At 67.8% G+C, this 114848-nt stretch carries 105 protein-coding genes and 1 riboswitch (2 of these 106 running past the window's edge); of the genes, 59 read left to right on the forward strand and 46 right to left on the reverse strand.

The genetic code is table 11. The features are described 5' to 3' along the window. The 9 genes in view from N8888_RS00460 to N8888_RS00500 are tightly spaced (at most 28 nt apart) and all read right to left on the reverse strand, a layout consistent with a single transcriptional unit that may run on beyond the window. A protein-coding gene (locus tag N8888_RS00460) for a hypothetical protein (RefSeq protein WP_263176721.1) crosses the window boundary here: on the reverse strand, positions 1-47 show its beginning. 1783 nt of this gene lie to the left of the window's left edge; the window shows 47 of its 1830 coding nt (coding positions 1-47); the start codon lies at positions 45-47; the stop codon falls past the left edge of the window. Next, complete coding sequence (locus N8888_RS00465; RefSeq protein WP_263176722.1) at positions 44-2224, reverse strand: DUF4175 domain-containing protein; 2181 nt, start codon at positions 2222-2224, stop codon at positions 44-46. The genes N8888_RS00460 and N8888_RS00465 overlap by 4 nt, the downstream gene beginning before the upstream one ends. Then, positions 2221-3348, reverse strand: coding sequence for an N-terminal double-transmembrane domain-containing protein (locus N8888_RS00470; protein WP_263176723.1), 1128 nt, complete (start codon positions 3346-3348; stop codon positions 2221-2223). Before N8888_RS00470 ends, N8888_RS00465 begins: the two co-directional genes overlap by 4 nt. Further along, the gene (locus tag N8888_RS00475) at positions 3345-4238 is read right to left on the reverse strand and encodes a DUF58 domain-containing protein (protein ID WP_262218859.1); all 894 of its coding nucleotides are present in this window, start codon (positions 4236-4238) and stop codon (positions 3345-3347) included. Before N8888_RS00475 ends, N8888_RS00470 begins: the two co-directional genes overlap by 4 nt. A 7-nt stretch (positions 4239-4245) precedes the next feature. Then, positions 4246-5229: an AAA family ATPase gene (locus N8888_RS00480; protein WP_263176726.1), complete on the reverse strand. Its 984-nt coding sequence runs from the start codon at positions 5227-5229 to the stop codon at positions 4246-4248. 13 nt (positions 5230-5242) lie between these two features. Beyond that, positions 5243-5950, reverse strand: coding sequence for a DUF4159 domain-containing protein (locus N8888_RS00485; protein ID WP_065174125.1), 708 nt, complete (start codon positions 5948-5950; stop codon positions 5243-5245). Next, positions 5950-7284, reverse strand: a complete 1335-nt coding sequence (locus tag N8888_RS00490) for a TldD/PmbA family protein (protein ID WP_053515946.1) — start codon at positions 7282-7284, stop codon at positions 5950-5952. Before N8888_RS00490 ends, N8888_RS00485 begins: the two co-directional genes overlap by 1 nt. A gap of 21 nt (positions 7285-7305) precedes the next feature. Continuing rightward, positions 7306-8940, reverse strand: a complete 1635-nt coding sequence (locus N8888_RS00495) for a TldD/PmbA family protein (protein ID WP_074902370.1) — start codon at positions 8938-8940, stop codon at positions 7306-7308. Positions 8941-8968: 28 nt separating this feature from the next. Then, on the reverse strand, positions 8969-10600 hold the full coding sequence (locus N8888_RS00500; protein WP_263176729.1) for a TldD/PmbA family protein: 1632 nt from the start codon (positions 10598-10600) through the stop codon (positions 8969-8971). A gap of 652 nt (positions 10601-11252) precedes the next feature. Here N8888_RS00500 and N8888_RS00505 point away from each other — a divergent pair. Continuing rightward, positions 11253-11867 (forward strand): DUF938 domain-containing protein, encoded by a 615-nt coding sequence (locus tag N8888_RS00505; RefSeq protein ID WP_263176730.1) that lies wholly within the window; start codon positions 11253-11255, stop codon positions 11865-11867. Here N8888_RS00505 and N8888_RS00510 read toward each other — a convergent pair whose 3' ends face one another. The 3 genes from N8888_RS00510 to N8888_RS00520 form a co-directional block, all read right to left on the reverse strand. Beyond that, positions 11868-13151: a type II toxin-antitoxin system HipA family toxin gene (locus N8888_RS00510; protein ID WP_263176731.1), complete on the reverse strand. Its 1284-nt coding sequence runs from the start codon at positions 13149-13151 to the stop codon at positions 11868-11870. Beyond that, positions 13148-13609, reverse strand: coding sequence for a helix-turn-helix transcriptional regulator (locus N8888_RS00515; protein WP_263176733.1), 462 nt, complete (start codon positions 13607-13609; stop codon positions 13148-13150). The genes N8888_RS00510 and N8888_RS00515 overlap by 4 nt, the downstream gene beginning before the upstream one ends. Positions 13610-13779: 170 nt before the next feature. Further along, positions 13780-17466 carry an indolepyruvate ferredoxin oxidoreductase family protein gene (locus N8888_RS00520; protein ID WP_053519983.1) on the reverse strand — a complete coding sequence of 1229 codons (3687 nt, stop codon included), beginning with the start codon at positions 17464-17466 and terminating at the stop codon, positions 13780-13782. Between the two features lie 172 nt (positions 17467-17638). On the opposite strand from N8888_RS00520, the gene N8888_RS00525 reads away from it, so the two are divergent. Further along, the gene (locus tag N8888_RS00525; protein ID WP_065182080.1) at positions 17639-18277 is read left to right on the forward strand and encodes a tetratricopeptide repeat protein; all 639 of its coding nucleotides are present in this window, start codon (positions 17639-17641) and stop codon (positions 18275-18277) included. Positions 18278-18349: 72 nt separating this feature from the next. Here N8888_RS00525 and N8888_RS00530 read toward each other — a convergent pair whose 3' ends face one another. Next, positions 18350-19834, reverse strand: coding sequence for an AAA family ATPase (locus N8888_RS00530; RefSeq protein ID WP_263176737.1), 1485 nt, complete (start codon positions 19832-19834; stop codon positions 18350-18352). Positions 19835-19957: 123 nt separating this feature from the next. On the opposite strand from N8888_RS00530, the gene N8888_RS00535 reads away from it, so the two are divergent. The 9 genes from N8888_RS00535 to N8888_RS00575 all read left to right on the forward strand — a co-directional run bounded on the left by N8888_RS00535 (position 19958) and on the right by N8888_RS00575 (position 28953). Further along, the gene (locus N8888_RS00535; protein WP_053519980.1) at positions 19958-20587 is read left to right on the forward strand and encodes a ParA family protein; all 630 of its coding nucleotides are present in this window, start codon (positions 19958-19960) and stop codon (positions 20585-20587) included. A 51-nt stretch (positions 20588-20638) separates the two neighbouring features. Next, a complete protein-coding gene (locus tag N8888_RS00540; protein WP_053519979.1) occupies positions 20639-21115 on the forward strand; it encodes a SixA phosphatase family protein in 477 nt (158 codons plus the stop codon). Between the two features lie 4 nt (positions 21116-21119). Next, entirely contained in the window at positions 21120-21737 is a 618-nt protein-coding gene (locus N8888_RS00545; protein WP_164152954.1) for a YceI family protein, read from the forward strand. Beyond that, complete coding sequence (locus tag N8888_RS00550) at positions 21734-23806, forward strand: phospholipase D family protein (protein ID WP_065182078.1); 2073 nt, start codon at positions 21734-21736, stop codon at positions 23804-23806. The genes N8888_RS00545 and N8888_RS00550 overlap by 4 nt, the downstream gene beginning before the upstream one ends. A 10-nt stretch (positions 23807-23816) precedes the next feature. After that, a complete protein-coding gene (locus N8888_RS00555; RefSeq protein WP_065182077.1) occupies positions 23817-24251 on the forward strand; it encodes a hotdog fold thioesterase in 435 nt (144 codons plus the stop codon). Between the two features lie 120 nt (positions 24252-24371). Then, positions 24372-25163 (forward strand): lysophospholipid acyltransferase family protein, encoded by a 792-nt coding sequence (locus tag N8888_RS00560; RefSeq protein ID WP_053519975.1) that lies wholly within the window; start codon positions 24372-24374, stop codon positions 25161-25163. Positions 25164-25170: 7 nt separating this feature from the next. After that, positions 25171-26205: a YheT family hydrolase gene (locus N8888_RS00565; protein WP_080375346.1), complete on the forward strand. Its 1035-nt coding sequence runs from the start codon at positions 25171-25173 to the stop codon at positions 26203-26205. 56 nt (positions 26206-26261) lie between these two features. Continuing rightward, positions 26262-28331: a tetratricopeptide repeat protein gene (locus N8888_RS00570; protein ID WP_263176745.1), complete on the forward strand. Its 2070-nt coding sequence runs from the start codon at positions 26262-26264 to the stop codon at positions 28329-28331. Positions 28332-28341: 10 nt separating this feature from the next. Next, complete coding sequence (locus tag N8888_RS00575) at positions 28342-28953, forward strand: YbhB/YbcL family Raf kinase inhibitor-like protein (protein ID WP_065182075.1); 612 nt, start codon at positions 28342-28344, stop codon at positions 28951-28953. Positions 28954-29036: 83 nt separating this feature from the next. Here the strand turns inward: N8888_RS00575 and N8888_RS00580 are convergent, their stop codons facing one another. Further along, positions 29037-29864, reverse strand: a complete 828-nt coding sequence (locus tag N8888_RS00580) for an META and DUF4377 domain-containing protein (RefSeq protein WP_065182074.1) — start codon at positions 29862-29864, stop codon at positions 29037-29039. A gap of 74 nt (positions 29865-29938) precedes the next feature. After that, positions 29939-30733 (reverse strand): undecaprenyl-diphosphate phosphatase, encoded by a 795-nt coding sequence (locus N8888_RS00585; protein ID WP_053520271.1) that lies wholly within the window; start codon positions 30731-30733, stop codon positions 29939-29941. A gap of 219 nt (positions 30734-30952) precedes the next feature. Here N8888_RS00585 and glnA point away from each other — a divergent pair, with 219 nt between their 5' ends. From glnA to N8888_RS00645, 12 genes are all read left to right on the forward strand, one after another. After that, entirely contained in the window at positions 30953-32362 is a 1410-nt protein-coding gene (gene glnA, locus N8888_RS00590) for a type I glutamate--ammonia ligase (protein WP_053520266.1), read from the forward strand. A gap of 319 nt (positions 32363-32681) precedes the next feature. Continuing rightward, a complete protein-coding gene (locus N8888_RS00595) occupies positions 32682-33020 on the forward strand; it encodes a P-II family nitrogen regulator (RefSeq protein ID WP_004134334.1) in 339 nt (112 codons plus the stop codon). Between the two features lie 22 nt (positions 33021-33042). Then, complete coding sequence (gene amt / locus N8888_RS00600; RefSeq protein WP_053520267.1) at positions 33043-34470, forward strand: ammonium transporter; 1428 nt, start codon at positions 33043-33045, stop codon at positions 34468-34470. Positions 34471-34607: 137 nt separating this feature from the next. Further along, positions 34608-35354: an N-acetylmuramoyl-L-alanine amidase gene (locus N8888_RS00605; protein ID WP_065182073.1), complete on the forward strand. Its 747-nt coding sequence runs from the start codon at positions 34608-34610 to the stop codon at positions 35352-35354. A gap of 143 nt (positions 35355-35497) precedes the next feature. Further along, a complete protein-coding gene (gene mltA, locus N8888_RS00610; RefSeq protein WP_197572591.1) occupies positions 35498-36658 on the forward strand; it encodes a murein transglycosylase A in 1161 nt (386 codons plus the stop codon). Between the two features lie 162 nt (positions 36659-36820). After that, on the forward strand, positions 36821-37774 hold the full coding sequence (locus N8888_RS00615) for an alpha/beta fold hydrolase (RefSeq protein WP_065182072.1): 954 nt from the start codon (positions 36821-36823) through the stop codon (positions 37772-37774). Positions 37775-37918: 144 nt separating this feature from the next. Then, positions 37919-38200, forward strand: coding sequence for a hypothetical protein (locus tag N8888_RS00620; RefSeq protein ID WP_053520269.1), 282 nt, complete (start codon positions 37919-37921; stop codon positions 38198-38200). A gap of 82 nt (positions 38201-38282) precedes the next feature. Then, positions 38283-40328, forward strand: coding sequence for a TonB-dependent receptor (locus N8888_RS00625; protein ID WP_197572590.1), 2046 nt, complete (start codon positions 38283-38285; stop codon positions 40326-40328). A 65-nt stretch (positions 40329-40393) separates the two neighbouring features. After that, positions 40394-41455 (forward strand): two-component system sensor histidine kinase NtrB, encoded by a 1062-nt coding sequence (locus tag N8888_RS00630; RefSeq protein ID WP_263176797.1) that lies wholly within the window; start codon positions 40394-40396, stop codon positions 41453-41455. Then, on the forward strand, positions 41448-42896 hold the full coding sequence (gene ntrC, locus N8888_RS00635) for a nitrogen regulation protein NR(I) (RefSeq protein WP_065174140.1): 1449 nt from the start codon (positions 41448-41450) through the stop codon (positions 42894-42896). The genes N8888_RS00630 and ntrC overlap by 8 nt, the downstream gene beginning before the upstream one ends. Positions 42897-42989: 93 nt before the next feature. Beyond that, entirely contained in the window at positions 42990-43556 is a 567-nt protein-coding gene (locus N8888_RS00640; RefSeq protein WP_053518061.1) for a superoxide dismutase family protein, read from the forward strand. Between the two features lie 32 nt (positions 43557-43588). Further along, positions 43589-44209: a superoxide dismutase family protein gene (locus N8888_RS00645; RefSeq protein WP_197571207.1), complete on the forward strand. Its 621-nt coding sequence runs from the start codon at positions 43589-43591 to the stop codon at positions 44207-44209. An 83-nt stretch (positions 44210-44292) separates the two neighbouring features. Here N8888_RS00645 and N8888_RS00650 read toward each other — a convergent pair whose 3' ends face one another. Continuing rightward, positions 44293-45180, reverse strand: a complete 888-nt coding sequence (locus N8888_RS00650; protein ID WP_065182068.1) for a hypothetical protein — start codon at positions 45178-45180, stop codon at positions 44293-44295. A gap of 93 nt (positions 45181-45273) precedes the next feature. Here N8888_RS00650 and N8888_RS00655 point away from each other — a divergent pair, with 93 nt between their 5' ends. Further along, positions 45274-46569, forward strand: a complete 1296-nt coding sequence (locus tag N8888_RS00655; protein WP_111186508.1) for an acetyl-CoA C-acetyltransferase — start codon at positions 45274-45276, stop codon at positions 46567-46569. Positions 46570-46666: 97 nt separating this feature from the next. Here the strand turns inward: N8888_RS00655 and N8888_RS00660 are convergent, their stop codons facing one another. The 3 genes from N8888_RS00660 to N8888_RS00670 form a co-directional block, all read right to left on the reverse strand. Next, entirely contained in the window at positions 46667-47977 is a 1311-nt protein-coding gene (locus tag N8888_RS00660; RefSeq protein WP_053518053.1) for a heme biosynthesis HemY N-terminal domain-containing protein, read from the reverse strand. After that, positions 47974-48963 carry a uroporphyrinogen-III C-methyltransferase gene (locus tag N8888_RS00665; protein WP_263176802.1) on the reverse strand — a complete coding sequence of 330 codons (990 nt, stop codon included), beginning with the start codon at positions 48961-48963 and terminating at the stop codon, positions 47974-47976. Before N8888_RS00665 ends, N8888_RS00660 begins: the two co-directional genes overlap by 4 nt. Before the next feature lie 104 nt (positions 48964-49067). Next, positions 49068-49874: a uroporphyrinogen-III synthase gene (locus N8888_RS00670; protein WP_263176803.1), complete on the reverse strand. Its 807-nt coding sequence runs from the start codon at positions 49872-49874 to the stop codon at positions 49068-49070. A 35-nt stretch (positions 49875-49909) separates the two neighbouring features. Here N8888_RS00670 and N8888_RS00675 point away from each other — a divergent pair, with 35 nt between their 5' ends. From N8888_RS00675 to N8888_RS00695, 5 genes are all read left to right on the forward strand, one after another. Next, positions 49910-50377: a YiiD C-terminal domain-containing protein gene (locus tag N8888_RS00675; protein ID WP_111186510.1), complete on the forward strand. Its 468-nt coding sequence runs from the start codon at positions 49910-49912 to the stop codon at positions 50375-50377. Positions 50378-50409: 32 nt separating this feature from the next. Then, positions 50410-50835 (forward strand): hypothetical protein, encoded by a 426-nt coding sequence (locus N8888_RS00680; RefSeq protein WP_053518045.1) that lies wholly within the window; start codon positions 50410-50412, stop codon positions 50833-50835. Between the two features lie 56 nt (positions 50836-50891). Next, positions 50892-51329: a rhodanese-like domain-containing protein gene (locus N8888_RS00685; RefSeq protein ID WP_053518043.1), complete on the forward strand. Its 438-nt coding sequence runs from the start codon at positions 50892-50894 to the stop codon at positions 51327-51329. Positions 51330-51429: 100 nt separating this feature from the next. Next, entirely contained in the window at positions 51430-51948 is a 519-nt protein-coding gene (gene secB, locus N8888_RS00690; RefSeq protein ID WP_004153553.1) for a protein-export chaperone SecB, read from the forward strand. 19 nt (positions 51949-51967) lie between these two features. Further along, positions 51968-52993, forward strand: a complete 1026-nt coding sequence (locus tag N8888_RS00695) for an NAD(P)H-dependent glycerol-3-phosphate dehydrogenase (RefSeq protein WP_053518041.1) — start codon at positions 51968-51970, stop codon at positions 52991-52993. 151 nt (positions 52994-53144) lie between these two features. On the opposite strand, the gene N8888_RS00700 is transcribed toward N8888_RS00695, so the two are convergent. From N8888_RS00700 to N8888_RS00720, 5 genes are all read right to left on the reverse strand, one after another. Beyond that, complete coding sequence (locus tag N8888_RS00700) at positions 53145-53624, reverse strand: nuclear transport factor 2 family protein (protein WP_263176810.1); 480 nt, start codon at positions 53622-53624, stop codon at positions 53145-53147. Between the two features lie 96 nt (positions 53625-53720). Next, positions 53721-54092: a hypothetical protein gene (locus tag N8888_RS00705; RefSeq protein ID WP_065174145.1), complete on the reverse strand. Its 372-nt coding sequence runs from the start codon at positions 54090-54092 to the stop codon at positions 53721-53723. A 462-nt stretch (positions 54093-54554) separates the two neighbouring features. Further along, complete coding sequence (gene arsB / locus N8888_RS00710; protein WP_263176812.1) at positions 54555-55601, reverse strand: ACR3 family arsenite efflux transporter; 1047 nt, start codon at positions 55599-55601, stop codon at positions 54555-54557. Between the two features lie 14 nt (positions 55602-55615). Beyond that, on the reverse strand, positions 55616-56119 hold the full coding sequence (locus tag N8888_RS00715) for an arsenate reductase ArsC (RefSeq protein ID WP_164152961.1): 504 nt from the start codon (positions 56117-56119) through the stop codon (positions 55616-55618). A gap of 38 nt (positions 56120-56157) precedes the next feature. After that, on the reverse strand, positions 56158-56487 hold the full coding sequence (locus N8888_RS00720; protein WP_263176815.1) for an ArsR/SmtB family transcription factor: 330 nt from the start codon (positions 56485-56487) through the stop codon (positions 56158-56160). Positions 56488-56504: 17 nt separating this feature from the next. Between N8888_RS00720 and arsH the strand changes: the two genes are divergently transcribed. Next, a complete protein-coding gene (arsH, locus tag N8888_RS00725) occupies positions 56505-57245 on the forward strand; it encodes an arsenical resistance protein ArsH (RefSeq protein ID WP_065182062.1) in 741 nt (246 codons plus the stop codon). Between the two features lie 34 nt (positions 57246-57279). Here arsH and N8888_RS00730 read toward each other — a convergent pair whose 3' ends face one another. After that, the gene (locus tag N8888_RS00730; RefSeq protein WP_193395727.1) at positions 57280-57804 is read right to left on the reverse strand and encodes a DUF6622 family protein; all 525 of its coding nucleotides are present in this window, start codon (positions 57802-57804) and stop codon (positions 57280-57282) included. A gap of 321 nt (positions 57805-58125) precedes the next feature. Here N8888_RS00730 and N8888_RS00735 point away from each other — a divergent pair, with 321 nt between their 5' ends. The 3 genes from N8888_RS00735 (at position 58126) to N8888_RS00745 (ending at position 60389) form a co-directional block, all read left to right on the forward strand. Beyond that, positions 58126-58701 (forward strand): OmpO family porin, encoded by a 576-nt coding sequence (locus N8888_RS00735; protein WP_065174160.1) that lies wholly within the window; start codon positions 58126-58128, stop codon positions 58699-58701. 220 nt (positions 58702-58921) lie between these two features. After that, positions 58922-59896, forward strand: coding sequence for a Dyp-type peroxidase (locus tag N8888_RS00740; RefSeq protein WP_065174161.1), 975 nt, complete (start codon positions 58922-58924; stop codon positions 59894-59896). Between the two features lie 73 nt (positions 59897-59969). Next, positions 59970-60389: a hypothetical protein gene (locus N8888_RS00745; protein WP_193395728.1), complete on the forward strand. Its 420-nt coding sequence runs from the start codon at positions 59970-59972 to the stop codon at positions 60387-60389. Between the two features lie 16 nt (positions 60390-60405). Here the strand turns inward: N8888_RS00745 and pnuC are convergent, their stop codons facing one another. The 5 genes from pnuC to N8888_RS00770 all read right to left on the reverse strand — a co-directional run bounded on the left by pnuC (position 60406) and on the right by N8888_RS00770 (position 65843). Further along, positions 60406-60978: a nicotinamide riboside transporter PnuC gene (gene pnuC / locus N8888_RS00750; protein WP_053518445.1), complete on the reverse strand. Its 573-nt coding sequence runs from the start codon at positions 60976-60978 to the stop codon at positions 60406-60408. A gap of 8 nt (positions 60979-60986) precedes the next feature. Further along, on the reverse strand, positions 60987-63176 hold the full coding sequence (locus tag N8888_RS00755) for a TonB-dependent receptor (protein WP_263176820.1): 2190 nt from the start codon (positions 63174-63176) through the stop codon (positions 60987-60989). A 70-nt stretch (positions 63177-63246) separates the two neighbouring features. Continuing rightward, a riboswitch (TPP riboswitch) is annotated at positions 63247-63341 on the reverse strand. Positions 63342-63384: 43 nt separating this feature from the next. Continuing rightward, positions 63385-64509: a phosphotransferase enzyme family protein gene (locus N8888_RS00760; RefSeq protein WP_262218868.1), complete on the reverse strand. Its 1125-nt coding sequence runs from the start codon at positions 64507-64509 to the stop codon at positions 63385-63387. Between the two features lie 123 nt (positions 64510-64632). Continuing rightward, positions 64633-65016 (reverse strand): glycine zipper 2TM domain-containing protein, encoded by a 384-nt coding sequence (locus N8888_RS00765; RefSeq protein WP_074902303.1) that lies wholly within the window; start codon positions 65014-65016, stop codon positions 64633-64635. Positions 65017-65204: 188 nt separating this feature from the next. Then, positions 65205-65843: a response regulator gene (locus N8888_RS00770; protein WP_053518414.1), complete on the reverse strand. Its 639-nt coding sequence runs from the start codon at positions 65841-65843 to the stop codon at positions 65205-65207. A gap of 75 nt (positions 65844-65918) precedes the next feature. Between N8888_RS00770 and N8888_RS00775 the strand changes: the two genes are divergently transcribed. After that, positions 65919-69521, forward strand: a complete 3603-nt coding sequence (locus N8888_RS00775) for an ATP-binding protein (RefSeq protein ID WP_053518415.1) — start codon at positions 65919-65921, stop codon at positions 69519-69521. Here the strand turns inward: N8888_RS00775 and N8888_RS00780 are convergent. Then, positions 69515-69916 carry a c-type cytochrome gene (locus N8888_RS00780; protein ID WP_263176825.1) on the reverse strand — a complete coding sequence of 134 codons (402 nt, stop codon included), beginning with the start codon at positions 69914-69916 and terminating at the stop codon, positions 69515-69517. The genes N8888_RS00775 and N8888_RS00780 overlap by 7 nt on opposite strands. Before the next feature lie 65 nt (positions 69917-69981). Then, on the reverse strand, positions 69982-71658 hold the full coding sequence (locus N8888_RS00785) for an electron transfer flavoprotein-ubiquinone oxidoreductase (protein ID WP_128989300.1): 1677 nt from the start codon (positions 71656-71658) through the stop codon (positions 69982-69984). Between the two features lie 256 nt (positions 71659-71914). Between N8888_RS00785 and N8888_RS00790 the strand changes: the two genes are divergently transcribed. Next, a complete protein-coding gene (locus N8888_RS00790) occupies positions 71915-73078 on the forward strand; it encodes an acyl-CoA dehydrogenase family protein (protein WP_053518446.1) in 1164 nt (387 codons plus the stop codon). Between the two features lie 141 nt (positions 73079-73219). Here the strand turns inward: N8888_RS00790 and N8888_RS00795 are convergent, their stop codons facing one another. After that, a complete protein-coding gene (locus tag N8888_RS00795) occupies positions 73220-73699 on the reverse strand; it encodes a tRNA (cytidine(34)-2'-O)-methyltransferase (RefSeq protein ID WP_053518419.1) in 480 nt (159 codons plus the stop codon). 66 nt (positions 73700-73765) lie between these two features. After that, positions 73766-74242 carry an XAC0231 family protein gene (locus N8888_RS00800; protein WP_053518420.1) on the reverse strand — a complete coding sequence of 159 codons (477 nt, stop codon included), beginning with the start codon at positions 74240-74242 and terminating at the stop codon, positions 73766-73768. Positions 74243-74657: 415 nt separating this feature from the next. Here N8888_RS00800 and N8888_RS00805 point away from each other — a divergent pair, with 415 nt between their 5' ends. The 4 genes from N8888_RS00805 to N8888_RS00820 all read left to right on the forward strand — a co-directional run bounded on the left by N8888_RS00805 (position 74658) and on the right by N8888_RS00820 (position 79994). After that, positions 74658-77507, forward strand: coding sequence for a M16 family metallopeptidase (locus tag N8888_RS00805; protein WP_263176828.1), 2850 nt, complete (start codon positions 74658-74660; stop codon positions 77505-77507). A gap of 97 nt (positions 77508-77604) precedes the next feature. Next, positions 77605-77922: a DUF4156 domain-containing protein gene (locus N8888_RS00810; RefSeq protein ID WP_053518422.1), complete on the forward strand. Its 318-nt coding sequence runs from the start codon at positions 77605-77607 to the stop codon at positions 77920-77922. Between the two features lie 103 nt (positions 77923-78025). Beyond that, entirely contained in the window at positions 78026-79042 is a 1017-nt protein-coding gene (locus N8888_RS00815) for a 3-oxoacyl-ACP synthase III (RefSeq protein WP_008264841.1), read from the forward strand. 61 nt (positions 79043-79103) lie between these two features. Further along, complete coding sequence (locus N8888_RS00820) at positions 79104-79994, forward strand: alpha/beta fold hydrolase (RefSeq protein WP_053518424.1); 891 nt, start codon at positions 79104-79106, stop codon at positions 79992-79994. A 92-nt stretch (positions 79995-80086) separates the two neighbouring features. Here N8888_RS00820 and N8888_RS00825 read toward each other — a convergent pair whose 3' ends face one another. After that, a complete protein-coding gene (locus N8888_RS00825; protein WP_053518425.1) occupies positions 80087-80518 on the reverse strand; it encodes a YkgJ family cysteine cluster protein in 432 nt (143 codons plus the stop codon). Positions 80519-80622: 104 nt separating this feature from the next. Here N8888_RS00825 and oleC point away from each other — a divergent pair, with 104 nt between their 5' ends. From oleC to N8888_RS00840, 3 genes are all read left to right on the forward strand, one after another. Then, entirely contained in the window at positions 80623-82281 is a 1659-nt protein-coding gene (oleC, locus tag N8888_RS00830; RefSeq protein ID WP_053518426.1) for an olefin beta-lactone synthetase, read from the forward strand. Continuing rightward, the gene (gene oleD / locus N8888_RS00835; RefSeq protein WP_111186525.1) at positions 82278-83267 is read left to right on the forward strand and encodes a 2-alkyl-3-oxoalkanoate reductase; all 990 of its coding nucleotides are present in this window, start codon (positions 82278-82280) and stop codon (positions 83265-83267) included. The genes oleC and oleD overlap by 4 nt, the downstream gene beginning before the upstream one ends. Positions 83268-83388: 121 nt before the next feature. Continuing rightward, positions 83389-83544, forward strand: coding sequence for a DUF1328 domain-containing protein (locus N8888_RS00840; protein WP_004153593.1), 156 nt, complete (start codon positions 83389-83391; stop codon positions 83542-83544). Between the two features lie 83 nt (positions 83545-83627). Here the strand turns inward: N8888_RS00840 and ddlA are convergent, their stop codons facing one another. Further along, a complete protein-coding gene (ddlA, locus tag N8888_RS00845; RefSeq protein WP_263176841.1) occupies positions 83628-84713 on the reverse strand; it encodes a D-alanine--D-alanine ligase in 1086 nt (361 codons plus the stop codon). 137 nt (positions 84714-84850) lie between these two features. On the opposite strand from ddlA, the gene N8888_RS00850 reads away from it, so the two are divergent. The 4 genes from N8888_RS00850 (at position 84851) to N8888_RS00865 (ending at position 88544) form a co-directional block, all read left to right on the forward strand. Beyond that, positions 84851-85486: a ubiquinone biosynthesis accessory factor UbiJ gene (locus N8888_RS00850; RefSeq protein ID WP_053518430.1), complete on the forward strand. Its 636-nt coding sequence runs from the start codon at positions 84851-84853 to the stop codon at positions 85484-85486. Next, positions 85483-87138: a ubiquinone biosynthesis regulatory protein kinase UbiB gene (gene ubiB / locus N8888_RS00855; protein ID WP_065174173.1), complete on the forward strand. Its 1656-nt coding sequence runs from the start codon at positions 85483-85485 to the stop codon at positions 87136-87138. Before N8888_RS00850 ends, ubiB begins: the two co-directional genes overlap by 4 nt. Before the next feature lie 5 nt (positions 87139-87143). Continuing rightward, the gene (locus N8888_RS00860; RefSeq protein ID WP_263178323.1) at positions 87144-87722 is read left to right on the forward strand and encodes an O-methyltransferase; all 579 of its coding nucleotides are present in this window, start codon (positions 87144-87146) and stop codon (positions 87720-87722) included. Positions 87723-87806: 84 nt separating this feature from the next. Beyond that, the gene (locus tag N8888_RS00865; RefSeq protein ID WP_053518434.1) at positions 87807-88544 is read left to right on the forward strand and encodes a pseudouridine synthase; all 738 of its coding nucleotides are present in this window, start codon (positions 87807-87809) and stop codon (positions 88542-88544) included. Between the two features lie 84 nt (positions 88545-88628). Here N8888_RS00865 and N8888_RS00870 read toward each other — a convergent pair whose 3' ends face one another. After that, positions 88629-89156: a DUF2059 domain-containing protein gene (locus tag N8888_RS00870; RefSeq protein ID WP_065174175.1), complete on the reverse strand. Its 528-nt coding sequence runs from the start codon at positions 89154-89156 to the stop codon at positions 88629-88631. 134 nt (positions 89157-89290) lie between these two features. On the opposite strand from N8888_RS00870, the gene arfB reads away from it, so the two are divergent. The 3 genes from arfB (at position 89291) to dcp (ending at position 92597) form a co-directional block, all read left to right on the forward strand. Further along, positions 89291-89722 (forward strand): alternative ribosome rescue aminoacyl-tRNA hydrolase ArfB, encoded by a 432-nt coding sequence (arfB, locus tag N8888_RS00875; protein WP_111186528.1) that lies wholly within the window; start codon positions 89291-89293, stop codon positions 89720-89722. A 4-nt stretch (positions 89723-89726) separates the two neighbouring features. Then, entirely contained in the window at positions 89727-90329 is a 603-nt protein-coding gene (locus N8888_RS00880) for a lysophospholipid acyltransferase family protein (protein WP_053518437.1), read from the forward strand. A gap of 111 nt (positions 90330-90440) precedes the next feature. After that, a complete protein-coding gene (gene dcp, locus N8888_RS00885; protein ID WP_074902277.1) occupies positions 90441-92597 on the forward strand; it encodes a peptidyl-dipeptidase Dcp in 2157 nt (718 codons plus the stop codon). A gap of 146 nt (positions 92598-92743) precedes the next feature. Here the strand turns inward: dcp and N8888_RS00890 are convergent, their stop codons facing one another. Both N8888_RS00890 and N8888_RS00895 read right to left on the reverse strand, forming a co-directional pair. Beyond that, entirely contained in the window at positions 92744-93190 is a 447-nt protein-coding gene (locus N8888_RS00890; protein WP_053518439.1) for a hypothetical protein, read from the reverse strand. A gap of 3 nt (positions 93191-93193) precedes the next feature. Further along, complete coding sequence (locus N8888_RS00895) at positions 93194-93595, reverse strand: hypothetical protein (RefSeq protein WP_053518441.1); 402 nt, start codon at positions 93593-93595, stop codon at positions 93194-93196. Between the two features lie 249 nt (positions 93596-93844). Here N8888_RS00895 and lepB point away from each other — a divergent pair, with 249 nt between their 5' ends. Both lepB and N8888_RS00905 read left to right on the forward strand, forming a co-directional pair. Then, a complete protein-coding gene (gene lepB / locus N8888_RS00900) occupies positions 93845-94471 on the forward strand; it encodes a signal peptidase I (RefSeq protein ID WP_065174178.1) in 627 nt (208 codons plus the stop codon). A gap of 122 nt (positions 94472-94593) precedes the next feature. Beyond that, complete coding sequence (locus N8888_RS00905) at positions 94594-95850, forward strand: MFS transporter (RefSeq protein WP_065182046.1); 1257 nt, start codon at positions 94594-94596, stop codon at positions 95848-95850. Positions 95851-95891: 41 nt separating this feature from the next. On the opposite strand, the gene N8888_RS00910 is transcribed toward N8888_RS00905, so the two are convergent. Together N8888_RS00910 and N8888_RS00915 are read right to left on the reverse strand one after the other, a co-directional pair. Further along, positions 95892-96800 (reverse strand): LysR family transcriptional regulator, encoded by a 909-nt coding sequence (locus N8888_RS00910; RefSeq protein ID WP_053520468.1) that lies wholly within the window; start codon positions 96798-96800, stop codon positions 95892-95894. Positions 96801-97108: 308 nt separating this feature from the next. Beyond that, positions 97109-98077 (reverse strand): LysR family transcriptional regulator, encoded by a 969-nt coding sequence (locus N8888_RS00915; protein ID WP_053518611.1) that lies wholly within the window; start codon positions 98075-98077, stop codon positions 97109-97111. Positions 98078-98186: 109 nt separating this feature from the next. Here N8888_RS00915 and aceB point away from each other — a divergent pair, with 109 nt between their 5' ends. The 4 genes from aceB to N8888_RS00935 all read left to right on the forward strand — a co-directional run bounded on the left by aceB (position 98187) and on the right by N8888_RS00935 (position 105097). Next, a complete protein-coding gene (gene aceB, locus N8888_RS00920) occupies positions 98187-99809 on the forward strand; it encodes a malate synthase A (RefSeq protein ID WP_053518609.1) in 1623 nt (540 codons plus the stop codon). Between the two features lie 64 nt (positions 99810-99873). Further along, positions 99874-101166, forward strand: a complete 1293-nt coding sequence (gene aceA, locus N8888_RS00925) for an isocitrate lyase (RefSeq protein WP_053518608.1) — start codon at positions 99874-99876, stop codon at positions 101164-101166. A 357-nt stretch (positions 101167-101523) separates the two neighbouring features. Next, positions 101524-102564, forward strand: coding sequence for a GGDEF domain-containing protein (locus tag N8888_RS00930; RefSeq protein ID WP_053518607.1), 1041 nt, complete (start codon positions 101524-101526; stop codon positions 102562-102564). 16 nt (positions 102565-102580) lie between these two features. Then, positions 102581-105097, forward strand: a complete 2517-nt coding sequence (locus N8888_RS00935; RefSeq protein ID WP_263176849.1) for a putative peptide modification system cyclase — start codon at positions 102581-102583, stop codon at positions 105095-105097. A gap of 7 nt (positions 105098-105104) precedes the next feature. On the opposite strand, the gene N8888_RS00940 is transcribed toward N8888_RS00935, so the two are convergent. Further along, entirely contained in the window at positions 105105-105389 is a 285-nt protein-coding gene (locus N8888_RS00940) for an NHLP-related RiPP peptide (RefSeq protein WP_053518604.1), read from the reverse strand. A 118-nt stretch (positions 105390-105507) separates the two neighbouring features. Here N8888_RS00940 and N8888_RS00945 point away from each other — a divergent pair, with 118 nt between their 5' ends. Further along, positions 105508-106677 (forward strand): putative peptide maturation dehydrogenase, encoded by a 1170-nt coding sequence (locus N8888_RS00945; RefSeq protein ID WP_263176850.1) that lies wholly within the window; start codon positions 105508-105510, stop codon positions 106675-106677. A gap of 6 nt (positions 106678-106683) precedes the next feature. Here N8888_RS00945 and N8888_RS00950 read toward each other — a convergent pair whose 3' ends face one another. From N8888_RS00950 to N8888_RS00960, 3 genes are read right to left on the reverse strand one after another with little or no spacing between them, the layout of a single operon-like run. Further along, positions 106684-108666, reverse strand: coding sequence for an acetyl-CoA carboxylase biotin carboxylase subunit (locus N8888_RS00950; RefSeq protein ID WP_263176851.1), 1983 nt, complete (start codon positions 108664-108666; stop codon positions 106684-106686). 26 nt (positions 108667-108692) lie between these two features. Continuing rightward, entirely contained in the window at positions 108693-110303 is a 1611-nt protein-coding gene (locus N8888_RS00955; RefSeq protein ID WP_164151115.1) for a carboxyl transferase domain-containing protein, read from the reverse strand. Between the two features lie 9 nt (positions 110304-110312). Next, positions 110313-111476 (reverse strand): isovaleryl-CoA dehydrogenase, encoded by a 1164-nt coding sequence (locus tag N8888_RS00960; protein WP_053518598.1) that lies wholly within the window; start codon positions 111474-111476, stop codon positions 110313-110315. Between the two features lie 155 nt (positions 111477-111631). On the opposite strand from N8888_RS00960, the gene N8888_RS00965 reads away from it, so the two are divergent. The 3 genes from N8888_RS00965 to N8888_RS00975 all read left to right on the forward strand — a co-directional run bounded on the left by N8888_RS00965 (position 111632) and on the right by N8888_RS00975 (position 114613). Beyond that, positions 111632-112249, forward strand: a complete 618-nt coding sequence (locus N8888_RS00965; protein WP_053518597.1) for a TetR/AcrR family transcriptional regulator — start codon at positions 111632-111634, stop codon at positions 112247-112249. Positions 112250-112448: 199 nt separating this feature from the next. After that, entirely contained in the window at positions 112449-112967 is a 519-nt protein-coding gene (locus N8888_RS00970) for a c-type cytochrome (protein WP_053518595.1), read from the forward strand. A gap of 200 nt (positions 112968-113167) precedes the next feature. Then, positions 113168-114613: an ExeM/NucH family extracellular endonuclease gene (locus N8888_RS00975; RefSeq protein WP_263176852.1), complete on the forward strand. Its 1446-nt coding sequence runs from the start codon at positions 113168-113170 to the stop codon at positions 114611-114613. Positions 114614-114673: 60 nt separating this feature from the next. On the opposite strand, the gene N8888_RS00980 is transcribed toward N8888_RS00975, so the two are convergent. Continuing rightward, positions 114674-114848: the 3' end of an EamA family transporter gene (locus N8888_RS00980; RefSeq protein ID WP_263176853.1), read on the reverse strand. The gene runs 683 nt beyond the window's last position; 175 of the gene's 858 nt are visible here — the last part of the coding sequence; its start codon lies beyond the right edge, outside the window; its stop codon occupies positions 114674-114676.

Consider the following 114848-nt stretch of genomic DNA (forward strand, 5'->3'; position numbering starts at 1 on the left):
AGCACCAGGACGAGCGCGACCCACAGAGCCGGTGCCGACAGATTCATGGCTGCGCCTCCAGTGCATCCAGGTATCGCTGCCCCATCGCATCGGCCGCGCTGCGGCGTGTGGCCTGCGGCACGGGGCGCTGCAGTGCCCTCCACAGCTGTGCCCGCAGGCGCTGCCGGCAGTCGGCACAGCCTGGCTCGATGCGCAACTGTTCGATGGCGGCCGCCAGGTCGAGCGCGTCGGGCAGGTAGGTCGCATTGCGCTGCTGCCAGCCCGCCAGCGCGTCCAGATCCGGCGTGCCGTCGCCGTCCCCCAGTCGCTGCCAGGCCTCGACGATGGCCGGGTCCGGTGCCGTGCGTGCCGTCAGTGGCAGCTGTCGGCTGGCCAGCCCGGCGCGGTCACCGCCCAGGCGCCGGCCCTCATCGATGGGCGGCAGTTCCGGGCCGACGCGGGCCAGGTAGATGCGTTCGGCCTGCTGGACCTGCTTGATGAATCCCAGTGCCTTGTAGGCGTACGGCAGCGCCTGCTCCGGGCGCCCCTGGCGCAGCTCGCCTTCGGAGGCCCACATCTGGTCGAGTGCCGCCTTCAACGTCGCGCGGGTCTGCGGATCGAGCAGGGTCGCCGCCTCGGCGTGGTCGTGCGTGTGGCCATACTCGGTCAGCACGTCCGTGGCGCTGCCGAACACCGGTGGCGTATCGGCGTTGCCTGCGTTGCCGCCGTGGTCGTGACCATGCGCATCGTGGTCGCCGGCCTGCGGCTGCGCCGCGTGGTCGTGATCATGGTCGTGATCGTCGCCGTGGTCGTCTGCGGTGGGGGCGTCACTGGTCGGCAGGTCGCTGGTTGGCGGCGGCTTCGGTGCGCCTTCGCTCTCTTCGCCAAGGAACTGGCCGTAGCGCAGGCGCAGGATGCGCTGGTCGACGCCGATGGCGTCGCTGCGCTTGACGAAGTCATCGGCGGCCAGGCTGCGCCGCTGGCGGATCAGCGCTTCCGCATCGAGGATGATCTGCCGTTGGCTGCGGAAGTAGGCCGGCAGGGTCTTCTTGATGCGGCCTTCCAGCTCGGCGCCCAGCACCGCCTCGCTGCTGGGCAGGCGCAGGATCACGCTGCTGCTGCGGCCGGTCTGGGGTGTCGGGGCATGGTTGTCGCGCACTTCCAGCTGGGCGATCACATCGTTGCCGGGCTGCGCTCCCAGTGCGCCCAGATCCAGCGTGTGAGCGAACCGTCGCGCCGTTGCTTCGCCACTGCCGGTGAGCGTCACGCTGCGCTGGACGAAGGTGATGTTCTCGCCGCTGCCCTGGGTGAGGGTGATCGACAGGCGGGCCTGCGTGGCCACGCCGTGATCGTCGCTGGCCTCGAAGCGCAGTGCCCACTGGCGCTGCCCGGGCGTGCCCAGTACCAGGCTGGCAGCGGGCTCCAGCACGCGTACGGTCGGGGCGCGGTCCGCCACCACGTCCAGGCGGTACAGGCGTGTCGTGGCCAGTGCCGGTTCGCTGACCACGCGGTACAGCACCGGTGCACGGGCCACATCCTGCGCCTGCCAGTGGCCGTCGCGCTCGCTCAGCGGCACGCGCCGGCCATCGTGGAACTGCAGCCATGCGCTGCGGGGCGCACGATCAAAGCGCAGCGACCAGGACAGGCGGCTGTCGGCGGCGACCTTGGCATCGAGTGCGTTCTGGTTACGGGGTGGTTGACCCGTATAGGCCGGAGCCTCGATGCGCAAGCGGGTGGACTGCAGCTGCAACGGGCCCACAACTGCCGGGGCAGCGGGGCGCGACGAGGACACGCCCGGCATGGACAGACCGGACCGTGGCCAGCCCAACGCAAGCAGTGCGACGGCGATCCCCCCGACCCAGCACAGCAGCAACGCGCCGCGCGGCCAGCGCGGACGCAGTTCCGGCATGGCGCGTTCGAGCGCGGCCTGCACATGGTCGCGCTGGCGCTGCTGCAGCGGATTGAGTGCGGCAGGATCGGCGAACAGCAGGTCGGCGCTGTCTTCGCTTGCCCCGCTGCCGTCAAGCCGGCGCTGCACCCAGCGGCGATCCAAGCGGCGGGCGTGGACCGTGGCCAGCACCGTGCAGGCGAGCAGAGTGGCCGTCGCAACGATGCAGGCGATATCGAACCCGCCCAGGCGCAGTGCAAGTGTGGTCGTGGCCAGCGCCCACGGCAGTCCCAGCAGCAGAGTGATGGCGCCGCTGCGGCGCCGTGCGCGCTGCCAGGCGCGTTGCAGCATCGTCATGCGGGCAGCCTCCGCCGCGCGTTGCTGGCCATCCAGCGCTCCAGTGCGAACAACAGCACGATGGCCAGCAGCAGCCAGGCGGTGGGCTCACGCACGGCAGGCGTGGCAGCCGGCAGGGCGACCTGGCGCGGTGCGTGATCCTGCGCATCGCCTGAGCGCGGCGGTGGCGCGGGTTGCAACGCCTGCAGCAGGGTGTGCGGCAGGCGGGCATCGCGCAGCGCGGCATTGCCCGCGGCATTCCATTCGCCGGGCAGGAACAGCAGGCGGCCGTGGCCAACGCGCTGCTGCCACAGCAGCGTCGCGCCTTCGGCGTCGCGCAGCAGCGGGCGTGCATCCGCTGCCGGCCGGGCGGCGGTCAGCACGCTGCCACCGTCCTGCAGCCATGCCTGCCAGTGAGCGGGCAGCGCATCGGCGCGGCTCCAGACACCGACTTCACCCGAAGCGGGCAGCGCATCCGCAGGCAAGGCGGGCGCGGGTGATCGGGTGCCCCATGCGCGCTGCAGCGCAGCCAGCCAGCGCTGTGCCGCGGCCGGGGCATCAGCGTGCATGCGCAGTTGCGGCAGCGGGGTGGGCGCGGCCGTTGCAGCAGTCGCACGGGGATGTGTCTGCCATTGCACCGCCCGCGAGAGCTGCAGGCGCATGCCGTCGAGGCCGGGCAGCGGATCGGGCACGTGCACGGTCAGCGCGGTGCCGGTCGGCAGCTGCGCATCCAGTTCGCGCAGCAGGCTGGGCAGGGCCACATCCGTGGCCGGTGGTGGCTGGTCGATGGTGGGGAATCCGGGCGCAAGCCAGCGCCAGTTGTCGTCGCCGGCAGGAGCGCCGGCATGCAGCGCGGTCGCATCCAGACCGGGTGCGACGACCGTCCATGCGCCGGTAGCCGGCGCCGGTCCGGTCAATGCCGGCCGCGCCAGCAGCACGGCCAGCGCGGCAAGCAGCAGCAACCGCACCAGCAGCAGCGGCCAGTCATCGAAGCGGATGCGCTGGCGCGGGCGGATCCGTGCACGCAGCCAGCGCAGCGCGGCGAAGTCCAGCGGCGTGTAGGGATGGCGACGCGCGAGATGGATCAGCAGCGGCAGCAGCCACGCCGCCAGTGCGGCCAGCCCGAGCGGAAACAGCAGGCTCACGCGCCGCCCCCGCGGCCGAACAGCGCCTGCAGCGGCTGGTCCACCGGTTGATCGAGCCAGCCGGTGGCACTGGCGATGCCACTGGCCTGCAGCCGCAGGTGCAGTGCTGTGTGTGCAGCGGTGAAACGCTGCAGGTAGTCGGCGCGGATCGCCGCGCCATCGCCGAGCAGTTCCTCGCCGGTTTCAGGGTCGCGGAACCGATGGCCGGCATCGAACGGGAAGTCGCGCTCGTCGGCGGTCAGCACCTGCAGCAGCAGTACCTCGCGGCGTGCACTGGCCAGGTGCTCCAGCAGCACGATGCCGGCGTCATCAAAGCCATCGCCGATGGCCAGCAGCAGGTCGCCCGGGCGAACGCGCTCCCACAGCGGGCGCAGCGTGTCACGGGCGGGCCAGCCGCCTCGTGGCTGCAGGGCATGCAGTTGCAGGTGCACGCGGTCGCGCTGGCGTGCGCCCTGCGCTGCGGGTACCAGCTGCAGGCCGTCGCCGGTGACGGTCAGCAGGCCGAAATGATCGCCCTGCTGCAGTGCCAGCTCGCAGACACAGGCGGCCAGCATACGCATGTGATCCAGGCGGCTGCGTGCCGGCGCGGTGCGATCGGACTGGCCGGCCGATGCGGTGGCATCGAGCAGCAGCCATACCGTGATCGGGCTTTCGCGCTCCGACTCGCGCACGAAGAAGCGGTCCGAGCGCGCGTACAGTTTCCAGTCGATCTGGCGCAGTTCATCGCCGGGTTCGTAGGCGCGGTACTGGGCGAATTCCAGGCCGGCGCCACGACTGCGGCTCGCGTGCTGGCCGATGCCGCTCGCGCCGCTGGCCAGACGTGGCCGCAACCGCAGCGCGCGCAGGCGCGCTCGCAGTTCGGGAGGCAGGACCAGCGTGCCAGCACTCACGCGTGGATCACCCGGGGAACGGCACGGCGTGCAGCAGAGCGGCGACCACGTCGTCGGCGCGCTTCTGTTCGGCTTCGGCGGCGAACGACAGCAGCAGGCGGTGGCGCATCACCGGTGCAGCCAGGGCCTGCACGTCCTCGCGGGTGGCGGCGAAGCGGCCCTGCAGCAACGCGCGCGCCTTGGCCGCGAGCACCAGCGATTGCCCGGCGCGTGGTCCCGCACCCCACTTCACCCACTGGTTGATCGCCGCGGGCGCTTCCGGCCCGGGTCGGCTGGCACGCACCAGCCGCGTGATCCAGGCCAGCACATCGGGGCTGACGTGCACCTGGCGCACTGCCGCCTGCAGGGCGATGACCGCAGCGGCGTCCATCACCTTCGGCACCGCCTCGCCGGCACCGCCGGTGGTCTGTTCCAGGATCTGGCGCTCCTCGGCCTCGCTGGGGTAATCGACCAGGACGTGCAGCAGGAAGCGGTCCAGCTGGGCCTCCGGCAGCGGATAGGTACCGGCCTGTTCGATCGGATTCTGCGTGGCCAGCACGAAGAACGGCGCGGGCAGCGCATAGGTGGTGCCGGCATAGCTGACGGTGCGTTCCTGCATGGCTTCCAGCAGCGCGGCCTGGGTCTTGGGCGGCGTGCGGTTGAGCTCATCCGCCAGCAGCAGATTGGTGAAGACCGGCCCCTGCTGGAAGCGGAAATGACGATGGCCGGTGCCGTGGTCTTCCTCCAGCAGCTCGGTACCCAGAATGTCGCTGGGCATCAGGTCCGGCGTGAACTGCACGCGTCGGAACTGCAGCTCCAGCGCCTGCCCCAGCGAACGCACCAGCAGGGTCTTGCCCAGGCCGGGCGCGCCTTCCAGCAGGCAGTGGCCGCCGGCCAGCAGTCCGATCAGCAGCTGCTCGACCACCGTGTGCTGGCCGACCACGGCACGGGCCAGGGCGGCGCGCAGATCGTGCAGGCGCGGCAGCAGGGAATCGAGATCAGGGCGGTTCATGGGGGGCTCTCACTCAATTGTTCAATGCGTACATCACGATGTTGACGCCGAAGCGCGTGTTGTCCTCGGCCAGGAAGCGCTTGTTGCGCCAGTCGTAATCCCACTCGCAGCCATAGTCCTTGTTGCTGTACAGCACGCCCAGGCGGCCATCGACCTCGATGCCCTTCAGATAGTCGTGCACCAGATCGTCGCCCCAGCCGTTCAACTCGAAGCTGGTGGCCGGTGGTCCATCGGGGAAGCGGAAGAAGCTGCGGTACAGCGCGTGGCTGTTGGGCAGCTTCTGCAGCGCCCTGGGCCCGAACAGGCGGCCCATCTGCGCCTCGAAGGAGGTTGCGAACAGGCCATCGATGTCATGGTTGCAGTCATCGACGAAGACGAAGCCTCCGTTGCGCACGTAGCGCACGAAGTTCTGCCGCTCGGCCGCGTTGAATTCCACCAGCGTGTGCCCGGCCAGGTAGCAGAAGGGGGCTTCCAGCATGCGTGGGTCGGCCAGTGCCACCACGTGTTCCTGCGGGTCCACGCGCAGCGAGGTGTAGTCGATCAGCGAAGTGATCAGGTTGGACGGCATGCGCGCGTCCACGTCCCAGTCGCCCGAGTCGTACTGCAGGCGGGTGAACCAGAAGTCGTAGCGCGAACTGCGCGGGCCTGCCTGTGCCCAGGCCGGAAGCGCGGCCGCCGAAGCGGCAGCAGCCAACCAGCGCAGGCAGGCCCGGCGATCCATCAGACGGCGTCGGACAACGAGGTGAAGGTGAAATCGCGCAGCTTCATCGGCGGGATCATCATCACGAAGCTCGACTCGTCGCCGGCCACGCGCACCGGCTTGCCCAGCTCTTCGATGTTGTTGAGCATGATCACCGGCGATTCGTTGAAGCGGAAGTTCTTCACCGGGTGCTTGATCTGGCCGTTCTCGATGTAGAAGGTGCCGTCACGGGTCAGGCCGGTCAGCAGCACGGTCTGCGGATCGACCATGCGGATGTACCAGGTGCGGGTGACCAGGATGCCCTTCTGGGTGCCACGCACCAGCTCGGCGGTGCTCTTCTCGCCGCCGCTCATCAGCAGGTTGCCCGGCGTGGCCTTGGCGGTCTTGCCCTGCTTCTGCGCCCAGAAGCGCGAGTAGTCCAGGTTGGCCACCTTGCCGTTCTCGATGATGGCCAGGCGCTCGCGCGGCATGCCCTCGTTGTCCCACGGCAGCACCGGCGCTTCCGGGTGCCACGGATCGGCATACATGTTCACGCGTGGGTCGTAGACCTGCTCACCGAGCTTGTTGCCGCCGCCCTTCTTCGACAGGAAGCTGCGGCCTTCGTCGGCCGAGCGCGCACTGAAGAAATTCATCATGAAGCTGATCAGGCCTGCGGCCGCGGCCGGCTCCAGGATGACCGTGTACTTGCCCGGCTCCAGCGCCTTGGCTTCGGCCGACTCGGTGGCCTTGCGCATGGCGATGCGGACATCCTGGTCGGCCTTGAAGTCCGCCGCGTCCTTCAGGTTGCGGCCGACCCAGCCCGATCCGCGGCCGTCCTCGGTACGCACGGTGCAGGTGTAGTCGAAGTTGGTGGTGCGCTGGTAACCGAAGTTGCCGTTGCTGTTGGCAGTGGCGTAGAAGCCCTGGCCATCTTCAAGGAAGCCTGCGGCAATCAGTCCGTTGCCACGGCAGGGCGCGATCGAATCGGCGGCCACCTTGGCGCGGAATGCCGGATCGATGGCGGCGGTGGACTCGCTGAAGGTCGGGCTCGGCCGGTAGGTCTGCTTGCCGATGGCGGGCATGAACTCCGGGTTCTCCGGTGCCAGGCGGGCCAGATCCTCGGCGCGGCGCACCACGCGTTCCAGTGCGGCGTCGTCGAACTCGTTGATCGAGGCGGTGCCTACGCGCTTGCCGAAGGCCACGGTAACGGCAAGCTCGGTGTTGTCCACGATGCCGCTGGTGGAAACGTTGTTCAGGGCGAAACGGATGTTGCCGGCGATCGATCCCGCCAGCACGGCGGTGCATTCATCGGCCTTGGACAGGGCGATGACCTTGTCGAGGATGGCCTTGGCCTGGGCTTCGGTGAAGATACTCATGGTGTAAGGGCTCCTGACCGGTCAGCCGAGGCTGCGTGCGGTGTTGATGACATTGATGCCGTTGAAGCGTGCGGTCGACGAGCCGTGCGAAACCGCCGAGACCTGGCCCGGCTGGCCCTTGCCGTCGAAGAACGAGCCGCCCAGGCGGTAATCGCGTTCGTCGGCCACGGCGGTGCAGGCGTTCCAGAACTCCGGCGTGCGGATCTGGTAGGCCACGTCCTCCAGCATGCGGGTGATCTGGCCGTTCTTGATCTCGTAGAACAGCTGGCCGCCGAACTGGGCGTTGTAGCGCTGCTGGTCGATCGAGAACGAGCCGTCGCCGATGATGTAGATGCCGTTCTCCACGTCCTTGATCAGGTCCGGCACGCTCAGCGGCGTCTTTCCCGGCGCCATCGACACGTTGGCCATGCGCTGGAACTGCACGCTGGACCACGAGTCGGCATAGCAGCAGCCATCGGACTCGGTCTTGCCGAGGATGTGGGCCTGGTCGCGGATGGTCTGGTAGTCGACCAGCTTGCCGTTGCTGATCAGGTCCCAGCGCTTGCACTTCACGCCTTCATCGTCGTACGCGACCGCGCCGAGGCTGCCCGGCTGGGTCTTGTCGGCGAACACGTTCACCAGCTCGCTGCCGTACTGGAAGCGCTGCTCGCGCTTGTCCAGGGTGGCGAAGCTGGTGCCGGCGTAGTTGGCCTCGTAGCCGAGCACGCGGTCCAGCTCCAGCGGATGGCCGATCGACTCGTGGATGGTCAGCCAGGTGTGCGACGGGTCCAGTACCAGGTCGTACTTGCCCGGCTTCACCGACGGCGCCTTCAGTTTCTCCTGCGCCTGCTTGGCGGCCGCGATGGCGTCCTCCTTCATGTCGTAGGAGGAACTGTAGTTGACCACGCCGTTGGGGCTGACGACCTTGCCGGCGGCGGCGCCGTCCAGATACTCGTAACCCAGGCCCATCGGCGCAGACAGGCCTTCGCGGGTGCGGAACTTGCCACTGGTCTTGTCGATGGCGGTGACGGTCATCGGTGCCCAGATGCGGTGCACGTCCTGGTCGATGTAGGAGCCATCGGTGGATGCGAAGTACTTCTGTTCATTGACCAGGAACAGCATCGAATTGACGAAGCTGGCACCGGCGCCGATCGCTGCGGCATTGACGTCCAGCAGCAGGTCGACCTTCTCCTTGATCGGCACCTCCATCGCATTCTTGCGGATCGGCGTGCGCCAGCTGACCTCGCCCACGCCGGGCGTGCTGGCCAGCTGCACCGGCGCGCTCTGCACGCCAGCGTTGGCCTTGGCGATGGCCGCAGCCTGCTGGGCGGCCCTGGCCACGTCGGCAGTGCCCAATGCGTTGGTGGCGGCGAAGCCCCAGGCACCGTTGACGATCACGCGGATGCCCACACCGGTGGACTCGGTGTTCACCACGTTCTGCACCTTGTCTTCGCGGGTGATCACGAACTGCCGCAGATAGCGGCCGATGCGCACGTCGCAGTAGGTGGCGCCGGCACTGCGGGCGGCCTGCAGGGCAGCATCGGCCAGGCGCTTCTTCAGCGCGGGGTCAAGGCTGGACTGCAGCTGCTCGGCGGCGATCACTTTGCCGAAGAAGGACGGCACGATCAGGCCGCCCGCGGTAAGGCCGGTCAGGGCCAGGAAGTCACGTCTGTGCAAGGCTGCTCTCCATGAACGATGGGGTGGCTCAAGCGCCGAGACTGCGCGCGGTGTTGATGATGTTGATGCCGTTGAAGCGGGTGGTGGACGAACCGTGCGACACCGCCGAGACCTGGCCCGGCTGGCCCTTGCCGTCGAAGAACGAGCCGCCAAGCCGGAAGTCGCGTTCGTCGCAGATGGCCGTACAGGCGTTCCAGAACTCCGGCGTGCGGATCTGGTAGGCCGCGTCCTCGACCATGCCGGCGATCTTTCCGTCCTTGATCTGGTAGTACAGCTGGCCGCCGAACTGCGCGTTGTAGCGCTGCTGGTCGATGGAATAGGAACCACGGCCGTGGATGTAGATGCCGTTCTCCACGTCCTTGATCATGTCCTCCACACTCAGTGGCTGCCTGCCCGGCGCCAGTGAGACATTGGCCATGCGCTGGAACTGCACGCTGGACCAGGAATCGGCGTAGCTGCAGCCATGCGACGCATCGCGGCCGAGGATGTGTGCCTCATCGCGCGTGGCCTGGTAATCGACCAGGATGCCGTCGCGGACCAGGTCCCAGCGCAGCGTCTTGACGCCCTCGTCGTCATAGCCGACGGCACCGAGGCTGCCCGGTTGGGTCTTGTCGGCAAAGAAGTTGACGATGTCGCTGCCCCAGCGGAAGCCCGCATCGCGCTTGTCCAGCGTGGCGAAGCTGGTGCCGGCGTAGTTGGCCTCGTAGCCCAGCACGCGGTCCAGCTCCAACGGATGGCCGACGTTCTCGTGGATGGTCAGGAACAGGTTGGAGGGATCCAGTACCAGATCGTACTTGCCGGGCTTCACCGACGGCGCCTTCAGCTTCTCGCGCGCATGCCGCGCCGCTGCGATCGCATCTTCAACCGGATCGTAGGAGTCGCGGTAGGCGGTGATGCCGCCGGGCAGCTGCACCTTGCCGCGCGCGTCGCCATCGAGGAACTCGTAGCCCATGCCCATCGGCGAGGACAGACCGGCGCGGGTGCGGAACTTGCCGGTGGCCTTGTCGATGGCGGTGGCCGTGAAGGGCAGCCAGATGCGGTGGATGTCCTGGTCGATGAACGAGCCGTCGCTGGAGGCGAAGTACTTCTGCTCGTTGACCAGGAACAGGGTGGAATTGATGTAGTCGGCACCGGCGTTCATCGCCGCCGCATTCAGGCTCAGCAGCAGGTCGACCTTGTCCTGGATCGGCACTGCCATCGCGTTCTTGCGGATCGGGGTCTTCCAGCTCACATCGCCGACGCCGGTGACCGGTGCCAGCTGCACCGGCCGGCTCTGCAGGGGGGCGTTGGCGCGTGCGATGGCGGCGGCCTGCCCGACGGCGGCCAGGACCGCGGCGGGGGTCTGCTCGCGGGTGGCGGCGAAGCCCCATGCACCGTTGACGATGACCCGGATGCCGATGCCGGACGACTCGCTGTTGGTGACGTTCTGCACCCGCGCTTCGCGGGTGATCACGGCCTGGTTGAGGTAGCGGCCGATGCGCACATCGCAGTAGGTCGCCCCGGCCCGCTTGGCAGCGGCCAGCGCGGCCTCGGCCAGCACCTTCCTGCGGGCCATGTCGCCCGGTTCGAGCAGCTGCTCGGCGGCGATCAACCGCGCGTGCGGCAGCAGCAGGCCGGCCATGCCCAGACCGGATAAAGCCAGGAACTCACGTCGTTGCACAGCGCTCTCTCTCACTCGCGTGCGGCCGGCAACGGGCCAAGCCGATCACGTCAACTGCTCGACTTTCGCCAGCGGAGGGCAATCAGCACAAGTGACTGCAGTCATGGGTGGGGCGCGGCAGGGCTTGCCGCCCTGCACCTGCTGGAATCAACGTCAACGTCAAAAGCGGGCATTCCGTGGGATGGCGGGGTGCTGTGGGTTTGCGGGGGCGCCGTAAACCCGTCCATGGGGGCTTGGTCGCCGCATCCATGCGGCTCACACCCCGCAAACCCACAGCGCCCCACCTTCGACAGTTGGCCGGCGGCCAGCAGATCCACGCCATGCGTGGACGAAAGCTGTTGGATATCGAATCAAATTCCGGGGTCAGATCCGTTTTCCTGTGGAAAACGGATCTGACCCCAAGAGTATTTCCGACAGATCGCGGCCAACTGTCGAAGGCGGGGTGGGTCCGGTTGCGGGGGCGTGAGCGCCATGGATGGCGCGACCGAGGCTACAGGGACGTATTCACGCCGTCCCCCGCAACCGGACCCACCCCGCCAACCCACGGATAGTCCGCTTTTGACGTTGATGTTGCTTCGGTGGGTGCAGGGCGCAGCCCTGCCGGACACCCTCCCTCGTGCACAATGGCCCGACCCCGTCCGGTGCCGTCCCGATGTCGAGCAAGCCGTATTCAGAAGCCTGCGAACGCAACCGCGAACCGATCGCTGCCGCGCTCGATCCGTGGATGGGCGACCGCCACCGGGTACTGGAGATCGGCAGCGGCACCGGCCAGCACGCCGTGTTCTTCGCCGAACGCTGGCCCTGGCTGCGCTGGCAGCCCAGCGACCACCCGGACCATCTGCCGGGTATCGAGGCGTGGCGCGCCGAGGCGGCACTGCTGAACCTGCTGCCGCCGGTGGCGCTGCAGGTGGAACTGCCACCGGCAGCAGGGCTGCCGGTGCCCGAGGGCAGCCTGTTCGACGCCGCATTCAGTGCCAATACGCTGCACATCATGAGCTGGGCGCACGTGCAGGCGCTGTTTGCCGCGTTGCCGTCGGTGCTGCGACATGGCGCACTGCTGGCGGTGTATGGCCCTTTCAACTACGGCGGCCGCTACACCAGTGACAGCAACGCGCAGTTCGATGCCTGGCTGAAGGCGCGGGATCCGCGCAGCGGCATCCGCGATGCGGAGGCCGTGCAGGCGCTGGCCGCGGAAAGCGGCTTCACCCGCCTGCGCGATGTGGCGATGCCGGCCAACAACCGCCTGTTGGTGTGGCGGCTGGGGTGATCAGGTGGCTGCTGCCTGGACTTTCCGGATGAATCTTTCACAGGAAATGTGGATCTGTTCGACCAGGCGATGAAGAATCTCATGGGCGGTGCCTTGCTGCTCCATCAACTGATGAACGTCGCTGGCCTCCGCAGGTAGCTGGTATGCCATCAACGTCATTCGCTTCAGACAATCGGACGGATCCAGTCGCAGTTGTTCCGAGAGGGTCACCCAGTCATTCAAGCGTATGTCCCACCAGTTGTAGTGGCTGCCGATGCGCATGGCCATCCGGATTGCCCTGACATCGAGTTCCGGGTAGGCAAGCGCGCTTGAAATGTCATACAGCGGCGCGAGCCTTGTGTGGCCTCCACTGTCGATCAACAGGGAGTAGTTCTTCGCGTGGGCGTCGGTGCCACCAATGAAGTAGTTGAACGCCAGCGCGTCGAACAGGCGCTGTACGTCTTCCGTGGGATTGCCTGAGTGCTGCCACAGAACATTTCCGAGATCTGCCGGCCCCGGTCCACCTTGATTCTGATACTTCAGGTGGGGGCGAATACCAAGGGCTTGGCAGAAGTCCTCTTGGTGCAGGCGGAACCACTGACCATCGACCTGATAGCGGTCGTAACGTTCCACGCATATTGCCGACTCCGTGCCTATCTGAAGGCGGCTGCTGTTGGCAGTAGAGAGATCCATTTCCCTGGCCAATGCGAGGCAGAACATTTCGTTCTCCACGTATCCTCTGAAGTCGCCGCTAGGCGGTTTGAGAATATGTGTGGTTGGAATGCGCCCGGATGGGAGAGCCCATCCCTGTTCCGTATGCAGTAGCGCGATCTTTGCTTGGGCGCCTGCAAGGCTGAACTGGCCGAGATCGTCCGGCCTGCGAGTGGCTCCCACGTCTTGCCGGACTCGCTGCAGTCTCGCGGCGACGTCCTCGTCCGACAGTGGAGTTATTGCGTCGAGCGCGCCGGAAGCAACCAGATCAAGGCGGTCGTCGGTGATGAACTGCATTGCTCCGGCGCACTCTTCACCGACATGTGAAAGTATGCCGAGTGGATTGCGTGCAGAAACCTGGAAGGCGGAGGCCCACCGATCCAATGTGGCTTCATTGTCTGGCAGCAGGCCCCACAGAACAGCCGATACCGTCTGTGTGGGATGGACCTGCTGAGCCAGAGGAAGGCTCAGCGACAATGGCACCGCGTCCAATGAGGCAACCCATGATGGAGCATACGTGAGTTCGGGATGCCCATGGGTGTTTTGCTCCACGATCCCGACATTGCTGGCACCCATCAGCAGGTTGAGTTTCATTTTCTCTGCTTGCTCGGTGGTGGTGGCGTTGACTGCTCTCGTATGGCGGCAGAACGTTTTGATGCGGAACTCAACTCGTATTTGATCTCATCCATAATCCGGCTGAAATCCACTCCAGCGCCTACAGAACGGTTCGCACGCCGTGTTCCGGCTGCGGGAGGCGAAGTTGAGTGTGATGAACCTCGGTGGGACGCTACCACCGCGTCGATACTGGGGGCTTTGTGCGTAGAGGGAATGCGATCCGCAGTGGGTGCATCTGCGCTGAGCCTCAAGCCGAGGACATTCATTACCCGCAGTACCAGATGCATTTCGGCACGAGGCTTGCCCTTCTCGATATCAATGATCCACTGGCGGCTCACCCCCGCACGTTCGGCCAGTCCCGCTTGATCCCAGCCAAGCGCCCTGCGACGTTGACGGATGGTGAGTCCTAGATCGTCGGTCGTCTTTAGAAGTGCCATGTGCTCAATGTATGCGTATGACTACTTTTAGGCAATGGTCAATGAACGCTGACATTAATTTGACATCAATGCGTTAGATCACATTGACGTCAGAAAAGTCTACGTTCGATTACACCCTGTCAAATGTAATCGATCGTTGACATGCAACGTGATGTCTGCGTTCGCTTGCTTTACGCCACCTGCACGATATGCAGCGCCTTCGGGTTGCGCCACTGCGCCAGCAGCGCAGCTTCCCGCGCCTTGGCGCTCTCCACATGCGCTTCCTTGACGTGGCCGAAGCCGCGGATGTGCTCGGGGATGCTGGCGATCTCCACGGCCAACGCCAGGCGACCGTCATCCAGCCCGTCCAGCAGCAGCTGCACGGTGGCTTCGTAGTCGCCGATCAGCTTGCGCTCCATGCGGCGCTCGGCAGTGCGGCCGAACACATCGAAGGCACCGCCCCGCAGGAACTTCAGCTTCGCCAGCAGGCCGAACGCCTTGAACATCCACGGGCCGTACTCCTTTTTCTGCAGCCGGCCCTGTTCATCCTTCTTCGCGAACAGCGGCGGTGCCAGATGGAAGCGCAGCTGGTAGTCACCTTCGAACTGCTGCTGCAGCCGGCGCTGGAAATCACCGCTGGTGTACAGGCGGGCGACTTCGTATTCGTCCTTGTAGGCCATCAGCTTGAACAGATAGCGGGCCACGGTCTCGGTCAGCGCGGTCGAGCCGCCGATGCGCTCGCGTTCGGCGGCGCGCACGCGTTCGACCACGCTGCGGTAGCGATCGGCGTAGGCGGCGTCCTGGTAGTCGACCAGGAACGCGGCGCGGCGTTCGATCATTTCATCCAGCGAGCGCGAAAGGCGCGCGTCGTCCAGCGGCAGGAAGGCAACCTCGCCGCCATGCGAGGGCAGGCCACGCAGTTCGCGTTCGTCGCCGGTGTTGCGTGGCGCAGCGGTGGCACCCCACTCGTTGCCTTCCCATTCGCCCGGTGGCAGCGGATGCAGCGGGCCGGGCGTGGATTCGGTATCGGTATGGCGGTTGCGCACCAGGCCGGCGGCCTCCTGCACGGCCTGCGGATCGATCGCCGCCAGCCGGCCCCAGGCGAAGGCCTGCTGGTTCATTGCCACCGCCGCGCCGTTGAGCTCGATGGCACGCATCAGCGATTCGAACGACAGCGGCACCAGGCCCTGCTGCCAGGCGTAGCCGAGGATGAACAGGTTCGCGGCGATCGCATCGCCCAGCAGCGCCGTGGCCAGCTGGGTGGCATCGAGCAGCAGCGGCTCATCGCCGCCCAGCGCCACGCGCACGCCGGCGATGATGTCGGCCGCCGGGAACTGCATGTCGGGACGGGTGGTGAACGTGCCCGGCATCGCTTCGTAGGTGTTGAGCACGACCTGCGAGCGGCCTGCGCGCACCTTCGACAGTGCCCAGTAATCGTTGACCACCACCATGTCGCAGCCCAGTACGAGGTCGGCCTCACCGGCGGCGATGCGCACGGCGTGGATGTCCTCCGGCCGGCGTGCGATGCGGATGTGGGTGGTCACCGCGCCGCCCTTCTGCGCCAGGCCGGTCTGGTCGAGCACCGTGGCGCCCTTGCCCTCCAAATGGCCGGCCATGCCCAGCAACGCGCCGATGGTGACCACGCCGGTACCGCCCACGCCGGTGATGAGGATGTTCCAGGGCTGCTCCAGGCTGCCGCGCACCGTCGGCGCCGGCAGGTTGTCCAGCAGGGACGATGCATCGCGCCGGCTGCCCTTTCGCGGCTTCCCGCCATGCACCGTGACGAAACTCGGGCAGAAGCCATTCACGCACGAGTAGTCCTTGTTGCAGTTGGACTGGTCGATCTCGCGCTTGCGCCCGAACTCGGTTTCCTTCGGCAGCACCGATACGCAGAAGCTCTTCTTGCCACAATCGCCGCAGCCCTCGCAGACCAGCGAGTTGATCATCACGCGCTTGGCCGGATCTTCCAGCTTGCCGCGCTTGCGGCGCCGCCGCTTCTCGGTGGCGCAGGTCTGTTCGTAGATCAGGATCGAGACCCCCTTCACCTCGCGCAGGCGCTTCTGCACCTCGTCCAGCGCGCTGCGGTCGTGGAACTCGACGTCACTGGGGAAATGCTCGCGCTGGCGGGTCCACTTGGCGATGTCGTCGGACAGCACCACGATGGTGTGGATGCCTTCGGCGCGCATCTGCCGGGCGATATCCGGCACGCTGAGCGGGCCATCCACCGGCTGGCCACCGGTCATCGCCACCGCATCGTTGTAGAGGATCTTGTAGGTGATGTTGACGCCGGCCGCGATCGCCTGGCGGATCGCCAGCGAGCCGCTGTGGAAATAGGTGCCGTCGCCCAGATTCTGGAACACGTGCGGGGTATCGGTGAACGGCGCCTGCCCTGCCCAGGTCACGCCTTCGCCACCCATGTGGGTGAACGTGTCGGTGCTGCGGTCCATCCAGGTCACCATGTAATGGCAACCGATGCCGGCCAACGCACGTGAACCGTCCGGCACCGTGGTGGAGGTGTTGTGCGGGCAGCCCGAGCAGTAGTGCGGTACGCGCGGGAAGCTGGCGCGCGGCAACGCGAGCTCGGCCTCCTTCTGCTGCATCCACTGCAGGCGCTGTTCGATCGACTCGTTGTTGAAGAACCGCTGGATGCGCCGGCCGATCACGCCGGCAATGGTGGCCGGGGTCAGCTCGCCGGTGGACGGCAGGATCCATTCACCGGCTTCGTCGTACTTGCCGACGATGGACGGGCGCGGGCCCCAGCTGGCCGGCCAGTTGAAGAACTGCTCCTTCATCTGCCGCTCGATGAAGGCGCGCTTCTCCTCCACCACGATGATGTCGTCCAGGCCCTGCGCGAAGCGGGCGATGCCTTCCGGCTCCAGCGGCCAGGTCATGCCGACCTTGTAGACGCGGATGCCGATGTCGGCGCAGGCGGCCTCGTCCAGGCCCAGGTACTCCAGTGCCTGCAGCACATCCAGGTAGCTCTTGCCGGTGGTGACGATGCCCAGCCGTGCACGCGGCGCGTCCATCACCACCCGGTCGATGCCGTTGGCGCGGGCGAAGGCCTGCGCCGCCTTCACGGCATAGCGGTGCAGGCGCATCTCCTGGTCCAGCGGCGGGTCCGGCCAACGGATGTTGAGGCCGCCGGCCGGCATCGGGAAGTCGTCCGGCAGCACGATGCGACGCGCCAGCGGATCCACGTCGACCGATGCCGACGATTCCACCGTCTCGGCGATGGTCTTGAAGCCGACCCAGCGCCCGGTATACCGGCTCATCGCCCAGCCGAGCAGGCCCATGTCGAGAATGTCCTGCACGCCCGCCGGATTCAGCACCGGCATCATCGCGCTGACGAATTCATCCTCGCTGCCGTGCGGCAGGGTGGAGCTGCGGCAGGCATGGTCATCGGCCGCCAGCGCCAGCACGCCGCCATGACGGGACGTGCCTGCCGCATTGGCGTGCTTGAAGACGTCGCCGCAGCGGTCCACGCCCGGGCCCTTGCCGTACCACATGCCGAACACGCCCTGTACGTTGGCGCCGGGGAACAGGTTGGTCTGCTGGGTGCCCCAGACCATGGTGGCGCCCAGGTCCTCGTTCAGGCCCGGGGTGAACTTCACCCGCGCGGCCTCCAGGTGCGTGCGGGCGCGCCACAGCTCCAGATCGAAGCCGCCCAGGGGGCTGCCGCGGTAGCCGCTGATGAACCCCGCGCTGTCGATGCCTTCGGCGGCATCCCGCAGCCGCTGCATCAGCGGCAGCCGCACCAGCGCCTGCACCCCGCTCAGGTAGATCCGTCCCTCGTTGCGGGTGTACTTGTGATCGAGCGTGTAATCACGGTCGATCAGGTCGGCGGAAGAGGGCGAGGTGAGTTGCGCGGTACTGGTCATGGCTGGCCCGGTCAGGATCGGCTGGCACCGGCCGCGTGCAGGCACGCGACGGGGAAGGCGCGAATTGTAGCAGTGAGGCCGCGCAGGCCCCGGCACTCGCGCCGGCGGCCATGCTGCGGTTAGGATCGGGAGGAGAGAGAGGGGCTGCGGTCGCAGCCCGGGGGAAGAAGGAATGTCAGTGGCAGTAAAGATCCTGACCGGCATCCTGCTGGTCTCGGGGGCGGCCTCCGCGTGGGCGGCGCCGGTATTGCCGGCACCACAGGAGTTCTATTTCGACAACGATGCCGCGGCTGCGCCGATGGTGGTCGTGCAGCAGTCGCAGGGCGATGCTCTGGTGGCGCAGCTGCTCAAGCAGCGCGAGCGTGGCCGGCGCGTGGTGGAAGCGACCGTGCAGCTGGCCTCGGTGGCGATCGCGCAGGGCCGTACCGAACTTGGCGAGCAGCTGTACCGCGAAGCATTGAAGGATGCCCCGGTGCAGAGCAGCGTCGGTCGCGGCGTACGCTGGAACTATGGTTGGGACCTGCTGCGGCAGGGGCAGCCGGAGGCCGCGCTGGAGCAGTGGCAGGCCGCCGCCGGCAGTACGCTCAGCAAGCCGAGCTGGTTGCCGCCAAGCTACGCGTTGGCACTGTGGCGCCTGGGGCAGAAGGAGCAGGCAGTGCAGTGGTACGCCGCTGCCGTGCGCACCGAACCGTCGCAGTGGAGCGACAGCAGCCGCTACGCGCAGCTGCTGCCGCAGTGGCGCGAGGACGAGCGCGCGTCGCTGGCCGAAGTACAGCAGGCCTGGGCTGCCGCGCCGCCGGCCTGGCCCTGAGGGCAGGCGTGGTGCCGGGGTGCACCCGGCACCTGCAGAGGGCAACAGCCTGCGGCGCGGGTGGCAGACCGCTCAGTCGTCCGCAGACACCGTGCGACCGGACGCCCACTCGCGCAACGCCGTCACCTGCTCGGCCATCAGCACCGACAAGGGCCGTGTCGCCCGGATCTCGCCCATCAGCGTTTCCGTATCCAGCGGCCGGTTCTCGGCATGGGCCGCATACAGCCCGGCCACGATGGCCTGCTCGATCTCCGCACCGGAGAACCCGTTGGACGCTGCGGCAAGCGCCGGCAGCGCGAAGTCGTCCGCAGTGAGCTGGCGTCGCCCCAGGTGCAGGCGCAGCAGTTCCACCCGCACCTCGGGCGAGGGCAGGTCGACGAAGAAGATCTCGTCAAAGCGCCCCTTGCGCAGCAGCTCCGCGGGCAGCTCATGCACCTGGTTGGCGGTAGCGACGATGAACACCGGCGCCTTGCGTTCGGCCATCCAGGTCAGCAGGTAGCCAAGCACGCGGCGCGATACCCCACCGTCGTCGCCACCACTGGCCAGGCCCTTCTCGATCTCGTCCATCCACAGCACGCAGGGCGCCAGCTGCTCGGCCGAGGCCAGGGCCTGGCGCAGGTTGGACTCGGTCTCGCCGTGGTACTTGTTGTACAGCGCGCCCACGTCCAGGCGCAGCAGCGGTACGCCGAACCCGGCGGCGGTGGCCTTGGCCAGCATCGACTTGCCGCAGCCCTGCACGCCCAGCAACAGCATGCCGCGCGGTGGATCCAGCCCTGCCGGTGCCGAGCCGGCGATGAACGCGACACGGCGCTGGTTGATCCAGCGCTTGAGCCGGTTGGCGCCGGCCACGTCGCCGAAGCGCGCGCTGTCATGCTCGAAGAACAGGTGGCCGCTGCGGTTGAGCAGCTCGAACTTCAGCCGCGCCAGCTGCGGCAGGTCGTCGTCGCGCAGCGCACCGTCGGCGTAGATGAGCTGCCGGGCGATGCGCCGGGCGTCGACCAGGCTCAGGCCCTGCAGGTTCTTCAGGATCTTCTTCACCGCCTCGCTGTCGACCTCCACGCGGCGGCCACCGTGCTCGCGTGCATAGGCATCGGCCTCTTCGCGCAGCATCTTCAGCAGCGCATTGGCGTCGGGCAGGCGCGGGTTGAAGCGCACCGCCAGGGCTTCCAGTTCGGCCGGCAGCTCGACCTTGGCGCCGATCAGCACCAGCACATGGGGTTCGCTGTGGCGGCGCTGGATCAGGTCGCGCAGCGCGCGCTGGTGGCTGGCATAGCCCAGATAGGGATGGAAATCGAGCAGCAGGTACACCCCGCGCTGGTCGGCCTGGCGGATCATCTGCAGCGCCGCGCTGGCATCGGGCGGTCCGACCGGCGCATCCTCGCTGTCCAGATCGATGCGGCGCAGGCCCTCGGTGATCGACCAGCGGTGCAGGGCCCGCCATACATGCATCAGTGTCTGCCGGAACAACTCGACGATGCGGCCCTCGTCCTGGGTCTCCACCACGATCAGGGGGGTATTGGCGCGGATCAGCGCGCTCAGGTCCTGCAGTTCGCTCATGCGGGTTCGATCCTTCGGGGGCGTCACCATAGCAAAGCCGATGCCGACAGGTTCAGCGCGGCTCTACCTCCCGTCACCATCGCCGGTGTACGCTCGGGGCACGTACCCGGAAGCGAGGCTGGCATGAAGACGATCCTGGTGGCCGGTTCCAAGGGCGGGGTGGGCAAGACCACCGTCGCCACCCACCTGGCCGCGTACGCGGCATTGCAGGGCAAGGCCACGGTGATCGCCGATGCCGACCCGCAGGGCTCCAGCACCCGCTGGGCACAGCGCCGCGCCGGCCTGGAAAGCGCGGTGCTGCCGATCGACGTGTACCGGAAGAAGCAATGGGCGCAGAAGCTGCCCGATGGCACCGAGACCGTCATCATCGATGCGCCTGCCGGCGCGTTGGCCGACGATATCCCCCATTTCCTTGATGCCGCCGATGCGGTGGTGGTGCCGGTGCTGCCCTCGGCGCTGGACATCGAAGCCATCGTCGGCTTCCTCAACAGCCTGGCCCAGGTGCCGCGCGTGCACAGCCGCAAGCTGCCGGTGGGGCTGGTGCTCAACCGCACCAAGCCCTGGACCCAGACCTCGCAGCAGGCGCTGCAGATGCTGGCCGAATGGCCGTACCCGGTGGTCGCACAGCTGCGCGACAGCCAGAGCTACGTGGTCATGACCGGCCTGGGCCGCAGCCTGTTCGACTATCGCTCCGCCCAGGTGCGCGAGCACCAGGCCGACTGGGAACCTCTGCTGTCCTGGCTGAAGCTGTGACCGTTCACGCCTGGGCCCTTGCTCCACTCCCCGATTCCATGGATATCCGCGATGCGTGAACTGATCCTGCTGCGCCATGCCCACGCCGAACCGGCCACCCCGGGCCAGGCCGACCTCGACCGGCCCCTGTCGCCGGTCGGGCTTGCCGAAGCCGAAGCCGCCGGCCGCTGGCTGAAGGAGAACAAGCTGCTGCCGGATTGCGTGCTGTGCTCGCCTTCGCGGCGGACCCGCGAAACCCTGGAAGCGGTGATGGCGGCCATCGGCTATGTCGAAAAGCGCCTGGAAGACCGCATCTACGAAGCCACCCCGGGCACCCTGGCGGCACTGGTGGATGAACGCCGCGATCTCGACCGCGTGCTGGTCGTGGGCCACAACCCCGGCCTGGAACGGCTGGTGGCCCTGATGACCGAAGGCAGCAGCAGCGATTACCGCGGCATGCCGCCGGCCGGCATCGCGGTGCTCGGCTTCCCGCGCGAAGCGGCGATCGAGCCGGGCGTGGCCAGCCTGAACGCCTTCTGGTGGCCGTGAGCCGATGAGCCTGCGGTGGCCCGGCCGCTGCCTGTTGCCCCTGCTGCTGGCACTCGCCCCGGCCTGGGCGGGCGTGCCCCAGCCAACCACGTTGCCTCCGGTGCGCGCCGATGGCCCCCGCGTGCTGCTGCTCGACAGCCAGCATTCGCGCATCGGCTTCGAAGTACGCACCCGCTTCGGGCAGCGCATCGAGGGGGTGTTCCCGCAGTTCGAGGGGCGCATCGAGGTGCTCTCCGACGGCCGCCACCAGGTGCACCTGAAGATGTTCACCCGGTCGGTGGAGATTCCCGGCAAGGCCCGCTACACCGGCTGGATGCGGGGCGAGGAGTTCTTCGACGCCGGGCGGCACCCCATGGTGGAGTTCGATTCGCTGCCCTACTGGCCCGACACGGTGGCCGAAGGCGGCGACATCGAAGGCCGTCTGACCCTGCGCGGGGTCAGCCATCCTGAATCGCTGCGGGTCGAGAAGGCGCAGTGCGCCCGACCCGGCTATGATTGCGACGTCGTCAGCCGCGGTACCGTGCAACGAGGCCGGTATGGCATGGACAGCTGGCAGCTTGCCTTGAGTGACCGAGTGACCTTCGTATTGCGAGCGCGCCTGAGCGAGGCGCCGAAACCGTGAACCTGCTGCTGCGGGTGCTGGCGCTGGCAACGGTGTTGCTTGGCAGTGGCTGTGCGTCGCTGTCGCACGCCGAGCGCGACCGTGCCGAAGCGATTGCCGTGCAGGCGCGCTCCACCGAGGTCGAGTGCCAGCGTGCCGACCGCTGCGCGCAGGAGTCGCCGCTGCGCGCGCTCGCCGGCCGCGCATTCAGCGAGTCCACCGAAACCCGTCCCCGTCATTACGCCACCCTGCTGGACGAGGGGGAGGGCGCACTGGTCGCGCGCCTGAACCTGTTGCGCAGTGCCACCCGCAGCATCGATCTGCAGACCTATATCTTCGACAAGGACGACAGTGCCCGGCTGGTCATCGATGAACTGCTCGCCGCCTCGAAGCGGGGAGTGAAGGTGCGGCTGCTGATCGACCAGCTCTCGGCCATCTCCGACCTGCAGATTCTCGGCGCCCTGTCCGGCGCCCACGAGAACTTCCAGCTGCGGGTGTACAACCCCACCTTCGGCAAGGCGCGGCTGAACTACTTCGACTATGCCGGCAGCGTGCTGTGCTGTTTCCGCCGCTTCAACCAGCGCATGCACAACAAGCTGCTGGTGATTGATGACGCAATCGGCGTGGTTGGCGGCCGCAACTACCAGGACGACTATTACGACTGGGACCGCGAGTACAACTTCCGCGATCGCGACGTATTGATCGCCGGCCCGGAAGTGCGCGAGATGGCGGCCAACTTCGATGCATTCTGGCGCGCCCGCCGCAGCGTGCCGGCCGAACGCCTGAACGACGTCGGACGTACGCTGCTGCGCGAGGGCGTGCCGGCCCTGCCGCCCGCCACCTTCCGCCGTCCCGAGCGGGTGCAGCGGGTCAGCGCGGAGGCCAACGACATGGACTTCGTCACCCGCTCCTTCGTCGACACCGCGTTGCCGGTGGCGTCGGTGCGCTACGTCGCCGACCTGCCGCGAAAGCATCGGCGCGAAAAGGTCGATGCGCCGCTGGCCAGCCAGCACGTCACCGAGCCACAGCTCGACGCACTGATCGCCAGCGCGCAGCACGAAGTGATCCTGCAGACGCCGTACCTGGTGCTGTCCAAACCCGCGCAGACATTGTTCCGCGATCTGCGCAAGCGTCCGCAGCCGCCGCGCGTGCTGGTGTCCACCAACAGTCTGGCGGCCACCGACAACCCGATCGTCTACGCGCTGTCGTACAAGTACAAGCGGCGCAACATGCGTGAGCTGGGCTTCAACATCTTCGAATACAAGCCGTTCCCGCTCGATGCGCCGGTCGACTACCGCAACCTGCTGCCGGACCCGATCGAGGCGCCGCCGGGCCAGGACAGTGGCGGACGCAATCCGTTGATCGGCGGCAGCGCTGCCGGCAGCAATGCCCGCAGCGGCGGCACGTCCACCGCCACCGACGCCACCGCCACCACGAGTGGCGCCGACGAAGCGCCGGCGGTTTTCCGCCCCCGCACCGGCAGCGCCTACGAGAATGCGCGGGCGCGCCGCCGCGCCGCCGGCAGTGAAGTGGAAACGCGTCTGCTGCGCACCGAGACGCGGCCCTCGTTCCTGGGCAGCAAGGCGGTCAACAAGCCGCTGCCCGTGACCCGCAAGGGTGCGCGCATGGGGTTGCACGCGAAGTCGCTGGTGGTCGACCGCCGTATCGGCGTGGTCGGCACCCACAACTTCGATCCACGCAGCGAGAACTACAACACCGAAGGTGCGGTGATCATCGACGATCCGGTGTTCGCCGAGCAGCTGGCGCAGAGCATCCTGCGCGACATCCACCCGCAGAACTCCTGGACGGTTGCGCCACGCGCCAAGCCGCCGGTGCTGTCCGGGCTCAACTACAGCGTCGGCAAGGCCTCCGAGGCGCTGCCGATCCTCGATTTCTGGCCGTGGCGCTACGCCACCGACTACGAGTTCAAGCCGGGTCCGGACTGCCCGCAGCCGCTGCCCCGGCAGAGCCCGGACTTCCACCAGTGCTACGTCGCCGTGGGTGACTTCCCTGAAGTCAACGTCGGACCAAAGTGGCTGCTGGTGCGCATGCTGACCGCATTCGGCGCCGGCCTCGTCCCCATCCTCTGAAGGTGCCCGCATGACCCAGGTGTTCCGCGAAGCCGTATCCCTAGAGCAGCTCAACGCGCTCAGCCGCAACACGGCCATCGCGTCGCTGGGCATCGTCTTCAGCGCTGCCGGTGAAGACTGGCTGCAGGCCACCATGCCGGTGGACGAGCGCACCCGCCAGCCCTACGGCATCCTGCATGGCGGCGCATCGGTGGTGCTGGCCGAGACCCTGGGCAGCAGCGCGGGCAATCTGTGCGTGGAGGCCGGAAAGCAGGTCTGCGTGGGCCTGGAGATCAACGCCAACCACGTGCGCGCGGTGCGTTCGGGCACCGTCACCGGTACCGCACGCGCGCTGCACGTGGGTCGCAGCACGCAGCTGTGGGAGATCCGCATCGAGGACGAGCAGGGCCGGCTGGTGTGCATCTCGCGGCTGACCCTGGCCGTGGTGGCTGCCGGCCACGGCTGAGCCCCCGGCCAGGCCCGCGACAGCGGCGGAACCCAGCGTTCCCCGCCGATTGCCCCGATCTAGCGGATTTATGGCCTGAACCAGCTGGCAGCGATGGCAGCCCTCCGGTATCGTGCGCGGATGACTTCCCCCACTCCGGCCCCCCGCGGCGGCGTGGCGCGTGTGTGCCGTTACCTGTACCGCGTACCGCTGCTGTTGGTCCACATCCTCGTGTTCCTGCCGCTCACCCTGCTGGGCATGCTCGCGCCGTGGGCGAACCTGCGCGTGGGCCAGGACCGTCTCGGTGCCAAAGTGGTGAACGCGTGGCAGGGCGGCCTGATGTGGATCTTCGGTTTCCGCCTGGTGCGCTTCGGCCAGCCGCTGCCCGGCGCGGTGCTGTTCGTCGCCAACCACGTCAGCTGGGTCGACATCAGCATCCTGCACAGCCAGCGCATGATGGGCTTCGTCGCCAAGCGCGAGATCGCCGGCTGGCCGGTGGTCGGCTGGCTGGCCGCGCGCGGCCAGACCATCTTCCACCAGCGTGGCAACACCGAGTCGCTCGGTGGGGTGATGCAGGTGATGGCCGATCGCCTGCGTGAAGGCAAGGCCGTGGGCGTGTTCCCGGAGGGGCGCACCCGCGGGGGCCACGAAGTGGGCCCGTTCCACGCCCGGATCTTCCAGGCGGCAGTCGAGACCGGTGTGCCGGTGCAGCCGGTGGCGCTGGTGTACGGAACGAAGGGCGACGCGCAGACGATCGTGGCCTTCGGCCCGGGCGAGAGTTTCTTCGCCAATTTCCTGCGCCTGCTCGGTGAGCCGGCGCGACGTGCGGAAGTGCACTTCCTGGCACCGATCGGTGCCCAGGACCTGGAAGGCCGTCGGCGCATCGCGGAGACCTCGCGCGCGCGCATCGTGGCGGCCATGAGCGGGGAGTGAGGCCGTGGTGGCCCTGGTCCCGCCACCGCCTGTCGACGCATCCGCGTCGATGCTGACTGCGGCCGATTACCAGCCGCCGCGCTGGCTGCGCAATCCCCACCTGCAGTCGATGCTCAGTTCCAGCCGCATGCGCCTGCAGCGCGGCCTGCTGCTGCTGGCCGCCACCGGCGCAGTCAGCGAGGAAATGATCCTCGATGGTGGCGAGGGCGTGCGCCTGCAGGGCTGGCACAGCCACGTCGAGGGGCGTGAGCCGCGTGGCATCGCACTGCTGCTGCATGGCTGGGAAGGCAGCGCCGAGTCCAGCTACATGCGCATGGCCGCCGCGCGCATGCTCGAGCAGGGCTTCGACGTGGTGCGGCTGAACTTCCGTGACCATGGCAACACCCATCACCTCAACCCCGGCATCTTCCATTCCAACCTGATCGACGAAGTGGTGCATGCCGCGGGCGACGTCGCCCAGCGCTGGCCGCACCTGCCGCTGGTCGCCGCTGGCTACTCGCTGGGAGGCAACTTCGTGCTGCGCCTGGCCCTGCGTGCGCCGGCAGCCGGCGTGCCGCTGCTGCGGGTGGCCTCGGTGTGCCCGGTGCTGGACCCGGCGTTGACCATGGAGAGCATCGAGAACGGCCCGGCGATGTACGACTGGTATTTCCGCCGCAAGTGGACCGTCTCGCTGCGCCGCAAGCGCGACCTGTTCCCCGAGTTGAGTGATTGCGACGATCGCGTGCTGAAGCTGGACATCCGCGCGCTGACCGCATGGCTGGTCGAGCGCCACACCACCTTCGGTTCGCTGCAGGCGTACTTCGACGGCTACTCGATTGCCGGTGATCGCCTGTCCGGGCTGCAGGTGCCGGCCGACATCCTGATGGCACAGGATGATCCGGTGATCCCGTATTCCACATTCCGCGACTGGCAGCTGCCACGCCAGGCGCATCTGGAAACGGCGTGCTGGGGCGGTCACTGCGGTTTCCTGGAAAACTGGCGTGGTGACGGCTTCTCCGAGCGCTGGGTGGCGCAGCGCCTGCGGCGGGTTCTGCAGGCCTGAACCGGGACCGGCGCGCAGGCCGCTACAATGCGGGTTTGCCCTTGAACCGGACCGCCATGCAAGACCAGATCATCCAAGCGTTGCGCCAGAACGAGGCCGGCCAGGCCGTGCAGCTGGCCCAGGCGTGGACCCGTGACGAACCCGGCCTGGCCGCGGCCCACCGCTGGCTGGCGCTTGCGCTGCAGCAGCAGGGCAAGCCCAGCGACGCAATGGACGCCCTGCAGCAGGCGCTGCGGCTGGCCCCCGACGATGCCCAGCTGCATCTGCAGCATGCCGGCCTGCTGTTGGCGATGCGCGAATACCAGGGCGCTGACGAGGCGCTGCTGCGTACCACCGATCTCAATCCGAACGCCTTTTCCGCCTACCTGATGCAGGCGCACCTGGCGATCGGCCGCAATGACTTCGACGAAGCCCAGCGCCTGTCGAACTTGGCCGCGCGCGTTGAACCGGATCACCCCGATCTGCTGCACATCGACGGCATGATCGCCCTGCGCCGTGACGATCCTGATCGCGCGCTGGTCCTGCTGTCGCAGGCCAACCAGGCCCAGCCGAATGATCCGCGCGTGCTGTATGCACTGGGCTTTGCCTATCTGGGCAAGGACATGCTGGCATTCGCCGAGCAGGCCTTCCGCCGCGTGCTGGAGCTCAACCCGTCGCTGTCGTCCCTGCACGGGCTGGTCGTGCAGCTGGCGTTGCGGCAGGGCAATCTCGAGGCCGCCGCCGAGGCCATGCAGGTGGCGCTGCAGCAGCCAGGCATGGACCACGCATCGCTGCGGCGCCTGGCCGGTGAGCTGGCGCTGCGCAGCGGGCAGCCCTTGCAGGCGCTGGAACACCTGCTGCCGCTGCTGGAATCGCAGCCGGCAGACCGGCAGATGCTGCAGCTGCTGCTGATGTCGTGGCAGCGGCTGGGCCGCGAGGAAGAAGCACGCGCACGCCTGGATGCGGCGCTGGAAAACAACCCGCAGCTGCATGACCTGTGGCTGGCACGCCTGTCGGTGGAAGAGGTGGGCAGCGATGCGGCGGTTGCCGTGGTCGAGCGCTGGATCGAAGCGATGCCTGGCCATGTGCCCGCCCTGGAGGCGCGTCTGCGGCTGCACGACATGGCGGGTGAGCACACACAGGCTGAAGGCATCGCAGAACGCATCGTCAGCCTCGAGCCGGGCCGTGTCAGCGCCGAGTCCCGCCTTGTCGAGGGCCTGCTGCAGCGCGACCCCGCTGCTGCCGTCGCCCGCGTGCAGGCGCTGATCGAACAGGCCGCGGAGGGCCATCGCGCTGACCTGCGCACCTGGCTGGGCGAGATCCAGGATCGCGCCGGGCAACCGGATGCCGCCCTGGCAACCTGGCTGGCGCTGCAGGCCGACCAGGCGCCGCAGCGCCTGCCGCTGCCGCCGCAGGCGAAGGCACCGCCGAGCTGGCCGGACAAGGGCAGTGTCGACGAATCCAACACGTCGGCGCCGATTTTCCTGTGGGGCGCACCGGGTTCGGGTGTGGAGCGCGTGGCGACCGGCCTGGCCGCTGCCAGCCCGGTGTTGCGCAGTGATCGCTACACCAGCAACCCGCCGGATGACGCGTTCCAGAACTACCACACGCTGCAGGACCTGGCGTCCGGCGTGCTGACGCCGGAGCGGCTGGTGCAGCGCTGGCGCGAGCAGCTGCCGGCGCGCGGCGTGCAGGGCGACACGATCATCGACTGGCTGCTGTGGTGGGACAACGCGCTGCTGTGGGCCCTGCGCCCGCAGCTGCCGCAGGGCCGCCTGCTGATCGTGCTGCGTGATCCGCGCGACATGCTGCTGGACTGGGTGGCCTATGGCGCTGCCGCGCCGCTGGCGATGACCTCGCTGGCCGAGGCCGGCGAATGGCTGGCGCGTGCGCTGGCCCAGGTCGCGACCCTCAACGAGGAAGATCTGTACCCGCATGTGCTGCTGCGGATCGATCACATCGGCAATGATGCGCAGGCGATGGCCGAGCTGCTGGGACGCCTGTTCGAGCGCCCCATGCCCGTGGCAGCCCAGCTTGGCGTGCCGCGCTTCCCGCCGGGCCACTGGCGCCACTACCGCGACGTGATGAGCGCCGCTTTCGCCCAGCTGACACCGATCGCGGTGCGCCTGGGCTACCCGGAAGAGTGAGGACCGTCCGATGAAACTGAGCAGCCACAGCCTGACCAACGGCGCACCGATCGACCGCGAATTCGCCGCCGGCGACACCGCCGGTTTCGCGCCGGACCGCAATCCCCACCTGGCCTGGAGCGATGTGCCCGAGGGCACCCGCTCGTTCGTGCTGATCTGCGTGGACCCGGATGTGCCGACCGTGCCGGACACCGTCGGCCGCAGCGATATGACGGTGCCACGCGACCAGCCGCGCTGCGACTTCGTGCACTGGGTGATGGCCGACATCCCTGCCAGCGTGCACGAGATCGCCGCGGGCAGCTGCAGCGATGGCTTCGTGGTCAAGGGCAAGGCCGCACCGGCCGGTCCGGCCGGCAGCCGGCAGGGCCTGAACGACTTCACCGGCTGGTTCGCCGGCAATCCGGACATGGCCGGTGATTACCTGGGCTACGACGGCCCGTACCCGCCGTTCAACGACGAGCGGCTGCACCGCTACTTCTTCCGTGTGTTCGCGCTGGACGTGGCCGCGCTGGCGTTGCCGGAGCGCTTCACCGCCGCGGATGTCCATCGCGCCATGCATGGCCATGTGCTGGCCGAGGCGGCGCTGCACGGCACCTACACGTTGAATCCGGCGCTGGCCTGACCGCGCAGCGTGTTTCTGCAGCGCCGGGCAGTACGCCCGGCGGCAACGAAGAAGGGCGGCCCTGCGGCCGCCCTTCTGCATGCTTACTTCTTCTCGACGGCCGACTCGACCACCATGTCCAGCACATACGCCTGCGACGGCGCATCGGCCGGCGGGTTCTTCACCTCGTAGCGCTTCACCCGCACGACGTTGCGCACGCCGTCTTCGTGGGTGTAGCCCTCGATGTTGCCGTAGAAGTTCTCGAACTTGCCCGGCTCGCCCTGCTTGAGGCCCTTGTCGTCATACTTCACCTCGCGGACCTGCAGGCACTGGTAGTCCGGGATCAGCGGGTGCGAGCACTTCTCGGTCCGGGCGGCCACTTCCAGGAACACGGTTTCGCCGGCGCCGCCATAGCGGGTTTCAGCGGTGGGTTCCGGAGCGAAGACCAGCGTGTCGCCCTGTGCGCTGGTCAGGGTCAGCATGCCGGCGGCATCCTGCTCCGCCTTCAGTTCGCCCTGCAGGCGGCTGGATACGGCCTCGTCCAGCGCCATCAGCGACTTGTCCGCGCAGGCCATCATCGTCGAGGCCATCGCGCTGACACTCAGCTTTCCGTCGGCCAGGGTGTAACCGCCACTCATGCGGTTGCAGGTATTGCTGACCGACAGGCGGCCATCGACGAAGTCCAGGGTGACCGGCTTGTCTTCACGGGCGAACAGCGCGTCGATGCGCTTGCCGTCGGCGGCCGTGGCCTTCTGCAGCCGCCAGTGCTGGCTCTGCAGGCGCTGCGCGTCCAGGTGCGCCAGCGTCTGCTGGTCTGCCGCCTTGGTCGCCGCCGGGGCCACGTCGTCGCCGCCGGTTCCGGCCGGGGCCGGGGTCTGGCTGCAGGCGGCCAGCAGAGCCAGCGGGAGGAGCAGGGTGAGCTTGCGGTTCATGGTGATTCTCCTTGGGGAACCGAGGGGGAAACGGGGCGGGGCTTGGCAACGGGGTTGCCGTTCCCCGCCGCTGTTCAGGTGCCGGACGGCAACCACAGCAGCAGTGCGGCACCCAGCGCGATGCGGTACAGGGCGAACGCGGTGAAGCGGTGCGATTTGATGTAGCCCAGCAGCCACTTCACTACGATGAAGCCGGTGATGACGGCGGCAACGAACGCCACGCCGACATCGGCCCAGTTCTCGCTGGCCAGTTGTCCCTTCTTGGCCAGCTCGAGGAACGCATAGGCGCTGGCGGCGAACATGGTGGGAATGCCGACCAGGAACACGAACTCGGCGGCGGCTGCGCGACGGCTCAGGCCCAGCAGCATGGCCAGGAAGATGGCCGACGCCGAGCGCGAGGTGCCGGGGAACACGCCGGCCACCACCTGTGCCAGACCGACACCGATCGCCACCGTCCAGGTGACCTGGTCGCGGTCGGGCAGGCGCGCGGTATACAGCTCCACCAGCAGCATCCAGATGCCGCCGATGATCAGCGCCCAGGCGATCGGGCTGACCGTTTCCGGAAGTTCCCAGCCGAGCAGGCGCACCGGCAGCCCGACCACGGCGGTGACCAGGAATGCCGCGCCCAGCTTGAACACGTAGTCGCGGTTCTCGCGCTGTCCCAGGCCGGTGGCCAGACTCCACAGGCGCTGGCGGAACACCAGCACCACGGCCAGGATCGCGCCGGCCTGGATGATGATGTTGAAGAAATCCGAACGTGCGCCCAGCCAATGCTGGGCGATCAGCAGGTGGCCGGTACTGGAGATCGGCAGGAATTCGGTCAAGCCTTCGAGGATGCCCAGCAGCAGGGCGGAGAGCAGGTCGGACATGGACAGTGCGGGCGCGTGCGGCGGAAGAAGGTCGAGAGGATAGACCATCCATGCCGCACCAAAGGGGTGCATCCGCGTGCCTGCGCACCCCTTTGGTGCAGGCTGTGCCGCACTGACTCAGTGCACGTTGTGTGAAATCAAGGACTTGCAGGGCGCAAAAAGTTGGCACGGTCATTGCTGTACCTCAGCAGGCATTCATTCCCATCCGAGGTCGTACCGATGTCCGTGGAAAACGTTGAGAAGCTGATCAAGGACAACCAGATCGAGTTCGTCGATCTGCGCTTTGTCGACATGCGCGGTGTCGAACAGCATGTCACCTTCCCGGTCAGCATCGTCGAAGCGTCGCTGTTCGAAGAAGGCAAGATGTTCGATGGCAGCTCGATCGCCGGCTGGAAGGGCATCAACGAATCGGACATGGTCCTGCTGCCGGATCCGTCCAGCGCCTATGTCGATCCGTTCTACGCCGATCCCACTCTGGTGATCAGCTGCGACATCCTCGATCCGGCCACCATGCAGGCCTACGGCCGCTGCCCGCGCGGCATCGCCAAGCGCGCCGAGGCCTACCTGAAGTCCTCGGGCATCGCCGAATCGGCGTTCTTCGGCCCGGAGCCGGAATTCTTCATCTTCGACTCGGTCCGTTTCGCCAATGAAATGGGCAACACCTTCTTCAAGGTCGACTCGGAAGAAGCCGCCTGGAACAGCGGCGCGAAGTACGACGGCGCCAACAGCGGCTACCGCCCGGGCGTGAAGGGCGGCTACTTCCCGGTGCCGCCGACCGACACCCTGCACGACCTGCGTGCGGAAATGTGCAAGACGCTGGAACAGGTCGGCATCGAAGTGGAAGTGCAGCACCACGAAGTGGCCACCGCCGGCCAGTGCGAGATCGGCACCAAGTTCAGCACCCTGGTGCAGAAGGCCGATGAGCTGCTGCGCATGAAGTACGTCATCAAGAACGTCGCGCACCGCAACGGCAAGACCGTCACCTTCATGCCCAAGCCGATCGTCGGCGACAACGGCAGCGGCATGCACGTGCACCAGTCGCTGTCCAAGGGCGGCGCCAACCTGTTCTCCGGCGACGGTTACGGCGGCCTGAGCCAGCTGGCGCTGTGGTACATCGGCGGCATCTTCAAGCACGCCCGCGCCATCAATGCCTTCGCCAACTCGGGCACCAACAGCTACAAGCGCCTGGTGCCGGGCTTCGAAGCACCGGTGATGCTGGCCTATTCGGCGCGCAACCGTTCGGCGTCGTGCCGCATTCCGTGGGTCTCCAACCCGAAGGCACGCCGCATCGAAATGCGCTTCCCCGATCCGATCCAGTCCGGCTACCTGACCTTCACCGCGCTGATGATGGCCGGCCTGGACGGCATCAAGAACCAGATCGACCCGGGCGCACCGAGCGACAAGGACCTGTACGACCTGCCGCCGGAAGAAGAGAAGCTGATTCCGCAGGTCTGCTCCTCGCTGGACCAGGCGCTGGAAGCGCTGGACAAGGACCGTGAGTTCCTGAAGGCCGGCGGCGTGATGAGCGATGACTTCATCGACGGCTACATCGCGCTGAAGATGCAGGAAGTGACCAAGTTCCGCGCGGCGACCCACCCGCTGGAATACCAGCTGTACTACGCCAGTTGACCGGGCGGCGATGGCGGCGGGCTTCCCCCTCCCACCCGCCGCCATCGCCTCCGATCTTTGCGGCTGGGGAGCCGCAGGGTGGGCTCCGGCCCACCGTGGTAGAGCGGACCGTGGGTCCGTTGATCCAGGGGCAAGAGAGACCGGATACGCGACATGGGCCGCCCTCCCTCCCGCGTCGGTCGTGCAAGGAGAGAGGCACGACCGTCCCGGCCCCGTTCGTGTCCGGTGCAACAGCCACGGCCATCGATGTGATGGCCCGTGGTTGCCTGATGCCATCGCGCGTTGGCGCGCTGGCCCCATCCACCATCGGGACATGCGCATGAAACTGATCTCCGCCATCATCCGACCGTTCAAGCTCGACGAGGTCCGCGAGGCCCTCTCCGATGCTGGCGTGTCGGGCATCACCGTGACCGAAGTGAAAGGCTTCGGCCGCCAGAAGGGCCATACCGAGCTGTACCGCGGCGCAGAGTACGTCGTCGATTTCCTGCCCAAGATCAAGATCGAAACCGTGGTCACCGACGAGCGCGCCGATGCGGTGATCGAGGCGATCCAATCGTCGGCAGGTACCGGCAAGATCGGTGACGGCAAGATCTTCGTCACCGCCGTCGAACAGGTCATCCGCATCCGCACCGGCGAAATCGGTGCAGACGCGCTGTAACCCCCTTCCGGAGACTCCCCCAATGAAGATGCGCCTTCTTACCGGGTGGCAAGCCCGGTTCCATCTCGTGTGCCTGCTGATGCTGCTCAGCGCGCTGGCCGCGGGCGTCTGGCCGGGCAACGCCCACGCCCAGGCCCAGGTGACACCGTTGAGCAGTGAACCGGTAGCGGTCGAGCCGCTGCAGGCACCGGCCGCCGCCGCTCCCGCGGCTGCCGAGGCTGCGGCCCCGGCCTTCGATCACGGCGACGTCGCCTGGATGCTGACCTCCACCCTGCTGGTGCTGTTGATGGTGGTGCCGGGCCTGGCCCTGTTCTACGGCGGCCTGGTGCGTTCGAAGAACGTGCTGTCCGTGCTGAGCCAGATCCTGGTGGTGTTCTCGCTGGTGCTGCTGCTGTGGGTGTCCTACGGCTACAGCGCGGTGTTCAGCGCCGGCAATCCGTTCTTCGGTTCATTCACCGAGTTCGCGTTCCTGAAGGGCTTCACGCCCGACTCGGTGGGCAACACGCCGATCGCGGGCCTGCCGGATTATCTGTTCGTCGCCTTCCAGTCGACTTTCGCCGGCATCACCACCGCGCTGATCGTCGGTGCCTTCGCCGAGCGCATCAAGTTCCGTGCGGTGCTGCTGTTCTCGGCATTGTGGTTCACCTTCAGCTACATCCCGATGGCGCATATCGTCTGGGGCGGTGGCTACCTGGGTGAGCTGGGCGCGATCGACTTCGCTGGCGGTACCGTGGTGCACATCAACGCCGGCGTTGCCGGCCTGGTCGCCGCGTGGTTCGTCGGCAAGCGCCTCGGCTACGGCCAGACCGCGCTGAAGCCGCACAACGTACCGTTCACCTACATCGGCGCGATGCTGCTGTGGGTGGGCTGGTTCGGCTTCAACGCCGGCTCCGCCGCCGCGGCCGATACCGTGGCATCGCTGGCCTTCCTCAACACCGTGCTGGCCACCGCCGCCGCAGTGCTGGGCTGGACGCTGGTGGAAGCCATCGGCAAGGGCAAGCCGTCGGCGCTGGGTGCGGCCTCCGGCGCGGTGGCCGGCCTGGTCGGCATCACGCCCGCGTGCGGCACGGTCGGGCCGCTGGGTGCCATCGTCATTGGTTTCGTCGCCGGCACCGTCTGCGTGTGGGGCGTCACCGGTCTCAAGCGCCTGCTGAAGGTGGATGACACGGCCGACGTGTTCGGCGTGCACGGCGTCGGCGGCATCGTCGGCGCGATCCTCACCGGTGTGTTCAGTGCGCAGTCGCTGGGCGGCACCAAGGCCGATCTGGATATCGGCCACCAGGTGTGGGTGCAGGTGGTCAGCGTCGGCCTGACGGTGGTCTGGTCCGCCGTGGTGACCGCGGTCATCCTGCTGCTGGTGAAGGTGGTGGTCGGCCTGCGCGTGACCGAAGAGGCCGAACGTACCGGCCTGGACGTCACCTCGCACGGCGAATCCGCATACGAGGCCTGATGCAGGGGCGGGCGGTCCGGAAGGGCCGCCCGCACGCTGTGCAGCCGGGCCATGCCCGGCTGCGTCCGTCAGGGCACCGGCCACGCGCCGCGTGCGCCTCCATGCACGATCCATCCCGATCGCGCACAATCAGGGGCATGCACCCGATCCGCACGTCCCTGCTGCTCTCGGCCTGCCTGCTGCTGGCCGCCTGTGCGTCCGCTCCGCCGGAGCCGCGCAATCCGCTCGCGACCTGGGTGCCCTCGCCGAACCACAACGCGCGGGGTCCGGTCATCATCGTCATCCACCACACCGAACAGGATTCGGTGCAGCAGAGCCTGCGCACGCTGCGCACCGCCAACAGTGGCGGCCGGGTCAGCGCGCATTACCTGATCGGCGCCGATGGCCATCGCTACCAGCTGGTGAGCGATCAACGTCGTGCCTGGCATGCCGGCACGGGCCGATGGGGCACCATCACCGATCTCAACTCGGCGTCCATCGGCATCGAGCTGGACAACAACGGCCGCACACCCTTCAGCGCGGCGCAGATCGAATCGTTGATCGTGCTGCTGCGCGACCTCACCGCGCGCCTGGACATTCCCCCGCGGCAGGTCATCGGCCACGCCGACCTGGCGCCGACGCGCAAGCAGGATCCCAGCCGTTTCTTCCCGTGGCAGCAGCTGGCAGAGGCCGGCTTCGGCGTGTGGCCGCGTGCCAGCGATGGCCCCGCACCGGAAGGCTTCGATGCCTGGAATGCGCTGGCCCGCTTCGGTTACCCGCTGGAGGATAGGGACGCGGCGGTGGCCGCGTTCCACCGTCGATTCCGTGGCAGCGATGATCTGCCGAAGACGCTGGATGCGGAAGACGCGCGCATCCTGTACTCGCTGCTGCTGCAGACGCCGTGACCGCCAGCGCCGGGTCGGAATGCCGGTAGCGCCGGGCCGTGCCCGGCGAGCGCACAGCGCGGGATCCGCTTCCGCCGGCCATGGGCCCGCGCTTCACCTGCATGAGGTTGCCGGGCCAGCACCCGCCCCACTACATTGCGACCATGATCACTGTTAAGTCGTTGCCGCGCGCGCTGCTCCTCCTGCTCGGTGCAGCCCTGCTCGCCGCGTGTTCCACCACCGGCACCCGCCCAGGCACGCCTGCCGCTGCCACGCCCGCTGCGGCCACCTACGCCAGGGTTGAATGGAGTGCGCTGCCACCGGTCTCGGACAGCGACCTGCAGGCCGGCTTCGTCGCCTGGCGCAGCAGCTGCACCCGCCTGAAGAACGATGCGGTCTGGGCCAGACCCTGCGCCACAGCCGCTGCGGTTTCAGACAAGGACCCGGCCGCCATCCGCCAGTTCCTGCAGCGTGATCTGGACGTGTATGCGCTGCGTGCGGGTGGCCAGCAGGCCGAAGGCCTGATCACCGGCTACTACGAGCCGATCTACCCCGGCAGCCTCAGCCGCACGGACACGGCAACAGTGCCGGTCTATGGCACCCCCGATGATCTGATCGTGGTGCAGCTGGACAGCGTCTACCCCGAACTGAAGGGCAAGCGCCTGCGCGGCCGCCTGGACGGCAAGGTACTCAAGCCCTATGACGACGCAGGCACCATCGCCGGCAAGGGTGCCAAGGCGCCGGTACTGGCCTGGCTGACCGATCCGATGGACCTGCAGCTGCTGCAGATCCAGGGCTCGGGCCGGGTGCGCCTGGCCGATGGCACGCAGGTGCGGCTGGCCTACGCCGAGCAGAACGGCCATCCCTATCGCGCCATCGGCCGCTGGCTGGTGGAGCAGGGCGAGCTGCGCAAGGAAGACGTCACCATGGACGCCATCCGCACGTGGGCGAAGGCCAATCCCGCGCGTGTTCCGGAGCTGCTGCGCAGCAATCCCAGCTACGTGTTCTTCGTGCGCAGCGCGGACAGCCCGGAAGGCCCGCGCGGTTCGTTGAACGTACCGCTGACTGCCGGCTACAGCGTTGCCGTGGATCGCACCGTGGTACCGCTGGGCAGCCTGCTGTGGCTGTCGACCACCCGTCCGGACGGCACGCCGCTGGTACGCCCGGTGGCCGCGCAGGATACGGGTGGCGCCATTGCCGGCGAAGTCCGCGCCGATCTGTACTGGGGCACCGGTGATGCCGCCGGGAAGCTGGCCGGCGACATGAAGCAGCAGGGCAGCCTGTGGATGCTGTGGCCGAAGGGCGTGGCGCTGCCGGCCCGCTGACCGTAGACCGGGCCGCGGCGATGCCCGCGCGTGGATGCGGTTGTGGGCGTCGGGATTGGCGGACGAATGGTTAAACTTTAAGGACTTTATGTAGCAAAAAGTCCCGGAAAGGGGCGCAAAGTGGACCTGTCGAAACCCACTCACTTCGCAGGAGATTCCACCATGAACACCGTCACCCGCACCCTGGCCGCCACTGCCCTGGCTCTGTCCCTGCAGGCCGGCCTGTCCGCCCAGGCTGCGCAAGCGGCGCCCTCCACCGCCGTCACCGCCGTCGCCCGTACCGCCAGCACCCTCACCACTGCCGATGGCGTGCAGCTCTACTACAAGGACTGGGGTCCGAAGGATGGCCCGGTGGTCACCTTCAGCCACGGCTGGCCGCTGGACTCGGACAGCTGGGAATCGCAGATGATCTTCCTGGCCGACCATGGCTACCGCGTGATCGCGCATGACCGCCGCGGTCATGGACGCTCCAGCCAGCCGTGGGAAGGCAACGACATGGACCACTATGCCGATGACCTGGCCACGGTGATCAACACGCTGGATCTGCATGACGTGACGCTGGTGGGCTTCTCCACCGGGGGGGGCGAAGTGGCGCGCTACATCGGCCGCCATGGTACCGGCCGGGTGAAGAAGGCCGTGCTGATCAGCTCGGTGCCGCCGCTCATGCTCAAGACCGCCGACAACCCCGGCGGCGTACCGATCGAAGTGTTCGATGGCCTGCGCAAGGCGCAGCTGGAAAACCGCTCGCAGCTGTACCGCGACATTCCCTCCGGCCCGTTCTATGGCTTCAACCGCCCGGGCGCGAAGGTTTCGCAGGCCATGATCGACGCCTGGTGGGCGCAGGGCATGCTGGGCGGGCACAAGAACACCTACGATTCGATCGCCGCATTCTCGGCAACCGATTTCCGCCAGGACCTGAAGAAGTTCGACGTGCCGACGCTGGTGATCCACGGTGATGACGATCAGATCGTGCCGATCGATGTTGCCGGCCGCATGTCGGCCAAGCTGATCAAGGGCGCCCGCCTGATCGTCTACCCGGGTGCGCCGCATGGCCTGACCGAAACCCACAAGGACAAGGTCAACCAGGACCTGCTGGCCTTCCTGCAGCAGAAGTGAGTGCAGGGCCCCGGCGGTGAGCCGGGGCCTTCTGCCGTGATCGACGGGCGAATGGCAGGTCATCGCAGGGCCCCTGCGGTGCCCGCTGGGCGATAATGCCGCCCTCTGAACTCTCCGGCTGCCTCCACAGCCAGGACTCCGGCAATGAAGAACGCAAAGAAGTACTACAAGCACTGGGCCGAATCGGGCCTCGGCAAGGGCAACGTGCTGATGGAAGCACGGGGCGACAGGATCGTCCGCCAGGTGGAGATCTACGGCTCCAAGCTGGTATGGGCCGATGAAAACGGCCAGAGCGATGACCGTTTCATGCTGGCCGACCAGCCCGTCTCGTTCCTGGATTTCGATTCCGACGACGAGATCAGCGCGCGCGAATTTGAAATCGCGTGGAAGAAGGCCAGGGAAGCGACCGGTTATCCGTCTGCCTGACGCCCGGCAAACCGGCGTCCCCGATGGCTGCCCGAACTGAAATGTTATAAAGTTTCATTTTTGGCACTCCATCTCCTTCCCCATGAAGACCCCCACGCTGCTGGCCGCCCTGGCGGCGGCTCCCCTTGCCCCTGACGCATTGGCGCAGTCAGCCGACGCGGCGCTCACCCTGGGCAAGGTCGATGTCCACCAGCACCGGGAAGGCGCCCTCAGCGCGCACCAGGTACTCACCTCCGTTGACGTTCTGGGCGCAGACCAGATTGAAGACCGCACCGTGTCCCACAGCTGGGAACTGCTGGGGCAGATGCCCGGCATCCAGCTGACCGAAACACGCCAGGGTGCCGAGTCGGGCAAGGTCAGCTTCCGCGCCTTCAATGGCGAGGGTTACCTCAATGCCATCAAGACCCTGATCGATGGCATCCCGAGCAACGTCAACAGCGGCAACCAGCGCTTCATCGACATGCTGTTCCCGCTGGAAATCAGCTACATCGAGGTGGTGCGCGGGACCAACGATCCGCGTTATGGGCTGCACAACATCGGCGGCAACGTGAACTTCGGTACCCGCCAGGGCGGCAGTTACACCGATGCGCGGCTGGCCTATGGCAGCTACAACACGCGCGATGCGCAGCTGGCGGTGGGCCGCGAATCCAACGGCTTCGCGCAGAACTACTTCATCGGCACCCAGGCCAGCGACGGTTATCGCGAGCACGACACCTCCAGGAAGTACTCGCTGGGTGGCAAGTGGTTCTACGGTTCACTGGACGATGGCCTGCGCGTGGGCCTGACCGCGCGCGCCTATCACCACGAGGCGGACGAGCCCGGCTTCATGACGGCCGAGGAACTGCGCACGCACCGCCGTGGCAGCGACCTGCGCAACGCCCATGACGGCGACGACCGCGACATGCGCCAGTTCGCTGCGCATCTGGACCTGAAGCTGTCCGACGCGCTCGTTCTCGGCACCCGGCTGTACTACAACCGTTACCAGGACGATCGGCGCGTGACCTTCAGCGACCTGCCCACCGGCAACCTGCCGCGCCAGCGGCGGCTGTGGGACGAGCGCCAGGCCGGCCTGCTCACCACGCTTACCTGGCAGCCCGCAGCCACGTTGACGGTGGAGGGCGGGTTGAACTACGAGCAGCAGGACAACGGTTACATCCGCGAGCGGTATGCCTACGCCGAACCCACCGATTTCACCCGCCCGCCGGCCCGCGTGCAGAACGACGACCGCCACAGCTTCGACAACCTGGGCGCTTATCTGCAGGCCATCTATCAGCCAGCCGCCGCCTGGAAGATCGTGCCGGCCTATCGCGTGGACCGCTTCAGTGGCCGCACGCGGTTGATGGATGGCACCCGCGGGCGGCTGCAGGACTACGGCACCATCGGCCAGCCCAAGCTGAGCGTCATCCACAGCCTGGGCGACACCACCCACGTCTACGCGAACTGGGGCCGCACGTTCCAGGTGCTGACCGGCGCCACCGCGCCGGCCTATCTCACGCCCGGGCAGACGCCGATGCGTCCTTCCACCAACACCGGCATGGAGCTGGGCCTGAAGTTCCAGCCCTTTGACGGCGCCCAGGCCCGCCTGGCGGCATGGCAGCAGGATGCGGAGAACGAGGTGTCCAACATGCCGGCCACCGGCACCACCGTCACCCTGGGCAAGACCCGGCGCCGTGGCGTGGACGCGCAGTTGAGCCTGCAGGTGGGCGACGACTGGACGGTGTGGGCCTCGCATGCGTACCAGGAAGCGAAGATCACCCGCGACAACCGCGCCCCCGGCGTGTCCCTGCAGGGTCGCGAAGTGGCCGCCACCCCGCGCCACATCAGCAACCTGGGCGTGGACTACCAGGCCAGCCAGGCACTGCGGCTGGGCCTGCAGGCGCGCGCGCAGGGCGACTACTACCTGGAAGAGCGCAACGTGGCCGGCAGATTCGGCGGCTTCGCCGTGCTCGACCTCACTGCCGCGTACCGGATCAATCCGCGCTGGAGCGTGGACCTGCAGCTGAAGAACGTCACCGGACGTGAGTACGCCTACGCGTGGTACGACAGCTTCTTCTGGGACAGTGCCCGGCCGATGTTCTCGCCTGCCCCCGGCCGCACCGTCTTCGTCGGCCTCAGCATGAAGCTGTAGCCCGGCGGGGCGCTTCGGGCTGCGGAAGGAACGCATCTGCCACGCTTTTGCACTACATTGGTGCAATGTCCGACCCCGCGCCGCCACCGCCCCTCGATGCCCTGGGTACCCCCTTGGCCTGGGCCGCTGCCGACGGCCGCATCACCGGCTGCAATCCGGCCTTCGGACGCTGGCTGGGCGTCAGCGGCCGTCGCCTGCTGGGCCAGCCCCTGGCGGCGCTGGAGGTGCAGGGCGAGGCGCTGGCCCACTTCCTGGCCCGCGACGAGCGTGACAGCCTGCGCCTGCACCGGCTTGCACTGGCGGTACCGGGAGAGGCACCCCGCTTCGCCGAAGGCTGGATGAGCCGCCGTGATGATGGCGGCTGGCTGCTGGAGGCGCATCCGGTCGATGAGTTCCCCGGGCTTGACCCCACCCAGGCCTTGCCGAGCGCACTCAGCGCGGCGCTGAAGGGCCTGGCCCACGAACTGCGCAACCCGCTGGCTGGCCTGAAAGGCGCGGCGCAGCTGCTGGCTCGCCGTGCCGCACAGCGCGATGCCAGCGAGCGCGAACTGATTGAACTGATCGGTTCGGAGATCGAACGCCTCAACGGGTTGCTTGACCAGCTGCTGTCGCCGGCGCCGGCCGCACCGCATGCCGCCTTGAACATCCATGCAGCACTGGAGCGCGTGCTGCGCCTGGCCGAGAACGAAGCGGGCTGGGCGGTGCGCCTGCAACGCGACTACGACCCCAGCATTCCCGAGCTGGATGGCGACGCCGACCGCCTTACCCAGGCAGTGTGGAACCTGGTGCGCAATGCGATCCAGGCCGGCGCGGGCACCATCACCCTGCGCACGCGCGTGGAGCATGGTGCGCGGGTTGCCGAGCGGCTGCATACGCTGGCGCTGCGGCTGGAGATCGCCGACGACGGTCGTGGCGTACCCGAGGAGCTGGCCGAACACCTGTTCCTGCCCCTGGTCAGTGGTCGCGCCGAAGGCACCGGCCTGGGCCTGGCGCTGGCCCAGCAGGTCGCGCGCGAGCATCGCGGCACGCTGACCTACCGCTCGCGGCCCGGCCACACCGTATTCACCCTGCTGCTGCCGATCGGCAGCGGCACCGTTCCGGCCGAGGAGGCCCCGCGCGATGTCTGACGCGTCCCCTTCACCCCAGCGGATCTGGGTGGTCGACGATGACCGCGCCGTGCGCTTCGTGCTGTGCACCGCGCTGCGCGAGGCGGGCTACCGGGTCGATGATTTCGACAGCGCCGCTGCCGCCCTGCAGGCGCTGGCCGAGGGCTCTCCGCCGGCACTGCTGTTCACCGATGTGCGCATGCCCGGCGATGACGGCCTGGTGCTGCTCGACAAGCTCAAGGCTGCCTTGCCACAGCTGCCGGTGGTGGTGATGTCGGCCTACACCGATGTCGCCAGCACGGCGGGCGCCTTCCGCGGCGGCGCGCACGAATTCCTGTCCAAGCCGTTCGATCTGGATGATGCCGTAGCGCTGGCCCAGCGCGTGCTGCCGGCGGTCGCGCCCGCACTGGCCGCGCCGGTACCGGCCACGGAGGCCTCCGCCGACCCGTCGCCGCAGCTGGTTGGCGACACGCCGCCGATGCGCGCGCTGTTCCGCGCCATCGGCCGGCTCGCGCAGGCGCCGCTGGCGGTACTCATCACCGGTGAAACCGGCACCGGCAAGGAGCTGGTGGCCAACGCGCTGCACCGCGAATCGCCGCGTGCGCAGGGCCCGTTCGTGGCATTGAACACCGCCGCCATTCCCGCCGAGCTGCTGGAGAGTGAACTGTTCGGCCATGAAGCCGGTGCATTCACCGGCGCACAGCGCCGGCACATCGGCCGCTTCGAGCAGGCCGACGGTGGCACCCTGTTCCTCGATGAAATCGGCGACATGCCCCTGCCGCTGCAGACGCGCCTGCTGCGCGTGCTGGCGCAGGGCGAGTTCTTCCGTGTCGGCGGTCGCGAACTGATCCGTGTCGATGTGCGCGTGATCGCAGCGACCCACCAGGACCTGGAAGGACGGGTGGCGCAGGGGCTGTTCCGCGCCGACCTGCTGCATCGCCTGGACGTGGTGCGCCTGCAGCTGCCGCCGCTGCGTGAGCGCCGCGAGGACATCGCGCAGCTGGCCACCACCTTCCTGGCGGCGGCCGCACGCCGGCTGGATACGCCGACCAAGCGCTTGACCGCCGCTGCACTGCAGGCGCTGCGCGAGCACGACTGGCCGGGCAATGTGCGCGAACTGGAGAACGTGTGCTGGCGGATGGCCGCACTGGCCGCCGCCGACACCATCGGCGTGGCCGACGTGGATACCGCGCTCAACCGGGCACGCACCCGGCGCAGCAGCACCGGCGGCACCGACCCGGGGCAGTGGGAGGCGCTGCTGTCGGAGTGGGCGCGGCGGCAACTGGCGGAGGGCGTGGAAGGGCTGCATGCGCAGGTGCGCGAGCGCGTCGATCACGCCCTGCTGGACGCTGCCCTGCAGATCACCCACGGTCGCCGCGCGGAAGCAGCGGCGCGGCTGGGCCTGGGCCGCAACACGCTGACCCGCAAGCTGGGCGCAGGCCGCCGCCGCGGCCCCCATTGAACGGTCCCTGCACGCGATCCTCGCATCCGCTTGCCGAACCGTTGATCCCTCATGGACGATGCCGTCCGTAGTGTCACCTGCAAGGAGTCTTCGATGCGCCTGTTACCTGCCCTTCTTCCGCTGTCCGCCGCCGCGCTGCTGTCCGCGTGTGGCAGTACGCCGAAGCCGCAGCCCACGCCACCGCCGCCGGTCGTGACCAGTACCGCACAGCAGGCCGAGGCGAATCTGGCCCCGGCGTCGGCCAGCATCGTCAGTGGCCGGCTGGTGCTGAAGGTCGAGCCGGCAGGCGTACATATCACCGGCCTGGTCGGTGGCCTGCAGCCGATGCAGCAGGCAGGCTTCCATATCCACGAGCGTGGTGATTGCAGCGCTGTGGATGCCAGCAGTGCGGGCAATCACTTCAATCCCGGCGGCGTCGCGCACGGTCGCGCCGGTGCCGGCACGCATCACCTGGGCGACATCGACAACCTGCGTGCCGATGCCCAGGGCCGCGCCAACGTCGACATCCACCTCAAGGGCGTTACTCTGGGCGGAGGCGCCGCCACCGATATCGCAGGACGCGCATTGGTCGTGCACGCCAATGCCGATGACTATCGCAGCCAGCCTGCCGGCAATGCCGGCGTTCGCATCGCCTGCGGCGTGATCCGCGTGACGCGCTGATCGCCGCCGGCCATCTTCCAAGGAGAGCATCCATGCGTCTGATCCATACTTCGCTGTTCGCGGCCATCGCCGCCCTGGGCCTGGCGGCCTGCGGCAAGCCGGCCGACACCCCGCAGACCGAGACGCAGCCGGCCGCGCCGGCCGAGAGCGCAACCACCGAACCGGCGCCCGCTGCAGAACCGGCGTCCACCGCCGATGCCTCGGCCACGGCCGAGCTGGCACCCACCCAGGGCAACGAGACCAAGGGCAGCGTCACCTTCAAGCGGGTTGACGGCAAAGTGCACGTCACGGGCCAGATCAGTGGCCTGAAGCCCGGCAGCGAACACGGTTTCCACATCCACGAGAAGGGCGACTGCAGTGCGCCGGACGGCACCAGCGCCGGCGGTCATTTCAACCCGGGCAAGCAGGACCATGGCAGCGTGGCCAGTGATCCGCACCACGGTGGCGACATGCCCAACATCAAGGCCGACGACAAGGGCGTGGCCACCATCGATGGCCCGGTGTCGAGCAACGTGAACATCGGCAAGGGCGATGATTTCGACATCATCGGCCGTGGCCTGATCGTCCACGCCGATCCGGATGACTACACCAGCCAGCCGACCGGCAACGCCGGTGCGCGCCTGGCCTGCGCAGTGATCCAGAAGGCCCCGTAAGGCCGGGCCATGCCCGGCGGAATGCACCCGCCGAATCGGAACACGGTAGCGCCGGGCCATGCCCGGCGGAATGCATGCGCCGATCAGCGCGCCAGCAGCTCGCGCGCGTCCTGTCCCGCCTCGCAATGCACGAACAGCACCGGCACACCGTGTGCTTCCAGCACTGCCGCCATCTGCCGCTGGCGCATCAGGAACTGCTCATAGATGCCCTGCAGGCGATCGCAGTCGCCACTGTCATGATTGTAGTGGGCGCACCAGCCGGCCGGATCGAACAGCGCCATGCGCGCCTCGCCATGGCTGTAGCGCAGCAACGGCTCCGGTGCGGCCTCAAGCCATTCATCCTCGCCCGGCGCCATGATCGCTGTCTCGATCAACGGCCACAGCGCGGCCAGGCCCTGGTTGTCGTACTGCATCGACATCATCGCGGCCAGGTCGTTCACGGTGAAATAGCGCGCATGCTCGATGCGGGCACCGAAACTGTTCTGCGCCATCAGCGCGGTATCGGCATGGGCCATGCCATTGGCCAGCAGCACCTCTTCCAACGCATCGGCCACCGCACGGGTGGTCGCCACATCACTGCCGGTCAGCAGGAACGGCAGCACACGCAGGCCGCCACCCACCAGCGTCGAATCGGCCTGGAACGGCAGCGGCACATCGCCATTGGCATCGGTACCGAAGGCCAGCAGCCGCGGGCCCTGGTTGCGGCCCGGCGCGCGCATCTGCAGTTCTTCCAGACGGCGATGGATCGGCCAGCCCGGGCGCAGCACTTCGGCCGGGTCGAAATGGGCGGCGGCCAGGACCAGGTCCAGCTCGGCCACGGCCGGCACCAGCTTGGACAGGTCTCGGCCGACGCGCTCGGCCAGTTCACCGGCCTGGTCTGCGCTGAGTACCGCCTGGCGGGGGATCTCGCCGCCGGCCAGTTCCAGGGCCAGCACGCCAAGGGCATTCATCGCGGGGTCGGGTTTGCTCATGGTTCCACGGTTGGCCCATCACAGGGCGGCAGCTACACTTGGCCCCATTATGCCTGCTCTGTCGTGCAGGCCATGTTGCAGACACCCTCATCCATGCCAGGTATCTCCATGCCCAACGCTCGTCCCGTCGCCATTCTCGGTGGCGTCCGCATTCCGTTCTGCCGCCAGAACACCGCGTATTCGGATGTCGGCAACCTCGGCATGTCGGTACGCACACTGGGTGCGCTGGTCGAACGCTTCGGCCTGCACGGCCAGCAGCTGGGTGAAGTGGCGATGGGTGCGGTGATCAAGCACTCCAGCGACTGGAACCTGGGCCGCGAAGCCACGCTGTCCTCCGGACTGTCGCCGCTCACCCCGGGCATCACCCTGCAGCGTGCCTGCGGCACGTCGCTGGACAGCATCATCACCGTCGCCAACAAGATTGCCCTGGGCCAGATCGAATCGGGCATCGGCGGCGGGTCGGACACCACTTCCGACGTGCCGATCGTGTACGGCAAGAAGCTGCGTGCACGCCTGCTGGCCGCCAACCGCGCCAAGAGCACCGGCGACAAGATCCGCGCGCTGACCTCCGGCTTCAAGTTCTCCGAGCTCAAGCCCGAGTTCCCGGGCGTGGCCGAACCGCGCACCGGCAAGAGCATGGGCGACCATTGCGAGGACATGGCCAAGGAATGGAACATCTCGCGTGACTCGCAGGACGAGTGGGCGGTGTCCTCGCACAAGAAGCTGGCCGCCGCCTATGAGCGTGGCTTCTTCAACGACCTGATCGCGCCGTTCCGCGGCGTGGAGCGCGACAACATCCTGCGCCCGGATACCTCGCTGGAAAAGCTGGCCACGCTGAAGCCGGCGTTCGACAAGGTGTCCGGCCGCGGCACCCTGACCGCCGCCAACTCCACGCCGCTCACCGATGGTGCCGCGGCGGTGCTGCTGGCCAGCGAGGAATGGGCCCGCGCCCACGGGCACGAGCCGCAGGCCTACCTGCGCGATGCGCATGTCTCGGCCGTCGATTTCGTGCACGGCGAAGGCCTGCTAATGGCACCGACCGTGGCCGTGCCTGAGATGCTCAAGCGCAATGGCCTGACCCTGCAGGACTTCGACATCTACGAAATCCACGAAGCGTTTGCCGCACAGGTGCTGTGCACCCTGCGCGCGTGGGAGAGCGAGGATTACTGCCGCAACCGGCTGGGCCTGGAGGCACCGCTGGGCCGCATCGATCCGGACAAGATCAATCTGCTGGGCTCGTCGCTGGCTACCGGTCACCCGTTTGCCGCTACCGGTGCGCGTGTGATCGCCACGGCCGCAAAGCAGCTGGCCGAACGCGGCGGCGGCCGCGCGCTGGTGTCGATCTGCACGGCAGGCGGCATGGGCGTGGTGGCGATCGTCGAGCGCTGATCGCTGCAGAAGGCTGTACATGAAAAAGCCGCCCGGATGGGCGGCTTTTTCGTTGCGGACCCGGTGGGGTGCCGACCCTTCGCCGGCACTGCACCGGTCAGGGAAGACGGGGGTTGCCGAACTCGTCGCGCTCTTCGTTGGCGTTGTACACCGGGGGTTGCGGCACCGTCGGCAGATCTTCCACGGTGGCGCGCGGCGGCACTTCATCGGCACCGGCCCCTGCCGTGCGCACCAGCGCCACACTGTCCTCGCCGCGCTGCAGGCGCAGCGCGTTGGCCAGGCACTGTGCAGCCAGGGCATGTTCACCCCGCTGGGCGAACAGCTCACCCAGCGCTTCCCAGGCCGGGGCACCGGCGCCGCTGGCGATCGCTTCGTGCAGGAACGTATCGGCAGCGTCCCATTGCTGCTGGGCCAGGGCGACGCGGCCCTGTGCCAGGCGCAGCGCCGCCGAATCGTCATGCACGTTGCGCCAGCGCTGCAGGTTGGCCTGGCGGGTGGCGAGGCGTTCGGCGGGCAGGCGGCCATACAGGGCCACCAGTTCGTCGTCCCAACGCTGGTCCAGGGCGTGCTCCAGCGCCAGCAGCGCCGGCTCGTCCCAGTTCAGCGCCACCGCGCGGCTGGCATAGGCGCCCACCACGTCGGGGGTCGGCCGCAGCGCTTTCGGCGTGGCTTCCCACTGCGCGGCCAACGCATTGACGTCGGCCGCTTCCAGCAGCGCCTGCGCGGCCAGGCGCGCTTCCAGTTCGCTGTTGGATTCGGCCGGCAGCACCTTGCTCTGACGCAGGGCGCCCAGCTGTCCATACGCTTCGTGCGCACGACCGGCGCGGGCCAGTGCCTCGGTGCGCAGCCACAGGCCACGCGGCGGAAGCGGCTGGATCGCGGCCACGTCCAGCACGTTGATCGCGTCCACCGGCAGGTCGCGCGCCAGCAGTTGCTCGGCGCGCAGCAGCGCCTGCAGGGTGGCATCGGATTCACCCAGCCGCTGCAGCAGCGCCTCACCTGCGCTGGCGTCAGCACGTGCCTGTGCACTGCGCACGGCATTGGCCAGCGCCACCGCGCTCACTTCCGGATCCTTGGCGGCGCCGTCGAGCAGCTTTTCCGCACGCTGCCACTGCCCGTGCTCGTAAGCCTGCAGGCCATCGATCAGGCGCACCCGGCCCTGCTTGCGGCGGTAGCGGCCCCACGCACGGAACGGTGCGGCGATCAGGCTCCACAGCAGCCACAGCACCAGCACTGCAATCACCGTCAGCAGCGCCACCTTCGGCAGATTGCTGTGATAGTCGTAGCCGCCATAGCGCAGAATCACTTCGCCGTAGCGGTTGAGATCGTCGGTGCCGAGCCATTGCGCGGCGACCACACCAATGGCCACGGCCAGCAACAGCACGACCAGGGATTGCAGGGGTTTCATTCGGGTAGCCTCCGGTCGGTCTGGGTGCGCAGCTGTTGCAGGGTGCTGCCTAGGGCGGTGTTGCTGGTCTGCAAGGGAAGCTCGCGCAAGGCCTGCAGTTCAGCACGCTGCGCGCGCAGGGCCGGTGAATCCGGCCAGCGCCGCTGTGCCCACTGCTCCACGCGCGACAGCGCGGCGTCACGGCCGGCACGGTCGCCGCGCTCGATCGCCGCCCGGGCCAGGGTCAGTTCCAGTTGCAGTGCATCGTCGGCGTTGCGCCGTTCGGCGGCGGTCAGCGGACCGTTCTGGCGGCTCGGGCTGATATCGACGAAGGGCGCCAAAGCGGCCTGCCACCACGGTCGCGTCTGGTCGCCGGCCGGCGTACTGGCCACCTGGGTCGGCAGCCCCTGCAGGGCGCCGGCCAACGCATCCAGTCGCTGCAGCGCCTGAACGCGGGGTCCGGCACCCAACGCATCGAGGGCATCGCGCTCCTGTACCAGCGCCTGGCGCAGGTTCAGGCCCTCGCTGTCGGGCAGCGCGGCCAGCGCGGTCGCGGCCTGTGCATAAAGACGGCGGGCACCTTCGACATCGTCGGCGTAGTTCAAGCGCTGTGCGGCCTGGGTCAGCAGCAGTTCGGCCTCGTCGCGCTGCACGGCCTGCCGGCCCTGGTTGGCGCTGTCGGCGAGCTTGGCGAGGTTTTCCTCCAGCAGCGCGCTGCGCTGCGACAGGCCCAGCATCTCGTCGCGCAGCACACGGTTGGTTGCGGCCGCGTCCTGCAGGCGTTGGCTGGTTGCGCGCTGGTCGCGACGCAGCGCATCCAGCGTGGCCTCCAGGCCCTGCAACTGCACCGCCATCGTCCGCGACTGTGCTTCCTGCTCATGCTGTTGCTGCTGCCAGAAACGCCAACCGGCATAGCCCCCTCCACCGAGCACGGCCACCACCGCCAGCGGCAGCAGCAGCCAGCGCAGGGAGCGGCGGGGTGGGGAAACGGGGGCGGTGTCGTTCATCAGGCTTCCTTGTCGGCGGCGTCGCCGGAAGGGTTCCGGCAGGCAGCGTCAGGCACAGCATCCCTGTTGCCGACGACAGCGGCAAGCGTGACCCACGTCCCTGTTCAGGTCGCTGCCGGCCCGGTGAGCGTGGTGTGTGCAGCGGCGATCAACTGCGGGGTGGTCGGCCCCGCGCTGCGTACCACCCGCAGGCCCAGCGCCTGCGCCTGCACGCCCAGCCGTTCGCTGGCGACCAGCGCGGTGGCATGGGCCTGCAGCCGCTGCTGCCACTGCGGCGACAGCTGCTCCCACACACGTTGCAGGGCTTCACCGCTGCTGACCGCCATCAGCCAGGGCGCAGAACACTGCCCCAGCCGTGACAGGGCGCGAGGCGACAGGCGCAGTGGTTGGCGCCGATAGACATCGGCACGTTCGATGCTGGCACCCGCCGCCTGCAGCCGGGCGGCAATCAGGCCCCGGCCACCGGGCGCGGTGACCAGCCCGATCCGCAGGCCCTGTACCGCCGCCAGTACAGGCAGGGCCAGCAACCCCTCGCTGTCCATCCGCCGCGGCGCGTGGACCTCGCTGATGCCGTGCGCCTGCAACGCGCGTGTGGTGCCCTCGCCGACCGTCAGCCACGGGCTGTGCTGCGCCGGGCGCAGCGGCAGAAGCGCGGCAGCCGCCGTGACGGCTGCGGGGCTGGTGAACACCACCCGATCGCAGTTCAGCGCGCGTTGCAGCTGGCGCACCACGGCAGGGCCCTGCAAGCGTTGCAGCCGCCACGGCGACAGCGCCACCAGCTGCCCGCCGAGCCCAGCAACGGCGCGGCGCAGCGCCGCATGCTGGCCCTGCGGACGCAGCGAGATCAGCGTCCAGCCCGCGCCGAGGCACGCGCTGCCAGTGGGTATCGTATGGTCATCCATTGCCTGCATTATGCGGGCCCGCCGTTGTCGTGGTTGCTGCTCCGATGTCCGTTGATGCCCTGAGCTCCTCGTTGGCCTCCCTGCAGGAGGTGCTGGACTGCATGCCTGCGGTCCGTGCCATGCAGATCCGCCTGGACGGCTATGCCGATGGCGTGCTGCGCATCACCGCGCCGCTGACGGCGAACGTCAACGACAAGGGCAACGCCTTCGGCGGCAGCCTGGCCTCGGTGCTGACCCTGTCCGGCTGGGCGCTGGTCAGCCTGCGCCTGCGCCTGGCCGGCCACGATGCCGAGGTCTACGTGGCCGACAGCAACCTGCGCTACCTGGCACCGGTCTACGAAGACCTGCACGCGCATGCCGAGGCGGCCGAAAGCGGTGCCTGGGACACCTTCCTGGCCACCTTCCGCCAGCGTCGCAAGGCCCGCATCAGCATCATCGCTACCCAGCCGGCCGCCGACGGCCGGGCCGCTGCCGAGTTCAGCGGTCGCTTCGTTGCCTTCGCCAAAGGGTAGGATGGCAGGCTGACGCCCTGCGGAAACCCCTGATGCGCCGCCTCATCCAGATCCTGTTGTGTTCCCTGCTGCTGGTCAGCGCCATGGCCGGTGCCGACGAGCTGAGCCGCAAGCAGCGCAAGATGCTGGAAGAGACCCAGATCGCCTACGGGGCGACGATCCGCTGGGGCAGCATGGACGACGCCATCGGCTACCTGGATCCGGTGCTGCGCAAGGAAAAGCCGCCCACCGAGTTCGAGCTCAACCGTTATGCACAGCTGCGGGTGTCCTCCTACCGCGAGCGCAGCAGCGCCTCGCTGCCCGATGGCCAAGTCGAGCGCCGGGTGGAAATCGGCGTCATCAACCAGAACACCCAGGCCGAGCGCACCGTGGTGGTGACCGAGCGGTGGCGCTGGGATGCCGAGGCCAAGCGCTGGTGGCAGGCCGGCGGCCTGCCGGATCTGTGGCAGGGGCAGTGACGGGCCGCGTCCGGCTTGTGCGACAATCGGCGCCCGCTTATCGACCCGTGACCTGAGTGAATTACGAAGAGTTGCTGGCCTTTGCAGGCCGAAACCCGATGCTGTCCGCGGCCCTGGTCGGCCTGACCGTGGCCCTCATCGTCACCGAAATCCGCCGCCTGTTCCGGGGCTTCAAGGGCATCAAGCCCGCCGAACTGACCCAGCTGATGAATGCGGGCGGCACGGTGGTGGTGGACCTGTCCGCCAGCGGTGACTTCGAAAAGGGCCACATCGCCGGCAGCCGCAATGCGCAGGCCAGCGCGTTCGGCCCGGAGCACAAGCTCGTGGCCAGCGCCAAGCAGGCGCCGGTGGTTCTGGTGTGCCGAAACGGCAACGCATCGGAAACCGCCGCCAAGGCGCTGAAGAAGGCCGGTTTCGAAAAGGTCTTCGTGCTCGAGGGCGGCATTCCCGCCTGGCAGCAGGCCGAACTGCCGCTGGTCAAGGGCCGCAACTGATTGCCGCAGGTGGCGGATCCGGCCTTGTATGGGCCTGATGCCGCCCCCATCGCAGTAATTCGACCCTAGTTTTCATTGCATTCACCTGGAGTTACTGGAAATGTCCGAAGAGATCACCAACGGCGCCGCTGCGCCGGTCGATGCCGCTACCGGCCCCGCTTTCACCGTCGAGAAGATCTACGTCAAGGACGTCTCCTTCGAGTCGCCGAACGCACCGACCATCTTCAATGACCAGGTGCAGCCGGAGCTGCAGCTGAATCTGAACCAGCAGGTGCAGCGCCTGGGTGAGAACGCGTTCGAAGTCGTGCTGGCCGTCACCCTGACCTGCCAGGCCGGTGAGCGCACCGCCTACGTGGCCGAAGTGAAGCAGGCCGGCGTGTTCGGCCTGGTCGGCCTGGACCCGCAGTCGATCGACGTGCTGCTCGGCACCCAGTGCCCGAACATCCTGTTCCCGTACGTGCGCCAGCTGGTCAGCGATCTGATCCAGGCCGGCGGCTTCCCGCCGTTCTTCCTGCAGCCGATCAACTTCGAAGGCCTGTACGCAGAAACCCTGCGCCAGCGCCAGGAGCAGGGCGACGCACCGTCGCTGGCTGACTCCGAGCCGGCCGGCAACGCCTGAATCCGTCGCGACGTCACGGATGAGCACTACCGCTGACAAGATCGCCGTGCTGGGCGCCGGTTCCTGGGGAACCGCGCTGGCCAGCCTGCTCGCCCGGCACGGTCATCCGACCGTGCTGTGGGGGCGTGATGCCGCCGTGGTCGAGGCCATCGACCAGCGCCACGAGAATCCGCGCTACCTGCCGGGCATCCCGCTGCCGGACAGCCTGCATGCCACCACCGACCTGGCGTCGGCGGTGCACGGTGCCGCCTGGATCCTGGTGGTGACCCCGTCGCACGCGTTCAACGAGACCGTGCGCGCGCTGGCGCCGCTGCGTCCGGCCGGTGCCGGCGTGGCCTGGGCGACCAAGGGTTTCGAGCCCGGCTCCGGCCGTTTCCTGCATGAAGTCGCGCGCGAGATCCTCGGCGAGGACGTGCCGCTGGCTGTCGTCACCGGGCCGTCGTTCGCCAAGGAAGTCACCCAGGGCCTGCCCACCGCGATCACCGTGCACGGCGACGTGCCGGCGTTCGCGCAGACCGTGGCCGAAGCGATGCATGGCCCGGCGTTCCGTGCCTACACCGGCGACGACATGGTCGGTGCCGAGCTGGGGGGCGCGATGAAGAACGTGCTGGCCGTGGCCACCGGCGTTGCCGATGGCATGCAGCTGGGCCTCAACGCCCGTGCCGGCCTGATCACCCGCGGCCTCAACGAGATGCTGCGGCTGGCCGCGGCAATCGGTGCCAAGCCGGAAACCCTGATGGGTCTGGCGGGCCTGGGCGATCTGGTGCTGACCTGCACCGGCGACCTGTCGCGCAACCGCCGCCTGGGCCTGGCCCTGGGCCGCGGGCAGACCCTGCAGGATGCCGTGCGCGAGATCGGGCAGGTGGTCGAATCGGTGCAGACGGCCGATGAGGTGATGCGTCAGGCACGCCGACACGGCATCGACCTGCCGATCTCCGATGGCGTACGCGCCGTACTGCACGGCGAGCAGACCCCGGCAGAGGGCCTGCGCGCATTGCTGGCGCGCGAACAGAAACCGGAATATCCGGACACGCTGTTCAAGTAACCGAAAACCCCGGCCAAGCGCCGGGGTTTTTTCATCAGGGAGTACCCCATGCGGGTGCCGGACCGGAGACAGACTTTGGTGGGTGCCAAGCTTGCTTGGCATCACGCGCGCAGCATATCCACGCATGGCGTGGATCCACTGCAACGCCCGATCACCGCGCCCGTGGCGGCGCGTTGCCGTTGTCCATGTCCGAGAAGATCAGCCAGGGTCCATCGCCCGCGCGCGTCAGCGTCAGCGTGAACTTTCCGGTATCGCTGACGTTGCCGCCAAACGAGTAGGCACCAATGATGTAGGCCGTGCTCCTGTCCACCGCGTACGCCAGCGCACGCAGGCGCAGCGGGCTTCCGCCCTGTCCGGCGTAGGCGGCCGCGATCGCGTCGCGCCCGCGCACCGGCGGCTGGTGGCTCTGCAGGATGAATCCGTCTTCGGCGAACAGCGCCGCCAGTGCCTTGCCATCGCCCGCGCTCCACGCCCGCTCGTAGTCGCGCAGCACGCGATCCAGTGCCGCAGGCAGTGCCACGTCGGGCAGGCGTTCAGCGGGCGGCGGTGCGCTGCTGGCGTGCTGCGCGAGGGCAGGACCGGCCAGCAGCACGGTGGCAAGAAGGATCGCGGCATGGAAGGGTCGGCGCATGCGAAGAGTCCCGGGCGGTGGCAGAAGCCTGGCCTCAAGAATAACCACACGGGCCGGCCCCGGATCACGCGGCCGAGGGTGCGCGAAACGTCCCTGTCAGCCCGGACGCAGCAAGGTGCCGGCCTGCACTGACAGTGACAGGCAGGCCATCACCAGTCCTTCCATCACGCGATCGCCCACGTACTGCTCCTCCGGCCCGTTCTGCCGGACACGCTCGGCGGCCAGCAGCATCTCCAGCGCCACCCGCAGGCCGGCGTGCGCGCAGTCGGCATCGGCCAGCGCCAGTTGACGGCCAGGCAGCGGATGGCGTTCCGGCCAGGGCAGGCCATCGGCGGCTGCGCCGCTGCCGATCCGTTTCAGCGTGGCGATGAAGGTGTTGGGGTCGGACGGGGACTGTTGGGGGGTCGCATCGGCGTCGTTGGCCGGCGCGCTGTCGGAATGCGGAGGGGGAAACTCGGGTGTGGTCATTGATGAGGCTCCGTGCAGAACAGACGGTAGCCGCCACGGATAAAGGTGGCGGGCGGAGACGTGGCTCGAAAACCGGGAGGTTGCTAGGCCGGCAGGCACAAGGCCTCCACGCTCCGCCCGCCATGGCCGGCGGACGCGTTGCCAGCCGGCACCACACGAGGTGACACCGGCTGGCAACCGTAATCAAGCAACTCCACGGGTTTTCGATGCCCGGCCACCTTTTGGGGTGGCACCGCATCTGTACCTGTGTCACTGCGCAACGCCAATGAGCCGAGTTGTATTCAACCCACGATGCTCGACGCTTTCAGCATCCTCGCACACGGTTAAGTAGTCGCAGACGTTGATGGCGCAAGGGCCTCACGCGTTCGGGGAATTTGCGACACGAGTCGTGGTTGAGTGCATCAGGGCGCCACGAAATCTGGACGATTGCGTCAGCGCGGGCCAGAAGCAGGCATCGGCCCTCTACGACCGCCCGCGGTCACCCGCACCATGCCTCTCGTACCAGCCTTTAGTACGGTTCACGATACGAACGACCGACAACATCACCGGCACCTCGATCAGCACACCGACAACGGTGGCCAGTGCGGCGCCCGAATGCACACCGAAGAGCCCGACGGCGGTTGCGACCGCCAGCTCGAAGAAGTTGCTCGCGCCGATCAGCGCCGACGGGCCGGCCACGCAATGGGCGACGCCCAGACGACGGTTGAGCAGATAGGCCAGGCCCGAAGTGAAATAGACCTGGATCAGGATGGGCACGGCGATCAGCGCGATGACCAGCGGCTGCTCGACGATCTGCTGACCTTGAAAGCCGAACAGCAGCACCAGTGTCAGTAGAAGGGCCGACAGCGAAACCGGGCCGAGTCGGGTCAGCGCCAGCTGCAGACCGGCCTCGCCGCTACGCGAAAGCATCCAGCGCCGCAGCAGGCTGGCAACACCGACAGGTGCCAGGATGTACAAACCCACTGACAGCAGCAGGGTGTCCCACGGAACAGTGATCGCGGACATGCCGAGCAGCAACGCGACCACCGGCGCATAGGCCACCACCATGATCGCGTCGTTCAGCGCGACCTGGCTCAACGTGAAGTTCGCATCGCCGCGGCACAGGTTGCTCCACACGAACACCATCGCGGTGCAGGGCGCGGCTGCCAGCAGGATCAGGCCGGCGATATAGCTGTCGATCTGGCCGGCTGGCAGCCATTCCGCGAAGAGGTGACGCAGGAATACCCAGCCCAGCAGTGCCATCGAGAATGGTTTGACCGCCCAGTTGATGAACAACGTTACGCCGATGCCTTTCCAGTGCTGCTGCAACTGGCGCATTGCGCCGTAGTCGACCTTCAGCAGCATCGGGATGATCATCAGCCAGATCAGTGCCGCGACCGGCAGGTTGACCTTGGCCACTTCGGCGGACGCCAGTGCCGCAAAGGCGCCGGGCAGGAGGTGTCCCAGCAGGGTACCGGCCGCGATGCACAGCGCGACCCACAGGGTGAGGTAGCGCTCGAACAGTCGCATGCGCGCGGGCGCCGTCACGGTGTGCTGTCGGTCGGCTGCAACCGGCCGATCTGATCCAGAGCGTTCTGCATTGCCTCGCGGTCGGACCACAACGATCCGGGCAGATCGATCAACGCACGCAGCCGCGATTTTACGATGGCATGCGCGCGCGCAAATGCGGCTGCTTTCTCGGCATCGCTGCCTGCAACTGCGGCGGGATCCGGCTGGCCCCAGTGGCTGCGAATGAAGTCGCCAAACACCACCGGGCAGGCGTCTGCCGCGGCCGAATCGCACACGGTGATCACCAGATCCATGGGCGCAGCATCCACGAACTCATCCCACGATTTGCTGCGCAGCCCATCGATGGTGATTCCTTCGGCCTGCAGCTGAGCGAGTGCGAATGGGTTGACCTGGCCGGTGGGGTGGCTGCCTGCGCTGAATGCATTGAAACGTTCAGCGCCCCAGGCTCGCAGCGTGGCCTCGGCAAGGACGCTGCGGGCGCTGTTGCCGGTACAGAGGAACAGGACGTTGTGTGTCATGGTGCAGTCGTTGTGATGGCAGGAGGTTGGATCGGACTTCAGCACTTGCATGCGGGCGCAGCGGGCCCGCACTCCTCGCTCGGCGAACCCGCGCAGCAGTTGTGCGTGAGGTACTCGATCAAGCCGGTCATGGCGGCGAAGTTGGCGCGGTAACAGACATTGCGGCCCTGGCTCTCGTTCTCCACCAGGCCGGCCTGTACCAGCTCCTTCAGGTGGAAGCTGAGTGTGGCCGGTGGCACCTGCAGGGCCGCCCCGATGTCACCGGCCACGCGCCCCGCTGGACCGGCTTCCACCAGCAGGCGGAAGGCCGCCAGGCGGGTGGCGTGGCCCAGCGCGGTGAGCGCGACGATTGCATTTGACGTTTCCATATTTCTAGAATAGTCGAATGAATAAGACGATCGCAAGTACCCAGCTGCCGAATCTGAGGGAAGCCTCGCTGCCCCAGCCCGACCCCAGCCTGCTCGCCGCGGGGAATCTGGGACCGCCCCGCATCCTGCTGCTCTACGGTTCGCTGAGGCCGCAGTCGTTCAGCCGCAAGCTGGCCCTGGAAGCCGAGCGGCTCCTGCAGCATCTGGGTTGCGAAACCCGGGTGTTCGATCCGCATGCGCTTCCGATGGTGGACAGCGTGGACAGGAGCCATCCCGAAGTGCAGCGGCTGCGCGCGTGGTCGCAGTGGTCTGAGGGGCAGGTGTGGGTCAGCCCGGAACGGCACGGTACCGTCACCGGCGTGTTCAAGAACCAGATCGACTGGCTGCCGCTGGAGGACGGCAGCGTGCGGCCCACGCAGGGCAGAACGTTGGCCGTGATGCAGGTGAGTGGCGGCTCCCAATCGTTCAACACCGTCAACACCCTGAGGGTGTTGGGGCGCTGGATGCGCATGCTGACCATCCCCAACCAGTCTTCGGTGGCCAAGGCCTGGCAGGAGTTCGATGAGGACGGACGAATGAAGCCCTCGCCATACTACGACCGGGTGGTGGATGTCATGGAGGAACTGGTGAAGTTCACTCTGTTGACGCGGGGCCGGGCGGACTACCTGGTGGATCGCTACAGCGAGCGCAAGGGCGACGCTGCAGCGGCAGTGCTGGCGCAGGCCGCAGGGGCGACGACCGCAGCCGGCACCGGGTGACGGCACTGCGCGACGCCTCCCGGGTGCACCCGCCTCAGCTGGCAGCCCCCATCCGGCTGTGCCCCTCAAGGCGTGCCGCCGACAGATACCGGCAGTAGCGGCCGATGAAGATGCCGGTGAAACCACCGGATAGCAGCAGGTAGGCAGCGCTGAAACCTGCGTTCGCGCTCAGCGCGGGCGACACTGCGAGCGCCGTTTCGAAGCCATACTTCACCAGGAATGTGATCAGCAGCAGCGGCAGCAGGCTGTAGTCCGCGCTGCGCCACAACCGTCCCGTTGCACTGTTCATGGCCACACGCGCCCGGCGCAGCAACAGCCAACCCAGGCCCGTTCCTGCGCCGATGCCGACCAGCCACTCGCCCCAGGCCGACCACGATGCGCCGTAGCGGTGGCTGATGGACCACACCCCCCATGCCGCGAACACCGCCGGCACGATCGCCAGCGTGGGCAGCGAGGTTTCGCCGGGCTTCATGGCCGCGATGCCCCGGGTGATGAGAAACACCATCAGCACCCAGACCCAGATCGGAGTATGCGAAAGGAGTTGCTGGAACAGGCTCATGACAGGTCCCCTTGGGTGAGTGCCGGCGCAGTGGTGCCGGGCGGTGACGCCTACTATTCGCGCCGGAGCCTTCCCGAACCAGTGACAGGTGTCAGCCGCCTGAAGGGACATGACGGGTAGGTGGCGCTGGCATGCAGCAGCATGCTGCTGTCGACCAGCCCCGGAGTTCCCTGAACAGTAACTTCATTCATGTACCGGTCAGTTCAATATTCAGGGCTGATTTCGCCAACAAACGGATAATTCACACCTGTCGACCGCCTCTCCTCTCTCCCCCTCCCGGGAGGCGGTCGACGAAACCAAAATAATTAAAGGTGTGTCCCGATGAACAAGAATTCGCTGCTTGCCCTGGGTCTGCTGGCTGCCCTGCCGTTCGCTGCATCGGCTGCCGATGGCCTGTCGTACAACTACGTTGAAGGCGGCTACGTGAACACCGATGCCAAGGGCGGCGACGCCGATGGCTGGGGCGTGAAGGGCTCGGTGGCCGTCCACCCGAACTTCCACATCTTCGGCGACTACAGCGCGCAGGAAACCGACCGCTTCAAGAATGACGTCGACCAGTGGCGCCTGGGTGTCGGCTACAACTACGGCATCGCACCGAACACCGACCTGGTGGCCCGCGTGGCCTATCAGAAGTACGACGAGAAGCGCGGCCTGGACTTCAATGGCTACTCCACTGAAGTGGGCGTGCGCACCGCGTTCAACCCGTACCTGGAAGGCTACGCGCTGGCCGGCTACGAAGATTTCAGCAAGAAGCACGGCTACAACCCGGACGGCGAGTTCTACGGCCGCGTCGGTGCCACCGCCAAGTTCAACCAGAACTGGGGCCTGAGTGGCGAAGTGAAGCTGGCCAAGGCGGGCGACCGCGAGTGGTTCGTCGGCCCGCGCTTCACCTGGTAAGAAACGCTCTGTCGTTAGTGCGTGTAACTGGCGTGTGACTCTCTCTCTCTCCCGCACGCCATCGAAGCCCGGCCTCGCGCCGGGCTTCACTTTTCTGCGCCCCAAGCGGCTGGCGCGCGACTGAGAACCGCTCCGTCGCAGCGGAAGCCGTTCCGCTATGATCGCCCGCACATCGCCGCGCCATGCGCGATGCGCCCGCCTCAAGCCCGCAGGAACTGCCGTGAATTCCCAGCCCGCACCGATCACCGCCCTCAATCACACGCTCGACAACGAGCCGCAGCAGATCACTGCGCCGCTGACCCACTCGGCCGCCTTCCTGGTGCTGAAGGTGAAGGATGATGCGGACTCGATCGCGAAGGTGCGCGACGTGCTGGCCAGCACCGATGACCTGATCAAGAACACGGCCATCCGCGAGATCGAACGGACCTTCACCTGCAACGTGGCGATCGGCCACCGTGTGTGGCAGCCGCTGGTCGGCAGTACCCCGCCGCGCGAGCTGCATCCGTTCCGCGAGATCAAGGGCGCCACCCACACCGCGGTGTCGACCCCGGGCGATCTGCTGTACCACATCCGCGCACGCACGATGGACCTGATCGTGGCGTTCGAGCGCAACCTGCTGATGGCGTTCGGCGATGCGGTGGAGACGGTCGATGAGGTGGCCGGCTTCCGCTATTTCGACGGCCGCGACCTGCTCGATTTCGTTGACGGCACGGCCAATCCGGAAGGGTTGTCGCTGCCGGACGCCACGATCGTCGGCGACGAGGATCCCGCGCATGCCGGCGGCAGCTACGTGGTGGTGCAGAAGTACCTGCACAACCTGGACGCATGGCGCGCGCAGAAGACCGAGGTGCAGGAGGCGATCATCGGCCGCACCAAGCACGACAACACCGAGCTGGACGATGCGCCGGCCGACGCGCAGAAGTCGCACAAGACGCTGTGCACCATCGAGGACGCCGACGGCGAGCACGACATCCTGCGCGACAACATGCCCTTCGCCAATCCGGGGCGCGGTGAGTACGGTACGTACTTCATCGGCTACACGCGCCGCCTGTGGGTGATCGAGAAGATGCTCGAGCGCATGTTCATCGGCAACCCTGCGCCGCTGCATGACCGCATCCTGGACTTCTCTACCGCGATGACCGGCGTGACCTTCTTCGCGCCTTCGCGCAAGGTGCTGGCCGACCTGGGCGGGTAATGCCTGCCCGCCATCTGCCTGTCATCCGCGCCGTCGACGATGGAGCGCTGGACGACTGCATGAGGGTGCTGCCATGGAATCCGTACTTCGCGCCGACCGTCGCCGCTGGTGGCGACCGCTGGCATCGCTGATCGGCCTTCTGGCGCTGGGCGGCGCCGGGGCCGTCTCGGCCGATGAGGCTCCACCGCACTGGATGGCCTACGCCGCCACGGCAGGCAGTGAGCTGCAGCAGCGCCTGCAGCAGGAGCAGGACCCGAAGGTGCAGCGCGTGCTGGCCTGGCTGCAGGCGCACCCACAGGTGCCCACGCCGCTGCCGGTCAGCCTCTGGATCGCAGCCGATGGCCGCATCGCGAAACTGGAATTCGACAGTCTCGGCGATGCGCAGGCGGACGCGGATCTGCGCGCGACACTGCAGTCGGCGCCGCTGTCGTCGGCGCCACCGGCCGACATGCGCCAGCCGTTGCGGTTGGGGCTGGTGCTGCAGCCGAAGTGAAGTGCACTGCGCGGCACTACCGCGCCGGCAGCAGCTCGCGCTCCCGCGCCGCCGCACTCCAGGCGCGCAGGCCGAATACTGCCAGCCCCAGGAAGAACACATACAGCGCGGCCGTGACGTGCAGCGACTTGAACAGGTACGCGCCCACGTAAACCACGTCCACCCCGATCCACACCCACCAGCACGCCACATGGCGGCGCGCCTGCCACCACTGGCCGACCAGGCTCAGGGCGGTCAGCATCGCGTCCAGCCATGGCAGCGCCGCATCGGTGAAGGTGTGCATGACCGTGCCCAGCGCCACGCCACCGCACAGGCCGATGATCAGGTCACGCAGCAGTTTTCCGCGTGCCAGCGGCACGATGCGGATGCTGCCCTCATCGGCGGCGTGCTGGCGCCAGTTGATCCAGCCATAGACCAGGAAGCCGGCGAAGGCGACCTGCAGCAGCGTGTCGGAGTACAGCCTGGCCTCGGCGAACACCAGGCCGTACAGCGCCACCGACAGCAGGCCGACCGGCCACGCTGCCAGCCGCCGGCGCGCCATCAGCCATACGCCCAGCACGCTGCACAGCGCGGCGGTCCACTCGAGCACGGCGCCGCTCACAGCGCGAACGTCACCGACAGGCGTGCCTGTCGCGCTGCGCCGGGGAACAGGTAGTAGTCACCGCCGCTGCTGCCGGTGTCGCGCCAGTAGAAGCGGTTGAACACGTTGTCCACCGACAGGTTCCAGGTCACGGCGCGCTCATGCACGCGGTGGCGGAAGCGCAGGCCGGCATCGAACACCGAATAGTCCGGCGCACGCACGCCGCCGTCGGCACGGGCCACATTGGCGGCGGCATAGCGCCAGCCACCGGTGACATCCAGGCCCTGCACGAACGGCAGTGCGTAGGCCAGATGCACACTGGCACGCACCTTCGGCACGTTCACCAGCTGATGGCCTTCCTGGCCCGGCGTGCCGGTATCGCGTGCACGCGCCTGCAGCACGCTGGCGCTGGCGACGATCTGCAGCGCATCGGTCAGCTGGCCGTTGGCGGTCAGCTCCAGGCCGGTATGGGTCTGCGTGCCGCGCTCGACGAAGGTGTAACCGGCATCGCTGTCATCCGGCATGGCGTACTGGTAGGGCTGCGAGATGCGGAACAGCGCGGCGCCCAGGGTGAGCGAGGCAGCTGGCACGTACTTGACGCCGGCTTCCAGCTGCCGTGACTGCACCGCCGGCAGGAAGGCATCGGCGTTGGAGGTCCAGAACGGTGCCTCCTGGCCCAGCGCAATGCCGCGCACATAACTGGCGTATGCATTGAGCTGGTCGGTGGCCTTCCATACCAGCGCGGTCTGCGGCAGGAAGCGCGACAGCCGGCTGTGCCGCTGCGGCGTGCCGCGCTTGTCGTAGGCGCGCTCGTCCAGGCGGACGAAGCGGCCACCAGCCAGCCACTGCCAGTCATCGCCGAACTGCATGCGGTCCAGCGCGAACACGGCGGTCTGGCGGCTGTCCAGGCGCCGTGCGGACGGGCCGGGCATCAGCGGCGAGGGCTCGTACACCGGCACCTGCGTGTCGTGGATGTTGCTGCTGCCTACGTACTCGTTGACGCTCGGTCGCCTGTCCACCGTGCGGCGGAACGTGTCGGCGCCGACCGTCAGCTGGTGGCCGACGCTGCCGGTGTCGAAGCGGCCACGCAGCTCGGCGCGCGCCTGCTGGTTGCGGCGCGTATCGTCCGGACTGCGGTAGTCGTAGATGTCGTAGTCGCCGTTGGGGGCGAAGTAGTTGCCGGGCACGCTGCCGTCAGCGCATGCGTCGGCGTAGTAGCAGCCATAGGCGAAGGCGACATTGTCGTCGATCACCGAGCGGCTGTGGCCCACCGACAGCCGCGACTGCCAGCGCTCGTTGAAGTCGTAGGTGTGTACGGCGGTGATGTTGGTGCTGGCGATTTCCACTGGGCGCTGCCACGGCTGATAGCCCAGCAGGTGCTCGCGGTCGACACCACGAGGCAGCTCCCGTGCGCCCAGCAGCTGGTAACCGGACACCGAGCGCTGCGAACTGGTCTGGTAGTTGGCGTCCACTTCCAGCTTGCCGCGCTCGCCGATCAGCCAGTCCGCTGCAAGCGAATAGAAGTTGCGGCGGCCGTCGGCGTGCTCGACGTAGGACTCGCTGCCCTCCCAGGCGGCATTGAGGCGGATGCCGAAACGCGGCGTGATCCAGTGGCCGACATCGACGGCGGCATAGCGCGAGCCTTCCGAATCGGTGCCGAGGGTAGCCGCGCGCACTTCCGCCGGGCGCTTGCCGATGTAGTTGATGATGCCGCCGGGCGCCATCACGCCCGCGGCGAGGCCGGCTTCACCCTTCAGGATCTCCACCGCCTGCACGTTCTCCAGCGCCAGCCGCTGCTCGCCGGCGATGGCCAGGCCGTTGAAGCGGTAGCCGGTGGCGGCATCGAGCGCGAAGCCGCGGATGGCGACGTTCTGGTAGTAGCCCACCGGCGCGTAGGCATCACCGAGCGAGGCGTCGTTGCTTGCCAGTTCGGACAACGAGCGCACCTGTCGACGGTCGAGGTAGTCGCGTTCGAGCACGTTCACCGAGGCCGGGGTGTCCTTCCAGGATCCGGCGCCGAATGCACTGACCCGCGCGCTGTCGGCCGCCGGCCTGCCGGCCTGCACGCGGACCGCTGCCAGCTCGGTGGGCGAACGTTCGCCGCTGTCGGCTGTCACGTCGGGGGAGGCTCCAGCCTCGCTGGCATGCAGCGGCAGCGCGGCACAGAGGGCGAGAGCGAGCAGGGTGGGACGCAGGCAGCGGTTCATTCGATTCGTCTTCGGACAACAGGGGAGACGAAGCGACGGCGCGCAGGTGCACCGGCCCGGAACGGGGGTGTGGCTGCGGCTCAAAGCTCCCTACGCCGGTGCAAACCGGATCAGGTTCCAAGGGACTCTCTCAGCCTGCAGATCCAGGCACCCCCGCTTCAGGCCGCTATTTCACTACAGATGGCAGGGATTTGCGAGCCGATGCCCTTCAGGCGGCGGCATGCAGCGCCTGCAGCAGGGCCTGGCCGGGTGCGCTGGCGAACCACGCGGCATGGCCCAGCATGAAGGGATACCAGGCGACATCGGCGTTCGCTGTCGAGCCGGTGATGCCTTCGAAGTACTCCACTTCGGACAGTGCGAAGTCGAAGTGGACCATCGGCAGCAGGTCCGCCAGCAGGTGCAGGCGGGTGGCCGACAACGGCAGTACTTCGCGGTAGCCGTCGAGCAGCGCCAGCGCGATGTCGATGCGCACCGCCTCATGGCCCCGCTCCAGCTCCAGCCAGGCCACGGCATTGCGCTCGATCGCGGTGGCCAGGTCGAACAGCGCGCTGGTGGGTGAGGCGAGGCCGAAATCCAGCACGGTGCTGACGTCGTCGCCGCGCCACAGCAGGTTGGACACATGCCAGTCGTTGTGCGTCCACAGCGGCGGCTCGGCGGACAGGCGCTCGGCCAGGCCGGCATGCCAGGGCAGGACGTCGCGGCGCAGCTGCGCCTGCCACGGAATCCGCGCCAGGTAGCGCGCCAGTCCCGGGCGGTCGGGAAGACCCGCTTCCAGCGCGCTGATGGGGTCGGCGGCGCGGATCAGCTCGTCGCGTGCCACCAGGACATGCGTGCTGCGCTGTGGGGCCTGGTAGCTGGCGGCGGCCTGATGCAGCCGGGCCAGCATGCGTCCGGCAGAACGCGCCCGTGCGATGTCCGTCAGCAGCGTCCAGGAGGCGGCGGCGCGGTACAGATCGTCACCCACCCCCGGCGAATGCAGTTCATAGGTCCACGGCCCATGCTCGATGGCGCTGTCGCCTCCGGCGGTGGGCAGAACCTTCACCACCGGCACGCTGGCAGCGTCCAGATGGGCGATGAAGCGGTGCTCCTCCTGCAGGCAGGCGGCACTGCGCACGCTGCGGTGGTGGCGCTTGATGAACACCCGGCCGCGGGTACCCTCGACCAGCGCGGCGGCCGACAACGGCCGGGGGCTGTGCCAACGCAGGGCGCTGTCCGCGTCCAGCACCGGATAACGGCGGGCCAGCCAGGCAACCTCGGCTGCATCGATCGCGGGCCAGTCGGCAGCGACCTCATCGTTGTTGAGGCCCTGCACGCGGTGGGCGGTGGAGGTCATGCGGGGGCCGGGGGCAAAGGAGTCATCCAGGGCTGCGCATTCAACGCCATGGACGGCCCGGACGCAAACGGGCGGGTCATCGACCCGCCCGTTGCCGGTGATGCCGGGCAGTGCCGGCGAGGGTTACCAGCCGCGGTGGCGACCGCGGTCGTGGTAGTAGCGGCGGTCGCTGTCGCGCCAGCGGCGGTCATGACCGCGGTCCCGATAGCCATAGCCCCGGTCGTAGCCGCGCTGGTAGCCGCGGTCGTAGCGGCGGTCATAACGACGGTCGTGGCGGTCCGGGGTGGTCAGGTTGCCGATCGCGCCGCCGGCCACGGCACCGCCGACGGTGGCGGCCGGATCGCCATTGGAGATCAGGTGGCCGGCGACGCCGCCCACCACCGCACCGACGACGGTGCGCTTGTCCTTCCTCGACATGGCGCTGGCGTCGCTGACCACGGCGACACCGGCCAGCAGGGCCAGGGCCATCGCCACGCCACGGAAGCTGAGAGCGGAAGTACTGAGCATGTTCGGTTCTCCTGTAGGGGCATGCCACGGTGGGCAGGGAGGGCGCGGGCGCCCTGGCTGCCGTAGTGACCACGCTGGCGCCCGGAGATTGCCGGAACATTGCGTGGGCCACTGGGCGGCGTGCGTATTCATCTAGCGTCAGGCGGCATGAAGCCTGCCTGAAAGTTCAACGGCTGGATGGACAGGATTCAGATTTTGCCGTCACGCAGATAGTCGAACAGCTCCGCATCGCCTTTCAGGCCCAGCTTCAGCATCGCATCGCCCTTCTGCCGGCTGATGGTGCTGACGCTCTTGTGCAGCTGCACCGAGATCTCCTTCACCGTCATGCCGGTGCCGAGCAACCGCAGCACTTCCAGTTCGCGCGGCGACAGCGGTTTGCCGTCGCCCTCGCGCATGCGCCAGCTGCCGGCGGCCTCGACCCGCTCGCGCAGGCTGCGGCTGATATAGAGCTGGCCGCGGTTCACCGCCTGGATCGCCTGCGGCAGCTCGTCCATCGACGAACTCTTGTCGACCAGGCCGAGCACGCCGCTGTCGAGCACCATGCGCAGGATCGCCAGGTTGCTGGAAACGCTGAGCATCAGCACCTTGAGGTCGGGATGGCGGCGCCGGATCATGCCGATCATGGCGAAGCCATCGGCCTGGGGACTGCCGGGCATCGAATAGTCGGTGACCAGCAGGTCGCATGGCTGGCTGGTCAGCAGCGCCATCAGCGCCTGGGCGCTGTCGGCTTCACCGACGACCTGGCCAACGCCGCTGGACTCGATGACGGCGCGGGTTCCGATACGGACCACGGGGTGGTCGTCTGCGATGATGATGCGCAAGCTCATGCTCTAGTATGACCACCGGGCACGCCGGACCGCGACCATCGCGGCTCCTGGCAGGATTCTAGGAGATCAACGCCGATGCGTAGCTGGGCTGTTCGCGGGCGGGTCCTGCTGCTGGCCATGTTGGGTCCTGCCGTCGCTTGGGCGCAACTCGCGCCCGGCCCATTGCCGTTGAGTCCCCTGCAACGCGAATACCTGACCGCGCACCCTCGCATCGTCGTCGGGCAGTATGACAGCGGTTGGCCCCCTTTCGAGTCGATCCACGAAGGCCAGCAGGTCGGCCTGGGACCGGACTACTTGTCGCTTTTGGCTCGTCGTTTGGGCGTGAAAGTCGAGGCACGCCGCTATCCGGACTGGACATCCGTGCTGGACGCGGCATGCCGGGGCGAGATCGATGTGGTCATGAACATCGGCCTGAGTGCCGACCGAACCCGTTGCATGGTCTACACCTCGGCCTATGTCGAAGCGCCGCTGGCGGTGGTCGGACGACCTGGAGACCTGCGTGCTTCGGAGATGCCGGATCTTGACGGACTGCGCGTCGTGATCGAGCAGGATTTCCTGACCGCACCGCAGGTGCGTGCACGGTTTCCACGCGCTCGACAACTTGTCGCAAATGGCACTTTGGCGGCGTTGCAGATGGTCAGAGACGACAAGGCCGACGTCTATATCGGTAATGCCTATGTCGCCACCGAGCTGATCGCGGCCCATCAGCTGAAGGGAGTGGTCCTGCTGCGGCCCAGCGATCTGCCGCCGGAGCGGGCGCACTTCGGCGTCCCCAACAGCAAGCAACCGCTGGCCGAGGCATTGGATCTTGCGCTGGCTGCCACCAGCCAGGCGCAGCGGGACGCGCTGGCCCAGCGCTGGCTGCGGCCTCCGGAATGGTCCGCGTCGGCGCAGCTGGCCCTGAGCCAGGCCGAAAAGCGCGTGCTGCAGCAGCCGTTGAAGATCACCTTCGCGCCCAATGCCGCGCCGCTTTCGTTCACCGACGACGACGGCCAGCCCAGCGGCCTGACCAGCGAGTACCTGCGGCGGCTGATCCAGGTCGGCGCCAACCTGGAGGTGGAAACCAGCCACGACTGGTTCGAGGTGCGCGAGAAGGCGCTGCAGGGTGAGGTGCAGGCGGTGATGGGCATTCCCACCGATTCGCGCTACCTGGGGCCGGACTGGGTGTTCAGCCAGCCCTTCATCAGCGTGCCGAGCGTGATCGTCGGCACGCGCGACAGCCCGGCGATCCTGGGGCTGGCCGATCTGCAGGGCAAGCGCGTGCTGCTGTCCGACCCGGAACGCCTGCGCGGCTACGTGCTGCAGCAGGCGCCACGGGCAAAGATCATTCCCGCGCGCAGTGGCGAGCAGGCGTTGCAGCGATTGGCCAATGGCGAGGCCGATGCCTACGTGGGCAACCTGGTCCTGGTCGATCACCTGTTGCGCAACCGCTTCCCGGGCCGTCTGCAGATCCTTGCGCCGGCCGGATTCGGCGACCAGCTGGCGCTGGCTGTCGACCGTCGCCATGCCGCCCTGGCGACCACCTTCGACCGCCTGCTGCTGCAGATGTCACCGCGGGAGCATGAGGCGCTGCGGGGCGACTGGCTGGCCGTGGAGTATCGCAGTGGCGTGGACTGGGACGCCGTGCTGCATTGGGGGCTTCCGCTGCTGCTGGTGCTGCTGACCGGGGCGGTGGTGCATGGCGTCGGTCACTGGCGGCTGCGCCGGGAGGTGGCCGGTCGCCGCCATCTGGAGCAGCGCCTGGCCGAGGTCACCGACAATCTGCCTGCGGTGGTCTACCAGGCACGTCGCGACGCGGACGGCAGCCTGGCCTTCCCCTTCATCGCCGGCGACCTGCAGGCACTGTTCGGCATTCCGCGGCAGCGTGCCGAGCAGGATGCGCAGGCGCTGCTGGCGCGGATCGAGGACACCGACCGCCAGGCCGTGCTGCAGGCGATCGACCAGGCGGCCCGCCAGTTCGCGCCGCTGGCCTTCGAGTTCCGCCTGCTGCCGGGTGATGACGGCACGCCCGCGCGCTGGGTACGCAGCCAGGCTCACCCTTACGCCACCGAGGCCGGCGCCGTCACCTGGAGCGGCTACTGGGTGGACGTGACCCAGGCACGCGTACAGGCCGATGCGCTGGCGGCGGCCAAGATCGAGGCGGAACAGGCGGCCGAGGCCAAATCACGCTTCCTGGCCACGATGAGTCATGAGATCCGCACGCCGATGAGCGGTGTACTGGGCATGCTGGAAGTGCTGGCGCACTCGCCGCTGGATGCAGAACAGCAGCGCATCCTTGCCGTGATCGAGGATTCTGCGCAGATGCTGCGGCAGATCCTCGATGACATCCTCGACTACTCGCGCATCGAAGCCGGTGCGCTGCGCCTGGAACCGGTGCCATTGTCACTGCGGACCCTGCTGGAAGGCGTGTGCCGGCTGATGTCGGCGCAGGCCAGCGCGCGTGGCCTGGCCCTGCACGTGCAGATCGATCCGCAGCTGGCTGCGGCGCATGAAGTGGATGGCGTGCGCCTGCGGCAGATCGTCTTCAACCTGCTCAGCAATGCCATCAAGTTCACCGCGCAGGGCGATGTGTGGCTGCGGCTGGAGGTGCTCGGGCCGACCACCGCCGATGGCAGCCAGCCGTTGTGCCTGAGCGTCATCGATACCGGCATGGGCATTGCGCCGGAACAGCTGCAGCACCTGTTCGCGCCGTTCACCCAGGCCGGTGCGTACATCCAGCGCGACCATGGTGGAACCGGCCTGGGCCTGAGCATCTGCCAGCGGCTGGTGCAGATGATGGACGGCACGTTGACGCTGCAGAGCACGCTCGGCGAGGGCACCCGCGCGGAGGTCCGTCTGTCGCTGGTGGAAGCCGGCATCGAGGACGTCGCCGTGCTGGCGAGCGAGCACGAGCAGGCGGCGCTGCTGCCGACCGCGCTGCGCCAGAGCCGCGTGCTGGTGATCGAGGATCATCCGACCAACCAGGCGATGATGGCCTGGCGGCTGCAGCAGCTGGGCCTTCCGCACGTGCTGGTGAGTGATGGCCAGCAGGCGCTGGACCGGTTGGCGTCGGAACGCTTCGACCTGGTGATCACCGATTGCCGCATGCCGGTTCTCGATGGCTTTGCGTTCACCCGCCTGCTGCGCGAGCGCGAAGGCCGCCAGGGCCAGGCGCGCATGCCGGTACTGGCATTGACGGCCAGCGTGCTGGACGACGACGCGCGACGTTGCCGCGAGGCCGGCATGGATGAGGTGCTGGCCAAGCCGTTGTCGCTGGCTACGCTGCGCGCGGCGTTGATGCGATGGCTGCCGCAGGCGTCCGTGGCACCGGAGGCGACCGCCGAGTCGTCCGCAGCGGTGGAGGGCGACGCATCGCTGGACCTGGCGGGCCTGCAGCGGCGCTTCGGTTCGCATGCGGTCGCCGTGCAGCTGGCCGCCACCCTGCTGCAGGCCAGCGAGGTGGATATCGCGGCCGTGCAGCGTGCGGTGCAGGCCGGCGACCGCGAGGCCGCCGCCCTGCACCTGCATCGCCAGGCCGGGGGGCTCGGGGCGGTGGGTGCGCATGCGCTGGCAACGCAGGCCAATGCCCTGGTCGAACGCCTGGAAGACGCCGGAGAAGTGGACAGCGCGCCGTTGTTCGCCGAAGTCCAGGCGTTCCTGTCACGCCTGCAGCAGCAGCTGCAGGGGCTGTCTCACTGAGCAGACTGCTGCTGCAGGTAAGCGATCACCAGCGCACGTCGTTCGGCGCCGGGAAACGCGTTGTACATGCGCGTGCCGGGCACCTGCTGCGTTGGTGACTGCAGGAAGGCATCCAGGGTCTGCGCGGTCCAGACGATATCGGCCCGGCGCATGCCCTGCGAATAGCCATAGTCGGGCAGGCTGCCAGCGCGGCGTCCGATCACACCGTGCAGGTTGGGGCCGAACCGGTGGATGCCACCGGCCTGCACCGTGTGGCAGCCCGCACACAGTTCGAACGCGCGCTGCATCGCCTGTTGTCGCGCCTGCTCAGGTGTGGCCGGTGGCGTGGCCGTGCGCTGGCAGCCGCTGCACGCCAGCAGCAGGACGAGGGCAGGGAGCAGACGGAAGGCACGCATGGGCGGAGAGGATAGCCGTGGCCGCCGCGGGCCGGGCTGCGACACGCGGTCGCAGCCCCCTGCGGTCACATGCCCGAGTAGTTCGGGCCGCCGCCGCCCTGCGGGGTCACCCAGACGATGTTCTGGGTGGGATCCTTGATGTCGCAGGTCTTGCAGTGCACGCAGTTCTGCGCGTTGATCTGCAGGCGTGCGTTGTCGGCTTCGCCAACGAACTCGTACACGCCGGCCGGGCAGTAGCGCGCTTCCGGGCCGGCGTACTCGGCCAGGTTCACCTTCACCGGAATGCTCGGATCTTTAAGGGTCAGGTGGCTGGGCTGGTTCTCGTCGTGGTTGGTGCTGCTCAGGAACACCGAACTGAGACGGTCGAAGGTCAGCACCCCGTCCGGCTTCGGGTAGCTGATGCGGGTGTGCTGGGCCGCCGGCTCCAGGCAGGCGTGGTCCGGCTGCGTACGGTGCAGCGTCCACGGCGGGTTGCGCACGCCCAGCTTCGGCAGCAGCCACTGCTCCACGCCGGTCATCAGCGTGGCCACGGTCTGGCCCTTCTTGAACCACTGCTTGAAGTTCTTGGCCTGCTGCAGTTCGGTGAACAGCCAGCTGGCTTCGAAGGCCTGCGGATAGGCGCTCAGTTCATCGTGCTGGCGATCGGCGGCCAGCGCGTCGAACGCGGCGTCGGCGCACAGCATGCCGGTCTTGATCGCGGCGTGGCTGCCCTTGATGCGGCTGGCGTTGAGATAACCGGCCTCGCAACCGACCAGCGCGCCACCGGGGAACACCGTCTTCGGCAGCGACAGCAGGCCGCCGGCGGTGATCGCACGCGCGCCGTAGCCGATGCGGGTACCGCCTTCCAGGTGCTTGCGGATCTGCGGATGGGTCTTGAAGCGCTGGAATTCCTCGAACGGGCTCAGCCAGGGGTTCTTGTAGTCCAGGCCGACCACGTAGCCGATGGCGACCTTGCCGCCGTCGGCGTGGTAGAGGAACGCGCCGCCGTAGGTGTCGCTGTCCAGCGGCCAGCCGGCGGCGTGCACCACCAGGCCCGGCTCATGCCTGGCCGGGTCGATCTGCCACAGTTCCTTGATGCCGATGCCGTAGGCCTGCGGGTCCTTGCCTTCGTCCAGCTTGTAGCGGGCGATCAGCTGGCGGCCGAGGTGGCCGCGCGCGCCTTCGGCGAAGACCGTGTACTTCGCATGCAGCGCCATGCCGCGCTCGAAGGCCGGGCCGATGCTGCCGTCCTTCTCGATGCCCATGTCGCCGGTGGCCACGCCGATCACTTCGCCGTTGTCGCCGTACAGCACCTCGGCGGCGGCGAAGCCGGGGAAGATCGCAACCTCCAGCGCCTCGGCCTGCTGCGCCAGCCAGCGGGTCACTTCGCCCAGGCTGATGATGTAGTTGCCTTCGTTGTGGAAGCACTCCGGCAGCAGCGCATTGGGCGTGCTGCGCGACCCGGTCTCGCTGAGGAACAGGAACTCGTCGCGGGTGACCTTCTGCTTCAGCGGTGCGCCGCGTTCGGCCCAGTCCGGGAACAGTTCGGTCAGGGCGCGCGGGTCCATCACCGCACCGGACAGAACATGTGCACCGGGCTCGGAGCCCTTCTCCAGCACGCACACCGACAGTTCGCGGCCGGCTTCGATCGCACGCTGGCGCAGGCGGATCGCGGTGGCCAGCCCGGCTGGGCCGGCACCGACGATCACCACGTCGAACTCCATTACTTCACGCGGGGGCAGGGCGTTGGCTTCAGCGCTCATCGATTGCATGACTCGTGGGTAGTGCCGGTAGCAGGGCCACCGGCGGTTGCCTGGAAATCGCGCGTGCAGCCACGGCGAAACGGTTGTTTGAATGTGTCAGGGTACCGGGACGGGCGTGATCGAGCTAGATCGCCGATGTTCACGTCGTGATTGCTGCAGTGCAGCGTACGCCTGCAGCCGGATGGGAGCCGACCTTGGTCGGCACGCGCTTCCCGGATGACCGACAATGGCCCGGTCCCGACTGCGTGTGAGTGCCATGGCCCTGGATCCGTACGACCTGTTCGATGTCCGTTCCCTGCTCAGCGAGGAAGAGCGCGCAGTACAGGACAGCGTGGCGCGTTTCACCAACGAGCGCGTGCTGCCGATCATCGGCGATGCCTTCGACCAGGCGCGCTTCCCGGCCGAACTGGTACCGGAGATCGCATCGCTGGGCCTGCTGGGCGCGACACTGCCGGCCGAATACGGTGGCGGTGGCCTCGGCGCGGTCAGCTATGGCTTGATCTGCCAGGAGCTGGAGCGCGGCGATTCGGGCCTGCGCAGCTTCGTTTCGGTGCAGAGCTCGCTGTGCATGTATCCCATCTACGCGTACGGCAGCGAGGAACAGCGCCAGCAGTGGTTGCCGGCGATGGCACGCGGCGAACTGATCGGCTGCTTCGGCCTGACCGAGGCGCATGGGGGTTCCGACCCGGCCAGCATGAAGACCCGCGCCGTGCGCGACGGCAGTGACTGGCGCATCAGCGGCAGCAAGATGTGGATCACCAGCGGCCCGGTGGCCGATCTGGCCATCGTCTGGGCACAGACCGAGGACGGCATCCAGGGCTTCGTGCTGGAGAAGGGCATGGCCGGTTTCACCACGCAGGAAATCAAGCACAAGATGAGCCTGCGCGCCTCGTTGACCGGCGCGCTGTTCTTCGACGATGTGCGCGTGCCCGACAGCCACCGCCTGCCCAACGTGAAAGGCCTGAAGGGGCCGCTCGGGTGCCTGACCCAGGCGCGTTACGGGATCAGCTGGGGCCCGATCGGCGCGGCCATCGCCTGCCTGGATGAAGCGCTGGGCTACGCCAAGGAGCGCGTGCTGTTCGGCCGCCCGCTGGCCGCCACCCAGAGCGCGCAGATCAAGCTGGCGGAAATGGCCCGCCGCATCACCACCGCCCAGCTGCTGGCCCTGCAACTGGGCCGGCTGAAGGAAGCCGGCCAGCTGCAGCCGCAGCAGGTCAGCCTGGCCAAGTGGAACAACTGCCGCATGGCCATCGACATCGCCCGCGAGTGTCGCGATCTGCTCGGTGGGGCTGGCATCACCACCGAACACGTGGCGATCCGGCACGCGCTGAACCTCGAATCGGTGATCACCTATGAAGGCACCGAGACCGTGCACCAGCTGGTGATTGGCCGCGAACTGACCGGCATCAACGCGTTCTGACAGCGGGTTCCGGTGGGTGCCAACCTTGGTCGGCACATTTCTTCGGCGCGCATCCGGGCATCGGTGCGGACCAAGGTCCGCACCCACCATAAGCAGGTCACACGTACGTGTAGAGCCGAGCCCATGCTCGGCTGCTTCCTCTCACGCGCCGCCGGCAAACCCGTGCTGCCGCCAGGCTTCATACATCACCACGGCAACGGTGTTGGAAAGATTGAGGCTGCGGTTGTCCGGCCGCATCGGCAGGCGCAGGCGCCGGCCCTCCGGCAAGGCATCGAGCACATCCTGCGGCAGGCCGCGGCTTTCCGGGCCGAACAGGAAGGCGTCGCCCTCTTCAAAGGCCACGCTGTCGTAGCGCACGCTGGCGCGGGTACTGAGTGCGAACAACCGATTCGGTGCGATCCGCGCCAGCGCGGTGTCCAGATCCGGATGCACCTGCAGGCGCGAGTACTCGTGGTAGTCCAGGCCGGCGCGCTTGAGCTGCTTGTCTTCCAGTGCGAAGCCGAGTGGCTCGACCAGGTGCAGCTGCGCGCCGGTGTTGGCGCAGAGCCGGATCACATTGCCCGTGTTGGGCGGGATTTCCGGTTGGAACAGGATCACGTGGAACTGGGGTGCGGCATTCATCGGCGCAGTGTACCTGCGACGGCTGCCAGTACGGCGCACGCCCTGCCAGGGCAGGGCGGGCACCGCTTACGGGCGCAGCAGGACCTGGGCGGTTTCGGTGGCCAGGGCTTGCAGGTCGGCTGCGCTCGGACGCACCTGCAGGGTCGGCAGGTTGACGATGACCGAGTTGGCGACGTTGGTGGCGGCGGCGGCCAGGGTGGCGGCGTAGCGCTGGGCTTCCAGTTCGGCGGCCAGGGCAACGCGCTGTTCCAGGCTCGGGCGCACTTCCACCGCGGCCAGGGTGGTGATCGGCAGGGCGGCGGCGACCGGGGCGGCGGTGAAGCCGTCGCGTTCGGCCAGCTGCTCGGCGCTCGGCCGCACTTCCACGGTGGCCAGGGTCGGGATGCTGCTGGCGCGTTCCCAGGCCTGCTGGGCCAGCTGGTCGGCGGCCGGGCGAACCTGCACGGTGTCCAGGGTCTTGATGGATTCGGAGGCCTGCACCGACGAAACAACCGCGGTGCCGGCGATCAGGGCGATGGCGATGGCAATGGTCTTGGCGTTCATGACGGGGCCTGTTTAGTGTTGTTGAGCGGTGGTGTGGTAGTAAGGTAGAACACCAATTCGGGGGATGCAAGGGAAATTTTCGATTTCTTGCATTTGTTCAGTCTTCAGTCAGCTTTTGTCTGAAGCCCTTCTTGGCGCAGGAAGTACCAAGCAAACCCCGTGCCAACTTTTAATCATTGATTTGAAAGGGTTTTTATCCCGTCGGAAAGTGTCCGCGGGGCGGACACCTGTCCATCCGAGGGGACGCGGACACTGTCCGGACGCAGGGGCGGGGGAGACGTGACTGCTGTCGGGGGCCGCCGACAAGGCCCTGAACGGCTGCGAGGGCAAACACCCCCAGTGACTGCTGGCGGATTCCGGGCACCGGATGGGCACGCTAGGATCGGGCTTCACCAACGTGACCAAGGATCCGGAAATGTCTCTCGCCCTGCGCCCGCGTGCTGCACTGCTCGCTGTTGCCCTCAGCACTGCCCTGGGCACGCTCGCGCCCACTCCTGCACTGGCGGCCAAGACGGTCACGCCGGCCAAGGTCGATATTCCGTTCGAGCAGTTCACCCTGCCCAACGGGCTGCGCGTGATCGTGCATACCGATCGCAAGGCGCCGATCGTGGCGGTCAACGTCTGGTATCACGTCGGCAGCAAGGACGAGCCTGCGGGCCGCACCGGTTTCGCCCACCTGTTCGAACACCTGATGTTCCAGAGCAGCGAAAACCACGACGGCGAGTATTTCGAACCGTTCAAGCAGGTGGGTGCCACCGGCCAGAACGGCACCACCAATACCGATCGCACCAATTACTTCGAGAACGTGCCGACCACCGCGCTGGACATGGCGCTGTGGATGGAGTCGGACCGCATGGGCCATCTGCTCGGTGCGATCAACCAGGCGGCGCTGGACGAGCAGCGTGGCGTGGTGCAGAACGAGAAGCGCCAGGGCGAGAACCAGCCCTACGGCCAGGCCTGGGAGAAGCTCAACCGTGCGATGTACCCGGCCGGCCACCCGTATCACCACAGCGTGATCGGCTCGATGAACGACCTCAACGCGGCCTCGCTGGATGACGTCAAGACCTGGTTCCGCACCTGGTATGGCCCGAACAACGCGGTGCTGGTGCTGGCGGGCGATATCGACGTGGCCACCGCCAAGGAGAAGGTGGCCCGTTACTTCGGCAGCATCCCGGCCGGTCCGAGCATGGCGCAGCCGAAGGTCGACGTGGCCAAGCGCCCGGCCGACACCCGCGAGACGATGACCGACAAGGTGCCGCAGTCGCGCATCTACCGCGCCTGGAACGTGCCGCAGGTCGGCACCACCGACGTCGACCAGCTGCAGCTGCTGGCCTATGTGCTCGGCGGCGCCAAGTCCTCGCGCCTGAGCCAGCGACTGCAGCACCAGGACAAGCTGGTGGACAACATCAGCGCCGGCGCCTACGCCTCGCAGCTGGGTTCCAACTTCATCGTCATGGCCACGGTGAAGCAGGGCCAGGATCCGGCCAAGGTCGAGAAGATCATCGACGAAGAACTGGACCGGTTGATCAAGGAGGGCCCCACGGCCGACGAGCTGGCGCGTGCCAAGACCGGCTCGCGCGCAGCGTTCATCCGCGGCATCGAGCGCATCGGTGGTTTCGGTGGCAAGGCCGACGCACTGGCCGAATGCGCGGTCTACACTGGCGACCCGGGCTGCTTCCGCACGTCGCTGGCCAACATCGACAAGGCGACCGCGGCCGACCTGAAGCGCCTGGGCGCACAGTGGCTGGACGTCGGCAGCCACACGCTGGTGGTCGAACCGGGCGAGCGCGTGGCGCTGAAGGAAGATCCCTCACAGGCGCCGAAGCCGTTCAACGTGCCGGCGGTGGACCCGAAGTACAGCACTCTGCCGGAGCAGGTGGACCGCAAGGCCGGCGTGCCGCAGACCCGTGAATTCCCGCAGCTGAAGTTCCCCGCCCTGCAGCGCGCCACGCTGAAGAACGGCACCCAGGTGGTGCTGGCCGAGCGCCACGAGATTCCGGTGGTGCAGTTCAGCTACCAGTTCCCGGGTGGCTTCACCGCCGACCAGGGCCGCAAGCCGGGCACCGCCAACTTCACCATGAACCTGATGACCGAAGGCGCCGGCAAGCTCGGCTCGCTGGCCTTCGCCGATGCCGCCGATGCGCTGGGTGCAAGCCTGGACGCCGGTGCCGGCCTGGATTCGGTGACCGTGGACCTGTCGGCACTGAAGGAGAACCTGGTGCCATCGCTGGCCCTGTACCGCGATCTGCTGCGCGAGCCGCGCTTCGAACAGGCCGAGATCGACCGGGTCAAGGCCACCTGGATCGCCGGCATCCAGCAGGAGAAGGTCAACCCGAACGCGGTGGCCATGCGCGTGCTGCCGCCGCTGCTGTACGGCAAAGGCCATCCGTACGCCATTCCGTTCACTGGCAGCGGCGATGAAGCGGCCATCAGCAGCCTCACCCGCGAGGACCTGGTCGACTTCCACCGCGACTGGCTGCGCCCGCAGGATGGCACCCTGATCGTGGTTGGCGATACCACGCTGGCCGAGATCGTGCCCCTGCTGGACAAGCAGCTGGGCGACTGGAAGGCCACGGGCGATGCGCCGCAGGTGAAGGCGGCCACCGATGTGGCGCTGCCGAAGGGCCCGCGCGTGTTCCTGATCGATCAGCCGGGTGCGGTGCAGGCAAACCTGTTCGCCGGCCAGGTGGTGCCGCCGTCCAGTGACGCCAGCTCGACCCGCTTCGATATCGCCAACGGTGTGATCGGCGGTGACTTCACCTCGCGCCTGAACATGAACCTGCGCGAGGACAAGCACTGGTCCTATGGCGCGCGCAGCAGTGCGCCGAACTCGGTCGGACAGCGGCCGTGGGCGGCCAGTGCCCCCGTGCAGATCGACAAGACCGGCCCGGCGCTGGCCGAGATGCAGAAGGAAATCGTCGAGTTCAGCACGGGCAGCAAGCCGGCCACCGCTGCCGAGGTCAACCGCATCCGCAACATCCAGACGCTGAGCCTGCCGGGCGCCTATGAGACCGCCAGTGCGGTCGCCGCGACCATCAGCAGCATCGTGCAGTTCAAGCGGCCGGATGACTATGTGCTGCGTCGCAAGGCCGAGATCGAGGCGATGACGCCGGCCCAGGTGCAGCAGGCTGCGGCCGAGATCAAGCCGCAGGCGCTGACCTGGGTAGTGGTGGGCGACCTCAAGCAGACCGAGGCGGCCGTGCGCGCGCTGAACCTGGGCGAGGTGACCGTGCTGGATGCCGAAGGCAAGCCGGTCAAGAAGTAAGGGACAGGCCTGCCCGCCACGGCGGGCAGGCCTCCCGGCTACCCTCGATTCAGGCGGTTCAGGCAGAATCCCCCTCATACCCTTCCAGGATCTGCCCATGCGCGTTCTGCTGCTTTCCTCCCTGCTGCTCACCGTCACCGCCTGTACCTGGGTGCCGATCGAACCGGCCGGGAAGACCGTCCGCGTGCTGCCGGCCGGGCCGGCGCCGACCGGCTGCATCACCAAGGGCGAGGTGGTGGTCACCGTGAAGAGCAAGGTCGGCTTCTACAACCGCAACCCGCTGCGCGTGCAGGAAGAACTGGAAACGCTGGCCCGCAACGAGGCCCCCAGCGCCGGCGCCAATGCCGTACAGGCCGCCGCACCGCCTGCCGATGGCAGCCAGCGCTTTGCCGCCTTCCAGTGCCCGCCGCGCTGAATCCTTCACCATACGGGCAAGCCTGAATTCGTAAAGATGCGGTGAAGGCCCGGGGGGTTATAGAATAGCGCCCCCTTTTGCCTGAGCCTTGGCGCTAACCTCGATGCTCTTCAAGAATGTCTCGATCGCCGGCCTGGCACACGTCGATGCGCCTCATACGCTGACGACGAAGGAAATCAACGAACGCCTGCAGCCGACGCTGGACCGGCTGGGCATCCGCACCGACGTGCTCGGCGATATCGCCGGCATCCACGCCCGCCGCCTGTGGGACAACGGCGTGCTGGCCTCGGACGCGGCCACCATGGCCGGTCGCAAGGCACTGGAAGATGCCGGCATCGAAGCCACCCAGGTCGGCCTGCTGGTCAATACCTCGGTCAGCCGCGACTACCTGGAGCCGTCCACGGCCTCCATCGTCTCGGGCAATCTGGGTGTCAGCGACGAATGCATGACGTTCGATGTCGCAAATGCCTGCCTGGCCTTCATCAACGGCATGGACATCGCAGCGCGCATGATCGAGCGCGGTGACATCGACTATGCGCTGGTGGTGGATGGCGAAACCGCCAACCTGGTGTACGAGAAGACGCTGGAGCGCATGACCGCACCGGACGTCACCGCCGACGATTTCCGCAACGAACTGGCGGCGCTGACCACCGGTTCGGGCGCTGCCGCGATGGTGATGGCGCGCTCGGAACTGGTGCCGGATGCCCCGCGCTACAAGGGCGGCGTCACCCGTTCGGCGACCGAATGGAACCAGCTGTGCCTGGGCAACCTGGACCGCATGGTGACCGACACCCGCCTGCTGCTGATCGAAGGCATCAAGCTGGCGCAGAAGACCTTCACTGCGGCCAAGATCGCGCTGGGCTGGGCGGTGGAAGAACTGGACCAGTTCGTCATCCACCAGGTCAGCCAGCCGCACACCGCAGCGTTCATCAAGAACTTCGGCATCGACCCGAAGAAGGTCATGACCATCTTCGGCGAGCACGGCAACATCGGCCCGGCGTCGGTACCGATCGTGCTGAGCAAGCTCAAGCAGCTGGGCAAGCTGAAGAAGGGTGATCGCATCGCGCTTCTGGGCATCGGCTCGGGCCTGAACTGCTCGATGGCCGAAGTGGTCTGGTAAACAGACCCCTGCGTTGAATCCTGGGGCCGGTACTACCGGCCCTTTTTACAGGTGCGACCCGATGTCCAAGCTTCCCGGTTACCCCGCCCATCCCCAACGCTTCGAGGTCCGCCCCGGCCTGTCGATGAACTATCTCGACGAGGGCCCGCGCGACGGTGAGGTGGTGGTGATGGTGCACGGCAATCCGTCGTGGAGCTATTACTGGCGCACGCTGGTGGCCGGCCTGTCGGACAAGTACCGTTGCATCGTGCCCGACCACATCGGCATGGGCCTGTCGGACAAGCCCGATGACCGTGGCTATGCGTACACGCTGCAATCGCGCGTGGATGACCTGGATGCGCTGCTCAGGCACCTGGGCATCACCGGCCCGGTGACCCTGGCCGTGCACGACTGGGGCGGCATGATCGGCTTTGGCTGGGCGCTGTCGCACCACGCGCAGGTCAAGCGGCTGGTGGTGCTCAATACCGCCGCGTTCCCGATGCCGGCAGCGAAGAAGATGCCGTGGCAGATCGCGCTCGGACGGCACTGGAAGATCGGCGAGTGGATCATCCGCACCTTCAATGCCTTCTCCGCCGGCGCATCGTGGCTGGGCGTGGAGCGGAAGATGCCCGCCGACGTGCGCCGCGCGTATGTATCGCCGTACAACAGCTACGCCAACCGCATCAGCACCATCCGCTTCATGCAGGACATTCCGCTGGGCCCGGCCGACAAGGCGTGGTCGCTGCTGGAGCGTGCAGGCAAGGCGCTGCCGTCGTTTGCCGATCGCCCGGCCTTCATAGGCTGGGGCCTGCGCGACTTCGTGTTCGACCACCATTTCCTGCAGGGCTTCCAGGCGGCGCTGCCGCAGGCCCAGGTGCATGCCTTCAAGGACGCGGGCCATTACGTGCTGGAAGACAAGCACGAGGTGCTGGTGCCGGAGATCCGCGCCTTCTTGGACGCGAACCCGATCTGATCGGATCCCTTCGGTAGCGCCGGGCCATGCCCGGCGTTGTCGTACAGGGGGTCAGAGCCCTTCCGTGCCGGAAACGGGCCCGACCCCGACCGTCACGCCGCGATCGGCGCCTGCGGCGGAGACGACGGGCTGCTGCCGTTGTCGTCCGGATGATCGTCGTCGTTGTCCGCCTCGTCGCGCCAGCGCCAGTCGGCCAGCGTCAGCGGGTCCAGGCCGTAGGCGATGCGGGCCTTGTCGCACTGCGGGCTGGCCTTGCCGTACTCCCATGAGGCATCCACTTCGCGGCACACGCTGGGCCGGTTGGGGTGGATCGTGCAGCGCGAATACACGCCGATCTGCGCATCCAGTGCCACGCAGCGCACCGGTTTGGAGTGGGTGCCGCGCATGCACAGGCGATGCGGGTCGAGCACTTCGGTCAGCTGGTGGGGCACGCCGCCCGGGGTGACCTCGTCCGATTCCATCCAGTGGAAGGCCACGCGGTACTGGGTGCAGCAGGCGCCGCAGGTCATGCAGGGGTGTTGCATGGGCAAGCCGCCTCGGGCGGCAGTCGGAATCGGGAACGAGGCTGCGGATTTTCCACGAAGTGAGCCGCCGCGCAAGAAATTCCGTAAGCGGCGACAATGAACGGATGAACCGACCCTGCAACATTGCTGCGCGGTTGCCTGAACTGGCCCGTGAACGCCCCGACCAGATCGCCATCCGCTGCCCCGGCCGCCGCGGCGCCGGCAACGGCATGGCGGCCTACGATGTGACCCTGGACTATCGGCAGCTGGATGCCCGCAGCGACGCCATGGCCGCCGGCCTGGCCGGCTACGGGATTGGGCGCGGCGTGCGCACGGTGGTGATGGTGCGGCCCTCGCCGGAGTTCTTCCTGCTGATGTTCGCCCTGTTCAAGCTGGGTGCGGTGCCGGTGCTGGTCGATCCCGGCATCGACCGGCGTGCGCTGAAGCAGTGCCTGGACGAAGCCCAGCCGGAGGCCTTCATCGGCATCCCGCTGGCCCACGTGGCACGGCTGGCGCTGCGCTGGGCGCCGTCGGCGACCCGCCTGGTCACGGTGGGACGGCGGCTGGCCTGGGGCGGGACCACCCTGGCCGCGCTGGAGCGCGCGGGCGCGCAGGCCGGGCCGATGCTGGCGGCCACCGACGGCGAGGACATGGCCGCGATCCTGTTCACCAGCGGCTCTACGGGCGTGCCCAAGGGCGTGGTCTACCGCCATCGCCATTTCCTGGGCCAGATCGAGCTGCTGGGCAGCGCCTTCGGCATGGAGGCCGGCGGGGTGGACCTGCCGACCTTCCCGCCCTTCGCCCTGTTCGATCCCGCATTGGGGTTGACCTCGGTGATCCCGGACATGGACCCCACGCGGCCCGCGCAGGCCGATCCGGCACGCCTGCATGATGCGATCCAACGCTTCGGCGTGACCCAGCTGTTCGGCTCGCCTGCGCTGATGCGGGTCCTGGCCCGCCATGGCCGGCCGCTGCCGTCGGTGACCCGGGTGACCTCGGCCGGTGCCCCGGTTCCGCCGGATGTGGTCGCCACCATCCGTGGCCTGCTGCCGGCCGGCGCGCAGTTCTGGACGCCGTACGGTGCCACCGAATGCCTGCCGGTGGCGGTGGTGGAAGGCCATGAACTGGAGCGCACCCGTGCGGCCACCGAGGGCGGTGCGGGTACCTGCGTGGGCAACGTGGTGGCCCCGAACGAAGTGCGCATCATCGCCATCGACGATGCACCGCTGGCCGACTGGTCGCAGGTACGCGTGCTGGCCACCGGCGAGGTGGGCGAGATCACCGTGGCCGGCCCCACCGCCACCGACAGCTATTTCAATCGTCCGCAGGCCACCGCTGCGGCGAAGATTGCCGAAACGCTGGCCGATGGCAGTACCCGCATCGTGCATCGCATGGGCGATGTCGGCTATTTCGACGCGCAGGGCCGTCTGTGGTTCTGCGGACGCAAGACCCAGCGCGTGGAAACCCCGCACGGCCCGCTCTACACCGAACAGGTCGAGCCGGTGTTCAACACGGTGCAGGGCGTGGCACGCACCGCGCTGGTCGGCGTGGGTCCCGCGGGCGCGCAGGTGCCGGTCCTGTGCGTGGAGCTGCAGCGTGGACAGTCCGACAGCCCGGCGCTGCATGAAGCGCTGCGCGCCCTTGCCGGCGCACGCCTGCCCGAGGCCGGGCTGCAGCACTTCCTGGTGCATCCGGCGTTTCCCGTCGATATCCGTCACAACGCCAAGATCGGCCGCGAGAAGCTCGCCGTCTGGGCCAGCGCCGAACTGGAGAAGCGCGCATGAAGATCCTGGTCACCGGTGGTGGTGGTTTCCTTGGCCAGGCGCTGTGCCGTGGGCTGGTCGAGCGCGGCCACCAGGTGCTGGCATTCAACCGCAGCCACTACCCGGCGCTGCAGGCGCTGGGAGTGGGCCAGATCCGTGGCGACCTGGCGGACCCGCAGGCCGTGCTGCATGCGGTGGCCGGTGTCGATGCGGTATTCCACAACGGTGCCAAGGCCGGTGCCTGGGGAAGTTACGACAGCTACCACCAGGCCAATGTGGTCGGCACCGACAATGTCATCGCTGCCTGCCGTGCGCATGGCATCGGCAGGCTGGTCTATACCTCCACACCGAGCGTGACCCATCGTGCCACCCACCCGGTGGAAGGACTGGGCGCGGACGAGGTGCCCTACGGCGAGGATTTCCAGGCGCCGTACGCGGCGACCAAGGCGATCGCCGAACAACGGGTGCTGGCCGCCAACGACGCGACGTTGGCCACGGTGGCGCTGCGTCCGCGCCTGATCTGGGGGCCGGGCGACCAGCAGCTGGTGCCGCGTCTGGCCGAGCGCGCACGGCAGGGCCGGCTGCGCCTGGTCGGTGATGGCAGCAACAAGGTCGACACCACCTACATCGACAACGCCGCGCTGGCGCACTTCCTGGCATTCGAGGCGCTGGGCCCGGCGGCGGCCTGCGCCGGCAAGGCCTACTTCATCTCCAATGGCGAGCCACTGCCGATGCGCGAGCTGGTCAACAAGTTGCTGCAGGCCGTGGGCGCACCGCCTGTGGAGAAGGCAATCAGCTTCAGGACCGCCTACCGGATCGGTGCGATCTGCGAGCGCCTGTGGCCGCTGCTGCGGTTGCGCGGCGAGCCGCCGTTGACGCGTTTCCTCGCCGAGCAGCTGTGCACGCCGCACTGGTACAGCATGGAGCCGGCGCGCCGTGATTTCGGCTATGTGCCGCAGGTCAGCATCGAGGAAGGGCTGCGTCGGCTGCAGGCCGCGTCGTCATGACGGCAGCCTCACGGCGCTGAAGACTTCATCGCGCGCAGAACCGGCCATCACCGGTTGCACACCGCCGGACCGGGAGGATGGACCCCACGCCACCCACGGCCGAATATCTGCGAGGAGCGCCATGCTGCATTACGCCGTCATTTTCTTCGTCATCGCCATCATCGCCGCCGTGCTCGGTTTCTCCGGCATCGCCGGCGCGGCCAGCAACATTGCCTGGATCCTGTTCGTGGTGTTCCTGGTCCTGGCGGTGATCTCGATGTTCCGCAAGCGCGGCTAGTGAGCCCCGGAGCAGTGCCGGTAGATGGCCGGTACTGCTCCGTCGGAAGCGGTTGTTTCCTGTAGTACCGGGTACTGCCTGGCCTACAGCAGCCTCTGATCGGCTTCGTGCCGTTCCAGCGCCAGTTCGATCAGGCGCGTGATCAGCGTGGTGTAATCCACGCCACTGGCGCCCCACAGCTTCGGGTACATGCTGATGCGGGTGAAGCCCGGCAGCGTGTTGACCTCGTTGATGACGACGCGGCCATCGCCGGTCAGGAACACATCCACTCTGGCCATGCCGGCGCACTCCAGCGCCTGATACGCCTGCAGGGCGATCTGCCTGATCCGCTGCTGGGCGGCATCATCGATGTCGGCCGGGACCACAACGTCGGCGCCATTCTCGTTGAGGTACTTGGTGTCGTAGGCATAGAACTCGTCGTGCACCACCACTTCGCCACACACGCTGGCCTGCGGCTGCTCGTTGCCGAGCACCGCACATTCGATCTCGCGGCCGGCCACGGCCGCTTCCACCAGAACCTTGTGGTCGTAGCGCAGCGCCCGTTCCAGCGCGGCCGCGAAGCCGGCAGCGTCCTTGACCTTGCTCACCCCCACCGACGAACCCTGGTTGGCCGGCTTCACGAACAGCGGCAGACCGAGCTGGGCGATGACGCCGTCGACATCGATGGTCGCAGCCTGGTGGCGACGGATGCACTGCCAGGGCGCCACCTGCAGGCCGGCATCGCGCAGCAGGCGCTTGGTCACGTCCTTGTCCATGGCCACGGCCGAGCCCAGCACCGGTGAACCGACGAAGGGCAGGTTGGCCATGCGCAGCAGGCCCTGCAGCGCGCCATCCTCACCCAGCGGACCATGCACGATCGGCAGGACAACGTCGATCTGGCCGAGCACGGCAGCCGGATCGGCGGGCTGCAGCTGCGCCTGTCCGGCGCCCGGGTGCACCGACAGCGCGACGCCGGACCGGTGCAGCGCGATGCGCGCCGGATCATCGGCGTTGAGCAGGAAGCTCCCGGCCTGGCTCAGATGCCATCGGCCCTGCTTGTCGATGCCGATCAGCACCGGCTCGAAGCGCTCGTGGTCGAGTGCGTCGAGGATGTTCTTCGCCGACTGCAGCGAGACTTCGTGCTCGGAGGACGTACCACCGAAAATGATGCCGACCCGGGTCCTGCTCATGGGCAATGCGATGTCCTGGACGTTGCGTGGCCCCACAGCATGGACCTTCCTTCGCCCGGCAGGTGAGGCGGAGATGAACCCGCACCCATCCGCGCTGCCCGGCCCAAGCCCGGCACCCACGAAGGTAGAATGGGGCCATGGCTCTTTCCCTGCTCAAGTCCCTCAAGCCGGTCGCCGGCCGTGCCCTGCAGATCGCCCTGAACCGCGCCCTGGCGCTGGATCCGGATACCCGCCACGCGTTGGCCGGTCTGGATGGCCGCCATATCGATCTGACCCTGGAGGCTCCTGCGCTGGCCATGCGCATCAGCGTTGACGGTGACCAGCTGCGGGTGGGGCCGGTGGATGCGCAGGAAGCCGATCTGGCCGTACGCAGCAGCCTGTCGGGGGTGCTGGCCCAGCTGCCGCTGCTGGCCAATGCCCGGCGCGCCGACAGCACCGGCAAGGGACGCGTGCGCGTGGCCGGCGATGCCGAGTTGGCGCGCCGCCTGCAGCAGCTGGCCAAGGGCTTTGACCCGGACTGGCAGCAGCCGTTCGTCAGTGTGTTCGGCGAGGTGCTGGGCGTACAGGTGGCCAACACACTGCGCGGCGCGCTGCAGCACGCCCGCCAGGGCGTGATCGATCTGGCGCACAGTGCAGCCGAATTCATTACCGAGGAATCGCGCGACGTGGTGCCGCGCGCCGAGCTGGACGCGTTCCACGACGATGTGGATGTGCTGCGCGATGATGTCGAGCGCCTGGGTGCACGCGTGCAGCGCCTGCGGGGTGCGGCATGAAGGCGGTGCTGCGGGCCAGCCGCATCGGCCGGGTGATCCTGCGCTACCGCCTGGATGACCTGCTGCAGGACACGCCGGCCGAACGCTGGCTGCGCCTGGCCAAACCCTTCGTTCCGCGGGCCTCGGCCGACATCGCCGCGCAATCGCGTGGCGCACGCCTGCGCCTGGCGCTGCAGGACCTGGGTCCGATCTTCGTCAAGTTCGGGCAGATCCTGTCGACCCGTCGCGACCTGGTGCCGCCGGACGTGGCCAACGAACTGACCCTGCTGCAGGACCGGGTCAAGCCGTTCGACGGCGACACCGCGCGCCGCATCGTCGAGGACGCGCTGGGCCTGCCGGTCAGCGAAGCCTTTGCCAGCTTCGATACCGAACCGCTGGCGTCGGCCTCGATCGCGCAGGTCCATGCGGCCACGCTGGCCGATGGCCGCCAGGTGGTGGTCAAGGTGCTGCGCCCGGGCATCGAGAAGCAGATCGACGCCGATATCGCCCTGCTCAATTCACTGGCCGCGCTGGTTGAGCGCACCCACCCGCGTGCCGACAAGATCCGCCCGCGCGAAGTCGTGGCGGAAGTGGAGAACACCCTGGCCGCCGAGCTGGACCTGCAGCGCGAAGGCGCCAACGCCAGCGTGCTGCGCCGCTTCTGGGAGAACTCCGACGACCTGTACGTGCCGGAAGTGATCTGGAGCCACACGGCCGAGCGCGCGCTGACCCTGGAGCGCGTGTGGGGCATTCCCTCCGATGACATCGTGGCACTGGACGCCGCCGGGATCGATCGCAAGGCGCTGGCCGCCAAGGGCGTGCGGGTGTTCTACACCCAGGTGTTCCGCGACAACTTCTTCCACGCCGATGCGCATGCCGGCAACATCTGGGTCGACCCCGATCCGGCACGCCGCAGCGATCCGCGCTTCATCGCGCTGGACTTCGGCATCATGGGCCAGCTGTCGCAGGAAGATCAGTACTACCTGGCCGAGAACTTCATGGCCATCTTCAACCGCGACTACCGCCGCATCGCCGAGCTGCACGTGCAGGCGCGCTGGATGCCGGACCACGTGCGCATCGACGACCTGGAAGCGGCGGTGCGGTCGGTGTGCGAGCCGTACTTCACCCGCCCGCTGTCGCAGATCTCGCTGGCGGAAGTGCTGATGAAGCTGTTCCGCGTGGCGCAGCGCTACCAGCTGACGCTGCAGCCGCAGCTGATCCTGCTGCAGAAGACCCTGTTGAACATCGAAGGCGTCGGTCGCCAGCTCGACCCGCAGATCGATATCTGGGCGGTGGCCAAGCCGGTACTGGCGAAGATCCTGCGCGAGCGCTACAGCCCGCGCAGGGTGATGCGCGAGCTCGGCAAGCGCCTGCCGGAAATCATGACCCACGCACCGGACATGCCCCGCCTGGTGCATGCCTGGCTGACCCAGCAGGTGGAGGGACGTCACGAGCTGGCGATGCGCTCGCGCGATCTGGTATCGCTCGATGCCAGCGTGCAGCGCCTGCAGAAGCATGCGGTCGGTGCCATCACCGGCGTCGGCCTGCTTGCCATTGCCGCCTTGATGTACGTGCTGCAGCCGCCCGGCTGGTACTGGGGCGACCTGCCGATGTGGAGCTGGCTGTCGGGCGCGGTGGGTGTGGCCGCATTGGCCCGGGCGTGGTGGAAGTAGCCGCCGTGCTGCAGGCGCTCAAGGACGAACTGGCGCGCTTTGGCGCCGACAACGATGCGCGCGAAAGCGAGCGGGCCCGGCGCATGCTCAACATCACGCCGGATACCGGTGCGCTGCTGTCGCTGCTGGTACGTTTCGGACAGGCCCGGCGCGTGCTGGAGATCGGCACCTCCAACGGCTATTCCACCCTGTGGCTGGCCGAGGCTGCCGCTGCCATCGACGGCCATGTGACCACGCTGGAGTACGCTGCCGACAAGGTGGCCCTGGCCGGCGCGACCTTCGCCCGCAGCGGCCTGCAGGCGCATATCACCCTGATGCACGCTGACGCCGGGGCGTGGCTGGCGCAGGCGGCCGATGCCAGCATCGACCTGCTGTTCCTCGATTCGGATCGCGAGCAGTACGCTGGCTGGTGGCCGCACCTGCGCCGCGTGCTGCGGCCCGGTGGCCTGCTGGTGGTGGACAACGCGATCTCCCACGCCGAACAGATGGAGCCGCTGCGTGCGGCACTGGTGGCCGATCCTGATGTCAGCGTCAGCCTGGTGCCGGTGGGCAACGGTGAACTGCTCGCACTGCGCAACATTTGACTGCCTCGCGGCACAAACCCGGGGTCAGATCCCTTTTCCGCAAAAGGGCTCTGACCCCATACAGGCCGCCCGTATAATCGCGCGGTGAGCACCGAACCCGATACCCTCGCCGCGGTCGAGACCGACACCGCCCCCCTTCGGCTCCTGCACCTGGATGAACGCCTGGCGGTGGTCGACAAGCCGGCCGGGCTGATGGTCCATGACAGCAAGCTGGCCCGTGGCGAAGATGATTTCCTGGCCGATCGCCTGCGTGAGCAGCTCGGGCGCCCGATCTTTCTGGTGCATCGGCTGGATCGTGCCACCAGTGGCTGCCTGCTGCTGGCCTTCGACCGTGACACCGCCAGTGCGCTGGGCAAGGCCCTGATGGGCGGCGAGGTGGCCAAGGACTACCTGACGATCTGCCGCGGCTGGCCGGCCGAGGCGTCCTGGCGGGTCGACCACGACCTCGACGGCGGCCCCGGAAAACCGGTCAAGAAGCCTGCCATCACCGACTTCCAGTGCCTGGCTACCGGCGAGCTGCCGGTGCCGGTCGGCGAGTTCGCCCGTTCGCGCTATGCGCTGCTGCGCTGCCAGCCGCAGACCGGACGGTTCCGGCAGATCCGCCGGCATCTCAAGCATCTTTCGCACCACATGATCGGCGACACCAGCCACGGCGACGGCCGCCACAACCGCATCTTCCGCATGCAGGGGGTGCATCGCATGCTGCTGCACGCCGAGCGCCTGCGTTTTCCGCATCCCGAGGGCGGCACGGTGGATGTGCGGGCGCCGCTGGACCGGGAATTCCAGAAGGCGCTGGACCTGTTCGGCTGGCGGGTGGAGTGAAGGCAGCGCCGGACCCTGTCCGGCGCCTTCCGCCACGCAGCGGCCGCGCGTGGCACTCGCCGGGCATGGCCCGGCGCTACCGCCTCACTTCTTTTCCGGCTCGTTGACGATCGCTTCCAGATCCTTCTGCAGGTCGGCGAACAGCGGCTGCATGCGCGACTGGATGGCCACCATCACGTTCTGCATCAGCGCCGGGGTCTTGTCGAGCAGACTCTGGCCCGCCGGGCTCTCGTAGAACTCGGCCATCGCCAGCACGTCTTCCTTGCTGAAGGTCTTCTTGTAGAGATCCACGTACATCGGCCGCAGCTGCTGCCATGACAGGGCCTGGCGCAGGGTCTGGCTGGTCCGTGCCTGGATGCGCTTGAGCTGCTCCTGCTGCTGGGCATTGAGCTGGCGCTGCGACGCGACCTGCTGGAACTGCTGCTGCTGCATCGCCTCGATCTGCGGCAGCATGGTGTCGATCATGCTCTGCGCGCGGGAGGCCGACAGCAGGCGGTTGATGTCGCCGTCGGTCGGCGCGGCGGCCAGGACCGGGGCGCTGGCCACGGCAAGCGCCAGCAGAAGGGCAGCACGGCGCAGCAGGGCGGGCAGGGTGGATGCGGAGCGGATCATGCGAAGCTTCCTGCAGTACATGGGACGGCCAGCATACCCGCTGGCAAGGCGAAGGCGGCGTGTTCGGTGCCTGATCGGCGGCATACGGCGCGCGATGCCGCACTCCGCCACGTGGCTGCCGTTACAATGCGCGGATGGGCAATGGACCGGTCACCATCAGCGCGCAGCTTGAAATCCCCGACGGCGAGATCGTCGAGCGTTTCGTGCGTGCCAGTGGTGCCGGTGGCCAGAACGTCAACAAGGTGTCCACCGCGGTGGAACTGCGTTTCGACGTGGCCAACTCGCCCTCGTTGCCCGAACCGTTGCGCGCGCGCCTGCTGGCGCGGCGTGACCGGCGGATGACCGGCGAAGGCGTGCTGGTCATCGACGCGCAACGCTTCCGGACCCAGGATCGCAATCGCGAGGATGCGCGCGAGCGGCTGGCGGCCTTCATCCAGGCCGGGTTGAGCGTGCCCAAACCGCGCAAGGCCACCAAGCCGACCCTCGGGTCGAAACTGCGTCGTCTGGACGCCAAACGCGGGCGCGCGCAGATCAAGCGCGGGCGCTCCTCACGTGACTGGGAGTGATTGCTTGAACAACCCGACTCCGTTGCTGCCGGCCATCCCGCCGAACATGCCGCAGGTCAGATCCAACCCGTTCCTGCGCTGGCTGGCGCGCTGCACCCTGCGCATGGGCGGCTGGAAGGTGGTCGGCACCCTGCCGGACATCCCGAAGCTGGTCTTCATCATCGCCCCGCACTCGTCCAACTGGGACGGGTTCTGGGGCATGGCGGCCAAGATCGCACTGGGCATGAAGGTCAAGGTGCTGGGCAAGGCGTCGCTGTTCTGGTGGCCGCTGGGCCCGCTGCTGCACCGGCTGGGCGTGATCCCGCTGGACCGCAGCTCGCCGCAGGGAACCGTCGGCCAGGCCGTGGACCTGATCCGCAACAACGACAGGATGTGGTTCGCGATCACCCCTGAAGGCACCCGCAAGGCGGTCAAGGAATGGAAGGCCGGATTCCTGAAGATCGCGCGGATGGCCGATGTGCCGATCCTGACCGCCTATTTCCATTATCCGGAGAAGGTCATCGGCGTCGGTCCGCTGTTCCATCCCACCGGCGATGACGTGGCCGACATGGCCGCCATCCGCGAGTTCTACCGGCCCTGGATCGGCAAGACCCGCGGTACGGTCTGAGCCGGCCGCCAGTGAAGGTCCAGACGCCACGTCCGGCACATGCCGGGCGAGCGCGACAGGAGTAGGGTGGACGGTCGGCATCCCATCCCGTCTGCCCAAGGAGCGTTTTACATGTCGCGTACCGTAGTCCTGGCCGCCGCCATCAGCCTGGCGCTGGCGGCCTGTTCCGGCAAGGAGTCCACCCCCGTGTCCGCAGCCCAGAATACCCCGGCCCAGCAGCCGGCCGATGCCTCCACCAACCCGCTGCTGAGCGCCAGCACGCTGCCGTTCCAGGCGCCGCCGTTCGACAAGATCAAGGACAGCGACTACCTGCCGGCGTTCGAGGAAGGCATGCGCCAGCACCTGGCCGACGTGCGCAAGATCGCCGACAACAGCGAGCCGGCCACCTTCGACAACACCATCGTGGCGATGGAGCGCAGCGGTGAGACCCTGACCCGCGTGTCGCGCATCTTCTTCGGCCTGGTGCAGGCCGATACCAACGATGCGCGCCAGAAGATCCAGGAAGAAGTCGCGCCGAAACTGGCCGCGCACCAGGACGAGATCAGCCTCGACCCGAAGCTGTTCGCACGCGTGAAGTCGCTGTACGACCAGCGTGACACGCTGGGCCTGGACCCGGTGCAGAAGCGCCTGGTCGAGCATTACTACGACGGCCTGGTGCGTGCCGGTGCGCAGCTGTCCGACGCCGACAAGGCCAGCCTGCGCAAGCTCAACGTGGAAGAGACCACGCTTTCCACCCAGTTCCATACCCGCCTGGTCGCCGCCACCGCTGCCGCTGCCGTCATCGTGGACGACAAGGCCAAGCTGGCCGGCCTGGATGAGAACGCGATCAACACCGCAGCTGCCGATGCGAAGGCGCGCAAGCTTGACGGCAAGTTCCTGCTGCCGCTGCAGAACACCACCCAGCAGCCGGTGCTTGGTTCGCTGAGCGACCGCGACCAGCGCGCCGCCGTGCTCAAGGCCTCGGAAACCCGCGCCGAGCGCGGTGATGCCAACGACACCCGCCAGACCGTGCAGCGCCTGGCCCAACTGCGTGCGCAGAAGGCCAAGCTGCTGGGTTTCGACACCTTCGCCGACTACCAGCTGGGCGACCAGATGGCCAAGACCCCGGCCGCCGCGCTGAAGCTGCTGACCGACACCGTGCCGGCTGCCACCGCCAAGGCACGTGCCGAAGCCGGCGAGATCCAGAAGGTGATCGACGCGCAGAAGGGCGGTTTCCAGGTTGCGGCCTCGGACTGGGACTTCTACGCCGAGCAGGTACGCAAGGCCAAGTACGATCTGGATGAGTCGCAGATCAAGCCCTATTTCGAGCTGGACAACGTGCTGCAGAACGGCGTCTTCTACGCCGCCACCCAGCTGTACGGCATCACCTTCAAGCCACGTACCGACATTCCGACCTACCACCCGGACATGAAGGTGTACGAAGTGTTCGACAAGGACGGCACCTCGCTGGCCCTGTTCTACACCGACTACTTCAAGCGTGACAGCAAGTCCGGTGGCGCGTGGATGGACGTGTTCGTCGAGCAGGATGGCCTGACCGGCGCCAAGCCGGTGGTCTACAACGTCTGCAACTTCACCAAGCCGGCCGAAGGCCAGCCGGCGCTGCTGAGCTTCGACGACGTCACCACCCTTTTCCACGAGTTCGGCCACGCCCTGCACGGCATGTTCTCGAACGTGAAGTACCCCTCGATCGCCGGCACGGCCACCTCGCGCGATTTCGTCGAGTTCCCGTCGCAGTTCAACGAGCACTGGGCGCTGGATCCGAAGGTGTTCGCCAACTACGCCAAGAACTACAAGACCGGCGAGCCGATGCCGCAGGAACTGGTCGACAAGATCCTCAAGGCGCGCAGCTTCAACCAGGGCTACGCCACCACCGAGTACCTGTCGGCTGCGCTGCTGGACCTGGCCTGGCACACGCAGAAGGCCGACGCGCCGCTGCAGGATGTCGGAGCCTTCGAAGCCAGCGCGCTGAAGAAGTTCAAGGTCGATCTGCCGCAGGTTCCGCCGCGCTACCGCACCACCTACTTCGACCACATCTGGGGCGGTGGCTACTCGGCTGGCTACTACGCCTACTTCTGGGCGGAAGTGCTCGACCATGACGCCTTCCAGTGGTTCACCGAGAACGGTGGCCTGACCGCGGCCAATGGCCAGGAATTCCGCGACAAGATCCTCTCGCGCGGCAACAGCGTGGAGCTGTCGACCCTGTACCGCGATTTCCGCGGCAAGGACCCGTCGGTGGAGCCGCTGCTGAAGTTCCGCGGGCTGAAGTAAGAAAGCGAAAACGGCGGGGGCGACCCCGCCGTTTTTCTTTCTGTAGCGTCGAGCCATGCTCGACGTTCTTCTGTAGAGCCGAGCCCATGCTCGGCTGATGTTTCCTGGAAAGGCAGCCGAGCATGGGCTCGGCTCTACAAACAGCGTTACGTCCCCACGTGCACCCGGTTCGCCTGTTCGGCAAGGCCCAGGTGATCCAGCGCGATATCCAGCGCCAGCACGTAGCTCTGCGCGCCATAGCCGGCGGCGATGCCCAGGCGCTGGCCGATGCCGGCCGGCAGACAGGGCTCAGCCACCGCGCCGTCGTCATGCACCTCCACGTAGGCGTTGTGCAGATAGGGCAGCAGGCGCTGCAGACGCAGGCTGCCGGCACACGCGCCGGGATCGAGCAATGTCACTTCGCCGCGGCTGTGATCGGCCACGCGCAGGGCATCCAGCAGTTCCTGTTCCGAACCGCAGGCACGGATGGCCACGCTGGTGCCGGCATCGATCGCACGGTGTACCAGCGACTTCAGTACCGGTGCCGGCAGCGGCAGTGCGGTACGGATCAATGTGCCGGCCGCTTCCGGGCCGCGGATGATGAAGATCGACATGGCTCAGCCCTCCTGCGCCAGGCGGCGGCCGACGATGGCCAGCGACAGCGGATAACCGGCCTGCTGGCTGCGCTGGTCGACCACCACCGCGGCCGGCCCATGCTGCAGGCGCAGGCGCGCGTCCAAGCCGGGTTCGCGGGCGCTCTGCAGTTCGATGTAATGCGCCGGCAGCCGCTCCAGGGCGGCCTGCAGCGCGCTGCCCTCGGCCTGCCATTGCGCCTCGTCGGCCACGCCCACGTCCAGCAGTACCCAGTCGGCCGAGCGCGCCTGCGGCTGGCACAGGCACTGGCGCACTTCGGACAGGCTGGCGCAGTCGCTGCACAGCACGCGGTGGCCGGACAACTGCGCCGGCAGCTGCGGACGCGGTGCCGATGAAGAGGCGTGGCGGATCACCAGGAGGGTCATACAACACCTTGCGGAAAGCGCCGTTCGGCGCGGTGGGCAGACGATGCGCGCAGTGCCCGTAAAGGTGCGATGCCGGGCGCCGGGCCCGGGCGTAAAACCTGCGTAACCCTGCATCGGCAGCGCCGGGCCATGCCCGGAGAGCACATGGCGCGGCCGTTCCAACACTCGGCCGGGCATGGCCCGGCGCGACCGGGAACCTCTTGCACCCGGATGGGGTCTGAAGACCCTGCCACCCCATCGGAACCTGACATGGATGCTGTTGCCCGACCGCCGTTCCCGCAACGCGCTCTCGCCTGGCTGAAGAAGGAGGCGCTGCCGCTGCTGCTCATGCTGGGCCTGCTCGCCGCCGCCCGCGACACCCTCGCCAATCATTACGTGGTGCCCAGTGGCTCGATGCAGCCGACCCTGCAGCCCGGTGACCGGGTGGTGGTGGACATGCGTGCCTATGGCCTGCGCCTGCCGTTCACCAACACGTCCCTGCTGTCCACCGGCCAGCCGCAGCGCGGCGAGGTGGCGGTATTCGATTCGCCTGCCGACGGCACCCGCCTGATCAAGCGGGTCGCCGCCGTGGCCGGCGACCACGTGCAACTGCACGAGGGCCACCTGAGCATCAACGGCCACCCGCTGCAGATGGCCGACCTGCAGGACGTGGAGGCCTTCGGCAGCCGCCGTGCGCGCCTGGACCTGGACATGGGCGGTGGTCCCGACATTGCGGACCTGGTGGTACCGGCCGGCAAGCTGCTGGTACTGGGGGATCATCGCGGCAACAGTTTCGATGGACGCTTCTTCGGCTTCGTCGACGCCGACAAGGTCTACGGGCGCGCGGTGGCCGTCTACTACCGCCGTGGCGATGGCTTCCAGTGGCAGCACCTGTGAGCTGAATCGATACGTCAGGGATATCAATCCTGACTTTTCAGGTTATGGATCGACTGGGTGGACGGGCCTAGTCTGGGGCCCGTTCCCTCCACCCCGGCCGCCCCCTACGGCCCTTCGATCCCATGACTGGCGAAACCGCCGCGGCCCCCGAACGTCGCTTCCCTCCTGCCGATTCCAGCCCCGAGACACGCATCCAGCAGGGCACGCCAGCGTTCCGCCGCACGGCGGTCGCGCTGTTCCTGGCCGGCTTCTCCACCTTTGGCCTGCTGTACACGGTGCAGCCGTTGCTGCCCGAGTTTAGCCGCCACTTCGGCGTCTCCGCCGCCGGCAGCGCGATGTCGCTGTCACTGACCACCGGCACGCTGGCCGTGGCGATGCTGCTGGCCGGGCTGCTGTCCGACGCCGTGGGCCGCAGGCCGTTGATGATCGTCGCCCTGCTGGCCTCGGCCATCCTCTCGCTGAGTACCGCCCTGGTCGATGACTGGACCACGCTGCTGGTGCTGCGCACCCTGCTGGGCCTGGCCCTGAGTGGCGTGCCGGCGGTGGCGATGACCTATCTGGTCGAAGAAATGGACAGCCGCGCACTGGGCCTGGCGATGGGCCTGTACATCGGCGGCAACGCGATCGGTGGCATGAGCGGGCGCCTGCTCGCCGGCATCATCGCCGACCATTGGGGGTGGCGCTGGGGCATCGGCGTGGTCTCGATCATCGCCGTGGCCAGCACCGTGCTGCTGTGGCTGCAGCTGCCGCCATCGCGGCATTTCCAGGCCCGTCGCGGCGGCCTGCGCCAGCTGCCGTCGCGCTGGCGCACGTTGTTCGCCGATCCCGGCCTGCCGTGGCTGTTCGCCACCTCCTTCGTGTTGATGGGCGTATTCGTCACCCTCTACAACTACCTCGGCTATCACCTGCTGGCGCCGCCGTACCACCTCAGCCAGACCGTGGTCGGGCTGATCTTCAGCGTCTACCTGGTCGGTACGTTCAGCTCGGCATGGATGGGCCAACAGGCCACGCGGTACGGCCGTGGGCGCGTCCTGTCGATCTCCTTCGTGCTTATCGGTGCCGGCATCGCGCTGCTGGCGATGCCGTGGCTGACCACGATGGCGCTGGGCATCGCGCTGGTGACCTTCGGCTTCTTCGGCGGTCATTCGGTCGCCAGCAGCTGGGTCGGCAGCCGGGCGGGCATGATGCGCGCGGAAGCCTCGGCACTGTATCTGTTCGCCTACTACCTGGGGTCGAGCGTGCTGGGCGGTGTGGGCGGGCTTGCCTACGCCGCGTGGGACTGGCTGGGGGTGTGCGCGTTCGCGGCAGTGCTGACCCTGCTTGGCGGTGGCATCGTCTGGGCGTTGCAGCAGCGGGCCCCGCAGCCGGTGACGGCCTGATGCTCGCCGGGCCATGCCCGGCGAGCGCGCAGCGCGGCGCTTCACTCTTCGGCGAACGCGCCGCGCAGCAGGCCGGCGAAGTTGCGGATCAGCGGCGTCACTCCCTCACGGCGCCATGCCAGCTGCACCTCCGAGTGCGCGCCGGCATCGGCCAGCGCGACAAAGCGCGCGCCTTCCACCCGGATGTGGTCGCACGAGGACGGCAGGATCGCCGCACCCAGGCCAGCCGCCGCCAGGCTGATCAGCGTGGACGCCTCACCGGCTTCCTGCACGATGCGTGGAGTGAATCCGGCAGCCGCGCACAGCGCGATCATGTGGTCATGGATGCCGGCGCCGGCACTGCGTCGAAAGGCCACGAACGGTTCCTGCGCGAACGCACGCAGCGACAGCGTTCCCTGTTCCGGAAGCCGGCGCAGGGCAGGGTGGTCGGCATGCACGATCAACGCCAGCGGATCGACGAACAGGCTGTGCGCAACCAGTTCCGGCGGCAGCGCGCGCTTGCGGATGATGCCCACGTCCAGTGAACCGTCGAGCAGGGCGTCGATCTGCTGCAGCGTGTTCATCTCGCTCAGCTGCAGCCGCACCTGCGGATACTGCTGGCGGTAGCGCAGGATCGAGCGCGGAATCTGCGGCGACAGCGGTGTGGCCCGGGTCAGCCCGATATGCAGCTCACCCTGTTCGCCGCGCTGTGCGCGCTGCACCTCGTCCACTGCCGTCTCCACCTGCTGCACGATGGCCCGCGCGCGCTCCTGCAGCAGTTCACCGGCAGGCGTCAGCTGCACGCGGCGATGGCTGCGCACGAACAGGCGCGCCCCGATCAGGTCCTCCAGCTGGCGGATCTGCTGGCTGAGCGGCGGCTGCGACATGCCCAGCCGCTCGGCCGCCTGGCCGAAGTGCAGGGTCTCGGCAACGGCAAGGAAATAGCGCAGGTGGCGCAGTTCGATGGACATGCGCCCAGTCTATTCATCGCCAGCCGGAAATGAATCAGAGGTTGGATCCGACCCCGTGCCGACCAACGGTCGGCACCCGCCAACAGCAGCTGGCACTAAACAGCAGAGGGAAACTGTCGAAGGCGGGGTGGGTCCGGTTGCGGGGGTGTGAGCGGCATGGATGCCGCGACCAAGCCCCCATGGACGGGTTTACGGCGCCCCCCGCAACCGGACCCATCCCGCCGTCCCACACATAGCCAGCTGTTGCCGTTGCTTCGGCTTGAGGCTTCGGCAGGTGCAGGGCGGCAGCCCTGCAAACCAGAACCCCCTCACCGCTCGGAGTGCCCGCTCTGGTCGTAATCGCGCGGGCTGAACAGTTCCGGCTGGATCAGCTCGATGAACGCTCGTGCCTGCGCCGACAGCGCCTTGCCGCGGCGCACGATCACGCCATAGCTGCGCTCCGGGAACCAGCGCTTCATCGACCGCGCCGCCAGCCGCTCGTGGTCGGTCTCGTTCAGGCACAGCGCCGGCACGATGGAAATACCCATGCCCATCGCCACGTACTGCTTGATTACTTCCCAGCCGCCTACCTCAAGGGCGACGGTGTACGCGATGCGATGGCGCTGGAACACCTGGTCGACCAGACGGTAGGTGATCTGCCGCTTCGGCGGCAGCACCAGCGGATAGCGGGCGATGTCGGCCAGCTCCAGCTCCGCGCCCCGGGCCAGCGGATGGTCATGCGGCGCGATCAGCACCTGCTCGAAACGATAGGCCGGGGCGTAGCTGAGGTCGGCGGGCACGTCGGTCATCGAGCCGATGGCAAGGTCAGCGGCGTCCTCGCGCAGCAGGTCGGTGCCGTCCGCGCTGATCGCGTTGTGCAGGGTCAGGCGCACGTCCGGGTGATGCATGCGGAAGCGCTCGACGATCTTCGGCAGCAGGTACAGGATGGTCGAACTGTTGGCCGCGATGTTCAGTTCGCCCGCATCCAGCCCGCGCACCTTGTCGCGGAAGCGCGCCTCCAGCCCGTCCAGGCTCTCCACCAGCGGTTGCGCCATTTCGTACAGCAGCTGGCCCTCGCGGCTGGGCACCAGGCGGCGGCCGCTGCGCTCGAACAGCGGTACGCCCAGCTCCCGCTCCAGCGCCTGCAATTGCAGGCTGATGGCCGGCTGGCTGACGAAAAGCGCCTCAGCCGCCCGTGAGACTGAACCCAGACGCACGGTCTGGCAGAACGCACGCAAGGGCTTCAGGCGGTCGGATTTGTAGGAAAAACGAGGACTTGGCGAGCTGCGCGTGGTCATGGCGTAACGAGTATTAGCACAATTTATGTAAAGCATTGCAAAAACTGTTTTGCCAAATACTGAGCGCCAGCGGCACGGTGGAGACGTTCCCCACTGCTGGAGTCGTCCCATGTCCGCCGTCGCTTCCGCTGTTCCCTCCCCCGCCGCCAAGGCCACGCCCGGCATCGCCCTGGCGACCCGGGTGGCCGGCCAGGACACCCTGCTGCCGGCGCCGCTGCTGGCCCTGCTGGTGTCGCTGCACCGGGCGGTGGAGCCGGGTCGGCAGGCGCGGCTGCAGGCTCGCCGTGAGCGCCAGGCGTTCTTCGACCGCGGCGGCCTGCCGGACTTCCGTGAGGACACCGCCGCGATCCGCAGCGGCGACTGGACCGTCGCACCGCTGCCGGCCGCGCTGCAGGACCGCCGCGTCGAGATCACCGGCCCGACCGATCCGAAGATGGTCATCAACGCGCTGAACTCCGGCGCCAAGGTGTTCATGGCCGACTTCGAGGATTCGACCTCGCCGACCTGGCGCAACCTGCTGGCCGGGCAGCAGTCGTTGGCCGCTGCGGTGCGTGGTGACCTGGAGTACACCGCGGCCAATGGCAAGCACTACACCCTGCGCCCGTACGACGAGCAGGCCGTGCTGATCGTGCGCCCGCGTGGCTGGCATCTGGACGAGAAGCACGTCCGCATCGATGGCCAGTTCCTGGCCGGTGGGCTGTTCGACGCGGCGGTGTTCGCCTTCCACAACGCCCGCACGCTGCAGCGCAAGGATCGTGGCCCGTACTTCTACCTGCCCAAGCTGCAGAGCATGGAAGAGGCGGCCCTGTGGGAGACCGCGCTGTCGCACATCGAAGGCATGCTGGGCCTGCCGCACGGGCAGATCAAGGTGACCGTGCTGATCGAAACGCTGCCGGCGGTGTTCGAGATGGACGAGATCCTGCACGCGCTGCGGGACCGCATCGTCGGCCTGAACTGCGGGCGCTGGGACTACATCTTCTCTTACCTGAAGACCTTCCGCCGCCACGCCGACCGCGTGCTGCCCGAGCGCGGCCAGGTGACCATGACCCAGCCGTTCCTGAAGGCGTATTCGGAACTGCTGATCCAGACGTGCCACCGCCGGGGGGCACATGCGATGGGCGGCATGGCGGCGCAGATTCCGATCAACAACGACGCCGCTGCCAACGAGCAGGCGATGGCGCGTGTGCGTGCCGACAAGCTGCGCGAGGTGAGTGCAGGCCATGACGGCACCTGGGTCGCGCATCCGGCGCTGATTCCGGTGGCGATGGCGATCTTCGACGAGCACATGCCTGCGCCCAACCAGCACCACGTCCTGCGTCAGGACGTGCGCGTGGGCCGCGACGAACTGATCGCGCGTCCGCCGGGCACCATCACCCGCGCCGGCTTCGAGGGCAATGTCGAAGTCTGCGTGCGCTACCTGGCCGCGTGGCTGGACGGCAACGGCTGCGTGCCCATCCATCACCTGATGGAAGACGCGGCCACCGCCGAGATCAGCCGCAGCCAGTTGTGGCAGTGGCTGCATACCCCGGGCCAGCAGCTGGACGACGGCACGGCCATCGACCTGGCACTGCTCGACACCACCCTGGCGCAGCTGCCCGCACGCCTGGGTGATACCACGGCGCTGCCCGGCGGCGCGCGCATCGGCGAAGCCATCGCCCTGCTTGGCGAACTGAGCCGCAACGATGAACTGACCGACTTCCTGACCCTGCCGGCCTACGCGCGCATCGACTGATCCCCGCGCCCGTTTCCACGCCGCTTCCCTTCCCGCTGCACGCACCACTGAACTGGAGATAGACATGAGCACCCTGCCCACTGCCGAACAGATCCAGCACGACTGGGATACCAACCCGCGCTGGGAAGGCATCCAGCGCAACTACAGCGCCGCCGACGTGGTGCGCCTGCGCGGCACTGTCCATATCGAGCATTCGCTGGCCCGGCTGGGCGCGGAGAAGCTGTGGAAATCGCTGCACGAGCGCGAGTTCGTCAACGCGCTGGGCGCACTGACCGGCAACCAGGCCATGCAGCAGGTCAAGGCCGGCCTGAAGGCGATCTACCTGTCCGGCTGGCAGGTGGCGGCCGATGCCAACCTGGCCGGGCAGATGTATCCGGACCAGTCGCTGTATCCGGCCGATTCTGTGCCTGCGGTGGTCAAGCGCATCAACAACACGCTGCTGCGCGCCGACCAGCTGCATCACGCTGAAGGCAAGGACGACATCGATTTCCTGCAGCCGATCGTAGCCGATGCCGAGGCCGGCTTCGGTGGCGTGCTCAATGCGTTCGAACTGATGAAGGCGATGATCGAAGCCGGCGCCGCGGGCGTGCATTTCGAGGACCAGCTGGCATCGGTGAAGAAGTGCGGCCACATGGGCGGCAAGGTGCTGGTGCCGACCCGCGAGGCCATCGAGAAGCTCAACGCCGCGCGGCTGGCGGCCGATGTGCTGGGTGTGCCGACCCTGCTGGTGGCGCGCACCGACGCAGAAGCGGCCGACCTGCTGACCAGTGACATCGACGGCAACGATAAGCCGTTCACCACCGGCGAGCGCACCGTCGAAGGCTTCTACAAGACCCGCAACGGCCTGGAACAGGCCATCAGCCGCGGCCTGGCCTATGCACCGTATGCCGATCTGGTGTGGTGCGAGACCGGCAAGCCGGACCTGGAGTTCGCGCGCAGGTTCGCCGAAGCCATCCATGCGAAGTTCCCCGGCAAGCTGCTGGCCTACAACTGCTCGCCGAGCTTCAACTGGAAGAAGAACCTGGACGACGCCACCATCGCCAAGTTCCAGAAGGAGCTGGGCAGCTATGGCTACAAGTTCCAGTTCATCACCCTGGCCGGTTTCCACGCGCTGAACTACGGCATGTTCAACCTGGCCCACGGTTACGCGCGCCGGCAGATGAGCGCCTTCGTCGAGCTGCAGGAGGCGGAGTTCGAAGCGGCCGAACGCGGCTTCACCGCGGTCAAGCACCAGCGCGAGGTCGGCACCGGTTACTTCGACGCGGTCACCCAGGCGATCCAGCAGGGACAGTCCTCCACCACCGCGCTGACCGGTTCGACCGAAGAAGAGCAGTTCCACAGCGAACGCGCGGCCTGATCCAACGGTGGCCGTGCGATCGGCTGCCGACACCGCTCAGGGTGGCCAGGGAAGGGCCAGACAACGCCGGCCGGTCGGGGGACCTGCCGGCGTTGTTGTATCCCCTCGCCCCGGTCCCGCATGGCATCCGCGTCAATCGGGCGCACGCCTCGTCACGCAACTTGGCCCAAACCCTGTGAAGACGGGCATCAGCTTGATCCGGCAGGAATTTTTACGGACAGTCGTGCTCCCAAGGTGCACCCCCCGGTCTCCACGCACCTACCGGCTGTCGATTCGTAAAAATGAGATAGGGCGCACACTTTAAAGCGGTGCTATGCTCCGCGGCTCACCAGGGGACGCTGGCGGCGGGTGCAGGGAATGACCGGCAGGGGTGCGGCCGAGAACACTGATGCAACGACCGGTATCGCCCATGTGGCGATGGCCGAGATCGTGCATGCGCTGCTGTCCGATGCCGAGGTCGCATTGTTTGCCAGATTCGGCCGGCCGCGCCGGCTCGAAGCCGGGCAGTGGCTGTTCCAGCGCGGCCATCGTGGCGAGCGCATGTATGTGATCCTGGAAGGCCGGATCGAACTGGATTTCGGCGAGGATCTGGTGATCAAGGTCCTCGGCCACCAGGAGTTCTTCGGCGAGCTGGGCCTGCTGGTCGGCGATCACCTGCGCAGTGCCGGTGCACGTGCGCTGGTCGATTGCCAGGTGCTGGAACTGGGGCCGGCCGATTTCCAGCGTCTGGTCGATGCCGATCCAGGGCTGGTGGCCTACTTCCTGCGCCGTACGATCATGCGCGTGCTGACCAACGAGCAGGCCCTGATCAGCCAGCTGCGGCGCCGCAACCACGATCTGGAAACGGCGCTCGACAATCTGTACATCACCACCCACCAGCTCACGCACACCCGTGAGCTGGTGCGTACCGACGAACTGACCGGGCTGCACAACCGCCGCGGGCTGACCCTGTACCTGCAGGAGTGCCGGGCCGATGGGCAGGGCGCACCGCAGGGCCTGCTGCTGATCGATTGTGATCGCTTCAAGCAGATCAACGACCGGCACGGTCACCAGGCCGGCGACCGGGTGCTGCAGAGCATGGGCAACATCCTGCGCTCGATGGCCGGCGAACACGACCTGGCCTGCCGCCTGGGCGGCGATGAGTTCTGCCTCATCCTGCGGCGCGGCACCCACGAAATCGTGCAGCATGCCGCCGAGTTCATCCTCAGCGCGGTGCATGGTCTACTCGAACGCAGCCATGGCACGCCCCATGTGAGCCTGGTGAGCATCGGCGCCAGCCTGCTGGCGCCGGATGCGGACTGGAGCGAGTGGTATGCGCGTGCGGACCGAGCGCTGTACCAGGCCAAGCGCGATGGCGGCAACTGCCTGCGCTGGGTGGACGCGCCGGACGGGCACTAGAGCGGAGACACCGGTGATGAAGGGCGACAAAGGAACGTCGGCGCCACACAACCAGCAGCTGCGCGCGCTGCTGTTCACCGACCTGTGCGATTCGCTGCAGCTGGTTGAGCGGATCGGTGATGTGGCGGCGGCCGAGCTGTTCCAGCAGCATGACCGTCTGGTGCTGGGTCTGCAGCAGCGCTGGAACGGGCAGCTGATCGACCGTTCCGACGGCCTGTTCGTACTGTTCGAGCGCACCATCGATGGCGTCGGTTTTGCCCTGGCCTACCAGACTGCGGTGGAGGCGCTGGGGCGTGAGCGCGGCATCGTGCTGCGCGCGCGTGCGGGCCTGCATGTCGGTGACGTGCTGTTGTGGAACAACAGTGCCGAAGCAATGGCCCATGGCGCCAAGCCGGTGGAGGTGGAGGGCCTGGCCAAGCCGATGGCGGCGCGGCTGATGCAGCTGGCCTGGCCGGGCCAGGTGTTGCTGTCGGCCACCGCCGAGCAGATGGCACGGCGCGCTACCTCCACGCTGCCCTGGGCCAGCGAGGCGCTGCGCTGGAAGCACCATGGGCGCTGGCGCTTCAAGGGCATCACCGAGCGCCAGGATGTGTTCGAGATCGGCCTGCGTGGCAGTGCGCCGCTGCGTCGACCGCGCTCGGGCGAGAAGGCATGGCGCGATCTACCCTTGTGGCGGCGTCCCGCGGCTGTGGTCACCGAGGCCGCGCTGGCGGTGACGCTGGGCGTGCTGCTGTGGATGCTGCTGCGCCCGGCGCCGGCCATCGCCTTCGCCGAACGGGACTGGGTGATCCTGGCCGCGGTGCAGAACACCACCGCCTATCCGCAGCTGGACAGCAGCCTGGAGCAGGCGCTGTACATCAGCCTGGGTCAGTCACGCTTCGTCAACATCCTCAGCGAGTTGAAGGTGCGCGACACCCTGCAGCTGATGCAGCGCTCGCCACAGGCACGGCTCGACCGAGGCCTGGCCATCGAGGTGGCCCTGCGCGATGGCGCGCGCGCGGTGCTGGTACCGAGCGTGCTCGAGCTCAACGGCAAGGTGCGGGTCAGTGTCGAAGTGGTCGATCCGCACAGCGGCCAGACCGTCTATACGCGCTACGCCGATGGTCGAGGCCTGGAATCGATCCTGACCTCCACCGACCACGTGGTGGCAGCGCTGCGCGCCGACCTGGGCGAAGCGTTGCGTGATGTCGGTCGCGATCAGCGACCGCTGCCCACCGTGGCGACGGCCAATCTCGATGCCCTGCATGCCTACGCCAAGGGCGTCGATGCCACGGCGGCCGCCCGCTACGACGACGCACTGATGTTCTACGAGCAGGCCACCCGGCTCGATCCCGCATTCGCCTTTGCCTATGTGGGGCAGATGACCATCCAGCACGCCAAGGGCAACCTGGAGCAGGCCGCCGTGCTGTACCGGAAGGCGGTCAGCCAGCGTGCCCACCTGACCGCACGCGACCAGCTGTACCTGGACGCGTGGGCAGCGGATTTCGCAGGTGCACCGCCCATGCGCATCGCCGACAAGTGGCGCCTGCTGACCGAGCTGTACCCGGACGACCCGGCCGGTTGGATGAACTACGCCAAGATCCTGTACACCCAGGGCGACTATGACGGCGCCCTGGCCGCAACACAGCCGCTGCTGGCCCGCCAGCATTCTCGGCGTGCACTGGTGCTGGTGTTCGTGGCGCGGGTGCAGCTGGCCCGTGGCGAAGTCGCCGCAGCCGAAGCGGCGCTGCGTGGCGCACGCCTTCATCCGGGCTGGAATGGCGATGGCATGGAGCCGGTGATCGCCGCGCTGGCTGGTGATTTCGAGGCCGCCAATGCCGGCTTTGCGGCGATGCCCGTATCGGGGCCGGGGACGCGCATGCTGCGCGCGGCGGTGCTGGCCATGCAGGAGCGCGCGCACGAGGCAGCCACCGACATGCGGCAGGTGGCTGCCCAGTGCACGACGGTCGGTGGGCTGTGCGACATCTACGCGCTGCAGGCACTGGCCTGGCGCGAACAGGAAGGCGACCACGTGACGGCGCAGGAATACCTGCGTGTGCTGGACCGGGCGCTGGCCGCGGTCGACCGCCGCCATCCTGCGCCAGCGCGCCGCAATGCATTCATCGCCCTGGCGGCGGCCTATCATGCCGCGCGCGCAGGCCACGCCTCGGTGGTGATGCAGCGCAGGGACCCGCTGCAGGCCCTGCCCGAGCGCGACGCGGATCCGCGTCTGCGCGAGCTCTGGAACCTGCTGCGTGCCCGCATGGCCCTCGACCAGGGTGACCTGGACCAGGCGCAGGACCTGCTGGCGCAGCAGCCGTCGGCGAACCTGTTCCAGTGGCGGGTGCTGCAGCTGGATCTGGTGACCGCGCGCGGCGACCAGGCCGCGGTCGCACGGCAGGCGGCGTGGCTGCAGCGCCACGCCGGCCTGGCATTTGCTGAAGACACCGGTGACTACGCTCTGTTGCCACTGAACGCGATGGACGTGCAGCGGCTGGCGGCAGGCCGCGCCGCCGCAGTGATGCCTGACAAGGGCACGGTGGCCGCGCCCTGAGGCCGGTCTATCGATCCAGGCCGGGCAGGCCATCCTCGAACAGGAACGGCACGGTGAATGAGGCACGCGCGTCCAGCAGCTCGCGCAGGCGCGGAGCGGCCTTGGCGAACTCGGCCTTGCTGCCCAGCGTGGCCAGCGGCGTATGGCAGGCGCGCACGCAGTCTTCATCGGCGCCCAGATCGAGCAGTGCCTGGCCCGGATCCGCGGCGAAAGCCTTGCGGAAGTCATCGTCGCTGGACAGGCGTTCCAGCAGCTGCTGGACGACGTGGGTGGGAAGCGGTGAAGAAGACATGGCGTGCAACCGACGGGCTGGGAAAATGGAAGTATCGGCGGCGATCGTGCGAAGTTGATGGCAGGCACGTGCATCGCGCTATGATCGGCGCCCCCGCAGGCCTTTCGATTGCACGCCGATGAGATTCCGCCGTTGCCGGACACTGTTCGTCGAGCCGGTCGAACGCCCGGCCTTTGCATTGGCCGACCTGATGGCCGGCGGCACCGGGGTGACCTTCGAGCAGCGGCTGCAGGTGCGTACCGCCCACCTGCCTTCGGCATGCGAGATCGATGCCGACAGCTGCGCCTGGCTGTTGGCCTGCAGCGCCGAGCATTGGCAGCCGATGCCGGAGGATGCGGCCTGCCGCCGCCGCGTACTGGCGCTGCTGCAGCAGCGACTGCTGGTGAGCGACGATCCGGCCCATGCCGAGGCCTGTGCGGCCGAGCAGCGCGTGCGCGACAGCCACTGGTGGCCGCTGTCGGCGCTGCACTACCAGCAATCCTGCTGGGATGGCGTGGACAGCAGCGCGGACATGCAGCGTCAGCAGCTGGTGACCGCGCGCGACCTGGTCCGCAGCTTCGGCAATCCGCCGCCGGAGGCGCCGCCACGCCAGCCCGGCGCGCTTGCGCTGCCCCGCTGCGATGATGATCCGATGCAGGAACTGCTGCAGGCGCGTGCCACCTGCCGGAATTTCGATGCGACCCGCGCGCTGCCGCTGCCGTTGCTGGCACGGCTGCTGCAGCAGGTGCTGATGGCGCAGGCACAGGTGGAAACCGATCCGGACGTGCGGTTCCTGAAGAAGAACGTGCCCTCGGCCGGCAGCCTGCATCCGCTGGAAGCCTATCTGATGGTGCGCGACGTGCAGGGCCTGGCGCCGGGGCTCTACCATTACCACGCAGTCGCGCATGAACTGGCCCCGCTGCCGGTGCAGCCCGACGATCCCGCAGGGTTCCGCCTGCGCCTGCTGGCGGGCCAGCACTGGTTCGCCGATGCCCACGTGCTGCTGGTACTGGTGTGCCGCTTCGAGCGCACCTTCTGGAAGTACCGCAACCACGCCAAGGCCTACCGTGCGGTCATGCTCGACGCCGGGCACATCTCGCAGGCGTTCTACAGCGCGGCCACCGCACAGGGCCTGGGCGCGTTCGTCACGGCGGCCATCAACGAGGCCGAGGCCGCGCGCGCGCTTGCCCTGCAGCCGATGGCGGAAGGCGCGCTGGCGGTATGCGGCTTCGGCTGGCGCGCGGCAACGATGCAGACCTCGGAGATGGACCCGGCGGGCCGTGTCTGGCCCGCCAGGATCACGCCGTAGCGTGGCTCAGGTCGCTTCGAAGTCGACCAGGACCGCGCCGTCCCCGACCTGGTCGCCGGCCTTCGCCCGGTAACCCTTCACTGTGCCGTCGGCCGGTGCCTGCAGGGTGTGCTCCATCTTCATCGCCTCGAGTACCACCAGCGGCGTGCCGCGCTTGACCTGGGCACCGGCCTCGACCAGCGTGGCCACGATCCTGCCGGGCATCGGCGCCAGCAGGCTGCCTGCATCGGCCACCGCATGCTCCGACTCGCCGACCGGGTCGTGCAGGGTGAAGCGGTGCTGGCCATCGGCGCCGAACAGATACAGCTGGTCACCCTCGCGCAGCAGCTGCAGTGACCAGCGACGGCCGTCCAGCTGCACCGTCAGGTGCTGGCTGTCGAGGCGACCGAGCACCGACTGCGGGGCCGCATCATCACATTGCACACGCCAGCCATCGGCCTGTGCCCACACCTTCAGCACGTGCCGGCGCTCTCCCTGCTGCAGCGGCAGCACGCGGGGCGCGGGCGCACCCAGGCGCCAGCCATCCTGTGCGCGCCAGGGCGAATGGGGGTCGCGCGGGTCGCTGCCGGCGTCGGCCGTGCTGGCAACCGCGGCGACCGCGGCCAACTGCCACAGTGCATCGTCGCTGTCACCGATGGCGCTCAAGGCGGCCTGCTCGCGTTCGATCAGTGCGGTATCCAGCCGGGCGTGCGCGAATGAATCGGTGTGGACCAGCCGGCGCAGGAAACCGGCATTGGTGGTCACGCCCACCACCTGGCAGTCAGCCAGTGCCTGGCTCATGCGCCGCAATGCGCTGTCGCGGTCCATATCCCAGACGATCAGCTTGGCGATCATCGGGTCGTAATACGGCGTGATGGCGTCGCCTTCCTCCACGCCGGTATCCACGCGCACGTTGGCCGAGGCCGCCGGCAGGCGCAGGCGACGCAGGGTGCCGGTGGACGGCAGGAAGCCGCGGTCGGCATCTTCGGCGTACAGCCGTGCTTCGATCGCGTGGCCTTGGATGGCCAGCTGGTCCTGGCGCAGCGGCAGTGGCTGGCCACAGGCCACGCGGAGCTGCCATTCCACCAGGTCGGTACCGGTGATGAACTCGGTGACCGGGTGCTCGACCTGCAGGCGGGTGTTCATTTCCATGAAGTAGAAATCACCGTCCGGGCCGGCGATGAACTCCACCGTGCCCGCGCCGACGTAGCCCACGGCGCGTGCAGCGTCGACCGCCGCCTGGCCCATCGCCGCGCGGCGCTCGGCACTCATGCCCGGTGCCGGGGCCTCTTCCAGCACTTTCTGGTGCCGGCGTTGCACCGAGCAGTCACGCTCGAACAGGTAGACCGCATCACCGTGGCTGTCGCCGAACACCTGGATCTCGATATGGCGCGGGCGCTCGACATACTTCTCGACCAGCACGTGGTCGTTGCCGAACGCCGAGGCGGCCTCGCGCTGGCAGCTGGCCAGCGCATCGATGAAGTCCTCGCTGCGTTCGACCTTGCGCATGCCCTTGCCGCCACCGCCGGCGCTGGCCTTGATCAGCACCGGATAGCCGATCGTATCGGCCTGCGCGCGCAGGAAGTCCGGCGCCTGCTGGTTACCGTGATAACCCGGCGTCAGCGGCACGCCGGCTTTGGCCATCAAGGCCTTGGCCGCGCTCTTGTCACCCATCGCGCGGATCGCGCTGGCCGGCGGCCCGATGAAGGTGATGCCGGCGGCGGCACAGGCATCGGCGAAGTCGGCGTTCTCGGACAGGAAGCCGTATCCGGGATGGATCGCCTGCGCGCCGCTGCGGCGTGCGGCGTCGAGCAGGGCCTCGCCGCGCAGATAGCTCTCGCGTGCGGCGGCCGGTCCGATGTGGATGGCCTCGTCGGCCAGGCGCACGTGGCGGGCATTGCGGTCCGCATCGGAATACACCGCCACGGTGGCGATGCCGAGGCGGCGGCACGTGGCGATGACGCGGCAGGCGATTTCGCCACGGTTGGCGATCAGGACTTTGGTGAACATGGCGACAGGCTCGGTCATGGCGCGGGTTACATGCGGAACACGCCGAAGCGCGTCTGCTGCGGGGCGGCGTTGAGGCTGGCCGACAGCGCCAGGGCCAATACCCGGCGGGTATCGGCCGGATCGATCACGCCGTCGTCCCACAGGCGCGCGCTGGCGTAGTACGGGTGGCCCTGCTGCTCGAACTGCTCGCGGATCGGCGCCTTGAACGCGTCCTCTTCCTCGGCGGGCCATTGCCCGCCCTTGGCTTCGATGCCATCGCGACGTACCGTGGCCAGCACGCTGGCGGCCTGTTCGCCACCCATCACGCCGATGCGTGCGTTGGGCCACATCCACAGGAAATTCGGCGAATAGGCCCGCCCACACATGCCGTAGTTGCCGGCGCCGAAGGAGCCGCCGATCACCACGGTGAACTTGGGCACCTTCGCGCAGGCGACCGCCATCACCAGCTTGGCACCGTCCTTGGCGATACCGCCCTGTTCGTACTTGCGCCCGACCATGAAGCCGGTGATGTTCTGCAGGAACAGCAGCGGGATGCCGCGCTGGGTGCACAGCTCGATGAAGTGCGCGCCCTTCAGGGCGGACTCGGAGAACAGGATGCCGTTGTTGGCGATGATGCCGATCGGGTAGCCGTTCAGATGGGCGAAGCCGGTGACCAGGGTGGCGCCATAGCGCGGCTTGAACTCATCGAAGCGCGAGCCATCGACCAGGCGTGCGATCACCTCGCGCACGTCGTAGGGCTTGCGCGTATCGGCCGGGATCACGCCGTACAGTTCGTGCGCCGGCAGCAACGGTTCCTCCGGCGGCTGCATCGCCATCGCCGGTTCCGGCTTGCGCCAGTTCAGCTGGGCGATGATCGCGCGGACCCGTGCCAGCGCCTGCAGGTCGTTGTCGGCCATGTGGTCGGCCACGCCGGAAATGCGCGTGTGCACGTCCGCGCCGCCCAGTTCCTCGGCCGTCACCACTTCACCGGTGGCCGCCTTCACCAGCGGCGGGCCGCCGAGGAAGATGGTGCCCTGCTCGCGCACGATCACCGTTTCATCGCTCATCGCCGGCACGTAGGCGCCACCGGCGGTGCAGCTGCCCATGACGCAGGCGATCTGCGGGATGCCCTGCGCGGACAGGTTGGCCTGGTTGTAGAAGATGCGGCCGAAGTGGTCGCGGTCGGGGAACACCTCGTCCTGCAGCGGCAGGAAGGCGCCACCGGAGTCGACCAGATAGATGCACGGCAGGTGGTTCTGCTCGGCGATCTCCTGTGCACGCAGGTGCTTCTTCACCGTCATCGGGTAATAGGTGCCGCCCTTGACCGTGGCATCGTTGGCCACGATCACGCACTCCACGCCGCTGACCCGGCCGATGCCGGCGACCACGCCGGCTGCCGGCACAGCGTCGTCATACATGCCATGAGCAGCCAGCGGCGCGATTTCCAGGAAGGCGCTGCCGGCATCGAGCAGGGCGTCGATGCGGTCGCGTACCAGCAGCTTGCCGCGCGCGGTGTGCTTGGCGCGTGCCGCCTCGCTGCCGCCCAGGGCAGTGCGGGCGAGGGTGGCGTGCAGATCGTCGACCACGGCCTGCATCGCCGCGCGGTTGCTTTCAAACGTGTCGCTGCCCGGTTGCAGCTGGCTGTTCAGGACGGTCATGGGGTGGCCTTACAGAGTGCGCTGGAACAATTCACGGCCGATCAGCATGCGGCGGATCTCCGACGTGCCCGCACCGATCTCGTACAGCTTGGCGTCGCGCCACAGGCGGCCGGTCGGGTACTCGTTGATGTAGCCGTTGCCACCGAGGATCTGGATCGCCTGGCCGGTCAGCCAGGTGGCCTTCTCGGCGGCGTACAGGATCGCACCGGCCGCGTCCTGGCGGGTGGTACGGCCCTGGTCGCAGGCGCGTGCCACGGCGTACACGTAGGCGCGGCAGGCGCCCAGGCCCACGTACATGTCGGCGATCTTGGCCTGGATCAGCTGGAAGCTGCCGATCGCTTCGCCGAACTGGTGGCGTTCGTGCACGTACGGCATCACCACGTCCATGGCCGCAGCCATCAGCCCCAGCGGGCCGCCGGACAGCACCACGCGCTCGTAGTCCAGGCCGGACATCAGCACGCGCACGCCACCGCCGACGCTACCGAGCACATTCTCTTCGGGAATCTCGCAGTCCTGGAACACCAGCTCGCAGGTCGGCGAGGAGCGCATGCCCAGCTTGTCCAGCTTCTGCGCGGTGGAGAAACCCGGCATGCCCTTTTCAACCAGGAAGGCGGTGATGCCCCTGGCGCCGGCGTCCATGTCGGTTTTGGCATAGACCACCAGCACATCGGCGTCCGGGCCGTTGGTGATCCACATCTTGTTGCCGTTGAGGACATAGCGATCGCCGCGCTTGTCGGCGCGCAGCTTCATCGATACCACGTCCGAACCGGCACCGGGTTCGCTCATCGCCAGTGCGCCCACCTTGGCGCCACTGCACAGGTCGGGCAGGAAGCGCTGCTTCTGCGCCTCGCTGCCGTTCTTGCGCAGCTGGTTCACGCACAGGTTGGAGTGCGCGCCATAGGACAGGCCGATGCCGCCGGAGGCGCGCGAGACCTCTTCCATCGCCACCACGTGGGCCAGGTAGCCCATGCCGGTACCGCCGTATTCTTCCTCGACGGTAAGGCCGAGCAGGCCCTGTTCGCCCAGTTTCGGCCACAGTGCCTGCGGGAACTGGTTGGTCGCATCGGCCTCGGCCGCCAGCGGCGCGATCTCGGCGGCGGCAAAATGGGCCACGCTCTGGCGCAGCAGGTCGATCTCTTCACCGAGATCGAAGTTCAGGGATGGCACGTGCATTACAGCGGCTCCACGGCGGCAAAGTGGGGGATGGACGCACCCAGGGCTTGCCGGCGATGGTTTCCAGGACCGCGCCGGCACGGGCGAGGCCCCAGCGTAACGGGGTTCGGGAAAGAAGTGAACACAAATTCAAAAATTGAAACCAGAATCAAAACATGGCCTACAAACGCTCTGCACTGATGGAAGAACGCCTGGCCGGGGCCCGCGAGCGGATCCTGCTGGCAACCCGTGAACGGGTCGCCACCGGCGGCTGGCGAAACGCCCCGGTGACCGCCGTGGCAACCCAGGCGGGGGTCTCCACCGGCCTGATCTACCGTCATTTCCCCTCCAAGGCCGACCTGTTCGTGGAGGTGCTCAACGCGGCGGTGGCCCATGAAGTGGCGATCATGGAACGCATCGCCAGCGGCCCGGAGGCCGCCAGCGAGCGCCTGCGGCTGGCCATCGCCGCCTTCGTGCGTCGCGCCCTGGCGGGTCCGGGGCTGGCCCACGCCTTCATCGTCGAACCGGTCGATCCGGACGTGGAAGCCGAGCGCATGCGCGGCCGCCGTGCCTTCGGCGATGTGTTCCTGCGCCTGGTGGAGGAAGGTGTGGCCGCCGGCGAACTGCCTGCGCAGGATGCGCATGTGGCGGCCGCGTGCCTGGTCGGCGCCTTCACCGAAGCGATGGTTGGCCCGACTGCGCCCAGCCGTGAAGCGCATCGCGACGAGGATGCGCTGGTCGACGCCATCTGCAGCTTCTGCCTGCGTGCCATCGGCGCACCGGTGAATCGGTAGCGCCGGGCCATGCCCGGTGGCTTGTGTTGCTGGGGTCAGATCCCTTTTGCGGCGCAAAAGGGATCTGACCCCAGCCCCCGGCATGTTGCGCCGCACCAGCATTGACGCCTGTTGTCGCGCGCAGGGCGCGTTCTATACTCGGCCCATCACGCAGTCGCTCAGCCGTGGTCCAACGACTACCAGCCAGGGGTAACGAAGAGTGCGGAATTACGATCTGGAGTTCCTGAAACGCTTCTCCATGGTGATCGCGCTGTTGATGGCCATCACTCTGGGTCTGATCTTCCTTGCCGCCTTCCTGCACACCCGGATTCCGCCCGAGGTGTCGCCCACTGCGGCCAAACGCACCGAACAGCGCATCGCGCCGACCGGAGCGGTGTACGCCGGCAGTACCGGTGCAGCCGCGCAGGCGGCCGCCAAGGCGGCCGCGCTGGCCAAGGCCGCCTCGCAGGTGGCCTACGGCGGCACCACCGATGGCAAGGTCATCTTCGACAACCTCTGCACCGCCTGCCACACCACCGGGGTGGGCCAAGCGCCGACCCTGGACCGCGCGCACTGGGACCAGCGCATCACGCAGGGCAAGGACACGCTCTACAAGCACGCCATCGAGGGCTACACCGGCCCGGACGGCGGCATCATGCCTCCCAAGGGCGGCAACCCGGCGCTGACCGAGGAACAGATCCACGCCACCGTGGACTGGATGCTGGGCAACCTGAAGTAGGGCCTTTCCGCAGCGCCGGGCCTGCCCTCGGCAGCCTCTGCTCAACCTGCATGGGCGGCTGCCGGGCATGGGCCCGGCGCTGCGATCCCGTCGTCGACGGCCCCCGGGGCTTTGCCCACCTGGGCAGATCGCCGGGCTGCAGTCGGGCGTTCGTATTTCGGGGTTAGTCTGTGCCCCCATTCCGTGGAGTCTGCCCGTCGATGCGCCGCCGTTCCCTTGTTCTCGCCCTGTCCCTGCTGCTGCCGGCACCTGCCTTTGCCCAGGCCCAGCCGCAGGCCATGCCGGCCCCGGCGACGTCCACCCCGCGCAACTCCACCGTTGTACTGGCCACCGCGCCGGCCGACTGGCGCGCGCTGGACGGCCAGCGTGTGCGCATCGCTGCGCCGCTGACCCTGGCCGGCACCGACGCTCTGGAACGCTCCGGCCAGCTGACGGTCGCCTTCGGCGGTCGCCTGTGGCAGCCGACCGAAGTGGCCGCGCCAGGCACCGCCGGCATCGAACAGGTGATGGCTGACAACCTGCGCCGCCGCCTGGTCCTGGACGATGGCAGCGACGTGCGTGATCCGGGCAGCGTGGCCTACCTGCCGGGCAACCCGGTGCTGCGCACCGGCATGCTGCTGCGCAATGTGGAAGGCACTGTCCGCGTGGACGCGCAGGGCCGCCCCCAGCTGCGGGTCGAAGGCACGCTGAGCCTGCCCGCACTGCAGCGGCCGGCGGTGCCGGAGGTGCCTGGCAGCCTGCGTATCGCGGCGTTCAACCTGGAAAACTACTTCAATGGCGACGGCCAGGGCGGCGGCTTCCCGACGTTGCGCGGTGCCCGCACGCTGGAGGAGCACAAGGCCCAGGTGGCCAAGCTGGTCGCCACCATCAGTGCGCTCGATACCCACATCGCCGCCCTCATGGAGCTGGAGAACGATGGCTACGGACCGCAGTCGGCCATTGCCGAGCTGCTGGCCGCGCTCAATGACCGGCCACACGCCGGGCCGGACGACGCATGGGTGGCGGTCGATCCGGGCGAAGGCCCCGGCACCAATCCCATCCGCGTTGGCATCATCTACAAGCGCGGTGCGTTCAAGACATTGGGCCCGCCGTTGACCAAGCTTGACGGCCCGTTTGCCGAGCACAGCCGCGCACCGCTGGCGCAGGCTTTCCAGGGCAAGGGCGCACCGTTCATGGTGGTCGCCAACCACTTCAAGTCCAAGGGGTGCCGCGACGCCAGCGGTGCCGACGCCGACCGCAACGATGGCCAGGGCTGCTGGAATGCGACGCGCGTCGAATCGGCCCGCCAGCTCAACCAGTGGGTGCAGGCCGAAGCCGCGCGCCTGAAGGTGAAGGATGTGGTGATGCTGGGCGATTTCAACGCCTATGCGATGGAGGATCCGATCCGCACGCTGCACACGCTGGGCTGGCAGGACGCCTTCAAGGTGGCCAAGGTCGAACATCCCTACAGCTACGTCTACAACGGCTACAGCGGCCGCCTCGACCACGCCCTGCTGAGTCCGTCCATGGCCCGCCGCGTGGCGGGCGCCGCCGAATGGCACAGCAATGCCGACGAGCAGGACGCCAGCGGCTACCAGGGGCGCAATGTGCCCGGCCCATGGCGCAGCTCCGACCACGACCCGCTGCTGCTGGGCTTCGACAAGTAATGCCCAACGCCGGGGTCGGATCCCATTCCAACGGAATGGGATCCGACCCCCGGGCCGTACTCACCCCCAGGCGATCAATCCGATCGCCAGCACTGCCAGCGCCAGGCCGGCCCGGTTCCACTTCGTGGTCGGTTCGCCAAAGACAAACACGCCCACCAGCGCGCCCAGTACCACCACGCCGATGTTCATGCCGGCGAACACCGTGGCCGGGCTGTCCGGCATCGCCTGGTGCGCG

It is taken from the genome of Stenotrophomonas maltophilia (assembly GCF_025642255.1).
GTDB lineage: Bacteria > Pseudomonadota > Gammaproteobacteria > Xanthomonadales > Xanthomonadaceae > Stenotrophomonas > Stenotrophomonas maltophilia_P.

Coding starts and splice junctions, on each gene's coding strand:
- N8888_RS00465 (WP_263176722.1), bottom strand. CDS start 2,224: ATGACGATGCTGCAACGCGCCTGGCAGCGCGCACGGCGCCGCAGCGGC.
- N8888_RS00480 (WP_263176726.1), bottom strand. CDS start 5,229: ATGAACCGCCCTGATCTCGATTCCCTGCTGCCGCGCCTGCACGATCTG.
- N8888_RS00485 (WP_065174125.1), bottom strand. CDS start 5,950: ATGGATCGCCGGGCCTGCCTGCGCTGGTTGGCTGCTGCCGCTTCGGCG.
- N8888_RS00490 (WP_053515946.1), bottom strand. CDS start 7,284: ATGAGTATCTTCACCGAAGCCCAGGCCAAGGCCATCCTCGACAAGGTC.
- N8888_RS00505 (WP_263176730.1), top strand. CDS start 11,253: ATGTCGAGCAAGCCGTATTCAGAAGCCTGCGAACGCAACCGCGAACCG.
- N8888_RS00510 (WP_263176731.1), bottom strand. CDS start 13,151: ATGAAACTCAACCTGCTGATGGGTGCCAGCAATGTCGGGATCGTGGAG.
- N8888_RS00515 (WP_263176733.1), bottom strand. CDS start 13,609: ATGGCACTTCTAAAGACGACCGACGATCTAGGACTCACCATCCGTCAA.
- N8888_RS00520 (WP_053519983.1), bottom strand. CDS start 17,466: ATGACCAGTACCGCGCAACTCACCTCGCCCTCTTCCGCCGACCTGATC.
- N8888_RS00525 (WP_065182080.1), top strand. CDS start 17,639: ATGTCAGTGGCAGTAAAGATCCTGACCGGCATCCTGCTGGTCTCGGGG.
- N8888_RS00530 (WP_263176737.1), bottom strand. CDS start 19,834: ATGAGCGAACTGCAGGACCTGAGCGCGCTGATCCGCGCCAATACCCCC.
- N8888_RS00535 (WP_053519980.1), top strand. CDS start 19,958: ATGAAGACGATCCTGGTGGCCGGTTCCAAGGGCGGGGTGGGCAAGACC.
- N8888_RS00540 (WP_053519979.1), top strand. CDS start 20,639: ATGCGTGAACTGATCCTGCTGCGCCATGCCCACGCCGAACCGGCCACC.
- N8888_RS00545 (WP_164152954.1), top strand. CDS start 21,120: ATGAGCCTGCGGTGGCCCGGCCGCTGCCTGTTGCCCCTGCTGCTGGCA.
- N8888_RS00555 (WP_065182077.1), top strand. CDS start 23,817: ATGACCCAGGTGTTCCGCGAAGCCGTATCCCTAGAGCAGCTCAACGCG.
- N8888_RS00560 (WP_053519975.1), top strand. CDS start 24,372: ATGACTTCCCCCACTCCGGCCCCCCGCGGCGGCGTGGCGCGTGTGTGC.
- N8888_RS00570 (WP_263176745.1), top strand. CDS start 26,262: ATGCAAGACCAGATCATCCAAGCGTTGCGCCAGAACGAGGCCGGCCAG.
- N8888_RS00575 (WP_065182075.1), top strand. CDS start 28,342: ATGAAACTGAGCAGCCACAGCCTGACCAACGGCGCACCGATCGACCGC.
- N8888_RS00580 (WP_065182074.1), bottom strand. CDS start 29,864: ATGAACCGCAAGCTCACCCTGCTCCTCCCGCTGGCTCTGCTGGCCGCC.
- N8888_RS00585 (WP_053520271.1), bottom strand. CDS start 30,733: ATGTCCGACCTGCTCTCCGCCCTGCTGCTGGGCATCCTCGAAGGCTTG.
- glnA (WP_053520266.1), top strand. CDS start 30,953: ATGTCCGTGGAAAACGTTGAGAAGCTGATCAAGGACAACCAGATCGAG.
- N8888_RS00595 (WP_004134334.1), top strand. CDS start 32,682: ATGAAACTGATCTCCGCCATCATCCGACCGTTCAAGCTCGACGAGGTC.
- amt (WP_053520267.1), top strand. CDS start 33,043: ATGAAGATGCGCCTTCTTACCGGGTGGCAAGCCCGGTTCCATCTCGTG.
- N8888_RS00605 (WP_065182073.1), top strand. CDS start 34,608: ATGCACCCGATCCGCACGTCCCTGCTGCTCTCGGCCTGCCTGCTGCTG.
- mltA (WP_197572591.1), top strand. CDS start 35,498: ATGATCACTGTTAAGTCGTTGCCGCGCGCGCTGCTCCTCCTGCTCGGT.
- N8888_RS00615 (WP_065182072.1), top strand. CDS start 36,821: ATGAACACCGTCACCCGCACCCTGGCCGCCACTGCCCTGGCTCTGTCC.
- N8888_RS00620 (WP_053520269.1), top strand. CDS start 37,919: ATGAAGAACGCAAAGAAGTACTACAAGCACTGGGCCGAATCGGGCCTC.
- N8888_RS00625 (WP_197572590.1), top strand. CDS start 38,283: ATGAAGACCCCCACGCTGCTGGCCGCCCTGGCGGCGGCTCCCCTTGCC.
- N8888_RS00630 (WP_263176797.1), top strand. CDS start 40,394: ATGTCCGACCCCGCGCCGCCACCGCCCCTCGATGCCCTGGGTACCCCC.
- ntrC (WP_065174140.1), top strand. CDS start 41,448: ATGTCTGACGCGTCCCCTTCACCCCAGCGGATCTGGGTGGTCGACGAT.
- N8888_RS00640 (WP_053518061.1), top strand. CDS start 42,990: ATGCGCCTGTTACCTGCCCTTCTTCCGCTGTCCGCCGCCGCGCTGCTG.
- N8888_RS00645 (WP_197571207.1), top strand. CDS start 43,589: ATGCGTCTGATCCATACTTCGCTGTTCGCGGCCATCGCCGCCCTGGGC.
- N8888_RS00650 (WP_065182068.1), bottom strand. CDS start 45,180: ATGAGCAAACCCGACCCCGCGATGAATGCCCTTGGCGTGCTGGCCCTG.
- N8888_RS00655 (WP_111186508.1), top strand. CDS start 45,274: ATGCCAGGTATCTCCATGCCCAACGCTCGTCCCGTCGCCATTCTCGGT.
- N8888_RS00660 (WP_053518053.1), bottom strand. CDS start 47,977: ATGAAACCCCTGCAATCCCTGGTCGTGCTGTTGCTGGCCGTGGCCATT.
- N8888_RS00665 (WP_263176802.1), bottom strand. CDS start 48,963: ATGAACGACACCGCCCCCGTTTCCCCACCCCGCCGCTCCCTGCGCTGG.
- N8888_RS00670 (WP_263176803.1), bottom strand. CDS start 49,874: ATGCAGGCAATGGATGACCATACGATACCCACTGGCAGCGCGTGCCTC.
- N8888_RS00675 (WP_111186510.1), top strand. CDS start 49,910: ATGTCCGTTGATGCCCTGAGCTCCTCGTTGGCCTCCCTGCAGGAGGTG.
- N8888_RS00680 (WP_053518045.1), top strand. CDS start 50,410: ATGCGCCGCCTCATCCAGATCCTGTTGTGTTCCCTGCTGCTGGTCAGC.
- secB (WP_004153553.1), top strand. CDS start 51,430: ATGTCCGAAGAGATCACCAACGGCGCCGCTGCGCCGGTCGATGCCGCT.
- N8888_RS00695 (WP_053518041.1), top strand. CDS start 51,968: ATGAGCACTACCGCTGACAAGATCGCCGTGCTGGGCGCCGGTTCCTGG.
- N8888_RS00700 (WP_263176810.1), bottom strand. CDS start 53,624: ATGCGCCGACCCTTCCATGCCGCGATCCTTCTTGCCACCGTGCTGCTG.
- N8888_RS00705 (WP_065174145.1), bottom strand. CDS start 54,092: ATGACCACACCCGAGTTTCCCCCTCCGCATTCCGACAGCGCGCCGGCC.
- arsB (WP_263176812.1), bottom strand. CDS start 55,601: ATGCGACTGTTCGAGCGCTACCTCACCCTGTGGGTCGCGCTGTGCATC.
- N8888_RS00715 (WP_164152961.1), bottom strand. CDS start 56,119: ATGACACACAACGTCCTGTTCCTCTGTACCGGCAACAGCGCCCGCAGC.
- N8888_RS00720 (WP_263176815.1), bottom strand. CDS start 56,487: ATGGAAACGTCAAATGCAATCGTCGCGCTCACCGCGCTGGGCCACGCC.
- arsH (WP_065182062.1), top strand. CDS start 56,505: ATGAATAAGACGATCGCAAGTACCCAGCTGCCGAATCTGAGGGAAGCC.
- N8888_RS00730 (WP_193395727.1), bottom strand. CDS start 57,804: ATGAGCCTGTTCCAGCAACTCCTTTCGCATACTCCGATCTGGGTCTGG.
- N8888_RS00735 (WP_065174160.1), top strand. CDS start 58,126: ATGAACAAGAATTCGCTGCTTGCCCTGGGTCTGCTGGCTGCCCTGCCG.
- N8888_RS00745 (WP_193395728.1), top strand. CDS start 59,970: ATGGAATCCGTACTTCGCGCCGACCGTCGCCGCTGGTGGCGACCGCTG.
- N8888_RS00755 (WP_263176820.1), bottom strand. CDS start 63,176: ATGAACCGCTGCCTGCGTCCCACCCTGCTCGCTCTCGCCCTCTGTGCC.
- N8888_RS00760 (WP_262218868.1), bottom strand. CDS start 64,509: ATGACCTCCACCGCCCACCGCGTGCAGGGCCTCAACAACGATGAGGTC.
- N8888_RS00765 (WP_074902303.1), bottom strand. CDS start 65,016: ATGCTCAGTACTTCCGCTCTCAGCTTCCGTGGCGTGGCGATGGCCCTG.
- N8888_RS00770 (WP_053518414.1), bottom strand. CDS start 65,843: ATGAGCTTGCGCATCATCATCGCAGACGACCACCCCGTGGTCCGTATC.
- N8888_RS00775 (WP_053518415.1), top strand. CDS start 65,919: ATGCGTAGCTGGGCTGTTCGCGGGCGGGTCCTGCTGCTGGCCATGTTG.
- N8888_RS00780 (WP_263176825.1), bottom strand. CDS start 69,916: ATGCGTGCCTTCCGTCTGCTCCCTGCCCTCGTCCTGCTGCTGGCGTGC.
- N8888_RS00785 (WP_128989300.1), bottom strand. CDS start 71,658: ATGAGCGCTGAAGCCAACGCCCTGCCCCCGCGTGAAGTAATGGAGTTC.
- N8888_RS00790 (WP_053518446.1), top strand. CDS start 71,915: ATGGCCCTGGATCCGTACGACCTGTTCGATGTCCGTTCCCTGCTCAGC.
- N8888_RS00795 (WP_053518419.1), bottom strand. CDS start 73,699: ATGAATGCCGCACCCCAGTTCCACGTGATCCTGTTCCAACCGGAAATC.
- N8888_RS00800 (WP_053518420.1), bottom strand. CDS start 74,242: ATGAACGCCAAGACCATTGCCATCGCCATCGCCCTGATCGCCGGCACC.
- N8888_RS00805 (WP_263176828.1), top strand. CDS start 74,658: ATGTCTCTCGCCCTGCGCCCGCGTGCTGCACTGCTCGCTGTTGCCCTC.
- N8888_RS00810 (WP_053518422.1), top strand. CDS start 77,605: ATGCGCGTTCTGCTGCTTTCCTCCCTGCTGCTCACCGTCACCGCCTGT.
- N8888_RS00815 (WP_008264841.1), top strand. CDS start 78,026: ATGCTCTTCAAGAATGTCTCGATCGCCGGCCTGGCACACGTCGATGCG.
- N8888_RS00820 (WP_053518424.1), top strand. CDS start 79,104: ATGTCCAAGCTTCCCGGTTACCCCGCCCATCCCCAACGCTTCGAGGTC.
- N8888_RS00825 (WP_053518425.1), bottom strand. CDS start 80,518: ATGCAACACCCCTGCATGACCTGCGGCGCCTGCTGCACCCAGTACCGC.
- oleC (WP_053518426.1), top strand. CDS start 80,623: ATGAACCGACCCTGCAACATTGCTGCGCGGTTGCCTGAACTGGCCCGT.
- oleD (WP_111186525.1), top strand. CDS start 82,278: ATGAAGATCCTGGTCACCGGTGGTGGTGGTTTCCTTGGCCAGGCGCTG.
- N8888_RS00840 (WP_004153593.1), top strand. CDS start 83,389: ATGCTGCATTACGCCGTCATTTTCTTCGTCATCGCCATCATCGCCGCC.
- ddlA (WP_263176841.1), bottom strand. CDS start 84,713: ATGAGCAGGACCCGGGTCGGCATCATTTTCGGTGGTACGTCCTCCGAG.
- N8888_RS00850 (WP_053518430.1), top strand. CDS start 84,851: ATGGCTCTTTCCCTGCTCAAGTCCCTCAAGCCGGTCGCCGGCCGTGCC.
- ubiB (WP_065174173.1), top strand. CDS start 85,483: ATGAAGGCGGTGCTGCGGGCCAGCCGCATCGGCCGGGTGATCCTGCGC.
- N8888_RS00870 (WP_065174175.1), bottom strand. CDS start 89,156: ATGATCCGCTCCGCATCCACCCTGCCCGCCCTGCTGCGCCGTGCTGCC.
- arfB (WP_111186528.1), top strand. CDS start 89,291: ATGGGCAATGGACCGGTCACCATCAGCGCGCAGCTTGAAATCCCCGAC.
- dcp (WP_074902277.1), top strand. CDS start 90,441: ATGTCGCGTACCGTAGTCCTGGCCGCCGCCATCAGCCTGGCGCTGGCG.
- N8888_RS00890 (WP_053518439.1), bottom strand. CDS start 93,190: ATGTCGATCTTCATCATCCGCGGCCCGGAAGCGGCCGGCACATTGATC.
- N8888_RS00895 (WP_053518441.1), bottom strand. CDS start 93,595: ATGACCCTCCTGGTGATCCGCCACGCCTCTTCATCGGCACCGCGTCCG.
- lepB (WP_065174178.1), top strand. CDS start 93,845: ATGGATGCTGTTGCCCGACCGCCGTTCCCGCAACGCGCTCTCGCCTGG.
- N8888_RS00905 (WP_065182046.1), top strand. CDS start 94,594: ATGACTGGCGAAACCGCCGCGGCCCCCGAACGTCGCTTCCCTCCTGCC.
- N8888_RS00910 (WP_053520468.1), bottom strand. CDS start 96,800: ATGTCCATCGAACTGCGCCACCTGCGCTATTTCCTTGCCGTTGCCGAG.
- N8888_RS00915 (WP_053518611.1), bottom strand. CDS start 98,077: ATGACCACGCGCAGCTCGCCAAGTCCTCGTTTTTCCTACAAATCCGAC.
- aceB (WP_053518609.1), top strand. CDS start 98,187: ATGTCCGCCGTCGCTTCCGCTGTTCCCTCCCCCGCCGCCAAGGCCACG.
- aceA (WP_053518608.1), top strand. CDS start 99,874: ATGAGCACCCTGCCCACTGCCGAACAGATCCAGCACGACTGGGATACC.
- N8888_RS00930 (WP_053518607.1), top strand. CDS start 101,524: ATGACCGGCAGGGGTGCGGCCGAGAACACTGATGCAACGACCGGTATC.
- N8888_RS00935 (WP_263176849.1), top strand. CDS start 102,581: ATGAAGGGCGACAAAGGAACGTCGGCGCCACACAACCAGCAGCTGCGC.
- N8888_RS00940 (WP_053518604.1), bottom strand. CDS start 105,389: ATGTCTTCTTCACCGCTTCCCACCCACGTCGTCCAGCAGCTGCTGGAA.
- N8888_RS00945 (WP_263176850.1), top strand. CDS start 105,508: ATGAGATTCCGCCGTTGCCGGACACTGTTCGTCGAGCCGGTCGAACGC.
- N8888_RS00950 (WP_263176851.1), bottom strand. CDS start 108,666: ATGTTCACCAAAGTCCTGATCGCCAACCGTGGCGAAATCGCCTGCCGC.
- N8888_RS00955 (WP_164151115.1), bottom strand. CDS start 110,303: ATGACCGTCCTGAACAGCCAGCTGCAACCGGGCAGCGACACGTTTGAA.
- N8888_RS00960 (WP_053518598.1), bottom strand. CDS start 111,476: ATGCACGTGCCATCCCTGAACTTCGATCTCGGTGAAGAGATCGACCTG.
- N8888_RS00965 (WP_053518597.1), top strand. CDS start 111,632: ATGGCCTACAAACGCTCTGCACTGATGGAAGAACGCCTGGCCGGGGCC.
- N8888_RS00975 (WP_263176852.1), top strand. CDS start 113,168: ATGCGCCGCCGTTCCCTTGTTCTCGCCCTGTCCCTGCTGCTGCCGGCA.